The organism is Halomonas sp. A40-4 (genome assembly GCF_015767635.1).
In the GTDB taxonomy this organism is placed as follows: Bacteria; Pseudomonadota; Gammaproteobacteria; order Pseudomonadales; family Halomonadaceae; genus Vreelandella; species Vreelandella janggokensis.
In genome coordinates this window covers 3,966,677-4,078,386 of sequence record NZ_CP065230.1, presented here as the reverse complement: position 1 = coordinate 4,078,386, position 111,710 = coordinate 3,966,677, and the positions used below count along the sequence as shown (strand labels likewise).

General features: G+C 60.2%; 118 protein-coding genes and 1 pseudogene (2 of these 119 running past the window's edge). 69 read left to right on the top strand and 50 right to left on the bottom strand.

Annotated elements, in window-relative coordinates:
• The 5 genes in view from merA to IT895_RS18905 are tightly spaced (at most 54 nt apart) and all read left to right on the top strand, a layout consistent with a single transcriptional unit that may run on beyond the window.
• On the top strand, positions 1-463 hold the end of the coding sequence (gene merA / locus IT895_RS18925) for a mercury(II) reductase (RefSeq protein WP_136255741.1). It extends 944 nt beyond the left edge of the window; 463 of the gene's 1,407 nt are visible here — the last part of the coding sequence; its start codon lies beyond the left edge, outside the window; it ends in the stop codon at positions 461-463.
• A 46-nt stretch (positions 464-509) separates the two neighbouring features.
• Positions 510-848, top strand: coding sequence for an ArsR/SmtB family transcription factor (locus IT895_RS18920; protein ID WP_035414210.1), 339 nt, complete (start codon positions 510-512; stop codon positions 846-848).
• Positions 849-902: 54 nt separating this feature from the next.
• The gene (locus tag IT895_RS18915) at positions 903-1,352 is read left to right on the top strand and encodes a hypothetical protein (protein WP_035414209.1); all 450 of its coding nucleotides are present in this window, start codon (positions 903-905) and stop codon (positions 1,350-1,352) included.
• Positions 1,353-1,367: 15 nt separating this feature from the next.
• Positions 1,368-1,691 carry a rhodanese-like domain-containing protein gene (locus IT895_RS18910; RefSeq protein WP_199284351.1) on the top strand — a complete coding sequence of 108 codons (324 nt, stop codon included), beginning with the start codon at positions 1,368-1,370 and terminating at the stop codon, positions 1,689-1,691.
• A gap of 16 nt (positions 1,692-1,707) precedes the next feature.
• A complete protein-coding gene (locus IT895_RS18905; RefSeq protein ID WP_136255744.1) occupies positions 1,708-2,670 on the top strand; it encodes an arsenic resistance protein in 963 nt (320 codons plus the stop codon).
• A gap of 175 nt (positions 2,671-2,845) precedes the next feature.
• On the opposite strand, the gene IT895_RS18900 is transcribed toward IT895_RS18905, so the two are convergent.
• From IT895_RS18900 to IT895_RS18870, 7 genes are all read right to left on the bottom strand, one after another.
• Positions 2,846-3,388, bottom strand: coding sequence for an SCO family protein (locus IT895_RS18900; RefSeq protein WP_233337312.1), 543 nt, complete (start codon positions 3,386-3,388; stop codon positions 2,846-2,848).
• 25 nt (positions 3,389-3,413) lie between these two features.
• Positions 3,414-3,878 carry a copper chaperone PCu(A)C gene (locus tag IT895_RS18895; RefSeq protein ID WP_199284349.1) on the bottom strand — a complete coding sequence of 155 codons (465 nt, stop codon included), beginning with the start codon at positions 3,876-3,878 and terminating at the stop codon, positions 3,414-3,416.
• Positions 3,856-4,629 (bottom strand): cytochrome c oxidase assembly protein, encoded by a 774-nt coding sequence (locus tag IT895_RS18890; protein WP_023007122.1) that lies wholly within the window; start codon positions 4,627-4,629, stop codon positions 3,856-3,858. Before IT895_RS18890 ends, IT895_RS18895 begins: the two co-directional genes overlap by 23 nt.
• A 313-nt stretch (positions 4,630-4,942) precedes the next feature.
• Complete coding sequence (locus IT895_RS18885) at positions 4,943-6,010, bottom strand: L,D-transpeptidase family protein (RefSeq protein ID WP_052046738.1); 1,068 nt, start codon at positions 6,008-6,010, stop codon at positions 4,943-4,945.
• 29 nt (positions 6,011-6,039) lie between these two features.
• The gene (gene lnt / locus IT895_RS18880) at positions 6,040-7,542 is read right to left on the bottom strand and encodes an apolipoprotein N-acyltransferase (protein ID WP_233337311.1); all 1,503 of its coding nucleotides are present in this window, start codon (positions 7,540-7,542) and stop codon (positions 6,040-6,042) included.
• Positions 7,543-7,546: 4 nt separating this feature from the next.
• Positions 7,547-8,050: a signal peptidase II gene (gene lspA, locus IT895_RS18875; protein WP_035414197.1), complete on the bottom strand. Its 504-nt coding sequence runs from the start codon at positions 8,048-8,050 to the stop codon at positions 7,547-7,549.
• Positions 8,047-10,245, bottom strand: coding sequence for a heavy metal translocating P-type ATPase (locus tag IT895_RS18870; protein WP_199284348.1), 2,199 nt, complete (start codon positions 10,243-10,245; stop codon positions 8,047-8,049). The genes lspA and IT895_RS18870 overlap by 4 nt, the downstream gene beginning before the upstream one ends.
• An 89-nt stretch (positions 10,246-10,334) precedes the next feature.
• Between IT895_RS18870 and IT895_RS18865 the strand changes: the two genes are divergently transcribed.
• The gene (locus tag IT895_RS18865; RefSeq protein ID WP_035414193.1) at positions 10,335-10,793 is read left to right on the top strand and encodes a MerR family transcriptional regulator; all 459 of its coding nucleotides are present in this window, start codon (positions 10,335-10,337) and stop codon (positions 10,791-10,793) included.
• Between the two features lie 310 nt (positions 10,794-11,103).
• Here IT895_RS18865 and IT895_RS18860 read toward each other — a convergent pair whose 3' ends face one another.
• The 3 genes from IT895_RS18860 to IT895_RS18850 form a co-directional block, all read right to left on the bottom strand.
• Positions 11,104-12,339, bottom strand: a complete 1,236-nt coding sequence (locus IT895_RS18860) for a M23 family metallopeptidase (protein WP_136254659.1) — start codon at positions 12,337-12,339, stop codon at positions 11,104-11,106.
• Complete coding sequence (locus IT895_RS18855) at positions 12,336-13,013, bottom strand: DsbA family protein (RefSeq protein ID WP_199284347.1); 678 nt, start codon at positions 13,011-13,013, stop codon at positions 12,336-12,338. Before IT895_RS18855 ends, IT895_RS18860 begins: the two co-directional genes overlap by 4 nt.
• 101 nt (positions 13,014-13,114) lie before the next feature.
• Entirely contained in the window at positions 13,115-14,029 is a 915-nt protein-coding gene (locus IT895_RS18850) for a cation diffusion facilitator family transporter (protein ID WP_133483788.1), read from the bottom strand.
• A 206-nt stretch (positions 14,030-14,235) separates the two neighbouring features.
• Between IT895_RS18850 and IT895_RS18845 the strand changes: the two genes are divergently transcribed.
• Positions 14,236-15,618 carry a DegQ family serine endoprotease gene (locus IT895_RS18845; RefSeq protein ID WP_199285527.1) on the top strand — a complete coding sequence of 461 codons (1,383 nt, stop codon included), beginning with the start codon at positions 14,236-14,238 and terminating at the stop codon, positions 15,616-15,618.
• 137 nt (positions 15,619-15,755) lie between these two features.
• Here the strand turns inward: IT895_RS18845 and cadR (IT895_RS18840) are convergent, their stop codons facing one another.
• Positions 15,756-16,163: a Cd(II)/Pb(II)-responsive transcriptional regulator gene (cadR, locus tag IT895_RS18840; RefSeq protein ID WP_199284346.1), complete on the bottom strand. Its 408-nt coding sequence runs from the start codon at positions 16,161-16,163 to the stop codon at positions 15,756-15,758.
• 97 nt (positions 16,164-16,260) lie between these two features.
• On the opposite strand from cadR (IT895_RS18840), the gene IT895_RS18835 reads away from it, so the two are divergent.
• Positions 16,261-17,157 carry a cation transporter gene (locus tag IT895_RS18835; protein WP_199284345.1) on the top strand — a complete coding sequence of 299 codons (897 nt, stop codon included), beginning with the start codon at positions 16,261-16,263 and terminating at the stop codon, positions 17,155-17,157.
• A gap of 193 nt (positions 17,158-17,350) precedes the next feature.
• Positions 17,351-17,572, top strand: coding sequence for a hypothetical protein (locus tag IT895_RS18830; protein WP_108131996.1), 222 nt, complete (start codon positions 17,351-17,353; stop codon positions 17,570-17,572).
• Here the strand turns inward: IT895_RS18830 and IT895_RS18825 are convergent, their stop codons facing one another.
• Entirely contained in the window at positions 17,573-18,169 is a 597-nt protein-coding gene (locus IT895_RS18825; protein WP_233337310.1) for a class I SAM-dependent methyltransferase, read from the bottom strand.
• A gap of 72 nt (positions 18,170-18,241) precedes the next feature.
• A complete protein-coding gene (locus tag IT895_RS18820; RefSeq protein ID WP_233337309.1) occupies positions 18,242-18,964 on the bottom strand; it encodes a cytochrome c biogenesis CcdA family protein in 723 nt (240 codons plus the stop codon).
• A 250-nt stretch (positions 18,965-19,214) separates the two neighbouring features.
• Here IT895_RS18820 and IT895_RS18815 point away from each other — a divergent pair, with 250 nt between their 5' ends.
• From IT895_RS18815 to IT895_RS18795, 6 genes are all read left to right on the top strand, one after another.
• On the top strand, positions 19,215-19,847 hold the full coding sequence (locus IT895_RS18815) for a peroxiredoxin (protein WP_095622760.1): 633 nt from the start codon (positions 19,215-19,217) through the stop codon (positions 19,845-19,847).
• Between the two features lie 82 nt (positions 19,848-19,929).
• Positions 19,930-20,337, top strand: a complete 408-nt coding sequence (locus IT895_RS18810; RefSeq protein ID WP_087720525.1) for a heavy metal-responsive transcriptional regulator — start codon at positions 19,930-19,932, stop codon at positions 20,335-20,337.
• 88 nt (positions 20,338-20,425) lie between these two features.
• Positions 20,426-22,915: a heavy metal translocating P-type ATPase gene (locus IT895_RS18805; protein WP_195688903.1), complete on the top strand. Its 2,490-nt coding sequence runs from the start codon at positions 20,426-20,428 to the stop codon at positions 22,913-22,915.
• A 26-nt stretch (positions 22,916-22,941) separates the two neighbouring features.
• Complete coding sequence (locus IT895_RS19535; protein ID WP_023005305.1) at positions 22,942-23,076, top strand: hypothetical protein; 135 nt, start codon at positions 22,942-22,944, stop codon at positions 23,074-23,076.
• Between the two features lie 63 nt (positions 23,077-23,139).
• Positions 23,140-23,970, top strand: coding sequence for a thiol:disulfide interchange protein DsbG (dsbG, locus tag IT895_RS18800; RefSeq protein ID WP_199284343.1), 831 nt, complete (start codon positions 23,140-23,142; stop codon positions 23,968-23,970).
• 105 nt (positions 23,971-24,075) lie between these two features.
• Positions 24,076-24,726 carry a TVP38/TMEM64 family protein gene (locus IT895_RS18795; RefSeq protein WP_233337308.1) on the top strand — a complete coding sequence of 217 codons (651 nt, stop codon included), beginning with the start codon at positions 24,076-24,078 and terminating at the stop codon, positions 24,724-24,726.
• A 114-nt stretch (positions 24,727-24,840) separates the two neighbouring features.
• Here IT895_RS18795 and cadR (IT895_RS18790) read toward each other — a convergent pair whose 3' ends face one another.
• The gene (gene cadR / locus IT895_RS18790; RefSeq protein WP_004364961.1) at positions 24,841-25,248 is read right to left on the bottom strand and encodes a Cd(II)/Pb(II)-responsive transcriptional regulator; all 408 of its coding nucleotides are present in this window, start codon (positions 25,246-25,248) and stop codon (positions 24,841-24,843) included.
• Between the two features lie 95 nt (positions 25,249-25,343).
• On the opposite strand from cadR (IT895_RS18790), the gene IT895_RS18785 reads away from it, so the two are divergent.
• From IT895_RS18785 to IT895_RS18745, 9 genes are all read left to right on the top strand, one after another.
• Complete coding sequence (locus IT895_RS18785; protein WP_199284341.1) at positions 25,344-26,240, top strand: cation transporter; 897 nt, start codon at positions 25,344-25,346, stop codon at positions 26,238-26,240.
• 3 nt (positions 26,241-26,243) lie between these two features.
• Positions 26,244-26,486, top strand: coding sequence for a signal peptidase II (locus tag IT895_RS18780; protein ID WP_442786525.1), 243 nt, complete (start codon positions 26,244-26,246; stop codon positions 26,484-26,486).
• A gap of 70 nt (positions 26,487-26,556) precedes the next feature.
• A complete protein-coding gene (locus IT895_RS18775; protein WP_023005051.1) occupies positions 26,557-28,545 on the top strand; it encodes a heme lyase CcmF/NrfE family subunit in 1,989 nt (662 codons plus the stop codon).
• A complete protein-coding gene (locus IT895_RS18770) occupies positions 28,542-29,066 on the top strand; it encodes a DsbE family thiol:disulfide interchange protein (protein WP_031217685.1) in 525 nt (174 codons plus the stop codon). The genes IT895_RS18775 and IT895_RS18770 overlap by 4 nt, the downstream gene beginning before the upstream one ends.
• The gene (locus IT895_RS18765; RefSeq protein WP_023005049.1) at positions 29,057-29,533 is read left to right on the top strand and encodes a cytochrome c-type biogenesis protein; all 477 of its coding nucleotides are present in this window, start codon (positions 29,057-29,059) and stop codon (positions 29,531-29,533) included. Before IT895_RS18770 ends, IT895_RS18765 begins: the two co-directional genes overlap by 10 nt.
• Positions 29,530-30,777, top strand: coding sequence for a c-type cytochrome biogenesis protein CcmI (gene ccmI / locus IT895_RS18760; protein WP_023005048.1), 1,248 nt, complete (start codon positions 29,530-29,532; stop codon positions 30,775-30,777). The genes IT895_RS18765 and ccmI overlap by 4 nt, the downstream gene beginning before the upstream one ends.
• 64 nt (positions 30,778-30,841) lie before the next feature.
• Entirely contained in the window at positions 30,842-31,654 is an 813-nt protein-coding gene (gene lgt, locus IT895_RS18755) for a prolipoprotein diacylglyceryl transferase (protein ID WP_023005047.1), read from the top strand.
• Complete coding sequence (locus IT895_RS18750; protein ID WP_199284340.1) at positions 31,651-32,190, top strand: protein-disulfide reductase DsbD domain-containing protein; 540 nt, start codon at positions 31,651-31,653, stop codon at positions 32,188-32,190. Before lgt ends, IT895_RS18750 begins: the two co-directional genes overlap by 4 nt.
• Positions 32,191-32,922 (top strand): sulfite exporter TauE/SafE family protein, encoded by a 732-nt coding sequence (locus IT895_RS18745; RefSeq protein WP_199284339.1) that lies wholly within the window; start codon positions 32,191-32,193, stop codon positions 32,920-32,922.
• On the opposite strand, the gene IT895_RS18740 is transcribed toward IT895_RS18745, so the two are convergent.
• Positions 32,916-33,347, bottom strand: a complete 432-nt coding sequence (locus IT895_RS18740) for a MerR family transcriptional regulator (protein WP_095622770.1) — start codon at positions 33,345-33,347, stop codon at positions 32,916-32,918. The genes IT895_RS18745 and IT895_RS18740 overlap by 7 nt on opposite strands.
• 257 nt (positions 33,348-33,604) lie before the next feature.
• Here IT895_RS18740 and IT895_RS18735 point away from each other — a divergent pair, with 257 nt between their 5' ends.
• The 10 genes from IT895_RS18735 to IT895_RS18690 all read left to right on the top strand — a co-directional run bounded on the left by IT895_RS18735 (position 33,605) and on the right by IT895_RS18690 (position 39,539).
• Entirely contained in the window at positions 33,605-33,850 is a 246-nt protein-coding gene (locus tag IT895_RS18735; RefSeq protein WP_095622771.1) for a hypothetical protein, read from the top strand.
• 75 nt (positions 33,851-33,925) lie between these two features.
• Positions 33,926-34,621, top strand: a complete 696-nt coding sequence (locus IT895_RS18730; RefSeq protein ID WP_229359163.1) for an SCO family protein — start codon at positions 33,926-33,928, stop codon at positions 34,619-34,621.
• 62 nt (positions 34,622-34,683) lie between these two features.
• Complete coding sequence (locus IT895_RS18725; protein WP_095622773.1) at positions 34,684-35,124, top strand: DUF411 domain-containing protein; 441 nt, start codon at positions 34,684-34,686, stop codon at positions 35,122-35,124.
• A 15-nt stretch (positions 35,125-35,139) separates the two neighbouring features.
• The gene (locus IT895_RS18720) at positions 35,140-35,703 is read left to right on the top strand and encodes a TlpA family protein disulfide reductase (protein WP_199284338.1); all 564 of its coding nucleotides are present in this window, start codon (positions 35,140-35,142) and stop codon (positions 35,701-35,703) included.
• Positions 35,700-36,083, top strand: coding sequence for a hypothetical protein (locus tag IT895_RS18715; RefSeq protein WP_176475859.1), 384 nt, complete (start codon positions 35,700-35,702; stop codon positions 36,081-36,083). Before IT895_RS18720 ends, IT895_RS18715 begins: the two co-directional genes overlap by 4 nt.
• A 17-nt stretch (positions 36,084-36,100) precedes the next feature.
• Entirely contained in the window at positions 36,101-36,844 is a 744-nt protein-coding gene (locus IT895_RS18710) for a cytochrome c biogenesis CcdA family protein (RefSeq protein WP_176475860.1), read from the top strand.
• A gap of 23 nt (positions 36,845-36,867) precedes the next feature.
• Positions 36,868-37,728 carry a WD40/YVTN/BNR-like repeat-containing protein gene (locus IT895_RS18705; protein WP_095622775.1) on the top strand — a complete coding sequence of 287 codons (861 nt, stop codon included), beginning with the start codon at positions 36,868-36,870 and terminating at the stop codon, positions 37,726-37,728.
• Positions 37,721-38,179, top strand: coding sequence for a c-type cytochrome (locus IT895_RS18700; protein WP_176475861.1), 459 nt, complete (start codon positions 37,721-37,723; stop codon positions 38,177-38,179). Before IT895_RS18705 ends, IT895_RS18700 begins: the two co-directional genes overlap by 8 nt.
• Positions 38,180-38,283: 104 nt before the next feature.
• Positions 38,284-38,508: a hypothetical protein gene (locus IT895_RS18695; protein ID WP_035414157.1), complete on the top strand. Its 225-nt coding sequence runs from the start codon at positions 38,284-38,286 to the stop codon at positions 38,506-38,508.
• 173 nt (positions 38,509-38,681) lie between these two features.
• A complete protein-coding gene (locus IT895_RS18690) occupies positions 38,682-39,539 on the top strand; it encodes a DUF3883 domain-containing protein (RefSeq protein ID WP_199284337.1) in 858 nt (285 codons plus the stop codon).
• Positions 39,540-39,574: 35 nt separating this feature from the next.
• Here IT895_RS18690 and IT895_RS19655 read toward each other — a convergent pair.
• From IT895_RS19655 to IT895_RS18675, 4 genes and pseudogenes are all read right to left on the bottom strand, one after another.
• Positions 39,575-40,321: pseudogene (locus tag IT895_RS19655) on the bottom strand (type II toxin-antitoxin system HipA family toxin); the annotation flags it as partial.
• Positions 40,322-40,339: 18 nt separating this feature from the next.
• Entirely contained in the window at positions 40,340-40,864 is a 525-nt protein-coding gene (locus IT895_RS19650; protein ID WP_233337307.1) for a HipA N-terminal domain-containing protein, read from the bottom strand.
• Positions 40,854-41,147 (bottom strand): helix-turn-helix domain-containing protein, encoded by a 294-nt coding sequence (locus tag IT895_RS18680; protein ID WP_199284336.1) that lies wholly within the window; start codon positions 41,145-41,147, stop codon positions 40,854-40,856. Before IT895_RS18680 ends, IT895_RS19650 begins: the two co-directional genes overlap by 11 nt.
• 146 nt (positions 41,148-41,293) lie before the next feature.
• Positions 41,294-41,773 carry an Lrp/AsnC family transcriptional regulator gene (locus IT895_RS18675; RefSeq protein WP_199284335.1) on the bottom strand — a complete coding sequence of 160 codons (480 nt, stop codon included), beginning with the start codon at positions 41,771-41,773 and terminating at the stop codon, positions 41,294-41,296.
• Positions 41,774-41,908: 135 nt separating this feature from the next.
• Here IT895_RS18675 and IT895_RS18670 point away from each other — a divergent pair, with 135 nt between their 5' ends.
• The 3 genes from IT895_RS18670 to IT895_RS18660 all read left to right on the top strand — a co-directional run bounded on the left by IT895_RS18670 (position 41,909) and on the right by IT895_RS18660 (position 44,710).
• Entirely contained in the window at positions 41,909-42,949 is a 1,041-nt protein-coding gene (locus tag IT895_RS18670; RefSeq protein WP_199284334.1) for a zinc-dependent alcohol dehydrogenase family protein, read from the top strand.
• A gap of 209 nt (positions 42,950-43,158) precedes the next feature.
• Complete coding sequence (locus IT895_RS18665; protein WP_199284333.1) at positions 43,159-43,734, top strand: histidine phosphatase family protein; 576 nt, start codon at positions 43,159-43,161, stop codon at positions 43,732-43,734.
• A 100-nt stretch (positions 43,735-43,834) separates the two neighbouring features.
• A complete protein-coding gene (locus tag IT895_RS18660; protein ID WP_199284332.1) occupies positions 43,835-44,710 on the top strand; it encodes a pirin family protein in 876 nt (291 codons plus the stop codon).
• Positions 44,711-44,735: 25 nt separating this feature from the next.
• Here the strand turns inward: IT895_RS18660 and IT895_RS18655 are convergent, their stop codons facing one another.
• Positions 44,736-45,347, bottom strand: coding sequence for a DNA-3-methyladenine glycosylase family protein (locus IT895_RS18655; protein WP_199284331.1), 612 nt, complete (start codon positions 45,345-45,347; stop codon positions 44,736-44,738).
• A gap of 185 nt (positions 45,348-45,532) precedes the next feature.
• Between IT895_RS18655 and IT895_RS18650 the strand changes: the two genes are divergently transcribed.
• Complete coding sequence (locus IT895_RS18650) at positions 45,533-46,747, top strand: MFS transporter (RefSeq protein ID WP_199284330.1); 1,215 nt, start codon at positions 45,533-45,535, stop codon at positions 46,745-46,747.
• On the opposite strand, the gene IT895_RS18645 is transcribed toward IT895_RS18650, so the two are convergent.
• On the bottom strand, positions 46,744-47,439 hold the full coding sequence (locus tag IT895_RS18645) for an extensin-like domain-containing protein (protein WP_199284329.1): 696 nt from the start codon (positions 47,437-47,439) through the stop codon (positions 46,744-46,746). The genes IT895_RS18650 and IT895_RS18645 overlap by 4 nt on opposite strands.
• A 116-nt stretch (positions 47,440-47,555) precedes the next feature.
• On the opposite strand from IT895_RS18645, the gene gmk reads away from it, so the two are divergent.
• The 4 genes from gmk (at position 47,556) to IT895_RS18625 (ending at position 51,186) form a co-directional block, all read left to right on the top strand.
• Positions 47,556-48,188, top strand: coding sequence for a guanylate kinase (gmk, locus tag IT895_RS18640; RefSeq protein ID WP_085920013.1), 633 nt, complete (start codon positions 47,556-47,558; stop codon positions 48,186-48,188).
• Positions 48,189-48,279: 91 nt separating this feature from the next.
• Positions 48,280-48,540 carry a DNA-directed RNA polymerase subunit omega gene (rpoZ, locus tag IT895_RS18635; RefSeq protein WP_085920014.1) on the top strand — a complete coding sequence of 87 codons (261 nt, stop codon included), beginning with the start codon at positions 48,280-48,282 and terminating at the stop codon, positions 48,538-48,540.
• Positions 48,541-48,568: 28 nt separating this feature from the next.
• Complete coding sequence (locus IT895_RS18630; protein WP_199284328.1) at positions 48,569-50,698, top strand: RelA/SpoT family protein; 2,130 nt, start codon at positions 48,569-48,571, stop codon at positions 50,696-50,698.
• 98 nt (positions 50,699-50,796) lie between these two features.
• The gene (locus IT895_RS18625; protein ID WP_085920016.1) at positions 50,797-51,186 is read left to right on the top strand and encodes a RidA family protein; all 390 of its coding nucleotides are present in this window, start codon (positions 50,797-50,799) and stop codon (positions 51,184-51,186) included.
• A gap of 68 nt (positions 51,187-51,254) precedes the next feature.
• On the opposite strand, the gene IT895_RS18620 is transcribed toward IT895_RS18625, so the two are convergent.
• The gene (locus tag IT895_RS18620) at positions 51,255-52,136 is read right to left on the bottom strand and encodes an SDR family oxidoreductase (RefSeq protein ID WP_085920017.1); all 882 of its coding nucleotides are present in this window, start codon (positions 52,134-52,136) and stop codon (positions 51,255-51,257) included.
• 182 nt (positions 52,137-52,318) lie between these two features.
• Between IT895_RS18620 and IT895_RS18615 the strand changes: the two genes are divergently transcribed.
• A complete protein-coding gene (locus tag IT895_RS18615; RefSeq protein ID WP_085920018.1) occupies positions 52,319-53,248 on the top strand; it encodes a hydrogen peroxide-inducible genes activator in 930 nt (309 codons plus the stop codon).
• Positions 53,245-55,323 (top strand): ATP-dependent DNA helicase RecG, encoded by a 2,079-nt coding sequence (recG, locus tag IT895_RS18610; protein ID WP_199284327.1) that lies wholly within the window; start codon positions 53,245-53,247, stop codon positions 55,321-55,323. Before IT895_RS18615 ends, recG begins: the two co-directional genes overlap by 4 nt.
• Here the strand turns inward: recG and yccS are convergent.
• The 4 genes from yccS to IT895_RS18590 form a co-directional block, all read right to left on the bottom strand.
• The gene (gene yccS, locus IT895_RS18605) at positions 55,320-57,518 is read right to left on the bottom strand and encodes a YccS family putative transporter (RefSeq protein WP_085920020.1); all 2,199 of its coding nucleotides are present in this window, start codon (positions 57,516-57,518) and stop codon (positions 55,320-55,322) included. The two genes, recG and yccS, sit on opposite strands and share 4 nt — an antisense overlap.
• Positions 57,519-57,720: 202 nt before the next feature.
• Positions 57,721-58,077: a hypothetical protein gene (locus tag IT895_RS18600; RefSeq protein ID WP_085920021.1), complete on the bottom strand. Its 357-nt coding sequence runs from the start codon at positions 58,075-58,077 to the stop codon at positions 57,721-57,723.
• Entirely contained in the window at positions 58,077-58,388 is a 312-nt protein-coding gene (locus tag IT895_RS18595; protein WP_172822115.1) for an HU family DNA-binding protein, read from the bottom strand. The genes IT895_RS18600 and IT895_RS18595 overlap by 1 nt, the downstream gene beginning before the upstream one ends.
• A 69-nt stretch (positions 58,389-58,457) precedes the next feature.
• Complete coding sequence (locus tag IT895_RS18590) at positions 58,458-59,627, bottom strand: NAD(P)/FAD-dependent oxidoreductase (protein WP_199284326.1); 1,170 nt, start codon at positions 59,625-59,627, stop codon at positions 58,458-58,460.
• Between the two features lie 156 nt (positions 59,628-59,783).
• Between IT895_RS18590 and IT895_RS18585 the strand changes: the two genes are divergently transcribed.
• The 4 genes from IT895_RS18585 to phoR all read left to right on the top strand — a co-directional run bounded on the left by IT895_RS18585 (position 59,784) and on the right by phoR (position 63,318).
• On the top strand, positions 59,784-60,281 hold the full coding sequence (locus IT895_RS18585; protein WP_199285525.1) for a chorismate--pyruvate lyase family protein: 498 nt from the start codon (positions 59,784-59,786) through the stop codon (positions 60,279-60,281).
• Between the two features lie 35 nt (positions 60,282-60,316).
• Positions 60,317-61,225, top strand: a complete 909-nt coding sequence (gene ubiA / locus IT895_RS18580; RefSeq protein ID WP_199284325.1) for a 4-hydroxybenzoate octaprenyltransferase — start codon at positions 60,317-60,319, stop codon at positions 61,223-61,225.
• A gap of 78 nt (positions 61,226-61,303) precedes the next feature.
• A complete protein-coding gene (phoB, locus tag IT895_RS18575; RefSeq protein WP_085920025.1) occupies positions 61,304-61,993 on the top strand; it encodes a phosphate regulon transcriptional regulator PhoB in 690 nt (229 codons plus the stop codon).
• Between the two features lie 2 nt (positions 61,994-61,995).
• Positions 61,996-63,318, top strand: coding sequence for a phosphate regulon sensor histidine kinase PhoR (phoR, locus tag IT895_RS18570; protein ID WP_199284324.1), 1,323 nt, complete (start codon positions 61,996-61,998; stop codon positions 63,316-63,318).
• 520 nt (positions 63,319-63,838) lie between these two features.
• Here the strand turns inward: phoR and cysZ are convergent.
• The 6 genes from cysZ to IT895_RS18540 form a co-directional block, all read right to left on the bottom strand.
• The gene (gene cysZ, locus IT895_RS18565) at positions 63,839-64,573 is read right to left on the bottom strand and encodes a sulfate transporter CysZ (protein WP_199284323.1); all 735 of its coding nucleotides are present in this window, start codon (positions 64,571-64,573) and stop codon (positions 63,839-63,841) included.
• Between the two features lie 82 nt (positions 64,574-64,655).
• Entirely contained in the window at positions 64,656-65,384 is a 729-nt protein-coding gene (gene phoU / locus IT895_RS18560; protein WP_066316478.1) for a phosphate signaling complex protein PhoU, read from the bottom strand.
• A gap of 28 nt (positions 65,385-65,412) precedes the next feature.
• Positions 65,413-66,228 carry a phosphate ABC transporter ATP-binding protein PstB gene (pstB, locus tag IT895_RS18555; protein ID WP_199284322.1) on the bottom strand — a complete coding sequence of 272 codons (816 nt, stop codon included), beginning with the start codon at positions 66,226-66,228 and terminating at the stop codon, positions 65,413-65,415.
• The gene (gene pstA / locus IT895_RS18550) at positions 66,222-67,619 is read right to left on the bottom strand and encodes a phosphate ABC transporter permease PstA (RefSeq protein WP_233337305.1); all 1,398 of its coding nucleotides are present in this window, start codon (positions 67,617-67,619) and stop codon (positions 66,222-66,224) included. Before pstA ends, pstB begins: the two co-directional genes overlap by 7 nt.
• Entirely contained in the window at positions 67,616-68,728 is a 1,113-nt protein-coding gene (locus IT895_RS18545) for an ABC transporter permease subunit (RefSeq protein WP_085920030.1), read from the bottom strand. Before IT895_RS18545 ends, pstA begins: the two co-directional genes overlap by 4 nt.
• Before the next feature lie 101 nt (positions 68,729-68,829).
• Positions 68,830-69,759 carry a PstS family phosphate ABC transporter substrate-binding protein gene (locus IT895_RS18540; protein WP_199284321.1) on the bottom strand — a complete coding sequence of 310 codons (930 nt, stop codon included), beginning with the start codon at positions 69,757-69,759 and terminating at the stop codon, positions 68,830-68,832.
• 133 nt (positions 69,760-69,892) lie between these two features.
• Between IT895_RS18540 and IT895_RS18535 the strand changes: the two genes are divergently transcribed.
• Positions 69,893-70,306 carry an acyl-CoA thioesterase gene (locus tag IT895_RS18535; RefSeq protein ID WP_085920031.1) on the top strand — a complete coding sequence of 138 codons (414 nt, stop codon included), beginning with the start codon at positions 69,893-69,895 and terminating at the stop codon, positions 70,304-70,306.
• Positions 70,307-70,395: 89 nt separating this feature from the next.
• Here IT895_RS18535 and IT895_RS18530 read toward each other — a convergent pair whose 3' ends face one another.
• From IT895_RS18530 to hexR, 4 genes are all read right to left on the bottom strand, one after another.
• On the bottom strand, positions 70,396-71,490 hold the full coding sequence (locus IT895_RS18530; RefSeq protein WP_085920032.1) for a TRAP transporter substrate-binding protein: 1,095 nt from the start codon (positions 71,488-71,490) through the stop codon (positions 70,396-70,398).
• Between the two features lie 107 nt (positions 71,491-71,597).
• Complete coding sequence (locus IT895_RS18525) at positions 71,598-72,077, bottom strand: phosphate-starvation-inducible PsiE family protein (RefSeq protein ID WP_066316467.1); 480 nt, start codon at positions 72,075-72,077, stop codon at positions 71,598-71,600.
• 65 nt (positions 72,078-72,142) lie between these two features.
• Entirely contained in the window at positions 72,143-74,341 is a 2,199-nt protein-coding gene (gene uvrD / locus IT895_RS18520) for a DNA helicase II (protein ID WP_199284320.1), read from the bottom strand.
• 65 nt (positions 74,342-74,406) lie between these two features.
• The gene (gene hexR / locus IT895_RS18515) at positions 74,407-75,261 is read right to left on the bottom strand and encodes a transcriptional regulator HexR (protein WP_066316464.1); all 855 of its coding nucleotides are present in this window, start codon (positions 75,259-75,261) and stop codon (positions 74,407-74,409) included.
• A 213-nt stretch (positions 75,262-75,474) separates the two neighbouring features.
• Here hexR and IT895_RS18510 point away from each other — a divergent pair, with 213 nt between their 5' ends.
• A complete protein-coding gene (locus tag IT895_RS18510) occupies positions 75,475-75,693 on the top strand; it encodes a PA3496 family putative envelope integrity protein (protein ID WP_085920034.1) in 219 nt (72 codons plus the stop codon).
• A gap of 115 nt (positions 75,694-75,808) precedes the next feature.
• Here the strand turns inward: IT895_RS18510 and IT895_RS18505 are convergent, their stop codons facing one another.
• A complete protein-coding gene (locus IT895_RS18505) occupies positions 75,809-77,152 on the bottom strand; it encodes a sodium-dependent transporter (RefSeq protein ID WP_199284319.1) in 1,344 nt (447 codons plus the stop codon).
• A gap of 162 nt (positions 77,153-77,314) precedes the next feature.
• On the bottom strand, positions 77,315-78,169 hold the full coding sequence (locus IT895_RS18500) for a DUF72 domain-containing protein (RefSeq protein WP_199284318.1): 855 nt from the start codon (positions 78,167-78,169) through the stop codon (positions 77,315-77,317).
• A 188-nt stretch (positions 78,170-78,357) separates the two neighbouring features.
• Between IT895_RS18500 and hglS the strand changes: the two genes are divergently transcribed.
• Entirely contained in the window at positions 78,358-79,746 is a 1,389-nt protein-coding gene (gene hglS / locus IT895_RS18495) for a 2-oxoadipate dioxygenase/decarboxylase HglS (RefSeq protein WP_199284317.1), read from the top strand.
• On the opposite strand, the gene IT895_RS18490 is transcribed toward hglS, so the two are convergent.
• Positions 79,702-80,496, bottom strand: a complete 795-nt coding sequence (locus IT895_RS18490; protein ID WP_199284316.1) for an IclR family transcriptional regulator domain-containing protein — start codon at positions 80,494-80,496, stop codon at positions 79,702-79,704. The two genes, hglS and IT895_RS18490, sit on opposite strands and share 45 nt — an antisense overlap.
• A gap of 175 nt (positions 80,497-80,671) precedes the next feature.
• On the opposite strand from IT895_RS18490, the gene aroQ reads away from it, so the two are divergent.
• The gene (gene aroQ / locus IT895_RS18485; protein ID WP_066316454.1) at positions 80,672-81,115 is read left to right on the top strand and encodes a type II 3-dehydroquinate dehydratase; all 444 of its coding nucleotides are present in this window, start codon (positions 80,672-80,674) and stop codon (positions 81,113-81,115) included.
• An 11-nt stretch (positions 81,116-81,126) separates the two neighbouring features.
• Here the strand turns inward: aroQ and IT895_RS18480 are convergent, their stop codons facing one another.
• From IT895_RS18480 to IT895_RS18455, 6 genes are all read right to left on the bottom strand, one after another.
• Positions 81,127-82,077, bottom strand: coding sequence for an AEC family transporter (locus IT895_RS18480; protein ID WP_199284315.1), 951 nt, complete (start codon positions 82,075-82,077; stop codon positions 81,127-81,129).
• Between the two features lie 66 nt (positions 82,078-82,143).
• Complete coding sequence (locus IT895_RS18475; RefSeq protein ID WP_199284314.1) at positions 82,144-83,022, bottom strand: shikimate dehydrogenase family protein; 879 nt, start codon at positions 83,020-83,022, stop codon at positions 82,144-82,146.
• Positions 83,019-84,905, bottom strand: a complete 1,887-nt coding sequence (locus tag IT895_RS18470) for a bifunctional sugar phosphate isomerase/epimerase/4-hydroxyphenylpyruvate dioxygenase family protein (protein ID WP_199284313.1) — start codon at positions 84,903-84,905, stop codon at positions 83,019-83,021. The genes IT895_RS18475 and IT895_RS18470 overlap by 4 nt, the downstream gene beginning before the upstream one ends.
• Positions 84,906-84,933: 28 nt before the next feature.
• Positions 84,934-86,199: a TRAP transporter large permease gene (locus IT895_RS18465; RefSeq protein ID WP_199284312.1), complete on the bottom strand. Its 1,266-nt coding sequence runs from the start codon at positions 86,197-86,199 to the stop codon at positions 84,934-84,936.
• Complete coding sequence (locus IT895_RS18460; RefSeq protein WP_199284311.1) at positions 86,196-86,693, bottom strand: TRAP transporter small permease; 498 nt, start codon at positions 86,691-86,693, stop codon at positions 86,196-86,198. Before IT895_RS18460 ends, IT895_RS18465 begins: the two co-directional genes overlap by 4 nt.
• 88 nt (positions 86,694-86,781) lie before the next feature.
• Complete coding sequence (locus tag IT895_RS18455) at positions 86,782-87,822, bottom strand: DctP family TRAP transporter solute-binding subunit (protein ID WP_199284310.1); 1,041 nt, start codon at positions 87,820-87,822, stop codon at positions 86,782-86,784.
• A 168-nt stretch (positions 87,823-87,990) separates the two neighbouring features.
• Between IT895_RS18455 and IT895_RS18450 the strand changes: the two genes are divergently transcribed.
• The 8 genes from IT895_RS18450 (at position 87,991) to pcaG (ending at position 95,809) form a co-directional block, all read left to right on the top strand.
• Complete coding sequence (locus tag IT895_RS18450; protein ID WP_199284309.1) at positions 87,991-88,668, top strand: TetR/AcrR family transcriptional regulator; 678 nt, start codon at positions 87,991-87,993, stop codon at positions 88,666-88,668.
• Positions 88,669-88,848: 180 nt separating this feature from the next.
• A complete protein-coding gene (locus IT895_RS18445; RefSeq protein WP_199284308.1) occupies positions 88,849-90,186 on the top strand; it encodes a class-II fumarase/aspartase family protein in 1,338 nt (445 codons plus the stop codon).
• Positions 90,187-90,364: 178 nt separating this feature from the next.
• Entirely contained in the window at positions 90,365-91,186 is an 822-nt protein-coding gene (locus tag IT895_RS18440) for a CoA transferase subunit A (RefSeq protein WP_066316433.1), read from the top strand.
• The gene (locus tag IT895_RS18435) at positions 91,183-91,956 is read left to right on the top strand and encodes a CoA-transferase subunit beta (protein WP_199284307.1); all 774 of its coding nucleotides are present in this window, start codon (positions 91,183-91,185) and stop codon (positions 91,954-91,956) included. Before IT895_RS18440 ends, IT895_RS18435 begins: the two co-directional genes overlap by 4 nt.
• Before the next feature lie 25 nt (positions 91,957-91,981).
• The gene (pcaF, locus tag IT895_RS18430) at positions 91,982-93,184 is read left to right on the top strand and encodes a 3-oxoadipyl-CoA thiolase (RefSeq protein WP_199285523.1); all 1,203 of its coding nucleotides are present in this window, start codon (positions 91,982-91,984) and stop codon (positions 93,182-93,184) included.
• An 11-nt stretch (positions 93,185-93,195) separates the two neighbouring features.
• Entirely contained in the window at positions 93,196-94,392 is a 1,197-nt protein-coding gene (locus tag IT895_RS18425; protein WP_199284306.1) for an alpha/beta fold hydrolase, read from the top strand.
• A 33-nt stretch (positions 94,393-94,425) separates the two neighbouring features.
• Complete coding sequence (gene pcaH, locus IT895_RS18420; RefSeq protein ID WP_199284305.1) at positions 94,426-95,148, top strand: protocatechuate 3,4-dioxygenase subunit beta; 723 nt, start codon at positions 94,426-94,428, stop codon at positions 95,146-95,148.
• Between the two features lie 16 nt (positions 95,149-95,164).
• Entirely contained in the window at positions 95,165-95,809 is a 645-nt protein-coding gene (gene pcaG, locus IT895_RS18415) for a protocatechuate 3,4-dioxygenase subunit alpha (protein WP_199284304.1), read from the top strand.
• Between the two features lie 89 nt (positions 95,810-95,898).
• Here the strand turns inward: pcaG and IT895_RS18410 are convergent, their stop codons facing one another.
• From IT895_RS18410 to IT895_RS18400, 3 genes are all read right to left on the bottom strand, one after another.
• Positions 95,899-96,921: a TRAP transporter substrate-binding protein gene (locus IT895_RS18410; RefSeq protein WP_199284303.1), complete on the bottom strand. Its 1,023-nt coding sequence runs from the start codon at positions 96,919-96,921 to the stop codon at positions 95,899-95,901.
• 108 nt (positions 96,922-97,029) lie between these two features.
• Positions 97,030-97,998 (bottom strand): PDR/VanB family oxidoreductase, encoded by a 969-nt coding sequence (locus IT895_RS18405; RefSeq protein WP_199284302.1) that lies wholly within the window; start codon positions 97,996-97,998, stop codon positions 97,030-97,032.
• Positions 97,995-99,038 (bottom strand): aromatic ring-hydroxylating dioxygenase subunit alpha, encoded by a 1,044-nt coding sequence (locus IT895_RS18400; RefSeq protein WP_230445962.1) that lies wholly within the window; start codon positions 99,036-99,038, stop codon positions 97,995-97,997. Before IT895_RS18400 ends, IT895_RS18405 begins: the two co-directional genes overlap by 4 nt.
• Before the next feature lie 174 nt (positions 99,039-99,212).
• On the opposite strand from IT895_RS18400, the gene IT895_RS18395 reads away from it, so the two are divergent.
• Both IT895_RS18395 and IT895_RS18390 read left to right on the top strand, forming a co-directional pair.
• Complete coding sequence (locus IT895_RS18395; RefSeq protein WP_199284300.1) at positions 99,213-99,890, top strand: GntR family transcriptional regulator; 678 nt, start codon at positions 99,213-99,215, stop codon at positions 99,888-99,890.
• A gap of 215 nt (positions 99,891-100,105) precedes the next feature.
• Positions 100,106-101,299 carry a DcaP family trimeric outer membrane transporter gene (locus tag IT895_RS18390; protein WP_199284299.1) on the top strand — a complete coding sequence of 398 codons (1,194 nt, stop codon included), beginning with the start codon at positions 100,106-100,108 and terminating at the stop codon, positions 101,297-101,299.
• 165 nt (positions 101,300-101,464) lie between these two features.
• On the opposite strand, the gene IT895_RS18385 is transcribed toward IT895_RS18390, so the two are convergent.
• A complete protein-coding gene (locus IT895_RS18385) occupies positions 101,465-102,700 on the bottom strand; it encodes a thiolase family protein (protein WP_233337304.1) in 1,236 nt (411 codons plus the stop codon).
• An 84-nt stretch (positions 102,701-102,784) separates the two neighbouring features.
• Positions 102,785-104,593 carry a feruloyl-CoA synthase gene (locus tag IT895_RS18380; protein ID WP_233337303.1) on the bottom strand — a complete coding sequence of 603 codons (1,809 nt, stop codon included), beginning with the start codon at positions 104,591-104,593 and terminating at the stop codon, positions 102,785-102,787.
• Positions 104,594-104,738: 145 nt separating this feature from the next.
• Between IT895_RS18380 and IT895_RS18375 the strand changes: the two genes are divergently transcribed.
• The 7 genes from IT895_RS18375 to IT895_RS18345 form a co-directional block, all read left to right on the top strand.
• On the top strand, positions 104,739-105,242 hold the full coding sequence (locus IT895_RS18375; RefSeq protein ID WP_199284296.1) for a MarR family winged helix-turn-helix transcriptional regulator: 504 nt from the start codon (positions 104,739-104,741) through the stop codon (positions 105,240-105,242).
• A gap of 201 nt (positions 105,243-105,443) precedes the next feature.
• Entirely contained in the window at positions 105,444-106,043 is a 600-nt protein-coding gene (locus tag IT895_RS18370; protein WP_199284295.1) for a TRAP transporter small permease, read from the top strand.
• On the top strand, positions 106,043-107,362 hold the full coding sequence (locus IT895_RS18365) for a TRAP transporter large permease (protein ID WP_199284294.1): 1,320 nt from the start codon (positions 106,043-106,045) through the stop codon (positions 107,360-107,362). The genes IT895_RS18370 and IT895_RS18365 overlap by 1 nt, the downstream gene beginning before the upstream one ends.
• Before the next feature lie 162 nt (positions 107,363-107,524).
• Positions 107,525-108,355, top strand: coding sequence for a p-hydroxycinnamoyl CoA hydratase/lyase (locus IT895_RS18360; RefSeq protein ID WP_199284293.1), 831 nt, complete (start codon positions 107,525-107,527; stop codon positions 108,353-108,355).
• A gap of 40 nt (positions 108,356-108,395) precedes the next feature.
• Complete coding sequence (locus IT895_RS18355; RefSeq protein WP_199284292.1) at positions 108,396-109,844, top strand: aldehyde dehydrogenase; 1,449 nt, start codon at positions 108,396-108,398, stop codon at positions 109,842-109,844.
• Between the two features lie 57 nt (positions 109,845-109,901).
• Positions 109,902-110,948, top strand: a complete 1,047-nt coding sequence (locus tag IT895_RS18350; RefSeq protein ID WP_199284291.1) for a TRAP transporter substrate-binding protein — start codon at positions 109,902-109,904, stop codon at positions 110,946-110,948.
• A 232-nt stretch (positions 110,949-111,180) separates the two neighbouring features.
• Positions 111,181-111,710 carry the 5' portion of a TRAP transporter substrate-binding protein gene (locus IT895_RS18345; protein ID WP_199284290.1) on the top strand. 499 nt of this gene lie beyond the right edge of the window, so only the first 530 of its 1,029 coding nucleotides appear in the window; its start codon is at positions 111,181-111,183; the stop codon falls past the right edge of the window.

The window sequence follows — 111,710 nt, the reverse complement described above, 5'->3', positions numbered from 1 at the left end:
GGAATTCGTCTATGTCGCCGCCGCCGGGGGCAGTCGGGCCGCCGTCAACATGACGGGAGGCGATGCCAGGCTGGACCTTAGTGCCATGCCGGGCGTGATGTTTACCGACCCCCAGGTGGGCACCGTCGGCCTGACGGAGGCCGAGGCACTCGAGCAAGGTTTCAGCGTGGAGTCCCGCGTGCTTGACCTGGAGAACGTGCCGCGTGCGCTGGTCAATTTCGACACCGAAGGATTCATCAAGATAGTGGCCGAACGCGAAACGGGGCGGTTGCTCGGCGTGCAGGCCGTGGCAGGAGAAGCCGGTGAATTGATCCAGACGGCGGTGATAGCGCTACGCGCCCGCATGACGGTGCAGGACATCGGTGACGAACTGTTCCCTTACCTGACCATGGTGGAAGGCCTCAAGCTCTGTGCGCAGACCTTCACCAAGGATGTGACGCAATTGTCCTGCTGTGCGGGGTAATAATTTCAATATTGCATGAAATCATTGTTTCATCTAAAGTTGAATTATGAACCAATATGATGATGATCTCGTGGCAGCCAAGCTAGCAGCTCTTGCTCACCCCGTCCGCCTGGCGGCCATTCGTCAGCTAGCGGCGGCAGGGCCTGCCGGCCTGGCGGCAGGCAAGCTCGCCGAGCGGCTGGGTACGGCGCCGAATGCACTGACCTTCCACTTGCAGAAACTCGCGGTCGCAGGCCTGGTTGCGTCGCGCCGCGAGGGCCAGTTCGTCTATTACCGCGCGGAGTTCGACGCCTTGCTGGCAATGACGGACCACCTGGTCGGCGCTTGCTGTCGTGAGTCAGACGCCAGCTGTGGCCCCCGCTGCCCCACCTCCGGCAGCCGGTAAAGTGCCGCCGGTTTCTCAAAGATCACTCATCAACGTCATCAAGAGGAGCGCAAGATGATCCAAACCACTCGCGCCAAACCTTCTTGGCTCAGGTCTATCGGCATCGGCATCGCGGTGTCGGCGCTGACCGCCATCGTGATGGTGGCATTGCTGAAAGCCGGGGTATCGCCTTTTCCAAAGCCGCCCTCCCTGGCCTTCGCCGAGACTCTGCTGGGGCGGTCTCTGCCGTTGCCAGTCGGCCTGCTTTTCCATACGGCCTACGTGACTTTCTGGTCGGTGGTGTTCGTGCGTTATTTCCCACGCAAGACCTTGCTGACTGCGCTGGGCCTGGCCGCCGTGCTTTGGGCGGTGATCCTGGTGGTGTTCTTTCCCGTGGTGGGCTGGGGTATCGCGGGTCTGGCGATCAGTCCCAAGCTGATCATAGCGTCCGCCGTGCCGCACCTGCTGTTTGGCCTACTGCTTTGGGGATTGGACCGCTACCTTGTCAAGCCGTCTCAAGCCTGAGACCGGAGCTTCACCATGCCAACGATCGATACCGCGACCCTCCGTGACTGGCAGGCCCGTGGCCTAACTTTCCTCTTGGTGGATAACCTGCCGGCCGATAGCTTCGCCAAGGGGCACTTGCCGGGGGCCATCAACATCGTCTCCGACGACATCCTGGACGAAGCGCCCCGCCGGCTACCCGACAGGCAAGCGACCATCGTCGTGTACTGCGCTAGCGAGGATTGCAAGCGGGCCGGCCGTGCCGCCAAACGCCTGGCCCGCCTCGGCTACACCGAGGTCTACCACTATGTGGGTGGAAAAAGGGCCTGGAAGGCTGAAGGCTTGTTACTGGAATACTGAGAAGGATCTTTATCCCATGCGCGATTGGATGGAACGGCAGCAATCCTGGATCTATCTGATATTCATCCTGGCTGGCCTAGCCGTCGGGCTGAGCCAGCCGGACACGACATCCTGGCTGGAAGCCATTCTCTGGCCACTGCTCGGCGGGCTGCTCTACGCCACCTTCACCCAGGTGCCCCTGACGCGGATCGGCCAGGGCCTCAAGGATTGGCGCTTCCTGGCGGCCCTGCTGCTTGGCAACTTCGTTGTGATTCCCCTCGTTTTGGGCGGGATGATGACCTTCATCCCCCTGCCACCCGTCGTGCAGGCCGGCGTGCTGCTGGTGTTGCTCGTTCCCTGTACCGACTGGTGTATCAGCTTTACCCACCTCGGCAAGGGCGATGCCGGCCGGGCCATTGCCGCCACGCCAGTGCTATTGCTCGTGCAGTTGCTGGCCTTGCCCGTCTATCTCTGGCTCTTCCTGGGCGTGGAATGGTTTCAGACCGTACTCAGCAGCCACCTGCTCGGCGCGTTTGCGGGATTGATTATCACCCCCTTGGCCCTGGCCTGGGTGACCGAGCGTTTGGCCGAGCGTCACCTCAATGCCAGACGGTGGGTTCATGGCTTGGGCATGCTGCCCGTGCCACTGCTTGCGCTGGTGGTCTTCGTCATCGCGGCATCGCAGGTGACGACCGTGGCCGGCCTCAGCGGGGTGCTACTGCAGGTGCTGTTGATCTTCGTCGTCTACTTGATCTTCGCCGCTTTCCTGGGCAAGACCCTCGGTAGACTGTTTCAGCTGCCCACGCGCTCGGCCAGAACCTTGACGTTCAGCTTCGGCACCCGCAACTCCTTCGTGGTGCTGCCCATCGCCTTGACGCTGCCCGAGGCCTGGCAGGCCGCCGTGGTGGTTATCGTCTTCCAGTCGCTGGTTGAACTCTTCGGCATGGTGGTGTACCTGAGATGGATGGGTAAATTGATCCCGGAGCTCTCTCACACATAGCCCTTGCAGCTCTCTGACCCAATTTCCAGGAGTGAAAGGTGATCGAACGTGGTGTTCAGCTGCCTCAAGGCGCAACGACGAACCTTGCACCGTACTCCTAGGTAATCCCCATCCCGATCCTCGACGGAAGATAGGGGCGATGGACGGTGACTACTCAGGCACCGCTGGCAAGCCTTCAAAGGTCGGCAACCACGGCCTCCATGGGGTCGCTGTCGCGGATCAGCAGGCGCGCCTCTCCCTGGGCATTGAAGGCGAAGACAGCGCTGGAGTGCGACACATCATAGTTCCCTTCGCTGTCTTCTTCGCCATACCCGTAGGTCACCCGATAGCGGCGTGTCAGCTTATCGAGTGCCGCTTTATCCCCCGTGAGGCCGATGAACTGGGGGCCGAAGGCGTCGGTGTAGCTATCCAGTGTCTCGGCGTCATCGCGGCGAGGATCCACCGAGACGAAGAGCACCTGGATTTCATCACGCGCGGTTTCATCCATGCGTTGGGTGGCCGCGTCGAGACGCGAAAGGGTGGTCGGACAGACATCGGGGCAATGGGTGAAGCCGAAGAACAGCAGCGTCGTCTTGCCGAGGAACTGATCGGCGCTCACCGTATTCCCGTTCTCGTCGATGAGTTCGAACGCCAGGGAAGGCATCAGCCCCGAGATATCCTTGGTCTGCCAGTCTGGATCGCTGCAGCCCGCAAGCCATAGCGTCACGAATAGTGCCATGATGCATCGGCGCATCCTGCTCCCCCTACTGTGCTGTCGGCGCCACGGCGCGGAACGTGTCACGCTGTCGCTGATTGCCGGCGAAATGAAGATTCACCTCGACGTCGTCACCAACGACGAGGGGGCGAACCCGCTTCATGAGCATGAGATGGTAGCCACCCGGGGCGAATTCGACCTGCTCCCCCGCCGCCAGCTCCAGTTGGGCGACGGGCTCCATGCGGGTGACGCCATCCTGATTGACACTGCGGTGCATCATGACATTACCGAAAGCGGGGCTATCCGCTCCTGTCAGGGTGACGCCCTTCTCGCTGGTATTGGTGAGGGTGAAATAGCCTGCCGCGGGCAGGTCCCCGGGTAGGAGCCGCAGACGCGCCTCGCTGACCTCCAGTTCGGCAGCCGCCAGCGTGCCGGACGTCGCGATCAGCAGCAGGAAGGTCGAGCACCAGCCCTTCGCTAGTCGCGGCAGACTAGGGTGTGGCGTGAGAGACATCAGCGGCATCCTCCTTGCGGGCATCACGGAACAGAAAGCTGAGAATGATCAGAACCCCGATGGCACTCATCATCGTGGCCGGTACCCAAGTCAACAGGCCACCGAGGAGCTGGTCAGTCAGAGGGTCCAGCGGCCAGGCGCGCCCGCATACCTCATAGACATCGAAAATGACACTCCGGCTGAAGACGATATAGGCCCCCAGCACGATCTGCGGCGGAATCACCACCAGCAGGATGGCGATGCGCTTGCCGTAACCGAGGCCGCCCTGCTGCGGCGTGCGGCGATCCAGGATCAACCACCAGAACAGCAACCCATCCAGCGCCATGCTCCAGTTCATCACTTGATACAGGTCGGTACTCAGCATCGCATCGAAGTGGACCTCGGGAATCAACCAGAAATAGATCAGCCCGACGAACAGTACGGGAGCGATCAGTGGATGCTGAAGCGTCCGGTATACAGGGCGCAGCAGGCGCGCGACCGGCCTCCATCCTGAAAAGTGTCTGATTCGGGTCGGCAAGCCGTCCGTCAGTACCGGCAGGGGGGCGGCCAGGGCAATCAGGAAGGGACCGGCGTGATGCAATACCAGATGCTGAGCCCGATGGGTAAAGAACATGTACTGGGCGAGGTAGTCGTAATGGGTCTGAGTGACGCCATAGATGGTGGCGACACCCAGCAGGTAGGCAAGGACTCGACCTGCGCCGGTGGCCTCGCCTCGCCGTCGGCGCTGCCGGAGGCCACGCAGGTAGAGCACGATGGCCAGCAGGCAGGCCCCCGACCAGGCCAGCGAGAACTCCCACGGCAGCAGGTAGCCCAGAGCGACGTCGAGCTCGATAGCCCTTCCCTCCCCAGAATCGGCACGCCAATGGTGAGCTTAGGAGCCCGCCGCACCATGCGGCAAGGTGGGCCTATAAACGCAGGCAAAGCCAGAGCCCGCACCTCGGTGCCTGGTAGGCGAGGAAGGCCGAGCCCCAACGCACCGCCAGTGGCCATGCAGAGGGCGATAGACCTTGGATAAGCCACGACCGAGTCAGCTCACGAGACTGACAAGACTCGCCATGTCGTCGTCATGGCCTACGCAGCGCGATTTCTGCGTAGATACCCTTGTAGCCAGTGTCGTGCTTTCTATCCGGTTCCGGCGCCGGCTTGGGGTTCAGGGACACCATGCGACCGCTGGGGTCATCCAATAGGCCGCGAAGCTGTCCATCATCGAAGCTCAAGCCCTCGACACCGCGTTGGTTGAGGCGTGTGACGGTGTCTTCCAACGCGGACATGCTGTGCCCTTCTTCTTCCAGCGGCGGGAATGCCTGAACCAGCGGCTGCTCTTCCTCCCAGCCGATCTTGATGGGCTGGTTGACGATTTGAACCTGGGTGTTCGGTGGCACGCGGTCGAAAATCGACTCGATATCCCCAGGGAACATGCGAATACAGCCACGGCTGGCACGCATGCCGATACCATCCGGCTGGTTGGTGCCATGAATCAAGTAGCCGTCGAACCCCAGGATAATGGCATGATCCCCCAGTGGATTGTCTGGACCCGGAGGCACCACGCTGGGCGCCTTCTCACCGCGTGCCCTGGCTTCACGCTGGACTGACTCGGGTGGGTACCAGGCAGGGTTCTCGATATTCATGGTAGTTTCGGTGACACCGAGGGGGGTACCGAAGCCTTCACGACCGATGCCGATGGGATAGGTCTCAACGCGTGGCGTTTCACCATCGTCAACCTCCGGATAGTAGTAGAGGCGCAGCTCGGCGATGTTGATGACGATCCCGGTGCGCTCAGCATCGGGCAGGATGAAGCGCCCGGGTATGGTCACCTCGGTACCCTCGCCGGGAATCCAGAGACTCACATCCGGATTGGCGCGCACGATCTCCCTGTACCCCAGGTTGTGTCGCCTGGCGATATCGAGCAGGGTATCTCCTCGATCATCCACCGTTATGCGGTAGGTGTCGCCGATCACATTGCCTTCCTCAGGCAGCGGATAGTGGCCGCGGGGCCACTCGTTCTCCTCTTCGGCCTGAGCAACGCTAATGAGTGCCAGCCAACCGACCAGCACCCCCACCACTGAGCGTGCTCGGAGCTGCCACCATGGACCTTTCCTCGCTGTACCAGAGTGAGGTTCCGATAAAGCCATTATTCTCTCCCTTTTCGACTGGACTATTATCATCCAGACCGACGTGTGTTGAGTTTCCATCCAAGCAGCACCAGTAAGGCGGCCAACACCCAGGTCGGCCAGCTACCGGTACGTGTGAACGGTGTGTTCCCCACCATGGGCAGCGCCTCGCCGCGGAGGCTCGTCGCCAGGAACTGTGGTGCGCGGGCCGTGACACGGCCCTGAGTATCGACGATGGCGGTCACCCCGTTGCTGGTGGCGCGGATCAGATAGCGGCCGTTCTCCAGGGCGCGCAGGCGGGCCATCTGCAGATGCTGCAGGGGGCCGATGGAGCGTCCGAACCAGGTGTCGTTGGAGACCGTCAGCAGCAGCTCGGCGTCGCGCGCCTGCTCGGCCACCCGGTCGGCATAGATGATCTCGTAGCAGATGGCGTTACCGATGGTGGTTCCGGCGGCGCGCAGCGGTTCCTGATCGTCGGTGCCAGGCGTCATGGTGGGCATGGGCAGGTCGAAGAAGGCGATGGTGCCGGCGAGCAGGCTCTCCAGCGGCAAGTACTCGCCGAAGGGCACCAGGCGCGCCTTACGGTACTTTCCCTCGGCGTTACCCAGGCCGATCACGCCGTTGTAGTAGTCGCCGCCGTCGCGCTGCAGGATGCCGGTGAGCAGGGCGGTGTCGGGGGCGAGGTTGGACTGCACCCGCTCCAGTATTGGCCGGGCCTCCTCCTCGAGCATCGGCAGGGCCGCCTCGGGCCAGACAACCAGGTCGAGGTCGTTGGACTGTGCAAGGGTCAACGCCGTATAGATACTGGCCGCCTCGCGCTGCCCCTCGGGAGTCCACTTGATCGCCTGATCCAGGTTGCCCTGCAGCAGGGCAACCCGCAGCGGCTCGCCGGCCGGGAAGGTCCACTGGGTCGGCAAGGCCATCGGGGCTAGCCAGAGAACAGCGATGGGCGCCGCGGCCCACCAGCGTCGTCTCAGCAGTTCCACGCCCAGGGTGCCGGTCAGGGCGGTGATCAGCGACAGCAGATAGACCCCGCCCACCGGGGCCCAGGCCGCCAGCGGCGAGTCTACCTGGGACGTGCCCAGCAGCAGCCAGGGAAACCCGGTAAACAGCCAGGTGCGCAGCCACTCGCTGAGTACCCAGATGCCGGCGAAGCTGAGGAAGGCCAGGCGTGGGCCCGTGACGCGGCGATAGAGCCAGAAGGGGACGGCGAAGAACAGCGCCAGGCTGGCCACGAACAGGCCGGTGAGGAAGAGCGCCAGGGGCGCCCCCGTATAGCCGTAGTCGTGGATCGCGACGAAGACCCAAGAGGCACCGGAGCCGAACAGGCCCACACCATAGCACCAGCCACGGAGACCGGCCTGAGCAGGTGTCAGGACATGGATGCCGGAATAGACCAGTGCCACCGCCACCGGGCCCAGCCACCACAGCGCAAAGGGCGCGGCGCTGAGAGTGGTCAGTCCCCCGGCGGTCAGGGCCAGCAAACAACCGAGGGCCGGAGAGATCCGGCCGGCAAGCGTCATGTACCGGACTGGCAGGTTCTCTGCATCCATGCCGTTACTCAGACACTCTGGTGGAGGGACGCTCACGTAAGGCCGCAATCGCAAAGGCGATGACACCCAGGAACAGGGCGATATCCGCCAGGTTGAAGGCGGGCCAGTGCCACTCATGCCAGTAGAAGTCCAGGTAGTCTACGACATACCCTCGTACCAGGCGGTCGATGCCATTGCCCAGCGCGCCACCCAGCATCAAGCTGTACCCCAGCGCCTCCAGACGAGGTCTAGGCCTGCACAGCAGGATCGTCAGGACAATAGTCACCATCCCCGTCAGGCCCAAGAAGAGATAGCGCTGCCAGCCGCCTGCATCGGCGAGGAAGCTGAAGGCCGCTCCCGTGTTCCACCAGTGGCCCCAATTGAAGAACGGGGCTAGCGGGATGGTCTGGCCATACGGCATCAGCGCCTGCACCAGCCCCTTGATGGCCTGGTCGGCCAGGCCGACCATAACGGCCAATGCCAACCAGTACCAGCGGCGTGGCACTGTCGGTATCCGCTCTGTCCTCATGACGTGGCTTCCTGGTAGCGCGGGCTTGCCGAGCCAGTCGTGGCATTATTGCCTGGCGAGAAGCGATAGCCCAGCAGCCGCATGGCGTTCAGGGTCACCAGCACGGTGGCGCCGGTATCCGCCATCACCGCGATCCACATGCCGGTGATGCCCAGCGCCGTGGTCACCAGGAAAATGGCCTTCAGGCCCAGCGCCATGGCGACGTTCGTCTTGACGTTGCGCAGCGTGGCCCGGGACAGGGCGATCAGCTCGGCGATGCCGCCGACGCGGTTCTTGAGCAGCGCCGCATCCGCAGTTTCCAGTGCCACATCCGTGCCGCCGCCCATGGCGATGCCCACCTCTGCCGCGGCCAGCGCCGGCGCATCGTTGATACCGTCGCCCACCTTGCCGACTGGGCCTCGGCCGGCGGCCTGCCAGTCACGAACGCGCTGGGCCTTGTCCTCGGGCATCAGCTCGCCATGTGCCTCGATGCCCAGGCTGTCACCGATGGCCGCGGCGGTACGCGCATTGTCACCGCTGAGCATCACCGCCTGCACGCCTAGGCGCGACAGCGCCGTCAGCCCCTCCCGGGCATCGTCGCGAGGTTCATCGCGCACGGCGATCAGGCCCAGCGGGCGCTCGCCTTCGACCAGCACGGCGAGAGTCTTGCCGGCGTGTTCCAGCTCGGCGATCCGAGCGCTCAGATCGTGATCGAGGGCGGCCTGCTCTGCCAGGTGGCGGGGGGTGATCAGGCTCAACTCACGCCCCTCGACCCGACCGGAGACCCCTCGGCCCGACAGGGCGCGGCTCTCACTCGCCAGTGGAAGGGAAAGGCCCAACTGCTCAGCGTGGGCGAGGATGGCCGTGGCGATGGGGTGGCTGGAGTCACGTTCCATCCCAGCCGCCAGCCTCAGGATCTCTTGCGTGCCCTGGCCAGTGGCCCAGTCCTCCACGTCGGTGACCTTGGGGGTGCCGGCGGTGAGGGTGCCGGTCTTGTCCAGCGCCACCGTCCGCAGCTTACCCAGCTGTTCGAGCACCGCGCCGCCCTTGATCAGCAGGCCCCGCCGGGCGCCCGCCGAGAGGCCGGCAGCGATCGCCGCGGGGGTTGAGATCACCAGAGCACAGGGACAGGCGATCAACAGCAGGGCCAGGGCGCGATAGATCGATTCCGACCAGGCCATGGTCGAGACCAGCGGCGGCACCACCGCCATCAGCAGGGCGAGCCCCACCACCGCCGGCATGTAGTAGCGAGCGAAGCGGTCGATGAAACGTGCCACCGGCGCCTTGGCGGCCTGGGCCTCCTCCAACAGGCGGATGACCCGTGCGATGGTGTTGTCCTCGGCGCCGCGGGTTACCTCCACCTCCAGGGCGGCATCGAGGTTGACCGTGCCGGCAAAGACGTCGTCCCCCGGCGCCCGCGTACGGGGCACCGACTCCCCGTTGATCGGTGACTCATCCAGGTCGGATTCGCCGGTCAGAATACGTCCATCGCAGGGCACGCGGTCGCCCGGTCGCACCAGGACTCGCTGCCCAGGCGTGAGCGAGGCGGCCGAAACCTCACGGGTATCCCCATCCTCCATCAGCCTCGCCGTGGACGGCGTCAGGTCCGCCAGGGCCGAGATGCTGCGTCGCGCCCTCGACGCGGCCACCCCCTCCAGCAACTCGCCTACGGCGAACAGGAAGACCACCACCGCCGCTTCGGCGGCGGCATTGATGGCCAGGGCCCCCAAGGCGGCGATGCTCATCAGCATCTCGATGGTGAAGGGGTTGCGCATCTTCAGCGCACCCCAGGCGCCTTGTGCAATGGGCACCAACCCCACCAGGGTGGCCGCGACGAAGGGCCAGTTGCCTAGGCTAGGCCAGACCAGGCGGAGAACGAAGGCCAGAGCCAGCAGCCCCCCCGTGACGAGCACCAAGCGTCCCTTGGCGGTCTGCCACCAAGAGGCCGGAGCGGCATCCGCCTCATCTCCCTCATCATCGGTGGCAAGCTGGTAGCCGAGCTCGTTAAGGATCCGCTCGATCGCCTCATGAGAAGGCGTCGTATCCTGTTGAGGGTGAATCCTCACCGATCCGGTGACCGAACTGGCCGACACCTCCCCGATGCCCTCCAGGCGGCCCAGAGCGGCCTCTACCTTGCGCTCGCAGCCGCCGCAGTCCATGCCTTCCACCTGCAGTGTCAGCGTCGACGGGATGGTGCCTTGCGTTGGTTCGGTCATGGCGCTGCCTCTCCGAATGTCTTAATCTTGTCCGGAAGCATAATCCCTGTAGCAACTACAGGTTCAAGTCATGCGAGAGGAGCATCAGGATGCCGGAGATTAGCCCTACCATCGGTATCGGCGAGCTGGCACGGCGCGCCGGCTGCAAGCCTGAAACGGTGCGCTATTATGAGCGCATCGGGCTGGTGGGCGATGCATCGCGTACCGAGGGTGGGCAGAGGCGCTACGGCGAAGAAGCCGTCAGGCGGCTGACCTTCATTCGCCATGCCCGAGACTTCGGCTTCTCGGTGGATGCGGTGCGTGAGCTACTGGCGATGTCAGACCAGCCCGACATGCCCTGTCAGGAGGTCGATGCCGTTGCCAAGCATCACCTGGAGGAAGTGGAGTCGCGGCTGCAGCGGCTCTCGGCACTGCGTGACGAACTCAGGCGGATGGTGAGCCAGTGTGCCGGCGGCAAGGTCGAGAGCTGTCGCATCATCGAGGTGCTGAGTGATCACCAGTTGTGTATCAGTGAGGCAGCCCACAAAGGCGCTCACGATTTGGGATAACCTCCTGTGCGTCCCAGCGTGCCCTAGTTGAGACATTCAGGAACAGCATGATCACCAACTTCATAGAGAAGCCCAGGGTCGCCTTGTTCTGGTGACCGCTGCGTTGGGCCTGGGGAATGATCTCGTGGCTAATGACATACATCATCGCGCCGGCGGCGAGGCTGCCTAAAACCCCCAGCGTGACTGGCGAGACACCTTCCATAACCCCTGCCCGTGTGAAGTGAGTGCCGCTGAGGCTGTAGCGTCACGCGACGCTAGGTACATTGTGCCCACCGAGGCGTGTTTCACAGCAAGTCCACCTAAAGGCTTGTCAGTTCTCCAATGCGGCCAGATCGGAAGCAGCGGACGTTCCGATGGCTTTTTGCAGACGTGTCCGAGCCTCGAACAGTGCGCTGCGATACTCCTGGCGTGTGGGTGACTCACTCAGAATGAGGCGCTGCCCTTCCTCGAGGGGATCCACGGGGCGGTCATCCACCCTCACTTCGTAGTGCAGGTTGGGCCCCGTGGCGAGTCCGGAGGCCCCTACCTCACCCAGTTTGTCGCCGGCCTTGATAGAGTCCCCGACCGCCAGGCTGGCGGCGAATCGGTTGAGATGCGTATAGCGACTGATGGTGTCCGTATCATGTTCTACCTCGACAACACGTCCATAACCTCCCCGGCGACCGATGAAGGAGACGCGCCCCGGCGCCGTCGCCATGACCGGGGTGCCGCGAGGCGCGGCAAGATCGATACCGTCATGACGTCGGACCCCGCCGTACACGGGATGGCGCCGGTTGCCGAAGGGGGATGTCAGGCGTGCGCCGAAAATCGGGAACTGCAAGGTGTCTTGGAGGCTACCGTCCTTAAAGAGCATCACGCTGGCTCTCTGGTCCGCCGGCCATACCATCTCCAGCCGCTCCGCCTGGTCAGCCAACCCCATATAGGTCAGACGGGGAGGCCCGACTCGAGTGCCATCCTCACGGCGATCTTCTTCCCACAGTAACTGCAGACGCTCGCCACCCGAGATATCCCGGCGTGTGTCCATGAGTCCGCCCAGCAGCATGTCAAGCTCTGCTGCGAAACGCCTGGGTATCTCCTCAGCCTCCAAGGCGGCATAGAGTGACGTCTTGACATCTACTTCACGACCCAGGGTCAGGGTGTCGAGGCGAGGCTGGACAATGCGCGTCGACGGACGCTCACCCAGCGTGACCACGTACTGAATACCCGAGTCACGCTCGATGGCCACCGACACCGGCTGTCCCGTCGCCAGAGAGGTGAAAGTGATACGATCTCCGGGCCGCAATCGTCTTGGGTCGAACCTGTTCGCCAGCGAGGTCGCCGCTTGGGCGCGCAGCTCGGCATCCACACCAAGCTGCTGCAGCAGTGCGTCCAGGGTATCCCCTGGTGCCACGGTGAGCTCTTGGGCGACGCGACCCACCTTCGCGATAGCTTGTGCCCTGGCCGGTGCCGGCTTGGCCAGTGATAATCCGGCACGCTCTTGCCAACGGGCTTCGGCCAACACGGGGCTAAGGACCATCAGTCCCACTAGCAACCAGCGTCGTGTCATGATGCATCCTCTTCGCCGGAGACCTCGGCTACCTCACGGTTAACGGCGTCGACCAGCTCCTGCATGCCGAAGGGGTCCAACAGCTCGCCATTGACGAAGAAGGTCGGCGTCTTGCTGATCTGGTTGGCCTCGACGTCAGCCTTGTCCTGGTCGAAGACCGCCTGTACCTCTGGTGAATTGAGCTGCTCTTCGGCTACGGTTCTGTCCAGTCCGGCCTCGCTGGCGATCTCCATGATCGCTTCCTCATCGACACTGCCATGAGCCGCCCACTGGCTCTGCCGAGCCAGCAACGCCTCCAGCACCGGCTGGAAGACGTCCTGGCGCCTGGCGACTTCCAGCACGCGAATGGCGGTATCGGACAGGTCTCCGTGGAAGGGCGTGTAGCGCACCACCAACCGCACCTGGTCGGGATACTCTTCCTGGATGCGCTTGGTCAGCGGATAGAAGGCACGGCAGGCCTCACAGGCCGGGTCGAAGAACTCCACGATGGTCACCGGCGCTTCTTCCGGCCCCAGAACAGGCGAGTGTGAGCGCACCAGAGAGTTTTCGGCCTGAGCGCCATCCTGGCTGGCCGCCTCGGCGCCCATGCCCAACAACGAGGGTCTCGCTACGATCACGATGAGGGCGGTCAGCATCAACGCGCCAACCAGGATAAACGTCGCTTTTTTGTACATTGACTTCTCCAATTCAAGTGGTTAAACGGAAAGCAAGACCAGAGGACTGCTGAGTGGATCTCAACCGCTGTTGGGTGCCTAAGTCGGCGAATAGTGGCGTGTTATCCATGCCCATAAAGATTGGCTCCCTGATGCGCATGATCAATATGCTCGAATTCCAAGCTGGAGTGGCCAATGTCAAAGCGCGCTTTCAGTTGCGCCTTGATATCCGCCTTGATCGCCTCGAGCTGCTGCCAGCCTGCTTCCGTCGTCACCACGTGGCAATCAAGTGCGGCGGTATTCTCCTGCATTTGCCATAGGTGAACATGATGCACATCCTCAACCCCTTCGACGCTGCGCAGGAGATCAATGACTGATTGACCATCGACATCGGGAGGCGAGCCCAGCATCAGTGTCCGGATAGGGGTACCTATTTCCGTAAAGGCAAGATAGAGAATATAGAGTGCAATACCGATCGTGATCGCGGGGTCTACCCAGCGCATATCGTATAGCAGAATCAGCGAGCCCCCAATGATCACAGCGATGGACGCAAAGGCATCAGACAGGTTGTGCAGGAAGAGAGCCCGAATGTTGACACTATGTTTTTGCATCGACCAGGTGAGCAAGGCCGTTAGCGCATCGACAAGAAGAGCGACAATCCCGATGATGACGACTATCCAGCCTTGAATCTCTGGCGGGTCGATCATGCGCATCACGCCTTCATAAATTAGATAAAACCCAACAAGAATGAGAGTAGTGTAGTTGATCAGCGCTGCGACAATCTCGATTCGTCCATAGCCAAACGTCATCTGAGAGTCAGGTGGTCGCCTCGCGATCTTGCGGGCAGCAAAGGCAATGACAAGGGCAGCCATGTCGGAAAAATTATGCAGCGCATCCGCGATCAGCGCGAGGCTTCCCGCCAGGATACCCCCCACTATCTGAGCAACGGTCAATATCCCGTTGGCCCAGATGGCGATGCTCACCCGACGGTCACCAGAGGTGGGGTCAAGGTGGGGATGATCGTGATGATGTCCCATGCGTCATCCTTGTGGTGTCACCTGGAGACCCGGCAGTATAAAACCTATAGCAACTCAAGCTTCAAGCCCGAATTCTAATGAAGACCGAGCCAAGGCTAAGCGTATGGAACTTTGCATAGTGGGCGCTGTACCAGACATGGTTACCATCTCCCATGCCCCGGAAGGAGCCCATTGTGATACCTAAGCCTCACCCGCACACCTGGCTGATGAGCCTAGCTTTACTCTTGATGCTGGCGACGCCAGCCCTCGCCGAACCACGGCTGCCAGACTTCACAGAGTTGGTCGACAAGGCCGCGCCAGCCGTCGTCAACATCTCCACCTCACGGGAGATCGAGAGGTCCATGACATCCTCTCGGCAGTTTGGGGGGCAGGAGGTGCCGGAGATCTTTCGAGAGTTCTTCGGCGACCGCATCCCGATGCCACCCGGCGGTGCGCCCAATCGCAATGAGGAGCCACGTCAGTCACTGGGATCGGGCTTCATCTTCGATGAAGACGGCTACATCATGACCAACGCCCACGTGGTCAAGGACGCCGATAAGATCCTGGTGCGCCTGAATGGCCGGCGTGAGCTCGAGGCTGAGCTGGTCGGTGCTGATGAAAAAACCGACGTGGCGGTCCTCAAAGTCGAGGCGGACAATCTGCCGACCCTGGAGCTCGGTGAGTCCACCGATCTCAAGGTCGGCCAGTGGGTCGCCGCCATCGGCTCCCCCTTCGGCTTCGATCACTCGGTGACGTCCGGGATCATCAGCGCCATCAACCGCACCCTGCCTCAGGACGTCTATGTCCCCTTCATCCAGACCGACGTGGCGATTAATCCGGGTAACTCCGGAGGACCGCTCTTCAACCTGGATGGTGAAGTCGTGGGCATCAACTCCCAGATCTTGACCCGCAGCGGTGGCTACATGGGCCTCTCCTTCGCCATCCCCATCGATGTAGCACTGGATGTCGCCAACCAGCTGCGCGAAGAGGGTTACGTGAGCCGCGGCTGGCTGGGGGTCAGCATCCAGCCGGTGTCCAAGGACCTGGCGGAGTCCTTCGGCATGGAACAGGCCGAGGGTGCCTTGATCGCCGAGCTTGAGCCCGGCAGCCCTGGGGCGGAAGGCGGCCTCAAGGCCGGTGATGTCATCCTTGAGGTGAACGGCCAGGAAGTGGACCACTCCACCACGCTGCCGCGCCTGGTCGGTCAGACGAGTCCGGGGGAAGAGGTCGAGCTCAGGGTGCTGCGCGATGGTCAGCAGGAGACCATCACGGTGGAAGTTGGCGAGTGGCCGGATGCCGGTGCCGGTCAATCCGATGGCGACCCGGTTCGACTGGGCATCGCGGTTCAGCCGTTGAACGACATGGAGAAGCGTCGGCTTGGCATCGATCACGGGGTGCGCATCGTCAAGGTGGCCCCCGCCGGACATGCCGCTGCCGCCGGCATTCGCCCCGGCGATGTGCTGGTCAGACTGGGCCAGCAGCCGGTAGAGAGTCCGGAACAGCTGAAGGAGATGCTGACCCGCCTGCCAGATGATCAAGCGGTGCCTGTTCTGCTCAACCGCGAAGGCCGCACCTACTTCGTGGCCCTGCGAGTGGGCAATGGTGACTAACCGCGACTGAGTAGCGTTCAATACATCAGCACAGCGGCGCCCTGGCGAACAGGATCGCTGGGGCGTTTCTTCAGACTCTCGTACATTCTAATGCACGGCTGGGGAGGGTATCCGGATTTAATGGTTGATGCGTCAACCTACTGTTGGTGCATGCTTCCCTCGCTAATTCCAGCAAGAACCCCACACGCCTCAACTTCCCGGCCATCGTTGCAACTCGCTCTCAGTGAAACGAGTTGTTTCTCAAGCGCCTGTAGAGCGGTTATCTGCGAGCGCACGTGAGAGATGTGATCATCGAGCAAAGCGTTCACGGCGGCACAAGGTTGGTGAGGGTCGTCCTGATACCTCTGTAGCTCGTGAATCTCTGCTAGCGACAGGTCCAGGATTCTGCAGCGACAAATGAAAGCCAGCCGCTCACTATGTTCCTCGGTATAGACACGGTAACCGTTCTCCTGCCGATCAGGCGACGGTAACAGGCCCTGTCGTTCATAGAAGCGGATCGTCTGTGTATCGACCCCTACCAACTCTGCCAACTGACCAATACGCACCAAGCTCCTCCTCAACGGATTCTCTCCGCTCTGTTGACCTTATAGTGACTATATGGTTTTAAATGATAGCCCGATAATATTCAAGTGGAGTCGTATCATGAGCAAAACCTGTGGAGCCCCCTGTGGCGGCGATGCGACGCCCATAGCGGATACCGATATGCGTCGCTCCTCCGAAGCATCGGGGAAATGGGTCAGCGTTTATGCCGTGCCGAAGATGGACTGTCCATCGGAAGAGCGAATGATTCGCCTGGCCCTGAACGGCTTTGAGGAGATTCGGGTGCTGTCCTTCGACTTGTCGAACCGCCGATTAGAGGTCGTGCATGACGGCGAGGTCGAGCCCATCACCGCAAAACTGACAACCTTGGGGCTAGGAGCCTCGCTTCAGGAAACGGCCGCTGCCGATCCTGAGTCGATCAAGGCGGTCGGTGACACGTCGGCCTCTGCCGCGCAGGAGTCCGGCACCCTGCGTTGGTTGCTCGGTATCAATGCGGTCCTGTTCGTGGTGGAAATGACGGCCGGCCTGATCGCGCACTCCACCGGCCTGATTGGAGAATCCCTGGACAATTTTGCCGATGCGGCCGTGTACGGGCTCGCCCTGTATGCGGTTGGGCATAGCGTAAAAATGCAGGTGCGTGCCGCGCATCTTGCAGGTGTGCTCCAACTGATTCTGGCGGTTGGCGTACTCGCAGAGGTGGTCAGGCGCTTTGTATTCGGTAGCGAGCCTGAATCGCTGATGATGATAGCGATTGCATTCGTCGCATTGATTGCCAATACCAGTTGTCTGCTGCTGATATCCAAACATCGAGAGGGCGGGGCGCACATGAAGGCAAGCTGGATATTCTCGGCCAATGACGTGGTGATCAACCTGGGGGTCATCACCGCCGGCGCCTTGGTCGCGTGGACCGGAACCAATTATCCGGATCTGATTATCGGCACCATCGCGGGGGTCATTGTGCTCAACGGTGCCAGGCGCATTCTGGCGCTCAAGGGTTAAATAATGTCTATTAATAGCTATTCAGTGGCCTGCTGAGCCAGTTCACCTAGCAAAGTCACCTCAAGCACGACGCCAGTGTTGCGAAGACACTCTGGAGCCTGGTGGCCTCCCTCGCCACGGGCAATGGCGCGCGTCCGATCTGGACGCCTTTCGTCAGGATCCGGTCACGGCGAAGCTGCTGGGCATCGAGACCGTGCCGGCGAGAGGCCGCCTCGGCAAATACCTGGTACGCATGGGGACGGTCCACCTCGACGCGCTCCAGAGCATCGCTCGCTACTGGGCAAGGCACTTGGCGCCGCCGATCCTGGACTATCAGGTCAAGACCCTGAGCTATGTGCCAGTGTTCGTGGATGGCACCGCCATCGAAGTGGATGGCCAGTTGTTCGGGGAATCGCCTCATTACACGCGAGCTTGATCAGCGGGGAACAGCAGCCCCCCAGAAATTGAAACCGGCAAACCTCGGGACCTTCGAAAGATAGCCCGTCTCCATCCGCTGGATACCGAAGCCTGCGTGCCCGATAAGCTCGGGTATGTCGCGGTTGAGATGGCAGCCCCCCGCCACTCTGCGCCACAGGGGATTGATACGGCGCTGCCACTGGCGTACGGCTTCGTCGGGCGCCGTGCCGTGTTCGCAGAACAGCAGTTGGCCACCCGGCTTGAGCACGCGACGCATCTGCTCCAACGCCCGGTGCCAGTCCGGAATCGTGCACAGGGTGTAGGTGAGCACCACGGTATCGACACTGTTGTCGTCGAGAGGGACCTCCTCGCCCGGCAGGTCCAGCCAGCGCACCTCGAACTGTGCGCTGGCGACGTTGTGGCGGGCCTTGCGTCGCATGCCTTCGGAAGGCTCGAGCCCCCAGACCAGCTCGACCCGGTCCGGATCGTAGTGGGAAATATTGAGCCCGGACCCCATACCCACCTCCAGAACACGGCCCCGTGCCTGCGGCACCACGGCCGCCCGCTGTCGCTCGACCACCGTGTTGCCGCATGCCAAGTGGAGGAGGTGTGGCAAAACGTGATTCTCGTAGAAGGACATCAGGAACCGCCTTCAGTGTGGTTGTCGCATGACCGATATACGGCCGGGCTACCCCAGTGTCGCCAGCGAGGGAAACAAGTCGACCATGATGCTGGAAAGCCGCGTCATGGTGCCCGAGACGATGGCGATGCCCATCAGGATCACGATCGTGCCGGCAACTGGGCGAGCATAGGCGCTCCACCTACCCAGACGTTGCCGATGCAGGGCGAATCGATTGATCAGCAGGGTGCTGGCGAGAAAAGGCAGCGCCAGGCCCGCCGAGTAGGCGCTGAGATAGAGCATGCCGGCCTGGGCACTGGCGGCGCTGGAGGTGGCCATCAGGATGGCGCCCAGGATGGGGCCGATACAGGGCGTCCAGCCGATGGCGAAGGAGACCCCGAACACCGTCGCCGACAGCGGGGAGCCACCCTGGACCTTCGGTGTGAACTGAAGGGTGCGCTGGAACAGCGGCAACCGGAACACACCGGTCATGAACAGGCCCAGCACGATCACCGCCGAGCCGGCGACCCAGTTGAATTCCTGGCGATACCCCCGCATCAGCTGGCCGATACCACTGGCGCCGAGTCCCAACAGGATGAACACGATGCTGAAGCCGAAGACGAAGAAGGCACTGAGGATCAATGCCTCCAGGCGTCTATCGGCCTTGCCGGCACTCCCGCCCGTGACCACCGACAGGTAGGCCGGCAACAGCGGCAAGGTGCAGGGCGAGAAGAAGGAGACCAACCCGCCGGCGAAGGCACCGATCAGACCGATAGAAGAGAGAGATTCCAAGGCGTTACGCTTCCTGGGGGGCAAGGTGCTGGGCGCGAAGCAGCCTGGGGCCAGCCGCCTGCTTCGCATTTGGTTCGGCGGATGATTCTAAAGGTTGTGTCTACCTCAAGGTCAATCACGAATAAATGACTATCGATATAATCTAAAGAGATAACCCACCTTCCTTCGAAAGCCCTTGACCTTAAAGTTGACTTCAAGGTTATCGTGCGTAGTGCATCATCTGACACTTAGCAGAGATAAGGAAAGCGAGATGACCCTACAGCTAGGGGAGATAGCTCCCGATTTCACGGTCGAATCCACCGAAGGCACGCTTGGCTTTCATCAGTGGCTGGGCAAGGACTGGGCCGTGCTGTTCTCGCACCCCGCCGATTATACGCCAGTCTGCACCACGGAACTGGGCGCATTTGCCAGGCGTAAGGACGAGTTCGCCGCGCGTGGTGTCAAGCTGGTGGGGGTGTCGGTCGACCCCCTCGCTTCTCACCACGACTGGGCGGAGGATATTAAGCAGACCCAGGGCGCGGCCCTGAACTACCCCCTGCTGGCAGACGCGGACCAGGTGGTGGCTCAGTTGTATGGAATGATCCATCCGAAAGCCGACCCCAAGGTGACGGTGCGTACCGTCTTCATTATCGATTCCGACAAGAAAATCCGCCTGACCTTGACCTACCCGCCCAGCACCGGGCGTAACGTCGACGAGATCCTGCGGGTCATCGACTCGCTCCAGCTAACCGACAAGCACAAGGTGGCCACCCCCGTCGACTGGCAAAACGGTGACGATGTCATCATCTTGCCGTCGCTCTCGGATGACGACGCTAAAGAACGTTTCCCCGAGGGTTGGAACGCCAAGACGTCCTACCTGCGAGTCGTGCGTCAACCGGACTAACGGAGCCACGGCTCGCGAATCAGGCCGCCTGTCCCAGACGGCCTGTCGGAAGCTCCGATTCACAGTGTCGTGAGGTGAAGCCATGCAAACACTCAGTATCGGCGAGCTTGCCGAACGCAGCGGGGTCGCCAGCCAGGCGATTCGTTTCTACGAGAAAGAGAAACTCATGCCCGCCCCCCAGCGGACGGACGCCAATTATCGGCGTTATCCCCTGGATGCCGTGGCCAGGCTGCAATTCATCGTCCATGCCAAGCAGTGGGGCTTCACGCTCGAGGAAATCCGTGAGCTGTTGATCCTCCAGGATGCCAACGGCGACCGGGCGCAGGCCAAGCGCATCGCCGGAGAGAAACTGCACAAGATCCGCGAGCAAATTCGACATCTCTCGCGGATCGAGGCCGTGTTGTCGAAAACACTCGACGAATGTGCGGGCGAAGGGCCGATGCAGGAAGGCTGCCCGATAGTCGAGGCCATCGCCGAGAAGGCCGAATGAGCGACATCGTCGCCTCCGGCAGTGTAACGCCGGAGTCCCGAAGCGCGCACGCCGGGCCGGCAGGTAACTAAGCCAGGAGACCACAGTAATGACGGAAAACGTCGATATCGAGATTCGGGGTATGTCCTGTGCGTCCTGCGTCGGACGGGTGGAGCGGGCCCTCGGCCAGCAGCCGGGCGTGATTAACGCTCAGGTGAACCTGGCCACCCAGAAGGCGACGATCCAGATGGAGGGAGGCTCCACGACGGCCAGCCTGCTCGACGCTATCGAAACGGCGGGCTATCAGCCGGTGGTGGAGAGCCTCGAGATTCCCGTCACCGGCATGAGCTGCGGATCCTGCGTCTCGCGGATAGAACGAGCGCTCGGCAAGCTGCCCGGCATGGTGGAGGTGAGTGTCAATCTCGCCACCCAGAAGGCCTTCGTCCGTTTCCTGCCGGGGACCGTATCGCTGGCACGCATTCAGCATGCCATCCGCGAGGCGGGCTATGAACCGCAGGAAACCGAGTCGCAGCAGCAGGCGGACGACGAGGATCGCGAGGGACGACAGCTTCTCCACCGGGTCATGCTCGCGGCAGTGCTCACCATCCCGGTGGTCATCATCGCCATGGGAAAAGTGATTCCCGCCTTTGATGCGCTCTTGGCGAGCATGATGCCGCATCGCGGCTGGATGGGCGTCGAGTGGCTGCTGACCACGCCCGTGCAGTTCTATGCCGGGGCACGCTTCTATCGCGGTGGCTATGCCGAACTCCGGCATCTCAACCCGGGCATGAACAGTCTGGTCATGATCGGCTCGAGCGCCGCCTACTTCTATTCGGTCGCCGCCCTGCTGGTGCCCGGCTTTTTCCCGGCTGGTACCGCCGTGAGCTACTTCGAGGCGGCAGCGGTGATCGTGACGCTGATCCTGTTGGGACGCTACTTCGAGCACATCGCCAAAGGCCGCACCTCCGAGGCGATCAAGAAGCTCCTGCAGTTGCAGGCAAAAACCGCCCGCGTCATTCGCGATGGTGAAGCGGTCGAGGTGCCGATCGAGGCCGTCGTGCCCGGTGATCGCATCCTGGCCCGCCCGGGCGAGCGCATCCCGGTGGATGGCATCGTTGAGGAAGGCCATTCCTTCGTCGACGAGTCGATGATCAGTGGCGAACCGGTACCGGTTGCCAAGCAGCAGGATGCCGAAGTCGTCGGCGGCACCATCAACAAGAACGGCGCGCTTACCTTCCGCGCCACGCGGGTCGGTGCCGACACCGTGCTGTCGCAGATCGTCAAGATGGTGGAAGCGGCCCAGGCCGAGAAGCCCCCGATCCAGCAACTGGCCGACAAGATCGCCGGGGTGTTCGTGCCCGCAGTGATCGTCATCGCCCTGATCACTTTCGGGGTGTGGTTCGCCTTCGGGCCGGCCCCGGCGCTGTCCTTCGCCTTCGTTACCACGGTGAGCGTGCTGCTGATCGCCTGCCCCTGCGCGATGGGCCTGGCCACCCCGACCGCGATCATGGTCAGTACCGGCAAGGGGGCCGAGATAGGAGTGCTGTTTCGCAAGGGCGCGGCGCTTGAGACGTTGGCCAAGATGGATACCGTCGTGCTCGACAAGACCGGCACCCTGACTCAGGGGCGACCCGAGCTGACCGACTTCGAAGTGATCGAGGGGCACGAGAACGAGGTGCTTCGCCTTGTCGCGGCGGTGGAAGCCCAGAGCGAACACCCCATCGCCGAGGCCATCGTGCGTGGTGCCCGAGCACGTGGACTCGAGCTGCCGGCCGTCAGCCATTTCAGCGCCGAGCCGGGCTACGGCATCGAAGCCGACGTCGCCGGTCACCGGCTTCACATAGGGGCCGATCGCTACATGAACCGGCTCGGGATTGGGCTCGGCAAGGCGGAAGAGCGCGCCAAGGCGCTTGCCGAGGATGCCAAGAGCCCCCTCTATGCCGCGGTGGACGGCCGACTCGCCGCGGTCATCGCGGTGGCCGATCCGCTCAAGGAGGGCTCGGTCGAAGCCATTTCAGCACTCAAGGCGCAGGGGCTGGAGGTGGCCATGCTCACCGGCGACAACCGTGGTACGGCCGACGCCATCGCTCGTCAAGTTGGCATTCAGCGCGTACTCGCCGAGGTGTTGCCTGACCAGAAGGCGGACGAGATCAAGCGACTACAGGCCGAGGGCGGCAAGGTCGCCTTCGTGGGCGACGGGATCAACGATGCCCCGGCGTTGGCGCAGGCCGACGTGGGCATCGCCATCGGTACCGGGACGGATATCGCCATCGAGGCCGGCGACGTAGTGCTGATGCGTGGCGACCTGAGGGGAATCGTCAATGCCGTGGCGCTCTCCAAGCGTACCCACCGGACCATCATCGGGAATTTCGTCTGGGCCTATGGCTACAACGTGGCGCTGATCCCCGTGGCGGCGGGCGTGCTCTATCCGTTCATCGGCGTATTGCTCAGCCCCATGCTGGCGGCAGCCGCCATGAGCGTCTCCAGCGTCTTCGTGTTGACCAACTCGTTGCGGCTACGCCGCTTCACGCCGGATATCGATGACGCTTCGCCGGTGACGAGCGGTGAACCCCAGACAGGTCAAGTCCACCAGGCCTAAGCAGCGAAAGTCAACAGGAGACCAGGATGATGGGAAGCGAAGCATGCACGTGGGGGATGGCGGGGATGGGGCTCATTTCCATCCTGCTGATTATTGCGTTGGTGCTTGGCGTCGCCGCGCTCGCCAAGTATCTGTTCTTCGGAAAGAAGCGTGATAGCTGACAACCAATCGCTACGACAGGTTCGATTCCCCGGGTTGATCAGAGAGCGATGAAGAGGCCGTTCATGAAGAAAATCATCTACTCCACTTATTGCCTTGCTGTTGTAGGGCTGTTCGGTCTCATTACGCTCCCCGCTCTGGCGGAGGAAACGGGGGGCGATTCTCTTGAAGGCCACCAGGCCATTAGTACAGCCGATACTGGAACACCCCTGCCCGCATCGATTACGGCATTATTGGATCAAGGACTCAAATTACACGGAACCTTTAATGCCCCGGGAGATATACAAGGTTATGCCTTGTCCTATGATAATGAGCCCGTGGCGGCTTATATTCCCTCCACTTCCGACCACGCCATCATCGGTACCTTAATTGATCCTCAGGGCAACGCTGTAATGGAAAATCAACTTCAAGCTCTGGTGCTGGAACCGATGCTGGAAGCTACCTGGAGCGCGTTCGAGGACACTCGCTTTATTCCGGAAGGACCTGATAGTGCGTCACATATCGTGTATACGCTGACCGACCCCAATTGTCCCTACTGCAATGCGCTGTGGAAGAGCTCACGGTCTCTAATCGATCAAGGTGAGCTTCAGCTTCGTCATGTGCTGGTCGGCGTTCTGTCAGAGGACAGTCTCCGCAAGGCGGCCGCGATCCTTGAGTCGAATGACCCAACCAAAGCCCTCGAAACCCATGAATTGAACTTCCGCAATGGCGGCATCAGTCCGGTGGTGCCGTCGGAGGAGAGTCGAGCGCTTCTTAGGCGGCATGCCCAGCTCATGCGCGAGGCCGGCGCCACGGGAACGCCGACCAGCTATTACCGCGATGAAGAAGGTAATGTGCAGCGCATCAATGGTGCGGTGTCGACCGACCGGCTTCGCAACATATTGGGTGTCGAATGACACGCCATAACGGCACAGGGGTGACATGAGATGTCATCTCACACAACTGAGATGAGTATGGCAAGCACGCTCGGTGTAAAGCACAGGCTCATATTGGGAGCTTCTGTGCTGATTGGCTTGGTGACCCTCTATTGGATCCTGATGGAGACCGGTGCCTTATCGACGCTCACCAATAAGCAGGCTCTGCGTGAGTGGGTTGGCCAGTTGGGGGGCTGGGGGCCATTGACCATTATCGCCATGATGATAGCGGCCATTGTCATGAGCCCGATACCCAGTGGGCCGATCGCCATGGTGGCCGGTGCGATCTACGGCCCTCTATGGGGGACGGCGTATGTGGTCATCGGTGCCGAGGCCGGCGCGTTGCTCGCCTTCGGCATCGCCCGCCTGCTCGGCTACGAGGTGATCCATCGCTGGTCGCGTATACGTCCCATGTTGGACTGGCTGGGAAAGGAGCGCTCTCAAACCGGGTTGATGCTCGTCGTATTCGCATCGCGATTGGTGCCATTCATTTCGTTCGATGCCGTCAGCTACGCGGCGGGCCTGACACCGCTGGCCTTCTGGCGTTTCTTGATTGCCACGCTGGCCGGGGTGGTTCCGACGGCTTACTTGATCGTCATATTCGGCGAAGTCCTGATTACCGCCGACTCCCGTGGCCTCACGGTCGCGCTGATCCTCGCGAGTGGGGTCACGCTCCTGCCGCTCCTGGCGAGAGTTGTGTGGACTCGGCATCGAAAGCGACGGACTAGCTCCAATTGACGGCTGCCGATGCCGATTGCCTCGCCCGGGTAAGCGGATTAAATGGTTGATCTTACCTTTGCATGAGAGTGAGACAGACCGGCATCTCATCGGATTATCTGGTTGATGCTTCACCTACTGCTGGTGCATGTTTCCTTCGCTAATTCCAGCAAGAACCCCACACGCCTCAACTTCCCGGTCATCGTTGCAACTCGCTCTCAGTGAAACGAGTTGTTTCTCAAGCGCTTGCAGAGCGGTTATCTGCGACCGCACATGAGAGATGTGATCATCGAGCAAGGCGTTGACGGCGGTACAAGGCTGATGAGGGTCGTCCTGATAGCTCTGTAGTTCGTGAATCTCAGCCAGTGACAGGCCCAGGATTCTGCAGCGACGGATGAAGGCCAGCCCCTCACCATGCTTCTCGGTATAGACACGGTAACCGTTGTCCTGCCGATCAGGCGGCGGCAACAAGCCCTGCTGTTCATAGAAGCGGATCGTCTGTGTTTCGACCCCTACCAACTGCGCCAACTGACCAATGCGCATCAGCCTCCTCCCCAACGGATTCTTTACTCTATTGACCTTATAGTAGCTTTATAGTTTTAAATGGTACCACAACATTGTTCAAGTGGAGTCGTATCATGAGCAAATCCTGTGGTGGCGCCTGTGGCGGTGATGCAACGTCCGCAGCGGATACCGATATACAGGCCTCCTCCGAAGCGCCGGGGAGATGGGTCAGCGTTTATGCCGTGCCGAAGATGGACTGTCCATCAGAAGAGCGAATGATTCGCCTAGCCCTGAACGGCTTTGAGGAGGTTCGAGCGCTGTCCTTCGACTTGTCGAACCGCCGGCTGAAGGTCGTACATGACGGCGAGGTCGAGCCCGTCACCTCGAAACTGAAGACCTTGGGGCTAGGCGCCTCGCTTCAGGAAACCGTCGCTGCAAATCCGGAGACCATCAAGGCCGCCGAGTTCTCGGCAGCTTCTGCTAAGCAAGAATCCGGGGCCCTGCGCTGGTTGCTCGGCATCAATGCACTTCTGTTCGTGGTGGAAATGACTGCCGGTCTGATCGCCCAGTCCACCGGCCTGATTGGAGAATCCCTGGACAATTTTGCCGATGCGGCGGTGTACGGGCTTGCCCTTTATGCGGTTGGACATAGCGTGAAAATGCAGGTACGTGCCGCGCATCTTGCTGGTGTACTGCAACTGATCTTGGCTGTGGGCGTGCTCGTAGAGGTGGTGAGACGCTTTGTATTCGGTAGTGAGCCTGAATCGCTGGTGATGATGGCTATCGCATTCGTCGCATTGATTGCCAATACCAGTTGTCTGCTGCTCATATCCAAACATCGGGAAGGCGGGGCGCACATGAAGGCAAGCTGGATATTCTCGGCCAACGACGTGGTGATCAACCTGGGGGTCATCACCGCCGGCGCCCTGGTCGCGTGGACCGGTTCCAATTATCCGGATCTGATTATCGGCACCATCGCGGGGGGCATTGTACTTAACGGTGCCAGACGCATTTTGGCGTTGAAGGGTTAAATAATGCTCATTGTTGGCAAAAAGCTCTCGCCGTATGCCCTATTGTCCATATCGGGCCTGCTGGCAGCGTCTGATCAGGCTGTAAAGTGGCTGGTGCAGCAATCAATGGCCTATGGCGAGTATGTTTCGGTGACCCCGTTCTTTAACTGGGTGCACCTATGGAACACCGGTGCCGCATTCAGTCTTTTTGCGAATGGTGGAGGCTGGCAGCGCTACTTTTTTAGGGTATACGGATTTAATGGTTGATGGGGCACCTTCACCCCATCAATCATTAAATCCGTATACCCGAAATCACGCGACTCAAGACGGAATCACCATGCTCGTCAAAATCATTCCTGAACTCGGTCTCTTCGCGCTGATCATGGCGCTGGGCCTGGCGTTTATACAGGCGCTGGCTCCGTTAGCGGGTGTCACGCTCCGCCGCCCACTCTGGATGGCCTTCGCCGAGCCCATGGCATGGGGGCAGTTCGCCTTCTTGCTGGTGGCCTATGCCAGCCTGACCGCGAGCTTCCTGCTCGATGATTTCAGTGTGTCCTATGTGGCCAACAACTCCAACTCGATGCTGCCGTGGTATTACAAGCTCACGGCGGTGTGGGGGGGACACGAAGGCTCGGTGCTGCTATGGAGCCTGATCCTCAGCGGCTGGGGCTTCGCCGTCAGCCTGTTCTCGCGCAACCTGCCGCGTGACATGCTGGCCCGTGTCTTGGGGGTCATGGGCATGGTCAGCACCGGATTCTTGCTGTTCATCCTGATCACGTCGAGCCCTTTTGAACGTCTGCTGCCGGGAGTGCCTCAGGACGGCGCCGATCTCAACCCGCTGCTACAGGACGTCGGGCTGATCCTCCATCCCCCCATGCTCTATATGGGCTATGTGGGCTTCTCGGTAGCTTTCGCCTTTGCCATCGCTGCCTTGCTGGGAGGGCGGCTCGATGCCGCCTGGACACGCTGGGTGCGGCCCTGGACCAATATTGCTTGGGCCTTCCTCACCATGGGCATCGCGCTGGGTAGTTGGTGGGCCTACTACGAGCTGGGGTGGGGCGGCTGGTGGTTTTGGGACCCGGTGGAGAACGCCTCGTTCCTGCCCTGGCTGACCGGGACGGCGCTCATCCATTCGCTGGCGGTCACGGAAAAGCGTGGCACCTTCAAGAGCTGGACCGCCCTGCTGGCGATCTTTACCTTTTCGCTGTCGCTGCTGGGCACCTTCCTGGTGCGCTCCGGGGTGCTGACGTCGGTGCATGCCTTCGCCAATGACCCGTCACGGGGCATCTTCATTCTGGCACTGCTGGGGTTCACGGTGGGCGCTTCCTTGCTGATCTTTGCCCTGCGTGCGCCGCGGATGAGCGGCAATGTGGGCTTCGGTTGGTTGTCTCGAGATGCGCTGTTGCTGATCAACAATATCCTCTTGGTCGTCATGACCGTGACCGTTTTGCTGGGCACGGTCTACCCGCTGATTCTCGATGCCCTGGGGCTGGGCAAGATCAGCGTCGGCCCACCGTACTTTAATACGCTATTCGTGCCGCTGACCGTGCTGCTGTGCGCCTTCATGGGGCTAGGCCCCGTGGCGCGCTGGAAGCAGATGGCGGGGCGCGAGTTGATGCGCCGACTACTTTGGTCCGGCATCGCCGCGCTGATCACGGCGGCGGCGGTGCCGTTCCTCTACGGCGGAGAATGGAACGCCGCCGTGGCGCTGGGGCTGGTCATGGCCCTGTGGGTCGTGCTGGCGTTGATCCGTGACCTGTTCGACAAGACCCGCCATGCCTCCTCACCCCTGGCCGGCTTGCGCAAGCTGTCGCTGGCGCATTGGGGCATGGTAGTCGGCCATCTGGGCATGGCCATCACCATCGTGGGCGTGGCCATGGTGTCGAACTATGCCATCGAGCGTAACGTACGTCTTGCCGTGGGGGAGCGTGTCGAGATAGGCGGTTACAGCTTCACCATGACCGACCTGAGCGAGCGCCGCGGTCCCAATTTCCTGGCCGATACGGCAACCCTTGAGGTGACACGTGATGGCCAGCATGTCACCACCCTACGGCCCGAGAAGCGATTGTATATTGCCCGCGGTCAGCCCATGACCGACGTCGCCCTGCGCCCTGGGCTGCTGCAGGACATTTACGTGGCGCTGGGCGAAGACTTGGGTGACGGTGCCTGGGCCATGCGAATCCAGATCAAGCCGTTCGTACGCTGGCTCTGGCTGGGGGCGTTGTTGATGGCCACTGGCGGTCTGCTGGCGGTGGCGGACCGTCGCTATCGGCGTCAGCGCTCAGTGCCAGCTGACTCCACTCTCCTCCGTGAGGTCCATACATGAAACGGCGACTGTTACTGCTTTTCCCCTTGCTGGTTTTCCTGGGACTGGGTTTCTTTCTCTACCGAGGCTTGGCCATGGATCCCAGTGCCCGCAATTCGGCACTGCTAGCCCAGCAGTTTCCTGCCTTTTCCCTCTCGACACTGAAGGATCCTGGTGCCCGGGTCGATGAGTCGCTGTTGCACGGGCAGGTCACGCTGGTCAATGTCTGGGCCGAGTGGTGCCCGACCTGCAAGGAGGAAATGCCCCAGCTGCTGACACTCGCTGAGCGCGGCGTGCGCTTGGTCGGCATCAACTACAAGGACACCCGCGTCAAGGGGCGGGAGTTTCTCGACGAGTTCGGCGACCCGTTCGAAGTCAATATCTTCGATCCGGATGGCGATCTGGGGTTCGAGCTCGGCGTCTACGGTGTGCCGGAGACCTTCCTCGTCGATGCCGAGGGCATCATTCGCTATAAGCACACGGGCTATATCACTCCCGAGGATGTCGAACGTGTCGTGCAGGAGGTGGGCAAATGGCGTTGATGACCCGGGCCGGCCTGCTGTTGCTCTTGTTGATAACGTCGGTCCCTGTGCTGGCGGATTCGGCTATCGAGGTGCGTGACTTCGAGAGGCCAGTAATGGCCGAGCGCTATCGTGATCTTACTGCCTCATTGCGCTGCCCCAAATGCGATGCCCAGGCCATCGACAGCTCGGATTCCCCGGTGGCTGCCGACATGCGCGAACGCGTTGCAGATTTGTTACGCGAAGGGCGATCCGATAAAGAAATCCTCGATTACATGGTCGCACGCTTCGGCGAATTCGTGCTTTATAACCCGCGACTCGACGAGCGTACCTGGTTGCTATGGGGATTGCCGTTCGTGCTGGTGATGATCGGGGGGTTTATCGTGGCGGTCTTCGTCCGCAAACGAAAGCATGCCCAGGTTCGAGCGCTCAGCGCCGAGGAGCGCGAGTACCTCAATGCCCTGTTTAACCGCGAGGGGAGCGAATGAATCTGCTCTGGTTGGGCATCGCCCTGTTACTGTTGCCTGCCCTGTGGCTCGTGATCCTGCCGCTGAGACGGACCCGCCCGCTGCACGATGCTCAGCAGGCCTTCGAAACCAAGCAGCGCACCGATGCCCAGAACGTGGCGGTCTATCGTCAGCGCCTGGCCTCGCTGGAAACGGCCCATGCACGCGGCGAGCTCGACACCGCGCGAGTCGAGGAGGGTCGGCTGGAGCTCGAACGCAGCCTGCTCGAGGATACCCAGGTACGCCGACGCACACCGCTCAAATCCCCCCAGGCCGGACGGTTGTTGGTGCCGCTGGTGATGGTGGCGTTGGTGGTGGCCAGTCTGCTCTGGTATCAACGGGAAGGCGCCGAGGGCGATCTGGCACTGTATGCCGTGCATCAGGAGGTGCGCAACTCGCCTGACGGCTCGCTGGCGATGCTGATCGAGCGGCTCGAGGAGCAGGCCAAGCGACAGCCGGACAATCCCAAGGTGTGGATGTCGCTGTTTCCGCTGTACCGGGACAGCAATCGGGGACGTGATGCCATCGCCGCGCTTGAGCGCCTGATTGAGCTGGAGGGTCGACAGCCTTCCCTGCTGGCGCAATTGGCACAGATCCAATTCTTCGTCGCCAATCGCTCGATGACCGAGGAGGTCCAGGCACTGGTCGACGAGACCCTAGACAAGGATCCGCGTCAGCCGACGGTGCTCGGCATGCTGGGCATCCATGCCTTCGATCGCGCCCGCTATGAAGAGGCTATCGATTACTGGCGACGCGCGATCGCCGGCTTCGACGACCCCGGCTCGGCGGAAGCGCTGCGGGAGGGCATTGCCGTGGCACAACAGCGCCTGGACGCCTCGTCCGACCAGGTCGATGCCCATCAGGCCGCGCAGGACGGCGCGTCGCTCGCGGTCAGGGTCGGCCTCGCCGAAGCGCTCCGCGAGTGGGCCGCGCCGGGCGACACGGTGTTCGTCGTCGCCCGCGACGTGGCCGGCGAACTGCCGCCGCTGGCCATCGAGCGGGCCACGGTCGCCGACCTACCGCTCGAGGTGACACTCGACGACGACGATGCCATGGCGCCCCAAGCACGGCTCTCCCAGATTGCCGAGCTGCGCCTGACGGTGCGCGTCTCCGCATCGGACGAGGCCACCCCGCAGCCAGGCGACCTGATCGGCGAGGCGGGGCCGGTGACACTCGGCGAGGCCGACTCGCCGATCGACGTCACCATCGATCGCATCGTTGACTAGCCAGGCTGATCGTAAACGCAGTCTCGGCAACGCGACTTGGCTGTCAGAGCATTAAGGAAGAACCATGCTGCAATATCCGCAGATCGATCCCGTGGCCATCTCCCTGGGGCCCGTGCAGATTCACTGGTATGGCCTGATGTATGTGGTCGGGCTGGCCGCCGCCTGGTGGCTAGGGCGTCGTCGAGCCCATCGCCTGGGTTTGAGTCACGATGATATCGGCGATCTGATTTTTTACGCTGCCGTGGGGATCATCTTGGGTGGCCGCCTGGGCTATGCGCTGTTCTACGGGCTCGAGCAACTTCTTGCCAACCCCTTGTGGCTCTTCAGGGTCTGGGACGGGGGCATGAGCTTCCATGGCGGCCTTGCCGGTGTGCTCATCGCCGCCCTGCTGTTTGCCCGCAAGCATCGCCTGGCCTTCTTTCAGTTGACCGATTTCATCGCCCCGCTGGTGCCGATCGGCCTGGGCGCCGGGCGCCTCGGCAACTTCATCAATCACGAGTTACCGGGACGTATCAGTGACGTTCCCTGGGCCATGGTCTTCCCCCCCATGATGGGGCTGGGGCCGGAGCCGCGGCACCCTTCAGCGCTTTATGAGTTCGCCCTGGAAGGCGTGGTGCTGTTTGTCATGCTGTGGTGGCTGTCGCGCCGACCGCGCCAGCGGGGCCTCATCTCCGGGCTGTTCCTGGTGCTGTATGGCGCCTTCCGCTTCACCGTGGAGTTCGTGCGCCTGCCCGATCCTCACCTAGGGTTCGTCGCCTTCGGCTGGCTGACCATGGGGCAGCTGTTGACCCTGCCGATGCTCATCGCGGGGCTGGCCCTGGTTGTCTGGTCAATGCGTCAGCCAGTGGATAGGGGGAAAACGGCGGCGGCCTCATGAACACGGCCTTCACCTTTCTGCTGGTGCTGCTGTTCGTCGCCACACCGGTAGCGGCCCGTGGAGAGTTTCCCGCGGGCAGTGGCAAGAGCTCCCCCTTCGGTACCTCGGCTCAACGGGAATTCCTGGCGGCTAAAGAAGCCTTCCGGGCCAGCGCCTGGCGAGACGATAGGCGGCTCTACGTCGGTTTCGTCATTGCCGAGGACTATTACCTCCACCGCCATCGGTTTGCACTGGAAAGTCGCTCTCCGGGCGTCAGTTTCGGTGAGCTGGCAATTCCCCCCGGCGAACCCATGGTGCACGCGTCTCTGGGGGAAATCGAGGTGTTCTATGACCAGGTGGTATTCAGTGCGCCCATCGAGGCGAGCGACACCGCTGCCGAGCCGCTGGCCATCGCGGTGACCTTTCAGGGGTGTTCCGACCGGGGACTCTGCTATCCGCCCGAGCAGGTCGAGCTCGACGCGCTGTACGGTTCCCCTCCGGCAGCCTTTGATTCTCCCCCTGGTGATACTGGGGATAGCGAAGAAGGAGCGCCTTGAATGGATCCCACCGACCTGAGCCTGCCGCCGCTGGCGGCGGCCTTCGTCTTCGGCCTGCTCGGAGGGGCGCACTGCATCGGCATGTGTGGCGGCATCATGAGTGCCCTGACCTTTGCCGTGCCCCCCAGCATGCGGCAGCCGGGACGCCTGGCCGGCTTGTTGCTCGGCTACAATCTGGGTCGCATCATCAGTTACATGATCGCCGGCGCCCTGGTGGCGCTACTCGGCTCAGTGCTCAATCATGCCCTGGACGGCATCGCCCTGGTGCTGCGTATCCTGGCGGCGGTCATGCTGATTCTGATGGCGCTGTATATCGCCAACTGGTGGAAGGGGTTGCTGCGTGTCGAGGTCCTGGGTCGCTCGCTGTGGCGGCGTATCGAACCGCTTGGTCGAGGCTTGATGCCCGTCGTGAAGGTGCCCCAGGCCTTCGCGCTGGGCTCGATCTGGGGCTGGATGCCCTGCGGGCTGATCTATTCAATGCTGGCCTGGAGTCTGGCCGTGGCCGAGCCGCTACGCGCCGCGGCGATGATGGGGGCCTTCGGTCTCGGCACCCTCCCCGTCGTCCTGGCGACCGGTATGGCAGCCCGCCGCGTCTCGCTATGGATTCGCCATCCAGCGACCCGCACGCTGGCGGCGCTGCTGATCATAGCGTTTGCCGTCTGGCAACTCTGGCATCTGCAGTCCATGACCGGCATGGACGATATGGCCAGCATGGCGCCGTCGCATCACTGATGGCATCCGCACGGGCCATCCGTGACGATAGCCGGTTGCGCCGATCCCAGCGATTCGATCAGTTGCTTCAGGCTGGGAGCTTCGGAAGCATTATCGTGGTCGATGCTTTCCAGCCATCGCGCTATCGCCTGGAGTTCATGGATCCGCGAGCGAATGTATGGCCGTTGTTCAACCAGGGGAGCGTACGTATCGCTAAGCGGAGGGCTGCCTTGGTCCGCCCAGGTCAATATCTTCTTGATGTCTGGGAGACCGACTCCCAACGAGCGAAGGCAATCAATGAGACGCAGGCGACCCAGTGCCTCCTCGTCATAGAGTTGATAGCCGTTGCGCGGGTCCCGTTGCGGTCGTAACAACCCCTCACGGGTGTAGTGGCGTACCGTTTCCGCAGTGACCCCACCAGCCCGAGCCAGTTCAGTGACTCGCATTGCCTTTTCCTCACCTACTCATTTGCAGTCAGCCTACAACCGTGCGGCCGCCCAAAGGTCAAGGCCTGGTTATAGCGCTCAATGGGTGGCCGCCCGCATGACGCGGGGACGCCAAAAAATAAGGGCTTGACCTTGAAGTGGGCTTCAAGGATATCTTTCCAGCAAGCAGCGCCGCTGCCGGGTGAAAATCGAAGCCAAGCCGTCCATCAGCCTTGCTGGTGGAACGGTGATTCCCAGGAAGATAGAGGAGAAGAGTCATGCGGAAACGTCACACGGCGATCTTGACTGCCGCCATCATCGTCGCCAGCGGCTTCGGTGCCGGCTCGCTTCTTGCGCAGGAAGAGAATCAGCAGGCGCCAATGGAGGGCAAGGGCATGCAGGGCGATATGATGCAAGGGGGTGGCATGATGGGGATGATGAGTGAAATGAATACCATGATGAAAAACTGCAATGCCATGATGGAAAGCATGCAGCAGGGTCATGAGGGCGATAGCAACGCCTGAAGTGGCATTGGCCGGGGCTGCTTCGCATAGGAGCGGCCTCCGCTAGGATTGGGTGGCGCGAGGGGAGGACGGTACGTGAAAAAAGAGCTCTATACACCACTACTTGTCTTAGCATTGATGACCAGTTCTCCTTCCTTTTCCCATTCCCTCGAAGATGCCGAGGCAGAGCTGCAAGAGCGGGAACGCTACGCCCAATTCGTCGACCAGCCAGCGCCGGCATTTTCGTTGACCGATACAGACGGTAATACCGTGTCGTCTTCCGACCTGGAAGAAAGCGTCGTGGTGCTCAATTTCATCTACTCGCGCTGTCAGGAAGCTTGCCCGGTGCATATGAACCTGATTGCCGAGGTGCAGGAGCGAGTCAACGATACCGGCCTACGAGATGATGTTGAATTTATCACCATCGCTACCGACAGCGAGGATTTTTCCGGCACGCACAACAACATGCGGGCCTACGGTGAAAATTTCGATCTGGACCCCGCCAACTGGCGTTTTCTCTATCGGGCCGAAAATGAGCCTGCCGAAACCACCCGCCAGGTCGCGGAGGCCTATGGCCTTCGATTCGATGATGTGGCCGAGGGCGTCCAGGCGCATGGCGTCGTGACTCATGTCATCGACCAAACAGGACGGATGCGGGCCCGCTTTCATGGGCTCAAATTCGATCCGGAGCACCTAGTTTCCTATGTAAAGGTGTTGGCAGAAGGACCAGAGGAATTATCCACCGGTGCGTGGGATCGTATTCGCCATACTGTCGTCAACACCTTCAATTAATACTGTGAGATATAGCGATCTTGCTATCAACTGTTCTCGCGAGCTCAATGGAGGTTCAGCGTATGAAACACCTGAAAACATTCACCCTGGCTGCGCTGCTGTCCTTTCCCTTATCGGGACTGGCAGCCGAGACGTCGGCAATCCTCTACAAGAACCCCAACTGTGGCTGCTGCGCCGAATACGCCAAGTATCTCGAACGAAGCGGGTTCGAGGTGGAGACAATCGATACTCACGATCTCGCGAAGATGAAAGCCGAGCACGATGTCTCCGAGGAACTGCAGGGTTGCCATACCACGCTCATCGACAATTACGTCTTCGAGGGCCACGTTCCCGTGGAAAGCGTCACCCAGGTACTCGAAGAGAAACCTTTCATCAAAGGCCTGAGCGTACCCGGCATGCCGCTTGGCTCACCGGGAATGTCGGGCGAGAAACAGGGTCCACTAGAGGTCTATACCTTGGCCTTCCAGCCAACCGATAGCCCCGAAATATACGCCACCCACTGAAGGTGAGCCTTGGTGATGAGACAACTGATCGGGACCAGTTGGGTAGCGGTGGCATTGTGGGGAATGATCACTTCTTCGGCCGTCGCCGAACCACCCAAACGTGTGGGGCCGAATGGGTTTCTTCTCTGGGAAAGCCCACGCGAGGTGTCGGAAATCAGCTTCGAGGCTGGCGACGGTACCCCGCTGACGCTGACCACCTTCGGAGGAAAGCTGATCCTGCTCAATATCTGGGCGACCTGGTGTGGTCCTTGCCGCGAGGAAATGCCCACCCTGGATGCCCTCCAGACCGAACTGGGTGGAACGGATTTCGAGGTCGTTGCGCTCTCGATCGACCGCAAGGGCATCGAAGTCGTCAACGAATTCTATCAGGAGGTGGGTATCGAGCATCTCGCCCCCTACGTCGATCCAACCGGCATGGCCAGCGCTAACCTGGGTGCCGTGGGTATACCCACGACACTTCTGCTCGACCGCCAGGGCAGGGAGATCGGGCGCCTGGTCGGAGAGGCCGAATGGGATACCTCCGAGATGATCGACTTTCTTGCCGAAATCATAGAAGCCACCCAAGAGGAAGCGCCATGAGTTGCTGTGACGACAAGCCCCAAAAAGGCCAAGAGAAAGCCGGACTGAAAGGCCTGGTAACAGGCCCGCGCCGATGGATGCTGCTGGGCGCCGTGGCGGTGGCCGGTGGCCTTGCCATGGGCTGGGATCAGTTGGTCCTGCTCGGCCTCGCGCCTCTCCTGGTGAGCCTCTTGCCTTGTCTCGTCATGTGTGGACTGGGGCTTTGCATGATGAAATGCAAGGACAAGACAGGCAAATCAACTGACCCGAGTGAAGCCACCGACGCGCAAGCCGGGGTGGAAGCCTCCACAGCGGTACCCACGGAGACGGCATCCGCCAATCGTCTATCAGCGGATCACCAGGTGCCGTCCGAGCGGCCCATATCCAAGCTCCAAGCCTAGCCGCGGGATAAGCGAGGATGCTGGAGCTTGCCAATATCGGCCTGGCGACGGCCTTTCTGGCGGGCCTGATCTCGTTCGCTTCGCCCTGTGTCTTGCCGCTCGTACCGGGCTATCTTTCCTTCGTCGCCGGGCGCTCGCTGGGGCAGATACGAGAAGCGGATCGACGGGAACGACTCCGGGTGTTGACCCAGTCGATCTGGTTCGTGCTCGGGTTCACCACGATATTCCTGATGCTGGGCGCCAGTGCCACGGCCATTGGGCGCCTGCTACTGATCTATCGCCAGGAGGCGAACCTGGTCGGCGGCCTCATCGTCATCCTGTTCGGTGCCTTCATGACCGGGCTCATTCCGCTGCACTGGTTACAGCGAGAATGGCGGTTTATCGGCCGGCTCAAGGAAGAGGGTGGCGTGCCCGGTGCGGCTTATCTGCTGGGTGTGGCGTTCGCCTTCGGCTGGACCCCCTGCATCGGCCCGATTCTGGGCGCCATTCTGACGGTCAGCGCCTCGACGGCCAATGCCTCGAGCGGTATGGCGTTGCTCGGCATCTATTCGCTGGGCCTGGGGGTGCCCTTTCTGTTGACGGCGGTGTCGCTCGATCGCTTCCTGCACCACCAGCCATTCCTGCGCCGCTGGGGCCGAGCCATGCATCTGACGGCCGGGCTGATCATGATCCTGATGGGTATCCTGATGGTTACTGGCAAACTGTCCGAACTGTCCTATTGGTTATTGCGCACCTTCCCTGCGCTGGGCAGCATCGGCTAGCCGTTATTCGAGGAAATATTGCAATGAACAAGATCACGAGTCGCTTCTGGCGTGCCCTGTCACTGACGAGCTGGGTCATGGCCAGTCTGAGCTTCGTCAGTATGGCCGGGGCCACCGAGGAGGCATTGCCGTCGCTGAGTTATGACCAAACAGGCGAACGGCTGCTCAAAGTACAGGCCAACCAGCTTTTCGAAAGCACGGATGGCCGGGCGGCCTGGACGATGATTCCATTGCCCGACGAAGTAGCGGAGGGACGGTTGGTAACGGTATCGGCAACCGCCGAACAGGCCCTCTATATCGCCGGCCCCTCGATCGGGGTGCAGCGCAGCATCGATCAGGGAGAAAGCTGGCACGAGATCGATGAGGGACTGCCTAGCCAAGACGTTATCGCATTCACCGTGCATCGTAACCAGCCAGAAACGCTTTATGCTGTGGTTGTCGATGACGGCCTCTACCAGAGCGAAGATACCGGCACGACCTGGAAGAAGATGGATAGCGGTCCTGCCCAGGCCGTTCGTCGGCTCATCCACTCCGATATGGAGGGTAGCATGCAGACCGGCTGGCTCTATGCGGTGTCCGACGATGTGGTTCGCCTGTCGATGGACTGCTTCTGCGGCTGGCGACCGACCGGGGATCTCAATGCCGGCAGGGTCTATGATCTGGCCTACAAGCTCGACGATCCCGAGCACGTCTATGTAGCCACGGAGCAAGGACTGTGGCGCAGCGACAATGGCGGTCAGGAGTGGCAGCAAGTTAGGGGTAATGCCCCGACGCTCGTTGCGCTAACGCTCGCGCCGCAGGGAACGCTCTATGCCCTGGATCGTGAGGGGGAACTCATGCGCAGCGAAGATCAGGGCCAAACCTGGACACCCCCCGATGCGTAAGCGCTGGATCCTCGTCACAACATGGCTGCTGATGAGTGCCGCGGGGCAGGCCATGGCGGGGGGTGGCCCCTCTTCGCGCGATACCTCTCGGCTGGAAGAGGGAGAAAGGATCTACCAGCAGTACTGTGCCAGCTGCCACGGCAGCGAGGGCGAGGGCCAGCCGAACTGGGAGCGCCAGAATACCCAGGGCGAATTACCCGCCCCCCCACACGGGCCGGAGGGGCATACCTGGAAACACTCCGATGCGATGCTCTACCGGATCATCGCCGAGGGGTGGCGCGATCCCTGGAACAAGACCGAAAGACTCACCATGCCGGCCTTCGAGGATGTCCTGACCCCCGCCGAGATTCGCTCTGTGATTAATTTCCTCAAGTCGTTATGGACATCGGAGCAACGACACCACCAGGCGGAAGAAAGCGTAGGAGCTTCATTTCCGACGCAAAGTGAGTAGCTGTGGGGCTGGGGAAGCGCTGCGTAAACACCTCCGCAGCTGACGGAGAGTCAACCGCAGGGTAAAACCTGGCTTTCTTGCCACTGTCTGACCAAAGCCAACCGATGAAGCAGATTTCTGTCGCTCAGGCTCAGCAACAGAACAAGAAGAAGGTTCCCCGCAGCGAACGGTGTCTGGGAAGCCTTGAACAGGACATCATGCACGCCCCCAAGGTCAGTAGCGGCATTTTCACCACTACGCTGCTGACATTACTCTCAATACCAGCCCAGAGATGGTGGACATTTCATCGCACGCACGAAGCCCCCTGCGAGAGCGTCACCTTGAGCTGATTGTGGTAGGTTTGCATTTGCTCTCAGCTAGGACTGTCTCTCTCCTACCAAATGGAGAGTAAGATGGGTAGGAACAAATAAAAAACTATGCACAAAATAAAACTAACCAACTGTTTTATAATTAAAAAATACATCAAATTACATCTTCAGATTCAAAATATTGAGTGAGGGATATGAGTCGAGCTACACCCTGGAGTTCAAGTGAGGTAGAGGCGACCGTCGCCACCTACCGGCAGATGCTGGTGGCGGAACTAAGCGGGCAAAACTATAACAAGCGCGAGCTCAATCGAGCGCTGATGGCACAGCTCCACGGTCGCTCGGCCAGCGCTATCGAGTTCAAGCACTGCAACATCAGCGCGGTGCTGCGCGATGCCAACTGCCCCTATGTCGATGGCTACAAGCCGCGCAGCAACTATCAGCAAAGTCTGGTTGAGGTTGTCGAGGAGTTGTTGCTGCGAAGCGAACTCGTTGATCGCGCGGCGCGTTTGGCCGCCGACCTGCCGGTGGTTGATACTACCGGCCTCTTAGACGAGCGTATCATCGTAGAACCTCCTAGAACGACACTACCGCAAAAAGGCGTTCGGGAGTTCCATGCCGACTATTCAGTTCGCCCGCCGCAAAAACGTGACTACCTGGCCCGGGAAACCCGCAACCGGGAACTTGGCCTTGCGGGTGAGCACCTTGTGATGCGCTTCGAGCAACAGCGCTTGATAAAGGCAGGAAAAGAAAAGCTCGCCGAGCGTCTAGAGCATGTCGCCATCACGCAAGGTGATGGACTAGGGTTTGATATTCGCTCGTTCGAGCCCGATGGCCGAGACCGGCTGATCGAGGTCAAAACTACGGCGTTTGCCAAAGAAAGTGCGTTTTTTATCACGCCTAACGAACTTGCCTGCTCGCGTGCTTACTCTGAGCATTATCACTTGTTCCGGCTTTTCAACTTCCGCAAAGGGCCGAAGCTTTTTTGCCTGAAAGGCGACCTTCAGGGGCAACTCTGGCTCGAACCCGACAGTTATCGGGCGGGCGTGCGTTGATTCAGTAGAGATTGATCACATCAAATGCCCGATCTTCAACTGATTAAAATCCCCATATTCTCCTGCCAAGCCTCGTTCAATCGCTGGGTGATCAGCTTGACCGTGATGGCTTTCACACCAAGGTCTTTTGCCACAGCCGGTAAGGTGCCAATAACGTCCGCGATCTCCTGAACGTGCGGCTGTGCCTGTTTCCAGTTGGCAAAGCCTGCATGGGTGGCGAGCTGTTGGATGGCTTTTAGCGAGGGCTGCTTGCCAAAGCCCATATAGGCAGTGGCGTGTACTGCAAAAGGGTGGGGGCTAAAGGTCACATCATAAAACGGTGCTGGTTTCCATTGGCCGTGATCATCCTGCAGAAACGCCCAGTTTTTACTGTGGTCGTCCTGGTTGCAGGCAAATAAGTTGAACAGTGCGCGTCGGAATTGCAGTTGGCCTACGGCGGGGGATTGACACAGCTGGCGGCTTGCCTTGATCAGGTCGGTGTAATCAAGGCTAGGGGTTCGGAAATCGGCATCCAGCAGCCCGCAGGCGCTGTGCATATGGAGGCGCCCCGCAGGGTTTGTCTGATGGATCCAATCAAACCGTCTGATGGCAAGCCAGGCGCGCTCACCCTGTGGCGTAGGTATGCGTAGTAACTGCCATTCGGGCGGCTCAAGGCCTGCTGTTTTAGCCATTTCCAGGTATGCCGCTTCGCATAGCCCCTCTTCATGACCCAGTGGCAGGTGTTGAGAGGTAAACTTGACCAGCCAGGCGTCATCCTCTGGCTGGGCATAGGTTCGGCACTTTTTCGATTGGCCGTGCGGCTAGAAAAGCTGTGCCTTCGGCCTTGCCCCGCCGGCGCTACCCGCTGCGACCAAGGCGCTGAGCACATCTTCCGTTTGCCCATCGAAAACGGCCTGTGCCTGGAGGCCGAGTGTCGCCAGGTCTTCGTTATCGCTCTGTGTCGGCGCTGCCTCTGATGCTGGCTCAAAGGCCAGTGCGCCCATACCACGTTGGCCAACAAATGCCAGCCGGTCCATCGCCGTAAGCTGCGTAGGTCCTATGCCATGCTGACGAAAGGCGCGGTCCTGTAGCAGCAGACCCCAGCCATCGGCTAAACAGTCGCCAAATACGCCATGAAGCCCTTGATGCGGCGTTCTAGGGGCGGGTTGAAGTGTCAGGTCGTCTTCTAACGTAAAAGGCGATAGATTGCCATGCTGTTCTAGATAGCCTTCCGCGTACTGAAAGAATACCCCTTGGCGGTTTTGTGCCAATACGCCAGCCGCGACCTGTTCACCGGTTGATAGCGTGCGCGTCACGTTCAGCCGTTGCGTAGGCTTAAAGGCCATCTTTGAGTACCTCATCGATAGAGGAAGGTATCTTTTCGTTGAATGCGTCGTGCTGGGTCAGCGCGTATAGCCGCGCCAAGTCGTCCAGGCTTTGCCATAGCAACAGCAGCTGGCGAAACGAGATTTGCCCGGTGAGCTCAAATTTTTTGATGGTGGGGGCGGGCACACTGCTGCGCTGCGCCAGTGACGCCCGGGATAGCTTGGCATGTTCGCGTAACCGACGCAGGTGAGCAGCAAAGGCTTGCTGAACATCGGTATCGTCCAACAGCAGAAAACGGTGCATAAGTTAACATTCTTAAAAAGGATACCTCTGTACCTATTATAGATGTTTTAGGCTTTTTATGGATATTATTGTGTCTATTTTTATTGCTTTTCGTGCTGTAGCCTGCTGCTGACGTTGTTCGACTGGCCCCTCCCCAACTGCCTCGCTCACAGCCCCAGCAACTCCCCAGCCGGCAAGTGGCTTGTCGCCTTCATTTCCCGCAGAGAGATATTGGAGCGGATGCTCGATACCCCCGGCAGCTGGCGTAGTACCTTTTCCACGAAGCGGCTGTAGTCATCAAGGTCGCGGGCGATGACCTGCAAGAGGAAGTCCGCCTCGCCGGTGGTGTTATGGCAACTGAGCACCCGGGAGCTGGCCTGGATAATGCGTTCGAACTCCGCGGTGGCCGCCTCGCTGTGTTGCGTACAGGTGATCTGCACAAAGGCCAGCACGTTGCCGCCAAGCTTTCGGCGGTTCAGCGTGGCTTGATAGCCTTCGATCACGCCCAATTCTTCCAGGCGTTTATGACGCCGCCAGCAGGTGGCTTCGCTCATTCCCAGCCGCTCGGCCAGCTTGGCGATGGATAGCCGACCATCGGCTTGAAGGCTATCGATTAGTTGGGCGTCTATGTTGTCCAGTTGGCTCATTTGAAAATCTCTTTCAGGTTTATGCGTATAAAAGAAAGAATGATTCAAAATTAGCCTGTGTGTCCATCCATCAGAAAAGTAATTTCAGGGGCGGTTGGTTATAGTAAAACAATGGATACCGCGCAGGAGTCGTTTATGAAAGCCGTTGTTTTTGAGCAGTTTTCCGCCCCTCTCCATATACAGCAGTTGCCAGATCCGGCGCCAGAATCGCATGGCGTGGTGGTTAAGGTAATGGCGAACGGGGTATGCCGCAGCGACTGGCATGGCTGGGTGGGGCACGATACCGATATCCAGCTCCCTCATGTGCCGGGGCATGAGCTGGCAGGCGTTGTCGAAGCGATTGGCAAGGACGTCAAACAGTGGCGCATTGGCGATCGCGTCACGGTGCCGTTCGTCGGTGGTTGTGGCACTTGCCCTGAGTGCCATGCCGGGAACCATCAGGTGTGCGATAGTCAGTTCCAACCCGGCTTCACGCACTGGGGGTCTTTTGCCGAGTATGTGAGTATTCACTACGCCGACGTCAACTTGGTCGCGCTGCCCGAAACGCTCGACTTTGCCACGGCAGCCAGCCTGGGCTGTCGGTTCGTCACCTCCTTTCGGGCGGTGGTCGATCAGGGTCAAACCTCGGCCGGTCAGTGGGTGGCGGTTCATGGCTGCGGGGGTGTGGGTCTATCCGCCGTGATGATTGCCAACGCCATCGGCGCTAACGTTGTCGCTATCGATATTTCGGAAAAAGCGCTTGCTCTGGCCCGCCAATTGGGCGCGACTGCCACCGTGAATGCCGCCAAGGTGGCCAATGTGGTAGAGGCGGTGGCGGACATAACTCGGGGAGGCGCTCACGTGTCACTGGATGCGCTAGGGCACCCGACGACCTGCTTTAACTCCATCAGCAACCTGCGTAAACGGGGCAAGCATATTCAGGTCGGGCTGATGTTGGCGGAGAACAGCACACCGGCTATTCCCATGAGCAAGGTGATTGCCAACGAGCTTGAAATACTCGGCAGTCATGGCATGCAGGCGCATCGTTACGGCGCCATGCTGGCGATGATTCAGTCTGGCAAGCTGGCGCCTGAGCGGCTTATCGGTAGGCGCATCACCCTCGAGCAGTCCATTGAGGCGCTGATGAACATGGATAAGTTCGAAGGGGTGGGCGTGACGGTAGTGACGGCGTTTTGAGAAAGCGTGCTCAGGCGTTGCGCCTGATGAGGAAGCTATCCTTGCGTTGAATGGGGCTGGCTGGGTCAGCGCGTATCGCCGCGCCAAGTCGTTTAGGCTTTGCCATGGCAAATGCCTGTCGCGTATTGAATCGGGAAGGTTGGTGAATATCACATGCCTATTGCCGTTAGCTTGGCCAATGCTTCATCAATGATTGAAGGACAATCCCCATGCCCACCCTTCGCCACATAATACTAACCCTACTCCTTGCCATAATGGGCGCGCTGCCGCTCGGTGTTCAGGCAAACGAGGCCATCTGGCAGTCGCTTGAAGAAGGCGGTCTGGTGATGCTGATGCGCCATGCGCTGGCGCCGGGCATCGGCGACCCGCCCGGGTTCGAACGTGGCCGCTGCGAGACCCAGCGCAACCTGTCTGGGGAGGGGCGTGCCCAGGCGCGGGCGATTGGCGAGGCATTTCGCGAGCGGGATATTCCCATCGGTGCGGTGTACGCGTCGCGCTGGTGTCGGGCGCTGGATACCGCCGAGCTCATGGAGCTTGGCGACGTCGAGCCTGCGCCGTGGCTGGACTCGTTCTTTCGCGGACGCGGTGATCGGGACGTCATCACCCAAGCTGCTCTTGAGCAGATAGCCGCCTGGGAAACGTCAGGCAACATGCTGCTGGTAACCCATCAGGTGAATATCTCGGCGCTGACCGGCCGCGGCGTGGGGTCGGGCGAGATGGTGGTGGTGCGCCCGACCGCGGATGGGCTGGAGGTGGTGGGCCGACTGGACGTTCGCGCGCCGTAGCCGGTTTCTACCAATTTCCTTCAATGAAACGAGGCAAATTATTCGCTCCTCATGGGGGCGTTGAGGTTTTACGCTGGGGGATATTAATAAGGAGATGGTTATGTCCTCGAATAGCACCCAGCAAGCGCGTCATGTCATCGCCCAGCACCCGGCCAGGCGCGACGATATCGGCGATCTGGTCACCCGGCGGCCCTTGCCGGGACCGCAGCTCGAGCAGCTCGATCCGTTTCTGTTTCTTAACCACCACGGCCCCCAGACGTATCCGGCCCATAATCAGGGCCTGCCGTTCGGCCCACACCCGCACCGGGGCTTCGAGACGGTCACCTTTATTCTCGAAGGCTCGCTTGCCCATGCCGACAGCACCCAGCATCAAAGCGTGATTCACGCCGGTGGCGTGCAGTGGATGACGGCAGGCAGTGGTATCGTGCATGCGGAAATTTCGCCTGAGGAGTTTCTACGCGACGGTGGCCCGCTGGAAATTCTGCAGTTGTGGGTCAATCTTCCGGCGCGCTTGAAGATGAGCAAGCCGCACTACGTGGGGCTCCAGCATGACGACATCCCTTCGCTGGCGCTGCCGGGGGGCGGTGAGCTAAACCTGATCGCCGGTGAATGGCAGGGCAGCGTTGGCCCTATCGAGACGCTGACCGGTGTGTTTATGTCGACGCTGGGGTTGCCTGCTGGATCGCGAGAACAGCTACCGGTAGCGTCTGGGCGGCAGGTATTTCTCTATGTAGTGGAAGGAAACGTTGAGGTGGGCGGCGAACCCGTTGAGCCTCACCATCTGATCGAAGTAGACCGCGCAGGCGATAGCCTGGTGATTGAAGCCAGCAGCGATGCTCGACTGTTGTTTGGTCACGGTGATGTCATCGACGAACCCATCTATTCTCACGGCCCCTTTGTGATGAACACCCGCGAAGAGACTGTTCAGGCGGTTGAGGACTATCAGAACGGTAAATTTGGCGGGTTAGACGCCTAATGGTAATGGTGTTGCAGGCGCGTATCTACACCGGTTCACCACGATAGTAGTGCCACAAGAACAGCGACCCCACCGTGCGCCAGGGTGCCCAGGGCTCGACCAACTGACGCGCCTGCTTGGGCGTGGGTTTGTCATCCATACCTTTCAAGCGGCCGAGTGCCACACGCAACGCCAGATCGTCGGCGGGGAAAATATCCCGGCGCTTAAGCGAGAACATCAGGTAAATCTCGGCGCTCCAGCGACCAAAGCCGCGCAGTTGGGTAATCGCGGCGATGGCGTCGTCGTCACTGAGGTGTTCAAGCCCATCGGCACTAAAGGTGCCCGCCAGCTCCGCTTCTGCGAGCCCCTTGGCGTATTCGATCTTGCGCCAGGAGAGCCCGGCATCACGCAGTGCTTGGCTGTCGATATCGATCACCGCCTGGGCATGGAGCTCGGGGAGCAGCGTATTGATACGGCCCATGATGGCGCGGGCGGCCTCGGTGGAAAGCTGTTGACTGACAATGGTACTGAAAAATGTCGCAAAGCCCTGATCGCGCTGGCGTGGTTCAGGCGCACCCACGAGGGGGTAAGCACGGGCGATATCCGGGTCGGCCTTGGCGAGGGCTGCCATAGCCTGTTCGATGGTATCTGGGTTCATCAGCGTCTCGAGTATTGAGAAATAAAAAACACACTAACAAAGCTAGGACACTAATGGGATTAACCCCATGCGGAGTTTCCCTTTCGCCCGCTAACTTTTAAGCGCAGTATGTTTCTACTTTCGTCTAATCCTGCGATCATTTGCGCCATCGCGATACCATCGGTCGGTATCCCAAGGAGATAAGCATGCAGGAATCGACGGCATCATCGTCTCAAGGGCTGGCGCGTAACCCGCGGCTGGCTGAATTTGTATTGGCGCTAGGCGGTTTTGGCATCGGCACCAGCGAGTTCGTCATCATGGGGTTGATGAATCGCATCGCGGAGGATCTGGCCATCACTGTGCCCCAGGTGGGCTATGCGATCAGCAGCTACGCCCTGGGCGTTGTGGTCGGTGCGCCGCTGATTTCTGCCCTGGCGGCAAGGGTCCCCAAGCGAGCGCTGCTGATCGCGCTGATGCTGGTGTTTGCCGTGGGCAATATTGCCAGTGCCATGGCGCCGGGCTTCTGGTCGTTTGTGGGCCTGCGCTTTATCGCCGGGCTGCCTCACGGCGCCTACTTTGGCATTGCCGCTCTGGTGGCCGCCGGGGCGGTGCCCGTCGATCAGCGGGCACGGGCGATTGCTCGGGTGATGATGGGCCTGACTGTCGCGATTCTGGTGGGCGCCCCCCTGGGCACCTGGGCCGGGAGCTTTTTCGGCTGGCAGATTGCCTTTGCCGCAGTGGGCGGCATTGCGCTGCTTACCGCGCTGTTGACCCGGTTCTACGTACCGGTTCAGCCCGTTGATGCCCTGGCGAGCCCGCTGCGTGAGCTGTCGGCGCTGGTCAAGCAGCGCGTGCTGGTTACCTTGGCCATCGCCTGTATCGGCTGCGGCGGCATGTTCGCCATTTTCAGTTACGTGATGCCGACGCTGACCCAGCAGGCGGGCATGAGCGAAGCGCTGGGGCCCTTGGTGCTGGTAATCTTCGGCCTGGGCTCCATCGCCGGGAATTTGATCGGCGGGCGTCTGGCGGATAAAAACCTGATGCGCGCAATTCCGTCTATTCTGCTGTGGTGTGCGGTGATCCAGGGGCTATTTTACTTCGCGGCGAATAATGTCTGGTCGGGGCTGCTGTTTGTGGGGCTGGTGGGCACCAGCATGGCGCTGGCGCCTTCGCTGCAAACCCGTTTGATGGATGTCGCCGAGGATGCCCAAACCATGGCGGCATCGCTCAATCACGCGGCCTTCAACGGTGCCAATGCGCTGGGGGCCTGGCTTGCCGGGCTTGTCATCAGCGCGGGCTTCAACTGGTCGAGCACCGGCCTGGTGGGAACCGGGTTGGCGCTGTGCGGGCTCGTGCTGTTTGCCGCCGGGCGCTGGCTGGAGAAACGTTATCCCCCGGCCCGCATGGCGGACGCCACCTAACGGCAGAGGCGAAAGCCGCGCATCCCGAAATGAAAGTGGTCGGCGTGGGCGGCGTTGTAGTCGGGGCCCAGGGTGTTGCCGAAAAAGTCGCAGGCATCGTCGCGTATGTCGCGCAGAAACGCTCCCGCTGGCCCATCGTTGCCCCAGTCCTCAAGCAGGGTAATGCGCTCACCGTTGGCGAGGTGAAAGCCGGTCACGTCAAGCGCCTCGGCGGTGGCGTGTTCGCTGCGCCGTCCGCTTTCGCGACCGTACACATTGCGGCAGGCAAAACTTCCCACATGGTCGACTTGGCGTACCCGGGTGCCGAGAAGGGTCTCGGCGCTGGGTTGCAGCGCGTGGCGCTCGAACATTACCCAGGCAAGCGCCAAGGGGCAGCTGGCTACAAACGATTGGTTGAAGGCGACGCTGCTGGCTTCAAGGCGCACCACGTTCTCAAGCGGGCAGCTATCGACGGGGGTGTAGTCGGCCAGAGGGGAATAGTGCAGCGCATCATCCGGCACGCTGTCCAGTGCGGCCAGGCAGCCGTCACGGTCATGTTCCAGGCGGCTCAGTTTTAGCGACGTGACCGGTGTTATCGGGTCGTCGACGTATAGCGGTGCCCAGGGTGACCAGTGGCGGGGAATGTCGATGACGCCCTTTTGCAGGGCAACGGCTAACGCGATCAGTGCCAGTATCAGCCAGCTACTTCGCATCGTGACCTCCCTGTTCTGCGAAACGCTACAGTCGTCGCGACGGGTGTGCGATACTGCGACCCTTTTCTACACTGCTCTAATTGCATGAGTTTACCTCGCCAACAAGGGAAGCGCGTATGTCCCAAGGTACACTGTTTATCGTTTCTGCCCCATCGGGGGCGGGTAAAACCAGCCTGGTGCGCGAGCTGATCGAAAGCCTCGATGGCATTCAGGTGTCGGTATCGCACACCACCCGGGCCAAGCGCGAGGGGGAGGTCGATGGTGTGAATTACCACTTCACCGATGCGGCAACCTTTGAGGCGATGATTGCGCGTGGCGAGTTTTTTGAGTACGCCAAGGTTTTCGATAATTATTACGGTACCTCGCGCCTGGCCGTCCAAACGGTACTTGATGCCGGCCAGGACGTGATTCTCGAAATCGACTGGCAGGGCGCGCGCCAGGTGCGCGAACAAATGCCCGAGGCCGTGTCGATTTTTGTCCTGCCACCGTCGCGCAGCGAGCTGGAGCGTCGCCTGGCCAGCCGTGGAACCGATGAGCACGCCATCATTGCGCGACGCATGCGTGATGCGATCAGCGAAATGTCGCACTACGACGAATACGACTACCTGGTAGTCAACGATGACTTCACCACTGCCCTGCAGGAATTGCAGTCGCTGGTCATTAGCCGCCGCCTGGCGCGCCCGTTAATGAGCGAACGCCACGCGCCCTTGCTGGCAACGCTCTTGTCACAGGCGCCCGGCGTCGAGTAATCTACACGGTTCTACTACCCTCTTTAGCTGGATCGGCCCGTTTGATCTCTCTCGGACGCGATTCAGCATCGTTATTACAGGAAGGCACCCCATGGCTCGCGTCACCGTTGAAGATTGTCTTGATCATGTAGAAAACCGTTTCAAGCTCGTGATGATTTCCACCCAGCGTGCCCGTCAGCTGGCGCGGGGCACCCGTGACTCACAGTTACCCTGGGAAAACGACAAGCCCACGGTCATGGCGCTGCGTGAAATCGCAGCGGGTCTGGTCGATCACACGGTACTGGACGAACCGGTTGAAGCACCTGTTCGCGCTCGTCCAGCAATGGCTCCCAGCGCACAAATCGACGAATAGGATTCACGACCGATTAGAGGCGCGGTGAATGTTTACCATTGATGACCTGGCCGACCGACTCGGCGGCTACTTACCCCCCGACGAGATCCAACAGGTCAAACGCGCCTTTTATTACGCTGAACAGGCCCACGATGGCCAGCGGCGTCGCTCCGGTGAACCTTACGTTACCCATCCGCTGGCGGTGGCCAACATCCTGGCGAACATGCACATGGACCATCAAAGCCTGATGGCCGCCATGCTGCACGATGTCATTGAAGATACCGGGGTGTCGAAACAAGCCCTAGGCGCCCAGTTCGGTGAGCCGGTGGCAGAACTGGTCGACGGGGTTTCCAAGCTGACCCAGATCACCTTCGAGGATAAAGCCGTCGCCCAGGCGGAAAACTTCCAGAAGATGGTCCTGGCGATGTCCCGGGATATCCGCGTGATTATCGTCAAGCTCGCCGACCGGCTGCATAACATGCGCACCCTGGGCGCGCTGCGTCCCGATAAAAAGCGCCGCATCGCCCGCGAAACCCTGGAAATCTATGCCCGCATCGCCGGGCGGTTAGGCATCAACACCATCCGCGTCGAGCTCGAGGACCTGTCCTTTCAGGCGATTCATCCGATGCGTTCGGAGCGTATCAAGCGCGCTGTTTCCAAAGCGCGTGGGCATCGGCGCAGTGCCATGCGGGAAGTCCAGGCGACGCTGCAACAAAGCGTCGACGACGAAGGCTTGAGCGGTACGGTCGTCGGCCGCCAAAAGCATCTGTTGTCGATTTATCGCAAGATGCGCGACCAGCGCAAACCCTTTGTCGAAATCATGGATGTGTTCGGTTTTCGCATCATTACCGACGATGTGGCCAGCTGCTACCGCATTCTGGGTGTGGTGCATAACCTATATAAGCCGGTGCCGGGCAGGTTCAAGGACTACATCGCGATTCCCAAGGCCAACGGCTACCAGAGTCTGCATACCACCCTGTTTGGCGCGCGGGGGATGCCGATAGAGGTGCAGATTCGCACCCGCGAAATGGAGGCCATGGCCAATAACGGCATTGCCGCCCACTGGTTGTATAAAGCCGGGCAAACCTCGCACCCGATCGCCGAAGGCAGCCACGCCCGCGCCCGCGCCTGGGTGAAAGGGCTTCTGGAGATGCAGCGCCACGCCGGGGATTCCCTGGAGTTTATCGAGCACGTCAAAAACGATCTGTTTCCCGACGATATCTACGTGTTTACCCCCAAGGGCGATATCATGGAGCTGCCCCAGGGCGCTACGGTGATCGACTTCGCCTATACGGTGCATACCGATATCGGCAACCACTGTATCGCCTGCCGTATTGATCGCCATCTGGCGCCGCTTTCCACGCGTCTGGAGAGCGGCCAGACGCTGGAAATTATCACGGCGCCGGGGGCGCGCCCCAATCTGGCGTGGCTGAACTTCGTCACCACGGCCAAGGCGCGCTCGGCCATTCGTCATGCCCTCAAGCATCAGCGGCATACCGAAGCGGTGATGCTCGGGCGGCGGTTGCTGAACAAGGCACTGGCCCCCTTCAATACCAGCCTGGAAGAGCTGGAATCGACGGTATTAAACCGCGCCTTCGAGCAACTCGACGTGGCGTCAGAAGAAGCGCTACTGGAGTCGTTGGGCCTTGGCAACCGCGTTGCCCACGTCGTGGCACGACGGCTGGTGGATGTGGCGGACGGCCATCCCAACGAGCTGATCAATGAGGGCACCAGCCAAAAGGCGGTGGTGATAAGCGGCAGCGAGGGCATGGTGATTAACTTTGCCCGCTGCTGTCACCCGCTGCCCGGTGATAGCATTATTGGCCATCTTTCGATGGGTAAAGGGCTTGTGGTTCACCGGTCTGAATGTAAAAACCTGCTGGACAGAGACGACCCTGACAAAGTCTTTGCGCTGGAATGGTCAGAGAACATCGACGAAGACTTCCCGGTTGTCCTGCGCATTGAAATCGAAAGTCGCCGAGGGATCGTGGCGCAACTCGCCGGGCTGGTCACCGATGCGGATGCCAACATCGAGCGCATCGGGATTGAAGAGCGCGATGCGCGCCTTGCCACTGTGAACCTCACGCTTTCGGTAAAGGGTCGCGTTCACCTTGCCCGCATCATGAAACGTATTCGCAACCTGCCTAACGTCAGCAAAATAACCCGCATGGCCAATTAAGTGCCCGCTGTGGCAACCTGCTGGCCCAAGGCTGGCAGCGTTAGCGATGGCGAGACCACCATGATCAACGTTGAGTGCACCAAGGAGCATGACATCCAATGAGCAACAAAGCTGTTATCAACACCGAGAAAGCCCCCGCCGCTATCGGCCCTTACTCTCAGGCGGTTAAAGCAGGCAATACCGTGTACCTGTCGGGCCAGATTCCGCTGGATCCGGCCACCATGGAAATCGTGTCAGACGATTTTGAAATGCAGGCTCGTCAAGTATTTACCAACCTTCAGGCGGTCTGCGAAGAAGCTGCCGGGACGCTTGGCGATATCGTCAAACTGAACCTGTACCTGGTCGAGCTGGATAACTTTGCGATCGTGAACAAGGTGATGGAAGAGTTTTTCGACATGCCGTTCCCGGCCCGCGCCGCGGTAGGGGTAAAAGCGCTGCCGAAGGGGAGCCAGGTGGAAGCCGAAGCCGTCATGGTCATTGGCGATTAAGGCAGAAAAAACACCTGCCATGAGCAAGCTGGAGACTCATGGCAGTGTTGTGAGCATGTGGCGGACGGTTAAGCCTTTTGCACGCGCCAGAAGCCACCTTTTTTCAATACCTGAGCGTAGCCCTCGCGGAACGTTGGGTAGCGGAATTGATACCCGGTTTCCAGGATACGCCGGTTATCGCAACGCTTGCTGGTGCGACGACGCAGCGGCGATTGCATCGTGTCCGTGGACGTGACTTTGAGTTGCTGGGCAATCCAGTCCATCACGTTGTGCATCGTGACCGGTTCGCAATCGCTGCCCAGATAGAGGTCCGCCAATGGCTGGCTGTTTTCCTGGCAGTGAATCAGATGGGCCAGAATGCCGGTACAGTCGTCGCGGTGAATGCGGTTGGAATAGATCACCGGGGTGACCGCGGCGATCCGGCCTTCGGCGACCTGGTGGATAAGCCGGTCGCGGCCAGGACCGTAGATGCCTGAAAAACGCACCACGGTGCCGGGTAGCGGGTGGTTGATAAGCGCCTGCTCGGCTTCGCACATCAGGGTGCCGGAGAAGCTTGTCGGTTCGGTTGGGCTTTCCTCGTTGACCACCTCGCCTTCCTGCTGGCCGTAGACGCTGGTCGACGACACGAAAAACACGCGGCGGGGCGGTGTGGCGTGTTGTTCCATGACGCTCAATACCCGCTTCAAGCCCTCGGGGTAAGCACTCTGGTAGGCACTTTCTTCAAAGTGGTCGGCGCTTACCGTGTAAATGACGTAATCCGCCTCGGGGAGTGCCTTGGCGTCGGCGTCTTCGAGCTCATTGAGATCCAGTGCCAAGGGCTCGATACCGGTATCTTGTAGAGCATCGACATGGCGACGAACCCCAATCACGCGATGTCCTTCGCTAAGCAGTTCGCGACCGAGCGTTATGCCGATATCGCCACAGCCAATAATCAGTACGGTTAGCGTCACTTGCTCGCTCCTGTTGATAAATAATCCCTATTAGATACAAGGTCCCTGATCTACAATTCCTTATATATAGAAGCAATCGTAGAGACGACATCGTCAGCAGGGCTTGTTTGTCCGTTGCCTACCCGCTAACTGTCGCGATCGCTAGTCACAAGCTGCTACGAGAGGATGCCACTGGCACCACTATGACTTTAACAGAACTTCGCTACATCGTAACCCTTGCCCAGGAGCGCCACTTTGGCCGTGCCGCCGAGCGCTGCCATGTTTCCCAACCCACCTTGTCGGTGGCTGTCAAAAAGCTCGAGGATGAACTGGAAACGCCGTTGTTCGAGCGTTCCAAGGCGACGGTCCAGGTAACGCCGTTAGGTGAAAAGATCATTGCCCAGGCACAGCGTGTGCTTGAGCAGAGTAGCCTTATCTTTGATATGGCCAGTGCGGGTAAAGACCAGCTTGCCAATCCACTGCGGATCGGGGCCATTTACACCATCGGCCCCTATCTGTTCCCGCACCTGGTACCTGAGCTTGCCAAGGCTGCGCCGCAAATGCCCCTGTATATTGAAGAAGGGTTGACTGGCGGGCTACGCACCAAGCTGCGCAGCGGTGAGCTGGATGTCATCATCGTGGCGTTGCCGTTCACCGAGACCGACGTGGTGACCAAGCCGATTTACGATGAAACCTTTGAAGTCCTGCTGCCTGCCAAGCATCGCTGGGAAGCGCGGAAGGCGATCCATAAAGAAGAGCTATTGGAAGAGCGCCTATTGCTGCTGGGCGAGGGCCACTGCTTCCGCGACCAGTTGTTGGAAGCCTGTCCCGCGATCACGCAAAAGCTCAATAACCCCGATAACACGCTTATCGCCGAAGGTGGCTCGCTGGAGACAATCCGGCATATGGTGGCTTCCAAGCTGGGCATCACCGTACTGCCTCAGTCGGCGCTGGGTACCGACCAGTATGAAAACGCCATGCTGGTCAGTCGCCCCTTTGTCAGCCCCGCGCCTTCGCGAACGGTCGCGATTGCCTGGCGGGCCAGCTTTCCGCGCCCCAAAGCCATTGATGCGTTGATCAACGCCATCAATCATTGTCGTCAGCCAACCCAGGCGTCGACGGTTGCCTCATGACGGCGCTTTCGGCACCGGTCACCGCCCTTAAAGGCGTTGGTGAAGCACTGGCGCTGAAGCTCGGCCGCCTGGGGATCGAGCAGGTCAGCGACTTGCTGTTTCATTTGCCATTGCGCTATCAGGACCGCACCCGGCTGACACCTATCGGCGAGCTACGCGCGGGCAGCGAGGCGGTCATCGAGGGCGAGGTCACCGCCTGCGATGTGGTCAAAGGGCGCCGACGCAGCCTGCTGGTGAGGCTGCGCGATAATAGCGGCATTTTAAGCCTGCGTTTTTTTCATTTCTCCCCCGCCCAGCAGCAACAACTTAGGCCCGGGGCCACCGTACGAGCTTTTGGCGAAGCGCGCGCTGGGGCGACGGGGCTGGAAATCTATCACCCCGAATATAGGCTGAGCGGTGGCAGCGAAACGCCGGTCGACGAGTACTTTACGCCGATTTATCCCACCACCGAAGGGTTGCATCAAACGCGCCTGCGCGCGTTGACCCAGCAGGCGCTGGGACTGCTGGAAAATCAGCCCGAGGCGCTGCCCGACGTTATTCCCGACGCCCTGCGCCAGCGCTTTCAGCTACCCGGACTGCACGCCAGCCTGAAGCTTCTCCACCAGCCGCCGCCGGATGCCGACCTGGAGCAACTCACCCACGGCCAGCACCCGGCGACGCGGCGTCTGGCGTTGGAAGAGCTGTTGGCTCACCAGCTAAGCCTGCGTGAGGTACGTTTGCGCATTCAGTCAGATGGCGCCCCTGAGTTACCTTCCGGGCGAAGCCTTCAGGCGCGTTTTCTTGCCCAACTGCCTTTCGCTCTGACGGGTGCCCAGGGGCGGGTGCTGGAAGAAATTGCTCTGGACCTTGCCCGTCCTGCCCCCATGTTGCGATTGGTACAAGGCGATGTGGGCTCGGGCAAGACCGTGGTCGCCGCCATGGCGGCGTTGTCGGCGTTGGCAGGGAACTGCCAGGCGGCGATCATGGCACCCACCGAAATCCTCGCCGAGCAGCACTACCGCTCGTTTAAAGCCTGGTTTGAGCCACTGGGCATCGAAGTGGCCTGGCTGGCGGGCAAGCTCAAAGGCAAAGCGCGGCTGGATACCAAGGCGGCGATTGCCGATGGCCGTGCGCGCATGGTGGTGGGCACCCATGCGCTGTTTCAGGACGATGTGCATTTCCAATGCCTGGGGCTGGCGATTATCGACGAGCAGCACCGTTTTGGCGTGCACCAGCGCCTGGCGCTGCGTGAAAAAGGCGAAGCGGGGGGGCTGACGCCGCATCAGTTGATCATGACCGCCACGCCCATTCCCCGCACGCTGGCCATGAGTGCCTACGCGGACCTGGATGTCTCGGTGATCGACGAACTGCCTCCCGGCCGCACGCCGGTAAAGACCGTGGTGGTCTCCGACGAGCGCCGCCCGGAAGTGGTCGAGCGTATCCGGCGCGCCTGCAGCGAAGGCCGCCAGGCCTACTGGGTGTGCACACTGATCGAAGAGTCCGAAGCGCTGCAGTGCCAGGCGGCGGAAGTCACCCGCGACGAGCTTACCGAGGCGCTGCCGGAGCTTGCCATTGGCCTGGTGCACGGGCGCATGAAGTCCAGCGAAAAAGCCGAGGTGATGGCGGCGTTTAAAGAAGGCGAGCTGGACCTTCTGGTCGCCACGACCGTGATCGAGGTGGGCGTGGACGTCCCCAACGCCAGCCTGATGATTATCGAAAACCCCGAACGCCTGGGGCTTTCCCAGTTGCACCAGCTGCGCGGCCGCGTGGGGCGCGGCAGTACCGAGAGTTTCTGCGTGCTGCTTTACCACCCGCCGCTGTCCAAAACCTCCCGTCAGCGTTTGGCGGTGATGCGCGAAACCACCGATGGTTTCCGCATCGCCGAGAAAGACCTGGAAATTCGTGGCCCCGGCGAAGTCCTCGGCACCCGCCAGACCGGCCTGGCGCAGATGAAAATTGCCGATCTGGAACGCGATGCTGACCTGCTGGACCAGGTCACGGCGCTGGCCCAGGCGCTGCAAGGCAACAAGGACATCACCACCGTGCTGGTGCGCCGCTGGCTGGGCGAAGCCGCCGGGCGCTATGGGCAGGTTTAACTCAAGCCAGGGTCGTCAGTTCCGTTAGTGCTGATAAGACGACTCGCCGCGTCGCTCAGCGGTGCCAACTGGTTCGCAATCAGGCGCAGTTGGCTCTGGATCGGCCGGTAACGTGTGACGGCGTTTTCCTCTTTGGGCGGGCCTTGCTCATCGAGCTGCGCGATCAGCGCCTCGGCCTGGGCCGACAGCGGGGTTATTGGCTGGCGGTTTTGTAGCTGCTCGGCGAGTTGGTCGAGCAGTTCGCACATGCGCTTGGCGGCGGGCACGGACGCACTGTCGTCCTCGTCGTCGGCTAGCTGGTGGCGATGGGCGCCGAGGGCCGAAAGGTGGCTCAGCAGGGTGTTGGAAAGCACCAGAAAGCGCAGCCCGTTGTCGGCATCCTGCTTACGGTAATGCCCCGGCTCGTGAAGCATATTGGTCAGCAGCGTGGACAACGCCGCATCGGCATTATGCGCATTGCGTCGTGCCAGGCGATACGCTAAATCGTCCTGCTTGCCTTCTTCGTACTGGTGAATGATTTCTTCCAGGTAGCGGCGATGGTTGGTCAGCGCATGTGCAGCCTCACGGTTAAGCCGGCGCCCTTGCCAATCGGGCAGAATAAAGAACACCGCCAGGCCGGCTATCAGGGCGCCAATCAGCGTATCGAACAGGCGCGGCCAGATAAGATCGAAGCCGTCACCTACCTGATTGAAACTACACAGCACCAGCAGGGTGATCGAGGCGGTGGCGATCACGTAGTGCTTTTCACGATTGGCAAAAAACGACACCCCCGCCGCCACCGCGATCATGCTTTGCACCAGCGGGTGGGGAAACAGGCTGATGGATGCCCAGCCGACGACTAACCCCAACACCGTGCCGATGATCCGCTGAGAAAGAAACCGTCGTGTGGTGGCAAAGTTGGGTCGGCAGACAAACAGCGTGGTCAAGAGGATCCAGAAGCCCTGCTCCGGATCAAGCCAGTGCAGTAGCCCATAGCCTGCCACGAGCGCGGTACTCAGCCTGACGGCGTGGCGAAAGGTGGGCGAGCCCAGGGTAAAGTTGAGCCGCACTCGTCTCCAGGCTTCCAGCAGGCTAGAGGGTGAGCGGTCGTAAAGCGCACTGTCACGGCGTTCGCTGCCGGTATCCGGATTGTGGGCGCTGGCAATCTGCGCTTCCAGGGTGGTCAGGTTATCCGCCAGGGCGTTGAGCGGGCGCATAAGCGGTTGCCACTCGGGTTTCCCTTGGTCGCCCAGGTTATCGATCGAGGCGCGCAAGTCGGCCAGTGCCTGTTCGCTCTGTTCGTGGCCGAACGGGCGGTTGAGCAGCAGCGACTTGGCTAACTGACGGCAGGCACGACCCTGTTGATCGAGCAGCCGCTGGCAGCGAAATAGCACGTCATGGTGAAAGAACGCATCGGTCAGGGCGCTATACGGGTAGTGGGTTGAGCTTGCCCGTTCGTGGATATCCTGGGCGATAAAGTAGATGCGTAGATACCGGTTGAGCTTCTGGTCACCCCGCTGGCCTTCCAGGCGGCGAAAGATCATCTCCTTGGCCTGATTAAGCGCGGTAACGACCTTACCGTTCTGGCGTGCCAGCGCCACGCGGCGGGCTTCGACATCCACACCCCGGACCGGCTCGAACAAGGCCGACTTCAAGATCAGAAATTCGCCCAGTGCCTTGTATACCCTCGCCATGCTCTGCTTGACCGGCTGGCGCGAAAAAAGCGCGCACCAGATGACCGAAATGACGCCGTACCAGGCAGCACCCGCCAGGAGCAGAAGCTGGCGGTAGGCGACGTCTTCATCCACCCCGCCATGCTGTTCAATGTTGATCATCGAATAGATCGACAGAATCAGCGTACCCGAGGCGATGGTGGCGTAGCGTTGGCCAATGGCCCCGAGCATGATCAGAGTAAACGTCGAAATCGCCAGCCCCAGGGCAAACAGCCACGGCCACGGGAACAGCCACTGCACGATGAACGACGCCGAGGCAAAGCAGGCAAGTGTGACCAGCAGGGCCTGGAAGCGGCCCTCCCAGCTGTCGTCGGTTTCCGACAGTGCGCAGGCGATAATGCCCAGAAACAGCGGGATGACCAAGGCGACATCGCCCAGCAGCGCGCTGAGCAGTAGCGCACCGCTGAAGGCGATAAACACGCGCACGCTGTAGGCGAACTTATCCAGCGTCCAGAGGCGGCGCAGCGGTAATGCAATGGGCATAGGGTCTCTTGGTGGTCGCTTTTATTAGACTTTAGTCGAGACCATAGTATAGAGGGTTTGGGTAGCGCCTGTCTGCAACGCTGATCTATCAGTGACCGGCGAGGGGGTAACCTAGCAGCGGGGTGGGCGAGTCACCGGCGGTATCCGGACAGGGTGACGTGACTGGCCCCTCGAGCGCTAGCAGTGCTGTCGGGGCCGCAAACTACAAATGCTTGAGCAGTTTCTGTAGCTTGTTCATATCGGCAGAGTCGCCTACCAGGCGGACCTCGCCGTTGATCATGCCGTCGAGGAAGGCTTGCTGCGTGGGCTTCTTGAGGATGCGTAAAGCGGCCTCGTCGTCGCGAAAGCGCAGTTCAAGGTCCAGGTCGACCGGCAACCCTTTACCACTGGTAACGCTGGTTGGCGTCATCCGGTAGTAACGGGCAGTACTCAAATCTTCTGTGGCAATGCCCCAGTCCAGGCCGCGCATGCGTTCCAGCTGTTCGCGAAAGCGCGGCTTGCGGCGCAGGGCACGTTTGAGCAAGAAGCCCAATAGCCACAGCGTCAGTTTGAGCTTCATCAGGAAACAGCGTCCTTGAGCGCTTTACCCGGCTTGAAGGCGACATTTTTGCTGGCCGGAATCTGCAGCGGCGCACCGGTCTGTGGGTTTTTGCCGGTACGCGCAGCGCGTTCGCGGACGGTAAAGGTGCCAAAACCGATCAGGGCAACGTCTTCGCCTTTGGACACGCTGTTGGTAATTTCATCAAGGATGACGTTGAGGACTTGGCCCGCTTTATCTTTGGACAGATCAGCATTTTCCGCAATGGCGGCTGCAAGTTCAGGTTTACGCATAAGGAAACTCCCTTTGTTTAATGATCGTGCAAGATACACTGTCGTGTTGTTGGTAAGGACACTGTAGGCGCGGCCGTCGTTTCAGCCAAGCCGCGAGCGCCGCGGAATTCAGCCTAGCAGCGTAGGGGCTGCTCTGGAAAGCTCCACTTTCCTTCTCACGCAGTTGCCTGTCAATGCAAAACCAATCAAACGTCTGTCTTTATCTTCAGCGATTGCCGTCATATCACCGCCTTCGCCTTCGATCCGCCAACGTTCAGGGGCCTCGACCGGTGGGTAGGCAACCACCGGTAGCAGGGGCGTTTTGACGATCACCGGCCAGGCCCCGAAGCTGACCTGTGTGGGTGTGCCGACCAGGGTGGCGGCGAGCGCCTGGGCGCTGGCTTGCAGGGGCTGAACGTACATGGCGTTGATGCCGTCGACGCAGGCAACGTCGCCCAGCGCATCGATATCCGGGTGAGAGGTGCGCAGTTGCCGGTTCACCAGAATACCGCTGGCGGAAACCGTGAGCCCTGCTGTCTCAGCCAGAGCGGTACGCGGGGTCAACCCCGTCGCCATCAAGATGACATCGACGTTGAACGTGTCGTCGTTATCCAGCGTCAGCGTCACGCCGGGGTCATCATTAAGGGCCATGGTCTTGATGGTTCTGCCCAGGGCAAGGTGGATGCCTGCGTCAACAAACGCCTTGCCGAGTGCTCGGCCCAGGGGGCCAGGCAGCAAGCGGGAAAGCGGTGTGGCATCGGGGGCAATAACGGTGACGTCATGACCGCCCGCGTGCAGATCATTGGCAAACTCGCAGCCGACGAGGCCTGCGCCGATCACCGCCACGCGAGCAGGCGCTGTCCCCAGCGCATGATGAAAACGGCGATAGTCGTCAAGATCGTTGACGGTAAAGCAATGCGCTTTGACGGAATCGGGTATCGCCATGGGCACCCTTGGCTCGGCGCCGGTGGCTAACACCAGGCGGTCGTAGCCAAGCGCTTGGTCATCTTCCAGCCGCAGCGAGCGGTTAGCCACGTCAATCTGGCGGACAGGGGTGTGGGTGATCACTCGAGCGTCAAGTGATTCGGCAAGCGCCGCGGCGTTGCGCTGTGCGAGCTTTTCGGGCGGGAGGCGTTTGGCGAAGCCGGTAGACAGCAGTGGTTTGGTATAATCGTCGCCGCTATCGGCGCTGATCAAGTGCAGGGTGCGCGTATCGCCTTTGCGGCGCAGCGCACGGGCAAGACCAACGCCCGCCATGCCAGTGCCAACGATAACGAGCTCAGCGTGTGATGAGGGCATCCGGGTATCCAGTGGTCAGTGGGACAAAAGCCTGTAAAGCCCACATGTTACACTAGGTGATCGTTTAATTGCCTGGAGGCTCTGGTGTCGCGTCACTGTGTTGAAACTGCCCCTGACTTGCCATGTTGGCGTCCCATTAGAGCGCTGCGTCCGGCGATGAGCGCGCCGTGGTGGCAATGGGTTGCCTCCACGGACTCACTCACGGCGCGTATTGTGTCCGCAGGGGGCGAGCGGCCTTTCCGCGTGCGTCTGTTACGCCAGGGGGTTGGCTTTCCACACCCGCATGAGGCCCTGGCGCTGGGTATGGCCGCCCGGCGCTATGCGTGGCGCCGGGAGGTCGCCCTGTGTGTGGATGAAACACCATGGGTAGTGGCGCGTTCGGTGGCTCCCCTCAAGGCGCTCAGAGGCCAGTGTCTGGAAAACCTGGGTGAGCGTTCATTGGGCAGCTGGCTGTTTCGCCAGCCGGACCTGGTGCGTGGCCCGCTGTACGCCACGCGTCATGCGCCTGGTTTTACCTTCCCTGGCGATGCCAGCAGCCTGTGGGGGCGCCGCTCGGTATTTCAGCACGGCTGTCAGCACGGCGGGTTATCGCTGCTGGTACAGGAATACTTTTTATCGACCATGGCGGATGATCTTGCGCTGCCTTCGCGCTAGGCTAACGCTGCGTCTCTTGGATGGGTGAGGTAAGCATGGATCGTTCTTTATTACGGCCAACCGGGTTGAGTCGGCTGGCGGATTTTATACAGCTGATGCGTCTGGATCGGCCGATCGGTACCTGGCTGCTGATGTGGCCAACGCTGTGGGCCTTATGGGTCGCCGGCGAAGGGGTACCCGGGCGCAACGTACTGCTCATCTTTATCGCCGGGGTATACGTCATGCGCGCAGCGGGCTGCGTGGTCAATGATTATGCCGATCGTCACGTCGATGGCCACGTCAAACGTACCCGACAGCGCCCGCTGGCTACCGGGCGGATCAGTGAAACCGAGGCCCAACTGCTGTTTATCGGGCTGGTGACGGCGGCCTTCATGCTGGTGCTGTTGACCAATTGGTTTACCGTGTTGCTGTCGGTGGGCGGCGTGGTATTGGCGTTTATCTACCCGTTCATGAAGCGCTACACGCATTTTCCCCAGGTAGTGCTAGGGGCGGCGTTTTCCTGGGCGATTCCGATGGCGTTCGGTGCGGTCCTTGGCCATGTGCCGGTAGAGGCATGGCTGCTGTTCTTTGCCAATGTGCTGTGGACGGTTGGCTATGATACCCAGTACGCCATGGTTGATCGTGACGACGATATCAAGATTGGCATTAAATCGACGGCCGTGTTGCTGGGTAATGCCGACCGGCTGGTGATCGGGCTGCTTCAGCTGGCCACGCTGGCATTGCTGGCCTGGGTGGGCGCGCGCCTCGGGCTGGGCGGTTTTTTCTGGCTCGGCCTGGCGGGGATGGCGGCGACGTTTATTCACCAGCAGCGCTTGATCCGTCACCGTGAGCGGGATGCCTGTTTTCAGGCGTTTCTGAATAATCACTGGTCGGGCCTGCTGGTGTTTGCCGGTATTGCGCTGAGTTGGTGGCCAACGGCTGGCGAATCTCTGTCAATGTCATAGAATTGTCATCAAGTCATGGTGTGATCGTCATGTACCTGTCACTGGATTACTTTCTATCGGACACCGTGAGGCTCTGGAATGACCGCCAAGACCGTCTTGATCGTCGATGATGAAGCATCCATTCGCGAGATGATCGCGGTGGCGCTGGAAATGGCCGACTACCGTGTTCTTGAAGCGGACAACGCTCAGGATGCCCACGCCATGGTCGTTGATCATCAGCCTGACCTGCTATTGCTCGACTGGATGATGCCCGGTACCAGCGGCATCGAGTTGGCTCGGCGCCTCAAGCGCGAGGAAACCACCGCCGAACTGCCGATCATCATGCTCACCGCCAAGGGTGAAGAAGACAATAAGATACAGGGGCTTGAAGCGGGGGCCGACGATTATATCACCAAGCCGTTTTCGCCCCGTGAACTCGTGGCACGCCTCAAGGCCGTGCTGCGTCGTGCGACCCCACGTGGCGTGGAAGATCCCATCGAAATTAATGGGTTGCTGCTTGATCCGGTGGGCCACCGGGTAAGTGCCTACGGTAAAGCGCTGGATATGGGGCCGACCGAATACCGGCTGTTGCAATTCTTCATGACCCATCAGGAAAGGGCCTACACACGTAGCCAGTTACTCGACCAGGTGTGGGGCGGTAATGTGTACGTGGAAGAGCGCACTGTGGATGTTCATATTCGTCGGCTACGCAAAGCCCTGGGCGACGGACATCAGAACTTGATCCAAACGGTACGCGGTACGGGCTACCGCTTCTCCGCTCGAGCTTAACCGTGCGTTTGTGGAGCCGTGAGCTTTGGCGTTTGCTAGGTTGGGCGGCACTCGGCATCTGCCTGGGATGGCTACTTGGCCTGCCGGGCCTGGGGTTGGCCGGTGGCTTCGCGATGTGTCTGGTCTACCACTTGCGGCAATTGCGCGCCGCTTACCGCTGGCTGACGCAACGCCCGCAGGATGAACCGCCGGCCGCAGGAGGACTGTGGGGCGAATTGTTTGATCGTTTGTACCGATATCAGAAAAGCCAACGGATTACCCAGGGCCGTCTCCGCTCGACGCTTGCCCGCATTCAAGAATCCTCGGAAGCCATGCGCGATAGCGTGGTGATGCTCGACCGTCACGGCGACCTGGAGTGGTGGAACAGCGCTGCCAGCAATATGCTGGGGCTACAAACCGCTCACGACCGTGGACAACATATTACCAATCTGCTTCGCGACCCGCGGTTCATCAGCTATTTCAACGCCCGCGACTACAGTGAGCCGCTGACGCTCACGTCGCCGATCGATGAGCGTCGCATTTTGCAGTACCAGATTACCCTTTATGGTGACGACGAGCGCCTGGTCATGGCGCGCGATATTACGCGCTTGCATCAGCTAGAGCAGATGCGCCGCGACTTCGTTGCCAACGTCTCCCATGAGCTGCGCACACCGTTAACCGTGTTATCGGGCTATCTCGAAACCTATGGCGAAATGGCGGACCAGCTTCCACCCCGATTGGGGCGCAGCATTGGGCAGATGCAGGCTCAGACACAGCGCATGCAAAATCTGGTCAACGACCTGTTGCTGCTGTCGCGATTGGAAATTGATCAGGGCGGACAGGATCATCAGCCAATGGACGTGACGTCCCTGCTAAACAGTGTCGGGGCCGATGCGCTGGCGCTTTCCGAGCATCAGCACACGCTCACCATTGAAGGCGACTACCCCGCGCAGTTGGTGGGCAGCGAGCAGGAAATCCGCAGTGCCATTTCTAATCTGGCTTTCAATGCGGTGCGCTATACGTCTGCTGGCAGCGAGATTACGCTGTGCTGGAAAGCGTTTGGCCAAGGTGCCTGTATCGAAGTGTGTGACGATGGTGAAGGGATAGACCCTGTGCACATTCCCCGCCTCACCGAACGGTTTTATCGCGTCGATAAAGGCCGCAGTACCGCTACCGGGGGCACCGGGCTGGGCCTTGCGATTGTTAAGCATGTGCTGTTGCGCCACGATGCTCAGTTGCAAATCGACTCGCATCCGGGTGAAGGTGCCCGTTTCCGCTGTGTTTTCCCGGCGGCCCGCCTTAGCACGCCTTCCACGCCCCCGCGTAGTGTCTCCTCGGTTACATAGCTGGCTGTGTCGCTGAGTAACGGCGTCACATGTGCCATTGCGACACATATCCAGCGTATCCAAATGACACCTCCTGGCGATCAATTGGCATAGTGAATGTAATTTAACTCATTGTTATTAATGGCTAATAAGTGAAATAGCGAAAAGCTGGCATAGAGGATGCTCTTCTATAGGCAAGACAGTATCTGTCACTGTAAGATGCAGAAAACTGTTGATACTTTTCTTTACGAAACAAAGAAAAGTAACTACGCTTAGACAGTAGCCCAATGCCGAGCAAGGATGTTCTGCATTAGCAGGGATGATTCAAGATTCATTGGATGAGTCTAGAAGGCGGTCACACTGCCAGTCAGGGTAACGTCCACGGTTGGAGTCCCGCAAAAGGATTGGAAGCTGGTAAGCACCACCGCCTAAAATGATCACTGTCGAAGACCCCGCCTTGGCGGGGTCTTGTTTTTGTCAGCCTTTTAACAACGTCAGCTTTCCCTTCTTTCAGCCTCTGTATACTGGCCTTGCGCATACGTCAAGAACGCTTGGTCACCGACCGGGCATGGCGATAATGGTAATCCCACATCAGCACCGCCCCGGCCACGGCACCGGGAATCAAAAACAGGTTGGCCAGGGGGATCCACGTCAATAGCGTGACCAGACCGCCGTAGCTTAAGCTTTGCCACCAGCGAGCCGATAGGCGACCGCGCATATCGCGAAACGCTACCTTGTTGTTATCCATCGGGTAATCCAGATAGGTGATGGCCATCACCCAGGCGGAAAACAGCGCCCATAGCAGGGGTGCCAACAGGTTAAGACCTGGAATCCAGCCAATCACGAACAGCAGTACGGCACGGGGCAGGATATAACCCAGCTTGACCATTTCGCGGCCCAGCGCATCAATGGTCGTTTTGACCAGCCCCCGATCATCCAGAGGCTCATGCCCGGTGACCTGAACTTCAACTTTAGCGGCCAAGAAGCCGTAAAACGGTGCCGCAATCAAGCTGGTCACCAGCGTGAAGGTAAAAAACACCACGACCAACAGGCTAAGCACGAAAAGGGGCCAGATAAGCCACGACAGCCAGTCCAGCCAACTGGGCACCATACTCATCCAATGCGCCAACCAGCCCTCAAAGCGGTTTATCACAAAGCTGAACATGCTGACGTAGACCAGCAGATTGACCAGGATGGGTAAAAAGACATAACGCCTTAGCCCAGGCTTATAGACACAACGTGTGCCTCGGCTGATGGCAGTGAATGCATCCAGCATGAAAACGTGTGACTCCTCGATAATGACAACGCCCTGGCTGCCGTGCAGCCAGGGCGTATTGCATGAGGAATCAGGGGGCAGGTCAAGACTTTTTCGGTGCTGCCTGCTGGTCCAGTGTCTCAGGGTCGGTATGGCGGATATCCAGCCCCTTGACGAGGTAGACGACGTGCTCGGCCAGGTTGTTGGCGTGGTCACCTACCCGCTCCAGTGCGCGCAGCACCCACATGATGCTGAGTACCGAGGTGATCGAGCGCGAATCTTCCATCATGAAGGTCATCAAGGAACGCATGGCGCTGCCGTATTCACTATCGACAAACTCATCCTCACGCACGACCTGCATGGCCAGTTCGGTGTCGAAGCGGGCAAAGGCAGTCAGCGAATCGCGCAACATTTTACGCACGTGCTCGCTGATATGGCGCACTTCCACCAGCCCGCGAAGGGGATTGCTGCTCTCGCTCAGGCTGAGCGCATTGCGGGCGATCTTGCTGGCTTCATCGCCGATCCGTTCCAGGTCAGAGGTAGCACGGATGACGGCGAGCACCAGGCGCAAATCCGAAGCGGCCGGCTGACGACGCGCGAGAATACGCGTGCACTCGTCATCAATCTGCAGTTGCAGGTCATTGACCTGACGGTCGTTGTCGCGGACTTTCTCGGCCAGCCGCGAGTCACTTTCCAGGAGCGCGAAGACGGCGTCCTGGACCTGTTTTTCCACCATGCCGCCCATGGCCATCAGGTGGGTCTTGAGTTCTTCCAACTCATGATTGAATTGGCGCGAGATATGCTGGCTGTGAGTATCGCTGGTAATGTCCATGGAGCCCTCCTAACGGGGTTGCGTCAACCTAAGCCATACGGCCGGTTATATAGTTTTCGGTTCGTTGTAGACGAGGATTAGTGAAAACGTGGTCGGTGGGTCCGTACTCTACAAGCTCACCCTGTTGCAGGAAGGCAGTGTAATCAGACACACGGGCCGCCTGCTGCATATTGTGAGTCACCAACACTAACGTTAGCTGAGATTTCAGATTTCGAATCAACTCTTCTATCTTGAGGGTCGAAATCGGGTCAAGCGCCGATGCGGGCTCGTCAAGCAGCAGCACGTCGGGCTGCACCGCCAGCGTCCGCGCGATGACCAGGCGCTGCTGTTGCCCGCCTGACAGCTGCCAGGCAGAGCGATGCAAGCGGTCCTTGACTTCATCCCACAGGGCTGCCGAGGTGAGCGCCCACTCGATGATGTCATCCCGTTGGCGCTTGGCGAGCCGTTTCTGCAAGCGCAGACCAAAGGCGACATTTTCGTAGATCGACATCGGAAAGGGGTTAGGGGTCTGGAACACCATACCCACCCGACGGCGCAGCTCTGTGACGTTCATTTCCGGCGCATGAATATTATGTCCTTCAAGGCTGATCTCACCGCTGTGGCTGACCGACTCATTAAGGTCATGCAAGCGATTGATTGCTCTCAAAAAAGTCGATTTGCCACACCCGGAAGGGCCGATAAAGGCCGTGACCCGGTGGCGCGGGACCTGCAGCGTTAGCCGTTGCAAAGCCGGTTTCCCTGCGTAGGCCAGGCTGAACTGGTCAATCTCCAGACAGCACTGATCCGCTGGGAAATGCGTCACGGGGGCCTGCGTGGCCTGATCGACGTGTCGGGATGTTAGCATTCGCTTCCTCGCTGACGACGTAGATGATGACGCAATAATATGGCAGTTAGGTTAAGCACCAGCACAATCAGCACTAATAACAGGGCCGTGGCATAGACCAACGGGATCGCTGCCTGGACATCCTCGCCGTGAAAGGCGGTGTCAAACAGATGATAGCCAAGATGCATAAACTTGCGTTCCAGGTGTAAGTAGGGAAATTCACCGTCGAGGGGCATTTGTGGCGCGAGCCTGGCGACACCCACCAGCATCAGAGGCGCAACTTCACCGGCCGCTCGCGCCACGGCCAAAATGACGCCGGTCAACATAGCGGGAGTGGCCATGGGCAGTACGATACGCTTCAACATTTCAAATCGCGTGGCGCCCAGAGCCACCGCCCCTTCACGCTGGGCGTCGGGAATGCGCGCCAGTCCCTCTTCGGTGGCGACAATCACCACCGGCAGCGTCAGCAGGGCGAGGGTCAGCGATGCCCATAACAGGCCACCGGTACCAAAGGTGGGGGACGGCAGCGCGTCGTCAAAGAACCACGTATCCAGCGAACCGCCGATGCCATAAACAAAGACCCCCAGGCCGAAGACACCGTAGACAATGGACGGTACCCCCGCGAGATTGCGGACGCCTATGCGTACCAGGCGGGTGAGGGGTCCCTGATGGGCAATCTCATTGAGATAGATGGCGGCCAGCACGCCAAAAGGCGTGACGATCACCGACATTAGAATCACCATCAGCATGGTACCGAAAATAGCCGGCCACACCCCCCCATCGGTATTGGCGGCACGCGGTCCCTGGCTTAAAAACTGCCAGACGTCCGTTGCCCAGCGCTGCACTTTTTGGCCAACGTGCATGGCATTGGGCGCTTCAATGCTCAGCACGGTGGCAAGCGGCTGGCGCAGGGTTTGCCCCTGGGGCGTACGCAAGGTGAGCTGATAGCGAGCGCGCTCGGGCGCGGACAGCTGGAGCGCCTGCTTTGCTTGCTGCAGGGCAGTATGGCCGCTAAAGCGCTCGCCGTTTACCTCAATGGCTTCCAGATAGCCGATAAAGTCGCCCCAGGTGCGCCGTTTCAGACGCAGCAGTGCCGCGGGCTGGGTCTGTTGTGCAATGGTGTCAATCGCCACCCAGCGCCAGCGGGCGTCGTCGATGTCACGATTGCCCGTAAAGTAGAGGCGTTCGCTACCTGCCCGGTTGGGAAGCGGCATATCGCGGACTGCCTCGCCTGCCACCACATCGCCATTGTGCAGGGTGATTTCATCCAGTGTTGCCGGCCAGAAATGGCCCAGGCCACGTGTCAGCAGTAACGCCAGCAAGGCGCCCAGCATGAGCAAGGAGAGGGCTACACAGCCCGCGCACAGCCACGGCCAGATGCCCTGCTGTACGGCACTTTTCAGCCACTTCACGAAGCCCCCCCCAGTCGCTGGTAGCGACGGCGCAGCCGTTGGCGAACCAGCTCGGCCAGGGTGTTGACTAAAAAGGTGAACAGGAACAGCAACAGGGCTGCGAGCACCAGCATGCGATATGGAGTACTCCCCGCAGTGGCTTCGGGCAGCTCAATGGCGATAGCGGCGGCCATGGTACGCATGCCTTCGAAGGGACTGGCGCTAAGCAGCGCCGTATTGCTGCTGGCCATCAGTACGATCATGGTTTCCCCCACCGCTCGGCCTGCGCCGATCATGATGGCTGAAAACAGCCCCGGCCCAGCTGCGGAAAGCGCGACTTTAACGACCGCTTGCCAGCGGCTGGCGCCGAGCGCCTGAGCGCCTTCCATCAGCGGGCGAGGCACCTCGGTGAGCGCATCTTCGGCCAGCGAATAGACGCTGGGAATCACGGCGAAGCCCATTGCCAGGCCGACAATCAGGGCATTACGGGTGACGTAATCGAGTCCAAACACGGCATAAAGATGCTGGCGAAGGTCGCCATCCCAAAAGGTCTGCTCCACCAGTGGCGTTAACCACAGGGCGAGGATGAACATGACAATGAGCCACGGAATCAGCCACAGAGCTGCCCACGAAAGCGGCAGACGACGCTGCCAGCGGCGGCTTGCCAGGTGCCAGACCAGACCGGCGAGCCCGGCACTAAGCGGCAGCCAGACGATGACCACCAGGGTGCTGGCCAAGTGGCGCTCGACCCAGGGGGCGAGCAGCATACCGGCGATAAAGCCGATGACCACCCCAGGGATGGCTTCCATCATTTCCAGGGTTGGTTTGATGCGGCTGCGTAGTCGGGTCGACATGAAAAACGCTGAATAGGCGGCCGCCCCCAGTGCGAGCGGCAACGCAAACAGTAATGCCATCAGGGCGGCTTTCAGCGTTCCCCACGCCAGCGGCGAGAGCATGGCAAGCGAGGCGTTGTCGCCATCCAGCAACAAGGGGGCTGCTTCCCAGACCAAAAATACCCCAATACCCAATATCGCCAGCAACACACCGATACCACCGGCGGTGATGAGTCCGGTGGCGATGCGGTCCTGCAAGTGGCGAAGCGGCTGATGAAAGAGCCGAGCGCGAGTCATTTGACTATCATGGGCAAGTCAGCGGTAGGGTCAGCGTTTGGGGGTACATGCATGCTCCTTACGTTACGTGACCAATGTGACAATTAAATGACAGATTCCGGCTACCATGCCCGCTGAGCCTCCAGATCGTCCAGGGGCAGGGGAACGAAACCCGACGCCCGGGTAATTTTCTGACCTTCAGTCGACATGATGAGATCCAGAAACGCCCGCTCGGCGGCAGGTAGCGATTCGTCAGGCGGCAGGTTGACGTAGATATACAGGTAGCGGGAAAGCGGATAGTCGCCGCTTTGAATGGCGGTTTCGCTGGGCGGCACGGCGTTACCCTGCGTAGTGGTCAGTGAGAGTGCCTTTACCGATGGCGTCAAGTGGTTATGACCAGAATAGCCCATTGCTCTGTAGGACTCGCCTACGGCCGCGACGACCGCCGATGCGCCCATGTACTCGCTGATATCGGGGCGGAACTCACCGTCGCACAGCGCGCGTTGACGAAACAGGCCGTAGGTGCCCGAGGCCATATTCCGTCCGTGCAAGGCGATGCGACCGCTTGGCGCCGTCGCGTCCTGGGTCAATGTTTCCCAGCGAGCGATCGATTGTTCGCCACCACAGGCCTGGGTGGTCGAAAAAACCGCATCCACGTCCTGACGTGAGATCGCCGACAGTGGGTTGTGACGATGTACAATCACGATAAGCGCATCGCGTGCCACGCGCAGTTCCAGCGGTGGGTAGCCATAACGCTCGATAAAAGCGTTGCGTTCCTCGTGGGTCATGCGCCGGGACATGGGGCCGATGCGGGTAGTGCCCGCCAACAAAGCCGGCGGTGCGCTGGCAGAGCCGCTGGCTTGAAATTGCACGTTGATTTCCGGATATTGAGTGGTAAGCGCTTCGCCCCAGCGCAGCATCAATCCGGCCATGGTGTCCGAGCCAACGGCGCCCAGGGTGCCGCTCACGGAAGGCTGCTGGGGCTGTGCCCAGCCGACAAGCGGCAAACTCAAGAGCAGCCAGGCCAGGCCCAGTGCCGCGCGATATTTCATGCGAAAAGCGAAACCGTTACTATTCAATCGGAAGCTCTCTTGTGATTAACTCGTTATTTATTGCAATGCAGCAAGGCGCGCCTCAGATGGCGACCTGATTTTCACAATAATAAACCGACAAAGCGACCGACACATGACACTGCTGGATACCGATTTGGACGATGTGCCTGCCCCCCAAGGGCAATTGACCCTCAAATTACTGGCTTCGCGCCAGGATACCAATGTTTACGGTGACATTTCCGGCGGATGGCTGGTGAACCAGATGGATCAGGCGGCCGAGCTGGCGGCTGGCCGTGAAGCCGGCGGGCGAACCGCCACCGTGGCCATTGAGGCAATGGATTTTTTAAGCCCGGTGCGGGTCGGGTCGATGGTGAGCGTGTACACCCAGCTTCAAGAGGTGGGGCATAGCTCGATGAAGATCGATGTGGAGGTGTGGGTACGTGCCCTACACGAACAGCATCTGGACGAGCGCCAAAAGGTGACCGAGGCACGCTTTGTGATGGTGGCGCTGGACGACAATGGCCGCATCCGCGCGGTGCATGACTAAACAGGCCCTATAGCGACTCTAGAAACATGACTCTAAACATAAAGGGCGCTTGAGTCAGCGCCCTTTATGCCTGTCTGCGATCTAAACGCCTATGAACCTACGTTATCACGGCTTTTCAAATAGGCGTATTCGCCAACATCGCTGAAGGGACGGACGATTTTCTGGAACGCCGAATAGGACTCATACACCCGGCGCGATGCTTCGTCGTCTTCGACCTGACGCTGGATGGCTTTCTGAGAGCTTTCATAGAGCGCCGCCATGACCTCCTCGGGGAAGGTGCGTAACTGTACATCGTGTTCGTCCACCAGGGCTTCCAGGGCCTGGGCGTTACGAAAGGCAAACTCGCTGTACATCGCCAGATTTGAGGCGCGTGCGGCTTCGGTGACGACGGCTTTCAGGTCGTCGGGCAGCGCGTTCCAGGCGTCGAGATTGATGGTGCCCTCAAGCGCGGCTGTTGGCTCATTCCACACCGAGGTGTAGTAGTAGTCCGCCACCTGATGCAAGCCGAAGGCCAGGTCGTTATAGGGGCCGACCCAGTCGGCGGCATCCAGTACGCCGGTTTGCAGCGAGGTGAAGATCTCCGACCCCGGCATGTTGACGGTGCTCACGCCGATGCCGTTCATGGCTTCACCAGCTAGTCCCGGCAAGCGCAGCTTGAGGCCCTGCATATCGTCCAGCGAGTTGATCTCTTTCTTGAACCAGCCCGCCATTTGCGGCCCGGTATTGCCGACAGCAAAGGGCTTCAGGTTGTGCTGAGCGTAAATCTCATCCCACAGCGCCTGGCCATCACCGTGGTAAAGCCAGGCGTTCATTTCGGTGGTGGTCATGCCGAAGGGCACGGCCGTGAAAAACTGCGAAGCGGCGACTTTTCCACGCCAGTAATATGACGCCGAGTGGCCCATTTCCGCAGTGCCCGCCGCCACAGCATCGAAGACTTCAAGCGCAGGTACCAACTCGCCCGCGCCGTGGACGGTAATTGTCATGCGGCCGTTGGAAAGCTGCTCCACCCGACGGGCGAAGTCATTGGCACCGGTGCCTAGCGCAGGAAAGTTTTTCGGCCAGGAGGTGACCATGTCCCAGTTGTAGGTTTCGTTGGCGTGGGCCTGGGAGGTGGACACGAAAGGGGCGGCGGCGGCCCCTGCGACGCCAAGGCTGGCGGTTTTGAGAAAGTGACGGCGTTGCATGATGAGCAAGACTCCAAACGTAATGTTGCTATTTTTTATGGGGCGCACGGGCACCGATTCCGCCCGTCAGTATGCGTGAGGGCGAATTTTGCCCGCAAGTTTTCCGATCAATCGTCGCTGGCATCTTTCATGCGGTTGGCATGGCGAACCAGCCAGTAGCAGCCCCCAAGCGCCAGCACTGCCGCGGCCAGCGAGGCAATCTGCCAGGGATCGATGGTTTCCATGTCCAGCACCATGAACTTGCGCACCAGTGCCATGATGGCAATCAGCACGACAATCTCGACATGGATAAAGCCTTTGCCACTGGTCATCGTCCGTACAATGGAGTTGTTGAACTCCATGGCAATCAGCACGGTAAGAATCATGTCGAATAGCGCTTGAAACACGCGGTAGTCAAAGGGGTCACGGCTTTGAATGAATAACAGCTGGACTACGTGAATGACCAGGTAGTACATGGCAACCAGCACGGCCCCGGCGATGGCCAGGGTCAGTATCAACGAGATGATGCGTTCAAAACGGTGGTAGCCGCTCAAGGCTGACCAGCCGTTGCACACTTCGGGAAAGAGGCGTTTCAAGCGTTGTTTCATAAGGTTCTCTGTGGGGCAGTCGGTGCGCGCACGCAAAGATGCGTCAGTAATGCGTCGCGAGTCGTTTAAAGCGGTGTCAGCTTGGCGAAACCTAACACCAGCCATTTAACACCCTCGCCTTCAAAGCTGACCTGGACCCGGGCGCGGGCGCCTTCACCTTCCGCGTTAAGGATTATCCCTTCACCGAAGACCGGGTGTTCTACCCCCTGGCCAACATGCAGGCTGGGCAGGTCGTCGCTGGCCTCGACACTTTGTTGTGCGAAGGACGTGCGCGAGGCGGTGACCGGGCGGGAAATATGTCCGCGGAGGCGCACTTCTTCGAGCAGGTGCGGCGGCAGTTCGCGCAGAAAGCGCGACGGGCGTGGAAACACCTCTTTGCCATGCAGGCGGCGGGTTTCGGCGTGGGTGAGGTAAAGTTTCTGCATCGCGCGGGTCACGCCGACGTAACACAGGCGACGTTCTTCCTCGAGCCTTCCCGGCTCCTCCAGTGACATCTTGTGGGGGAACAGGCCTTCTTCGACGCCCGCAATAAATACCACGGGGAATTCCAGGCCCTTCGCCGAGTGCAGCGTCATCAGCTGCACGCTGTCCTCGAACTCTTCGGCCTCGTGATCCCCGGCATTGAGGGCGGCTTCTGACAGGAACGCCTCCAGTGCCGCCATGCCTTCGCCGGCTTCCGGGGTTTCAAAGGCATCGCCGTGGGTGAAGGCCCGCGCGGCGTTGACCAGCTCCTCGAGGTTTTCCACCCGCGCCTGGCCTTTCTCGCCACGTTCGCTCTTGTGGTGTTCGATCAGGCCCGTGTGGGCGGTTACGTGGTCGATGATCTCGTGCAGTGGGAGCCCGGAGGCGTCGTTATCCAACTGCTCGATCAGGTTGGCAAAGGCCTGCACCGCGTTGCCCGCGCGGCCTTTCAGCGTGCCGTCGTGAATCGCGTCGTGCAGTGCCTGCCACAGCGGGATGTTTTGCTCGCGGGCGCGCAGGCGAACGATTTCCACCGTACGGGTGCCAATGCCCCGCGTCGGCACGTTGATCACCCTTTCCAGAGAAGCGTCGTCGTCGCGGTTGAGCAATAGTCGCAGGTAGGCCAGGGCGTTCTTGATTTCCAGCCGTTCGTAGAAGCGGTGGCCGCCGTAGATACGGTAGGGCATTCCCTGGCGGATCAACGTCTCTTCCAGCAGACGCGATTGCGCGTTGGAACGGTAGAGAATCGCCATATCGCGGCGGTTGAGGCCTTCATCGACTTTTTCCTTGATGGTGTCGACGATAAAGCGCGCTTCTTCGAGGTCGTTAAAACCTGCGTAGACGGATATAGGGTCACCCTCGACGCCGTCGGTCCACAGCTGTTTGCCCATGCGTTCGCTGTTGTGGCTGATCAAGGCGTTGGCCGCATCGAGAATCGCGCTGGTGGAGCGGTAGTTCTGCTCAAGGCGGACTGTGTGCGTCTGGGGGAACTCCTGCTCGAAACGGCGGATGTTTTCGACCTTGGCCCCGCGCCAGCCGTAGATCGACTGGTCGTCGTCGCCGACCACGGTCATTGGCGTCTGCATGCCGGTGAGCAGCTTCAGCCAGGCGTACTGGAGCGTGTTGGTGTCCTGAAATTCGTCGACCAGCAGGTGGCCGAAGCGCTCGCGGTAATGGGCCAGCAGTGCGGGGTTGTCGCGCAGCAGTTCAAGGCTTCTGAGCAGGAGCTCGCCGAAATCGACCAGCCCGCCGCGTTCACAGGTCAACTGGTAGCGTTCGTAGAGCTCGACCATCTGCCCCATATAGGCATCGCCGTCCACGTTGACCTGATGCGGGCGTAGGCCTTCTTCCTTACAGCCGGAAATGAAATGCTGTACCTGGCGGGGCGGGTAGCGTTCGTCGTCGATGGAGTAGTCTTTCAGCAGGCGTTTTACAAGCCGTAGCTGGTCGTCGGCGTCAATGATCTGAAAGTGCTGTGGCAGCCGCGCATCCTGCCAGTGGGTGCGCAGCAGGCGATGGGAGATCGAGTGGAAGGTGCCCACCCAGACATGGCGCAACGACAGCCCCAGCAGCGCTTCCAGACGGGTGCGCATTTCTCGCGCGGCCTTGTTGGTAAAGGTCACGGCCAGCAGCGCATAGGGGGACAGGCCCTCGGCCTGCATCAGCCAGGCAATGCGGTGCACCAGCACGCGGGTTTTGCCCGAGCCGGCACCCGCCAGTACCAACAGATTGCCTTGAGGGGCGCTGACCGCTTCGCGCTGGTCGGAGTTAAGCTGATCGAGTATCGCCGTGACGTCGTCCATATAAGCCGCTGCCGGGTCGAAAAATGGGCCGTCAGTTTAGCACAGCCACAACGATAACTTGGCGTTCACGAGTCTTCCGGGAAACGCAGTGAGTTAAGGCTCTTCTTCACCGACTTGAGCTGCTCGGCGAGTTTCGGGCCACGGGTCTTGGCGACGCCCACTGCCAGCACGTCGACCAGTACCAGATGGGCGATGCGCGAACTCATTGGCGTGTAGATTTCGGTGTCTTCGTGCACATCGATATACAGCGGCAGTGTCACCTCTTCTGCCAGCGGTGAGTCGCTGGGGCACAGGCCAATCACCGTTGCACCCGCCTCCCGGGCCAGGCGGACGCTGGCGACCAGCGCCTTGGTGCGCCCGGTTTGCGAAATCGCTACCACCACATCGCCTTCCTTTAGCGTCACCGCGGACATGTTCTGCATGTGGGGGTCGGCATAGGCGGAGGTGGAAATCTGCAAACGGAAAAATTTGTGCTGGGCGTCGAAAGCCACGGCCCCTGACGCGCCGAAACCGTAAAACTCGACCCGATTGGCCATCGCCAGAGCATTGACCGCGCGGCCCAGGGCATCGTTATCCAGGCGATCCCGTACCGATAGCAAGGTGCCCACCGTCGAATCGAAAATGCTGTGCGAGAACTCGGCGACGGAATCGCTATCGTTCATCGAGAACTGGGCAAACTGGCTGCCGGTGGCCAGCATCTGGGCGAGCTGGAGTTTAAAGTCCTGGAAGCCATTGCAGCCCAGAGCGCGGCAGAAGCGCACCACGGTGGGCTCGCTGACCTTTGCCTCGGTGGCAAGGTCGACGATCCGCATATGGATGACTTCCTCGGGATTACGCAGTACAAACCGCGCCACTTTCTGCTCGGAGCGGCGAAAGTGCTCCATGCGGCGTCTCATTTCATCGAACAGGGCGCGACTCACGTTTAGCTCCTTAAAATAAAGCCGAGTAGCTCACTATATGGGCAAGCAAAGCATGCGGCCACCGTTGGGGTGACGTTAGGCGGTTCTTTTTTCTAAGTGGTCATCATTTTGTCAAGTAGGTTATAGTAAAAACTGAAGTGCCGCACTGCATCATCTATCAGTCGTCACGGATGCAGGTGGACGTAGGCATATTCACCTGGAGGAACGTCGATCATGCGTAATGTCGAACGCATCACCTCGGTCAAGAGCGAATTGCTCGATATCTTCATGAGCATGGAAGTGGATGAACATGTCCAGCGTCGGCGTAGTGCCGCGCAACGCAACCTACGAGCACGGCGGGGAATCGAACTGCATCGGGAATTTCAAGCGTTATCGCGGGATATTGCTCCCTTACCGGACGAAGACGAACGGCAAGAGAGCGAACTGCACTGAGAAGCTAATTTCACCAGGAGAGGTGCTCAACGGCGATGCTTGACGTGAGTCTCGCCGTATAAAGCACGGTCATGGGCGTTTGGCTCTGCTAAGCGCAGAGCCAACTTGACCCGACTTAAAGGATACCCGCGAGGAACACCACAATAACGCCAATCGGCGCGATAAAGCGCGCGATGATGTTCCACACGCTGAGCCCTGTGCCGGACAGCGCCAGCTCCTGCTCGACGCTCTTGCGATCCAGGCGCCACGCGACAAACACGACGGCACCGAGGCCGGTGAGCGGCAGCAGAATCTTCGCGGTGAAGGTGTCAAGCAAGTCGAAGATATTCAGCCCGAAGAACAAGACATCCGACCACAGGTTGAACGACAGCAGCGCTGCGACACCCAATAGCCAAACCACAATACCGCTGACCAGCGTCGCGGGGACCCGTGACAGCGAGGTGCGTTCTTCAAGCATCTCCACAGTGGGTTCGAGCAACGAAATTGCCGAGGTCAGCGCGGCAAAGGTCAGCAACAGGAAGAACATCAGCCCCAGAATGACACCGCCGGTCATGTTGCCGAACGCAATAGGCAGGGTAACGAAGATCAGCCCCGGCCCTTCGCCAGCGCTCAAGCCATTGGCAAACACGATGGGGAAAATGGCCAAACCGGCCAGCAACGCAATGGCGGTATCAATAATGATGACCGTGCGCGCTGTGCTCAGCAGGTTGACGTCTTCGCCCAGGTAGGAGCCGTAGGCCATCATGATGCCCATGCCCAACGACAGCGTGAAGAACGCCTGGCCCATGGCGGCCAGCACCACACCGCCATTCAGCGCACTCCAGTCCGGACTGAACATGAACGCCAGGGTTTCGCCGAAGTGGCCGGTGGTCATCCCATAACCCACCAGAATCAGCATTAAAATGACCAGCGCGGGCATCAGCGAGCGCACGGCGCTCTCAAGCCCTTTGGTCACGCCGCGGGCCACGATGCCGATGACCAGCAGCATAAAGGCGCTGTGCCAGAGCAGTAGCGTGCCGGGGCTGGCCAGCATGCCATTAAAGATCGCGCCAATGCTGTCGGCATTCTGACCGCTGAAGGTGCCAATCACTGAACTCAGCGTATAGTTGAGCGACCAGCCGCCAATCACGCTATAGAACGACAGGATCAGGAAGCCTGCCAGGACACCGCTGATACCCACCAGCGCCCATCCCTTGGACTTGCCGCTTTGGCTGGCCAATTCTTTCATGCTGTCGATGGGATTTTTCTGCCCGCGTCGGCCGATCATCCACTCGGAAAGTAGAATGGGCACGCCGACCAATGCCACGCAGGCAAGGTAGACCAGCACGAAGGCCGCACCACCGCTTTCGCCGACCAGATATGAGAAGCGCCAAATATTACCCAGGCCTACTGCCGAGCCGGCGGCTGCCAGCACAAAGGCCATTTTCGATGACCACTGTGCATGTGCAAGTTTTGCCATACATCACCTGTTGATTAATTGATTGTAATAAGTCGTTGTCGGCGCGTTGCACCGTTATTCGAAAAAGGACTGACAGAAGATTGCCAGCGTCGTTTTTCGAAAGTATGCGCAATTTATCCGATCAGTGACCTGCATGCCAGTCAGCACCGCTAAAAAACCAGGTTAAAACAGTTGGCTCTGCTTTTCATTGGCAAACGGACCAAGCGGCGGTAGTGCCGTCATATTTTGAAGGTCGTTATAGAACATGCGGGCGAGCATCGGGGACTCCCGATTATCCGCGGTATGCACAAATAAGAAAGGGGTTTTCCCCTGATTTATCCACAGGGCTAGGCGTGACTTCCAGGCACTGAAATAGTCAATATTAATGGCTTTGTCAACATGGCCAATAAAGCGAATGACAGGATGATTCGCTGTTGAAAGCACGTGTAATGGGAGTTTCGGCTTTTCTTGCTGGGCGTGGGCCAGGCCTGGGTGGTCATTTGCCGGGGTCGAGAACAGCGGGCGCACATCGAGCATCACACGGTTTGCCCGATAAGTTATCAACAACCGGTTAAGGGCCTTCTCGGCCGCGCCCTTGTGGAAAAAGTCATGGTGACGCACTTCAACCGCGCAGGGTAAATGCGTGGGCCAGCCTGCCAGCAAGGTTTCCAACCGGGGTAGTTCATCAGGGCCAAAATCGCGAGGCAACTGGACCATGGTGGGCCCCAATCGGTCGTGAAGTGGGGCGAGGGCATCTAAAAAGGCCCAGGCCTCGTCCAGGCGTGTCAGGCGCTGATCGTGGGTAACACTTGCAGGGAGTTTGAAGCAAAAACGAAAATGGGCAGGCGCCTGGCGTGCCCAGCCCGCGACTGTTTCCGGTTTGGGCGCACCGCTGTAAAACGTGGTATTGCCCTCGACGCTGGAAAACACCGCCGCATAATCGCTGAGCAGGTCGGTTTTGGCGTAACGCGGATAGAGCGTGCCCGACCAATCCTGATTGGACCACATGGGCAAGCCGATATAGAGCGGGCACGTCATGGTGTGGCGTTAACCTCAAGAAATATGGCCATTAATGTAACAGCCGGACAAGTGACGCTGCCAATGCTAGTTGGAGCGCCTGGCAGGTGCGGGTGGTATTTTGATGAAGCTAAGGGAAGAAAATATGCAATTGTCGGCGTAACAGGCGCGTTACTATCTATCCAGGCTTTATGATCAAGGAGCGCACGATGAGCGCAGCGCACGTCAGCAGCGATGATATTCGCGACCAATTTTCCAAGGCCATGTCGGCCATGTACCAGCAGGAAGTGCCTCAATACAGTGCCCTGCTGTCGTTGGTCGCGGCGGTTAATGAAGAGGTGCTGGCGGCGTCGCCGGCGCTGCGTGAGACGCTCGCCGCCAATAATGCTCTGGAGCGCCTTGACGTGGAGCGTCACGGGGCGATTCGCGTCGGCACGCCCGAGGAGCTCGCGCTGCTGCGGCGCATGTTCGCGGTGATGGGCATGCTGCCCGTCGGCTACTACGATCTGGCACCTGCCGGCGTGCCGGTTCACTCCACGGCGTTCCGCCCGGTCGACGATGCAGCGCTGTCGCGCAATCCCTTTCGGATTTTCACGTCGCTGCTGCGCCTGGAACTGATCGAGGATACCGAGCTGCGTCAGCAGGCTCGCGAGATTCTGGATGCACGGCGTATCGTGACCCCGCAGGCCGAGGCGTTGATTGAAACCTTCGAGCGCCAGGGCGGGCTGACTGCCGATCAGGCGGCGCAGTTTGTCGATCAGGCGCTGGAAACATTTCGCTGGCACGACCAGGCCACGGTCGACCTGGTCACCTATCAGCGCCTACAGCAGGAGCACCGCCTGATTGCCGATGTAGTGTGCTTCAAGGGGCCGCATATCAACCACCTGACCCCGCGCACCCTGGAAATCGATGAAGTGCAGCGGCGCATGCCACAGGTAGGCATCGACCCCAAGGCGATTATCGAAGGGCCACCGCGCCGTCGGTGCCCTATTCTGCTGCGCCAGACCAGCTTCAAGGCCCTGGAAGAGCCGATTGCGTTTGCCGATGCCGCCCAGGGACACCACACGGCGCGCTTTGGCGAAATCGAGCAGCGCGGCATCGCGCTCACCCACACAGGCCGTGCGCTGTACGACCGCTTGCTTGGCGAGGCGAAACAGGCTGCGGAGGCGGAAAACGCCGCCCACCAGGCCCGCTTGGCGGCGGTGTTTGAGGCCTTTCCGGATGACGAAGCAACGCTGCGGCGCGAAGGATTGGCGTTTTTCCACTACCACGCGATACCCGGTGCGCAAGTGGCGGCGCCGGTCGATGAAGGTGACGTGGAACGGTTATTGGCGCAAGGCGCGCTGACCGCCACGCCGATGACCTATGAGGACTTTCTGCCGGTTAGCGCGGCGGGCATTTTCCAGTCGAACCTGGGTGACAACGGCCAAAGCGGCTACGCTCAGGATGCCAACCAGCAGCAATTCGAGCAGGCGCTCGGCGTGCCGGTCACCGATGAAGTCGCCCTCTACGCCAAGCGCCAGCAGGCATCGCTCGATCAGGCGCTGGCGCAGTTAACTGGAAATGGTGGTGCGAATGAGCCGGGCTTTTTCCAGTAGCAGCGGTAAGTGTCGTTCCATCAGCGTTTCAAGGTCGACCCGAGCGGCATTGGTGCTGATGTTGATGGCGCCCAGGAGTTTGTCGTTGGCATCGAAGGCGGGCACGGCCAATGACCGCAGGCCCGGATCGAGCTCCTGATCGGCAATGGCGTAGCCTTGCTCACGCACCTTGCCAATGCACTGCTTGAGGTCGTCTTTTTGGGTAATGGTCTTGTCGGTGTAGCGGGTTAACGTCAGCCGTTCGAGGTAGGCGTCGAGTTCGGCGTCGGGAAGCTGAGCAAGCAAAACCCGACCCATCGACGTATGCGCGGCGGGTAGCCGTGTGCCCACCGACAGGGTAATGCCCATCAGGCGATGCGGGGCGGCAGAGCGGGCGACGTAGGTGATATCGTCGCCATCCAGGACGGCAAGCGAAGAGGACTCACCGCTTTCCTGAGTAATATCTTCCAGATACTGCTGAATGACGCTGCGGTAGTCATTGGCCGACAAAAAGGCATAGCCAAGCTGCAGCACGCGCGGCGCCAGCTCGAAATAGCGCTGCTGCTTGCGTACGTAGCCCAACGCGTGCAGCGTCAGTAGAAAGCGTCGTGCCTTGGCGCGATTCATGCCGGTGCGCGAGGCCACTTCGCTCAATGTCATCCGCGGGTGCGCATCGTCAAACGCCAGGATGACATCCAGGCCGCTGGCAAGCGCGGTGACAAAATCGCGGTCATCGGGATCTAGTTTGTCTTCCTGAGCCGTTGCGTCCATGGGGTCGATAGGCCATTTAGAGGGATTTAACTGAGCAATATAACACGCTGTTCGAATAACGAACAAATGCGCATTTTTGTGTACTTTCAGCTCATTACGATGCATTGATAACACGTTATAATGATGCACCTAGCTTACACATGATGACGACCCAGCGCTGAGAGGATATCAATCAATGAGTCAGCCAAAAGTAACGGTACTTCATGGCCCCAACCTGAACCTTCTAGGGGTTCGTCAGCCCGATGTGTACGGGTATGAAACGCTTGAAGATGTGAACAACGCTTTGCGCAAGACCGCGATAATGGCGGGCTGGGAAATCAACTGTTTCCAGAGCAATCATGAAGGCGAACTGATCGACGCGATTCATGCGGCACGTCTCGATGGAACCCTGGCCATCATCATCAACCCGGCTGCCTATACCCATACGTCCGTTGCTATCCTGGATGCGCTCAATGCCTTTGAAGGCAAGGTGATCGAGGTGCACATCTCCAATGTCCATCAGCGTGAAAGCTTTCGGCATCATTCCTATGTCTCGCTGCGTGCCGATGGGGTCATTGCGGGCCTTGGCACCCAGGGCTATCAAGCAGCGCTCGACGCTATTCTGGCAGCAAACGATTAAGCGTTGTCGCCCTACACGGCGAGCAATCCCGCAAGTGTCATCCCCCCGATGATCAAGCTAAGCGTAAAGAAGGACGCCACCGTCGCCACCAGCATGGCGGTGGCGCTGATGCCACCGAGACCGTAGCGCTGACCGAAGAGTGGATAAATGCTGATCATCGGCGCGGCGGCGAACAGCAGCGCACCGGCAACGTAAATTGGCTCGATATCGGGGATCAGAAGAAACGCCATCAATACTGCCAGGGGATGAAGGATAAGTTTGCCGATCACAATTTGGCCCACGTCGCGCACCATGCCCTTAACGTGAAGCCCAAACAGCGACCCACCAATCACAAACAGCGCTGCAGGCCCTGCCGCTTCAGCGAGCATATTGATCGCTTTATCAATGGGAGTGGGAATGACCAGTCCGGTTAGCGCGATCAATATGCCTACCGAGAGGCCGATCAATACCGGGTTTTTGGCCAGGTTCAGCGCCGTCTGCCGAGCGGTTTGCCACGGGCTGGCGCCGTGTTGGTTGCCCATTTCAGCAAGGATCAGTGCTGCCGGAATAATCAGAAGATTTTCAATCAGCATATTCAGTGCCAAGAGCACCGCGGCGGGTGAGCCGATGACCATGGCGGCCACCGGGTAGCCAACGAAACCGCTATTGGCCGCGGCCATACCCAGTGCCTGCATGGCGCTGACGTTGAGCGGTTGGCGCTGGAGCCGGTAGCAAAGCCACAACCCTGCGCTGAAAACGACGATGGAGCTCAAGCCGTAAGCGATCAGGTAGTCGAGCCTAAGTATCTCTTCCAGAGGCTGCTGGGTTAACGCACGAATCACGAGCGCCGGTAGCGAGCAGTAGAGCACGAATACGCCCACTCCCTGCAGCTGCTCGCGCTGGATAATGCCGCTCCATCTCGCTGCGTAGCCTACGCCAATCAGCAGGAATATGGGGGTGGTGATTCCCAGTATCGCGAGCATGGCAGCCCCTTGACGCATGAAGGCAGGTTCAAATAGCGAATAATTGTACGCTATTTCGCTGGCGCTTCATGGTATGGAGTGAGCAGAGGAAGCGACAAGCTGCTCTATATAGTGTGTACGCAGCGGTATCACATGCGGGTCGATCTGGTTGGCGGGGATACGCCCGGCAGTGAAGAAACGAAAGGCATCCACGCCCTGAAACACGAACAGATCAACGCCGGAAAGCGTTTTGGCGCCAGCCTGATAGGCGGCATTCAACAGCTCGGTATGGGCGGGGATGTACACCGCATCAAAAACCCAGTGCTGCACGCCCAGCCCGGCGGTATCGATGGGGCAGCCGGGGTGGTTGATATGGCCAATCGGCGAGCAGTTGACCACGCCCTGCCAATGGGGCAGTGCCTGCGGTACCTGCGCTGACGTGATGCACGTCGCGTGAATACCCATGGCGTTGAGGTCACGGCTGAGGTTTTCTGCCCGGGCGCTGTCATGCTCAAGAATGTGGATACAGCTGACCGCGAGTTCACCCAGCGCGCAGGCCACCGCACGGCCGACCCCCCCGGCACCGATCAATAGCACATCGCCTGCGGGCTGATCGCCGAACGAGTGGCGGTAGGCGCTGATGAAGCCGGTGTAGTCGGTGTTTTCAGCGCGCAGGCCGCCTTCATCGAAAAGTAGCGTATTGGCGGTGCCGACCCGGCGCACGCCCTCGCCGCGAATATCGGCAAGCTTCGCGGCTTTTTCCTTGAACGGGAAGGTCACGTTGGTGCCCCGGTAGCCCTCAGCGCGCAAGGTGTGTATGGCATCGGGAAAGTCAAAATCCTCGACGCCCCGGCTATCGACCAGGTCGTAGCGTACCGGCTCGCCCAGTGACGCACCCAGGCGCTCATGCAAATCCGGGGATTGCGATTTGGCAATGCCCTCGCCTACCAGTCCGAGTTTGATCATGCTTGGGGGTCTCCCGACGTGTGGTCTGCTGTGTCTTGGGCAATGCCGTCAATTTCCGCTTCCAGGCGCTGCTGCGCGGTGACGCGCACAAAGGCATTCGGCGCGCCGAGCCCCTGATATCCCTCACGCTGCACCAGTTCGAAGAAGAACGCCTGACGGCCGGGCTGGGTATACAGCTGATGAAAGTCGCCGTCGTTGTCCTGGTCAAAGAGGATATGATGATCCTTCATCCACTCAAGAGTTTGCGCCGGCAGGTCGAACCGCGCGGCCAGGTCACGGTAGTAGTTACCCGGAATCGGCAGTACCGGCGTGCCTGCCTGCTGGAGCGCTGCGCTGGTTTCACGCATGGAGCTTGTGCGCAGGGCGACGTGATGGATCCCCGAGCCGCCGTACTGGCGGACGAAGCGGTTGCTGGCAGTATCCGGCGAGGCGCTGGCGTTAAGCGCCAGGCGAAAGCGGCCGTTATGGTTCTGCAGCACCTGGCTCTGGATCAGGCCGCGGGGGTCGGTGACATCGAAGGAGGGCGTTGGTGCCAGCTGGAAAATAGCGCGGTACTGCAGCATCAGCGAGAGGTAGTCGTGGTAGGAGAGCGCCACGCTGATATGGTCGATATCCACCAGCGACCCCTGAGGAACCGGCTGTACATCGACAGGGAACTCGCGGTCCCAGGTGCGGCTAAGCTGCGAGTCGTCGATGATATAGGAGAGGCTGCCATCCACATTGCGCAGCGCGCTCATGCGGTGGCTGGCGCCCACTTCTTCAGGCTCGACAATGTCGTAGCCAAGCTTGTCTGCCCGCTTGAACGCTTCGTAGGCGTTGCCCACGCGCAAGCCGATGGCGGTGACAGCGGAGGCATCACGACCTGGTACACGGCCGGTGAAGCTCGCTTCGGTGTTGAGCACCAGATTAACGTCACCCGCCGCCCAGCGTTCGGCGTTAAGCGAGTGGTGACGGCCCACGCAGGCCATGCCCAGCGCGGTAAGCAGCTCGCGTAGCGAGGCTAGATCGTCAGGCTCGACGGCGATCTCCAGAAAGGCGACCGACTCGATCGGCTGTGGTGCGGGAATCCCGCTGTCGGCCTGCATGCTGCGCAGCAGGTTGTAGGAACGCAGCCCGTCCCGGGCCGTCTGGTCGCTGTGGCCCATGCGGAACACATCGTTGAAGATCTCGTGGGAGAGCGGGCCGTCGTAGCGGGTCTCTTCCAGCATGGCCATGAACTTATCCATCTGTAGCTCACCCTGGCCGGGGAAGCAGCGATAGTGGCGGCTCCACGACAGGTGATCCATGGAGAGACGCGGCGCATCGGCGGTCTGTACCAGGAAGATGCGATCCCCCGGAATACGGCCGACGGTGCCAAGCTCGGTCTGGCGCGAGAAGATATGGAAGGTATCCAGCACCAGGCCGACATTGGGGTGCGCGGCGCGGCGCACCACTTCCCAGCTGTCGCGGTAGTCGTGAATGTGCCGGCCCCAGGCCAGTGCTTCATAAGCCACGCGCAGATTACGTCGCGCAGCACGCTCGCCCAGCGCATGGAAGTCGTCGGCGGCGCGGCTCAAGCCCGGTAGCGAATCGGGATGAACGGTACTGCATACCATCAACAGGTCCGTGCCGAGTTCTTCCATCAGGTCAAACTTGTGCTCGGCGCGGTCAAACGCCCGCTCCCGCGCGCGCCCCTGGAGACCTTCAAAGTCGCGAAACGGCTGCAGGGTGACCAGCTTGAGCCCGCGGGCACGAATCAGCTCGCCCGCTTCTCGCGGCGTGCCGGGAAACGCTGTGAGGTCGTTTTCAAACAGCTCAAGCCCCTCGAAGCCGGCCTGGGCAATGGCGTCGACCTTCTCTTCCAGCGAGCCGCTCAGGCAAACCGTGGCGATGGATGAGTACATGGCATCACGCTCCTTTGATTGATGAACATCAGTAGCCCGCCAGGCGCGGCAGGAAGGTGACCAGCTCGGGCACGAAGGTAATCAGCAGCAGGATCAGGAACTGCACGGCCAGCATGGGCAGAATGCGCCGGATAATGGGGCCCATCCCTACCCCCGAAACTGAGTCGGCCACAAACAGGCAGAGCCCCATGGGGGGTGTGATCAGGCCCATCATCAGGTTGAAGATCACCACGATGCCGAAGTGCAGCGGGTCGATACCCAGTGCCATGGCAATGGGGTGCAGAATCGGCACCAGCACCAGAATGGCGGCGATGCCTTCCAGAAACAGTCCCACCACCAGCAGTAGCAGTATGACGGCGATCAGGAAGGTCCATTGGGTGTCGATGCTCATCAGCGCCCACTCGGTGAGCATGTTGGGCACGCGTTCGAAGGTGAGCACCCAGTTGGCCGCCGCGACGGCGCCCATGATGACCATGATCACCGCGCTGTCACGCATGGCACGGGCGAAGATGCCGGGCAGATCCACCAGCTTGATATTGCGGTAGAGCATCACACCCAGAATCAGCGCGTACACCACGGCAAAGGCCGCCGCCTCGGTGGGCGTGACGATACCAGCGAGAATCGACCCGACCACAAACACCGGCATGAGCGCGGGCAGCAGTCCGTGGAGGAACGCATGGCGGCGTGACGGCTGTTCTGAACGAGTGGCGCCCAGGTCGCCGGCGAAAAAGTAGACGTAGATGGAAAGGCCCAGCGCCAGCAATAGCCCGGGTACGATACCCGCCAAAAACAGCCCCGGTACCGAGACACCCGACACCGTAAGCGCATAGATGATGACCGGAATGCTCGGCGGAATAATCGGGCCGATCACCGACGAGGCCGCTGTGAGTGCAGCGGAGAAATCGCGGGGGTAGCCTTCTTTCTCCATCGCGGGGACGAAGACCCGCCCCAGCGCCGAGGTGTCGGCAATTGCTGACCCCGAGAGGCCGGCAAAAATCACCGACGCCCAGATGTTGACGTGCGCCAGTCCCGCTTTCAGACGGCCGACAATGGCAGTGGCCAGGTTGATAATGCGGTGTGTAATGCCCGCTTCGTTCATCAGCTCGCCGGCCAGAATGAACAGCGGTATCGCCAGTAGCGGGAAAGACTCCATACCGCCGAAGAACTGCTGCGCGACGATACGGATGTGGTAAGGCAAGTCACCGGTACCCATCAGCACCGTCAGCGTGCCGAGGATGGCAAAGGCAAACGGCACCCCAAGCAGGATGAGAGCCAAGAGCAATATAAATATCACGATGCTGCCTCCTCATCGGCGTGCCTGGTCAAACGGCGTGCGCCCATTACCAGGGCAGAGACACTGAGCAGCCCGCCGCCAACCAACATGGAGGCTTGAAAGAGCCACATCGGCATCCCGGTGCTCGACGATGTACGCCCACCTCGGGAAGCGATGAACTCAACCGCCGACATCGTCAGGCCGATGCCGATCACCAGTACCGCCAGGTCGACGGCGACGGCCTGCCAGCGCACCCAGCGCGGCGGCAGCAGGCGGCGAATCAGGTCAAAGCCGATGTGCCTGTCCTGCAGGTAGGCCCAGGACATGCCGAACATCAGGCCATAGATCATCAGGTAGATGGCGGTGTCTTCTCCCCAGGTAATGGAAGCACCGACGGTATAGCGCGCAAAGGCATTGCCTGCGACCAGTAGAAAAATCAGGATCATGGCAAGCCCGGCCAGGCTGCCATTGAACAGGATCAGGCCACGATGTAGCCGGGCAAGAAGATGAGACATGAAAGCACCTTCGATCGTTAGTCAGGTACGCAGGGCCGCGGGTGGACCCTTCAGGGCCCACCCGCAAAGCGCTTTGGTCAAGCGGGGGTTAGAAGCGTGCGGCTGCATCTTCCACGGCGGAAGAAAGACGCTCGATCCACTCGGCATCATCACCCAGCTCATCGCGCAGATATGCCTGAACCGGTGGCTGAGCCGCTTCGCGGAAGGCCTCCATCTGCTCGGCAGTGGGCTGGGTGATTTCCATGCCCTCGGCTTCCAGCTTGGCGATACCCTCTGCCGAGTTGAACTGCTGAATGGCACGGCCGGTAGTGCCGGCGACCACAGCGGCGCGCTTCACGGCGGCCTGTTCTTCTTCGCTAAGCGACTGGAAAATCTCATCGTTGATCAGGATGTGATCCACGCCGTAGACGTGGCGGTCCAGCGTGAGGTAATCCTGAAACTCGTAGAAATTGTTGCCGTAAATCACCGAGATAGGATTCTCCTGGCCGTCGACCACGCCGGTGGCAAGCGCCGTCGGCACCTCACCCCAGGCGATACCCTGCGGTTCAGCGCCCAGTCCCTCTACCATTTCCTGATAGAGCGGAATGGTTTGCACGCGGAATTTCAGGCCTTCCATATCTTCCGGTGAGTGGATCGGACGCACGGAGTTGGTGAAGTGGCGAAAGCCCGTCTCGCCGTAGGCCAGCGTACGCAGGCCGGTCTCTTCCAGGCAGTGCTCGGCCAGGGCGGTGCCGAATTCGCCATCCATCACTTCCCAGGCCACCGGCGCAGACGGGAAGGTATAAGGAATATCGGTAACGGCGACGGCTTCGCAGAAATTGGCGTAGGCGCCGGAAACCATTGAGATGGTGATGGTGCCATCCTGAGTACCTTCAATCAGCTCGGTCTCACCGCCCAGCGAGCCCGCGGGGTAAAGCTCCACGGTAAGGTCGGTTTCGGCTTCCACCAGGTTTTTGAACACCTGCCCGGCGGCGCCTTTTTTCGAGGTCGTCCAGTCGTCCGGGTCCACGTGGGCAAAGCGCAGCGTCTGTGCGGAGGCATGCGCCGCGCCGATGAGCGTGGCAGTGGCGATGGCAGCGGTCAGCGTGCGTTTCATGGACACGTTGGTGGTAGCGAGTGGTAAAGACATTGTTGTTGTCCTCTTGTCGGGCCGTTGTCATGGGGAGTGAAAAAGCCTTGAGCAAAGGCGTGCCAGGCCAATTCATTCTGTCCTTTTGAACAATGTACGAAATGGTACGTTCAGTCAAGCTGTGGCATACTAGACGAAAGACGACCACGACAATAAAAGGCATGCTCCATGACAGCGACTTCGGCTACGGCCAGCCCTAGAGACACACGGCGTCGGCGCAAGAATGACCCCGAATCCGTGCGCGCCGATATCCTCGCGGTAGCCACCCGTGAATTTTCCGAAAAGGGCCTTTCGGGGGCGCGGATCGATGAAATCGCCGAGAAGACCCGCGCCTCCAAGCGCATGATTTATTATTATTTCAGCGATAAAGAGACGCTCTACCTGCACACGCTGGAGGCCGCCTACCAGAAGGTGCGCCTGCAGGAAGCCGAGCTTGATCTGGATCACCTGGCCCCGCTCGAGGCGCTCTGTCGACTGGTGAGGTTCACGTTCTGCCATCACGCCAAGAATCCTGACTTTATTCGCCTGGTGATGATCGAAAATATTCACCACGGCCGGTTTCTGGCGCAGTCCGAACTGATTCAGTCGCTCAACGCAGGTGTGATTGATGTGCTTGGTGATGTCTATTCGCGGGGTGTTGCAACGGGCTGTTTTCGCGAGGGTCTGGACCCGAGGGAGCTGCACTGGCTGATCAGCGCGCTGTCATTCTTCAATGTCTCAAACCAGCACACCTTCTCGCGTATTTTTGACTGGCAGCAGACGGCGCCGGAGAACCAGCAGAAACTGGAAGACCACGTTACCGATATGGTGCTGCGCTACGTACGGGTCGACCGGGAAGCGCCCTGATCGATGACGTAGGTCACCGATCATGACGATGGCGGGCACGTCAGTGATTGCAAGTTAGCGTCTGCCTATTTAGCGTATAGTTCGAATCGCGAACATCTGTGCAAATTCGTTCCTGCCGAGTCGTGACTTTGTGAACGGTGCCGCGGGTTCTGAACAACGCTAACAGGAGGCTTGACGCCCATGCCGGCCGGATTTTTAAAGCACCCCTTCATGAGCCAGCGCGCCGTCGCTGAATGTGACGACGACGCCATGGTTCGCGCCATGCTGACCGTTGAGTTGGCCCTGGCCGAGGTTCAGGAAGCCAGTGGCGCCATCCCGCATGGCGTGAGCCAGCAAATGCGAGAACAGCTTGCGCGTGCCGACCTTGATGCCTCAGAGATTGCCCAAGGCATTGCCAGCGGCGGCAACGCGGCGATTCCCTTCGTCAAGCAGGGCCGTGCGCTGCTCACCGATGATCTCAAGCGCTACTGGCATCAGGGGGCGACCAGCCAGGACGTAGTCGACTCCGCGCTGATGCTGCTGCTCAAGCCACGCCTGGCAGCACTCGATGAGTTGCTCTTGCGCTGTCGTTCGGCCGCGCTGGCGCTGATGGAGGCACACATCGACACGCCCATGGTGGGGCGCACCCTGATGCAGCAGGCGCTGCCGATGACCTTCGGGGTGAAGGTGGCTCACTGGGCTATCGGTCTGGAGCAGGCGCGCCGCCGTTTATTCGCCGTCGAGCTTCCCGTGCAGTTGGGTGGGGCGGTCGGCGTTCACTCGGGGTGGGATACCCTCGGGCTTGAGTGGATGGACGCCTTGGCCGGGCGGCTAGGCCTGGCGGTGCCGGTGTTGCCCTGGCATACCGATCGCTACCCGATCCATGCCCTTGGCACGGCGCTGGATGCAGTCGCCGGGGCAGCCGAGAAAATCGCCCTGGATGTGTCGCTGCTCACCCAGACCGAGGTCGGCGAAGTCGCGGAACCTACTGCGCCGGGGATGGGGGAGTCATCCTCGATGCCCCACAAGCGGAATCCGGTACGCAGCGCGCTGATTCGCGGCGCGGCGCGGCAAGTGCATGGTCATACCAGTGTGTTGGTCAACGCCACTGCCCAACCGCTTGAGCGGGGACTAGGCGAATGGCATGCGGAGTGGGCGCCGCTTACCGAGAGCGCGCTGCTGGTCGAAGGCGCACTGGAGCAAGTGGCGGTGTTGCTTGAAGGGTTGGAGGTGAACCCTGCCAACATGCACCGCAACCTCGCGGCAACCGGCGGCGGCATCATGGCCGAGCCGGTGGCGCGGCTGCTGGCTCCCACGCTGGGCGTGGAGCAAGCCAAAGCGATCAGCGCGGAAGCAGCTGAAACTTCACGCCGGGAAGCACGCCCCTATTCAGAGGTACTGGCCGAGCATCCTGATGTGAAAGGGGCCGTTAATCCCGATGCGCTGCGTGAAGCCTGCGACCCCGCTTTATACCTTGGTAGCAGCGCCGCCCAGGTCATGCGCACCAGGAAATGGCTCGCGTCCTCGTCAGCGCATTGAAAAACAAAGCGTTAAGTTCGGCTGTGGACGGGACGATGGATCCGGGCGCGCGGTTGGTGGGTGCCGCCGGGTTTGACCCAATGAGCATTCGGCAGTAACTTGTTCGTATGAAGAATCTATGTTCGCCTAACGAACAATTACCGATGAGTCAGTAATGTCCAGCTAAGAGGCACCCATCATGGCCGAGTTTCTCAGCCTGCATGACGCGGTAGCGCGCTTCGTCGAAGACGGCGCCACCGTGGCCATGGAAGGCTTTACCCATCTGATTCCTTTTGCGGCGGGCCACGAAGTCATCCGCCAGGAAAAGCGTGACCTGACGCTGATCCGCATGACCCCCGATATCATCTACGATCAGTTGATTGGCGCAGGCTGCGCCAAAAAGGTGATCTTCTCCTGGGGCGGCAACCCCGGCGTGGGCTCGCTGCACCGCCTGCGCGATGCGGTCGAGAAAGGCTGGCCGCATAAGGTCGAGATTCTGGAGCATAGCCACGCCGCCATGGCCTGCGCCTTTGAGGCAGGCGCGGCGGGATTGCCGCTGGCGGTTTTTCGCGGCTACATCGGCAGCGAGCTGCCCAGCGTCAACGACCAGATCAAGTTCATCGAGTGCCCGTTTACCGGGGAGCGCCTGGCCGCCGTGCCGTCGGTGCGCCCGGATGTGTCGATCATCCACGCCCAGCGGGCGGATCGGCAGGGCAATGTGCTGGTGGAAGGCATTGTCGGCGTCCAGAAGGAGGCGGTACTGGCGGCCACGCACAGCATCGTCACGGTGGAAGAGATCGTCGATGACCTTGATGCACACCCCAATGCCTGCGTGATTCCTGGCTGGGCCATCAGCGCTATTGCTGTCGCCGAGAAAGGCGCGCTGCCCTCCTACACCCACGGCTATTACGGCCGCAGCAACCGCTTCTATAAAGAGTGGGATGCCATCGCTCGCGATCGTGACACCTTCACCCGTTGGCTCGACGACAACGTTTACAGTGTAGGGGAGAACAGCAAATGAGTCTCGAATATACCTCTTCTGAAATGATGTCGGTGACCGCCGCACGGGCGCTGGAAAACGGCATGACCTGCTTTGTGGGCATCGGTCTGCCCTCGGAAGCCGCCAACCTGGCACGGCTGACCCATGCCCCCGATGTGGTGCTGATCTACGAATCCGGCACGCTGCAGACCAAGCCCGATATTCTGCCGTTATCTATTGGCGATGGCGAGCTGTGCGAATCGGCGCTGACCACCGTGGCGGTACCGGAGATGTTCCGCTACTGGCTACAGGGCGGCAAAGTCGACGTGGGCTTTTTGGGCACCGCGCAGATCGACCGCTTTGCAAACCTCAACACGACGTTGATCGGCGATTACAAAGCGCCCAAGGTACGCCTGCCGGGCGGTGGCGGCGCGCCGGAAATCGCCACCAACGCCGGTGAAGTCTTTATCACCCTGAAGCACTCCAAGCGCGCCTTTGTGAAAGATGTCGACTTTGTCACCACCCTAGGCTTTGGCCGCGACGGCAAGGGGCGCGACAACGTGCCCAATATCGGTAAAGGCCCCACCCGCGTCATCACCGACCTGTGCGTGATGAAACCCGACCCGGCCACCAACGAGCTGGTCGTGGTGTCACTGCACCCAGGCGTCAGCCGTGAAGACGTGATTGACGCCACCGGCTGGGAAGTGCGCTTTGCCGAACAGCTCGCAAGCACGCCAGAACCCAGCGACAACGAGCTTGAGATCTTGCGTGAGCTCAAAGCACGCACCGAGCGGGCCCACGGGGGCGAATAAGGAGCTTGTCATGAGCAATGTCGAAATGAACGACGTCTATCTCTGTCACCCGCGTCGTACGGCTGTCGGTCGCTTTGGCGGTACGCTTGCCAGCGTGCGCCCGGATGATTTTGCCGCGACGATTTTCAAGGCCGTACTGGCGGAAGCGCCGACTCTCGATCCCGCAGCGATCGAAGAAGTCTTCATGGGCTGCGCCAACCAGGCCGGTGAAGATAACCGCAACGTGGCGCGGATGTCGTCGCTGCTGGCGGGCATTCCTGCCTCGGTGCCCGGTACCACCATGAACCGCCTGTGCGGCTCGGGGATGGACGCGGTCGGTACCGCGTTTCGCGCCATTAAAGCCGGTGAGATGGGGCTGGCGCTGGCAGGCGGCGTGGAGTCCATGTCCCGCGCGCCCTACGTCATGGGCAAGGCCGATAGCGCCTTTGCCCGAGGACAGAAGATTGAAGACACCACCATCGGCTGGCGCTTCATCAACCCGCTGATGAAGAACGCCTTCGGCGTCGAGTCCATGCCGGAGACCGCCGAGAACGTCGCCGAGCAGTTCGACATTTCCCGGGAAGACCAGGACGCCTTTGCGCTGCGCTCCCAGCAGAAAGCCGCCGCGGCACAACAGGGCGGACGTTTCGCGCAGGAAATTACCGCCATCGAGATCCCCCGCCGCAAGCAGGAACCGCTGATCTTCGATCAGGACGAGCACCTGCGGGAAACCACCCTCGAGAAACTCGCTGGCCTGCCCACGCCCTTCCGCGAGGGAGGCAGTGTCACGGCGGGTAACGCCTCGGGCGTCAACGACGGCGCCGCCGCCATGCTGGTGGCCAGCGGCGCGGCGGTCAAACAGCACGGCCTTGCCCCGATGGCTAGAATCATCGGCATGGCCACGGCAGGCGTCGAGCCGCGCATCATGGGCTACGGGCCGGTCCCAGCCGTCAACCGGCTGCTGGAACGCACCGGTGTACGCCTCGATGACATCGATATTATCGAACTCAACGAAGCCTTTGCCGCCCAGGCACTGGCGTGTATGCGCGACCTGGGGCTGGCAGACGATGATCCTCGCGTCAACCCGAACGGCGGCGCGATTGCCCTGGGGCACCCGCTGGGCATGTCCGGAGCCCGCCTATTGCTGACCGCCGCCCATGAGCTGCAAAACAGCGGCAAGCGCTATGCGCTGTGCACCATGTGCGTGGGCGTGGGTCAGGGTATCGCGACGTTGATTGAACGCGTTTAACGGAGACCGTCATGGCATTTCATAGCATCAATGGCCGCAGCGTCGCGTACCGGCTGCTCGGCGCAGACGTAAACCCGCTGGTTGTGCTGGCGCACCCGCTGGGCATGAGCCAGTCGGTTTGGGACGACGTGATTCACGCGCTGCTGCCCCGCTACCGGGTGCTGACCTGGGATCTCCCCGGCCACGGTGCCAGCCAGGCGGTCAGCGGCGAGCAGATCACGCCCGCTGATTTAGCCGCTGAGGCGCTGGCATTGGCAGAGCTGGCGGGCGCTGAGCGCTTTCACTTTGCCGGTACCTCCATTGGCGGTGTCGTCGGCCAGCAGTTGATTGCTGCGCATGGCGACCGCCTGCTCTCCGCGACGCTGACTAACACCGGGGCGGTGATCGGCAACCCGGAACTGTGGAACACCCGTGCAGGCCGCGTGCGCCAGGAGGGCCTGGCGTCGATGTCTGAGGAAATCGTGCCGCGCTGGTTTGCGCCAAAGGCGTTTGAGGCAAGCCCGGCGCTGAAAGCGGGCTGGTGCACCCAGATGGGCCGTGGCGACGATGAGTCCTACGCTCAGCTGTGTGAGATGCTTGGCCGCGATACGTTCACTGGAAAGCTCTCGGGTAAGAGCGCCCTTCATAAGGTCGTTCCTAATAAGGTCAAAGTACAGCTGTTTGGCGGAAGCGAAGATCTGGCCACGCCGCCCGCGACGCTGGAAGCCCTGGCGGCAGAGCTCGATGACGCACCGCTGGAGATTTTTGACAGTGTCGGCCATGTACCCTCGGTAGAAGCCCCGACGCTGTTCGCGCAAAAGCTCCTCGGGGTGCTGGCAACGGATCTGGGCGACGTGGCCAACCACGGCGTGGCGTACGCGACCGGCCTGGAAACCCGCAAGCAGGTGTTGGGCGACGCACACGTTGAGCGCTCCACCGCCAATGCGAACAGCCTGGATGCCCCCTTCCAGCAGATGATTACCCGCCTGGCCTGGGGCGAGCTGTGGAGCAACGATGATTTAACCCGCCGTGAGCGCAGCATGATCACCACCGGGATTCTTGCCGCGCTAGGGCGCGAAGAGCTCACACTGCACTTGAAAACCGCCCAGCGTATTGGCCTAACGGAGGCGGAGCTGCGCCAGGTGCTGATGCACGTGGCGATTTACGGCGGCGTGCCAGCCGCCAATCACGCCTTTGCCCTCGCTAAAGAGTTGGGTTGGGGTGAATAGGCGAGACATGTTAACGAACGAGAGGTAAGGGTGATGAGCCACGACAACAAACGCTTTGTAGCACGTGACCGAGATTGGCATCCGCCTGCCTACGCCCCGGGCTATAAAACCTCGGTGCCACGCTCGCCGCAGCAGGCGCTGGTGAGCATGCAGCAACCCACCGTGTCTGAATTGACTGGCCCCGATTTCAGCCATCTGCGCATGGGGCCCCACGATAACGACCTGCTGATGAACTTTTCCCAGGGGGAGGGGCTGCCCCAGGGGGAGCGGATCATCATGCATGGTCGCGTCGTCGATCAGTTCGGCAAGCCCGTACCGCATACCCTGGTCGAGATGTGGCAGGCCAATGCCGGCGGCCGCTATCGGCATAAAAAGGACGCCTATCTGGCGCCTTTGGATCCCCATTTCGGCGGTGTCGGGCGCTGCTTGACCGACGATCAGGGGGGGTACCGTTTCCGCACCATCAAGCCCGGCCCCTATCCCTGGCCCAACGATGTGAATAGCTGGCGCCCGGCCCATATCCATGTCTCGGTGACCGGGCCTTCAATCTCTACTCGTTTGATTACGCAGATGTATTTTGAAGGTGATCCGCTGATTCCGCTTTGCCCCATTGTGCATACGCTCAGCGATCCTGAGGCAGTGGACACCATGATCGGCCGACTCGATATGGCGCACAGTAAACCGATGGACTGCCTGGCCTACCGCTTTGACATCGTGGTGCGCGGCGAGCTGCAAACCTACTTCGAAAACCAGTAAGGCCAGGGGGATCATCATGCAACAACCCGCTATTCAACCCAACACCCAGCCAGCCAGCGAGCTGATGCTGCGCGAAACGGCGTCGCAAACCGCCGGCCCCTATGTGCATATTGGTCTGGCGCTCGCCGCAGCCGGCAACCCCGTTCGGGATGAAGAGGTCTGGAACGAGATGGCCAAGCCCGACGCCGAGGGTGAGCCTATCGAGATCGTGGGCAACGTGATCGACGGCAATGGCGACTTGGTGCGCGATGCGTTTCTAGAAGCCTGGCAGGCCGATGCCAACGGCAACTACCAGACCGATTACGACCTCGGCAAGCCGTTCAACAGCTTCGGCCGGACCGCTACCACCTTTGATCACGGCAGCGAGTGGTCGCTGACCACCATCAAGCCCGGCGCGGTGAAACACCCCAGCGGGCAACTGATGGCGCCGCACATTAACCTGGCGGTCTTTGCCCGGGGGGTCAATATTCACCTGCAAACACGGCTTTACTTCGATGATGAGGTTGAAGCGAACGCCCAGTGCCCGGTGCTTACGCGTATCGAATCGCCGACGCGCCGCCAGACCCTGATCGCCAGGCGCGAAGAGGTGGACGGCAAGGTGCGTTATCGCTTTGATATCCGCCTGCAGGGCGAAGGCGAGACGGTATTTTTTGATTTTTGATACATGCCTGAGGTGCATGCAACGATGAGGGCAGCCAAATGGCTGCCCTTTTCAGTCTGGAAATAAGGAAGACGCCCTCTATTGTTACGTTACGCAGAGCAGCTTTGCTTTAACTCCATTGCGGCGTTGTAGATGTCGTTGGCAGCGCCGCCAATGTCTTCCAGGTAGTTATCAATGGTTTGCTGCAGCACCGGGCCCCATTCAGGGTCTTCCAGCGCGTCGTCGATGACGACGAACTCATGCCCTGCCTCGACGGCTTCTTCGCGCCCTTGGCGTATCATCTCGTCGTAAACTTCCGCCGCGCGAAGCGACCACTCCAACCCGCTGTGGTCATCGATCACCTGCTGCAAATCAGCTGGCAGGCGGTCGTAGCTGCGCTGGCTCATGGTGGCGAACAGCGAAAGGTCATACAGGGGAACTTCGGTATGGTACTGCGCCAGTTCGTTCAGCCGGAAGGTCTTCATGCCTTCCCAGTTGAAGCTGAGGCCGTCGACGACGCCACGCTGCATGGCGGTAAACACATCTGGCGCTGGCATACCCACCGCCTGGGCGCCCAGGCGTTCGAACATATCACCCACCACCGGCGTAGGGCGGCGTAAGCGAAGCCCCTCAAGGTCTGCCGGTGTTTCAATCCGTTGATCCTTGGTATGCAGATAACCTGGGCCGGTCGTGAACAGGAACAGAGGGCGCGTGTCGGCGTACTCCTCCTCAAAGTGGCCTTGGTCGTAAAGTGATTGAAGAATACAGGCACCCTGGCGGGCACTTGATGATACCCCCGGCAGCTCAACCACCTGGGTCAGAGGAAAGCGGCCTGCCGTGTACCCTTGGGCGGAAGCGCCAATATCAGCGATGCCCATCACGGCGCTTTCATAGGTCTTGTCAGACTTGGCGAGGGTCTGGCTGGGGAAAATTTCCACGCTCAACTGACCGTCGGAAGCCTCTTCGACGCTTTCCGCCCAGGCCTGAAACAGCTCGCGGTCGATCATGGAGCCGCCCGGCCAGACGTGTGCCACTCTGAGGGTGGTACTGGCCTCCACGGTGGAGGCGGCAAGTGACGCGGCGAGTACGCCAAACAGAGTTGCCTTGGCCAGGTGGCGGGACTGTTTTTTCATTGTCGTTATCCTCATATCTAGTCAACGGGAGTACGTTTTTGTGATTGTTCTTGAGATGGTTTTTGAGACGGTTCTTGAGACGGTTCTTGAGACGGCTTTTATGGTGGCTTAGAGATCCAGCACAAGCGTTTTGCTCTTGGCTCTGGAGCAACAGGGTGTGAACTGATCGTTGGCCGCGTGTTCATCGTCCTCCAGGTATAGATCCCGGTGGTCGGGTTCGCCTTCAAGCACACCGGTCAGGCAGGTGCCGCAGACCCCCTGCTCGCAGGACACCATGATCTCGATGCCATTTTCAGCCAGCACCTGGTGGACGGTTTTATCGGCGGGGACGGTAAAGGCCGCGCCGCTGCTGGCAATGCGTACCTCGAAGCTGCCGTCGTCTTCTGAGGCGGTCTCCGCACCGGCAAAGTACTCGGTGTGCAGCTGCTCGTCTGGCCAGCCACACCGTTTACCCGTCGAGATGACGGCGTCGATAAAGCCGCCCGGGCCGCAGACATAGACCTGGGCATCAGCGTCTGGCTCACCGAGCAGTTTTTCCAGGTCGAGGGCTGGGGACGCAGTGTCATCGTCCAGGTAGAAGTGCGCTTTATCGGCAAAACTTGATGCCTCGATACGCTCGCGAAAGGCCATGCGCTCGGCGGAGCGTGCACAGTAGTGCAGCGCGAAGTCTGTCTCGGTGCGCGCCAGCCGTTCTGCCATGCACAGCAACGGGGTGATGCCAATCCCGCCCGCCAGCAGATACGTTCGCTTAGCTGGCTTGAGCGGGAAGTGGTTTTTAGGGGCGCTGATGAGCAGGAAGTCACCCTCTTTTATCTCATCGTGCATGGCGACGGAGCCTCCACGGGAGGCTTCGTCTCGCAATACGCCGATCAAGTAGCGATCCCGCTCCTCCGAGTGATTGCACAGCGAGTACTGTCGTATCACGCCCTCCTTGACCTGCACGTCGATATGGGCGCCTGCGCTGAAGGGCGGAAGCGGACGGCCATGCGGGTCGGCAAGCTCGAAGGTGGCGATGCCCAGCGCCTCCTCATGGCGAGCTTTTACCTCGACAATAAGCGATAGAGAGGGGTGGCTCATGCCGTTGCCTCCTGGGGTTGCTCGGCCTGCTCCTCTTTTAAGATGCGATCAATAATGCGGCGCGCCTGTACGCCCCCACCGTCAATATTGAGTTTCAGCAGTTGGCGGTCGGGGTAGAGCAGCAGGTTGCGCTGCTGTGCCTCGAGCATCTCAAGATCCTCTTCGAAGATCTTGCCCTGACCCTCGCGAATCTTATCGGTAAGCGCTTGGTCTTCCGGCTTGAAGTTGCGGGCCATGCCCCAGAAGTACCAGATAGAGGTATCGGTCTCCGGGGTGATAAAGTCGACCACGATACTTGAGGCTTTGACATTGGCCGGTGCGTTGGCCCCGCCATTGCCTGCGTGGGCTACGCCGACGTCGATTAACACATGGCTGGGTGGGGTAAAGCGGCAGATCTGCCAGCGGTCTACGGGCACATCGTCAGCCAGCCCGTTCCCCTTGAGGGCGGCCTGCCAGAAAGGCGGCGCGGGTATGTTTTCCATTTCACGGCTGGTGACCACTTCATCGCCGTTTACCGTTGTGTCCGGCGCCGCCTCTTCTATCTCGGGTTGGCCAATGCTGGAGGCATGCACATAGGTCTCATGGGTAAGGTCCATGAGGTTGTCGATCATCAGGCGATATTCACACTGAATATGGTAAAGGCCGCCGCCATAAGCCCAGTCGGGATTATTGGCCCAGTGCAGCTCGGGAATCAGGTCGGCGTCAGCCTTTTCGGGGTCGCCCGGCCAGATCCAGATAAAGCCATGACGTTCTTCAACGGGATAGGCGCGGTTGCTTGGAAAGCCGCGAACCCGCTGACCGGGCATGCTGTCGCATTTGCCGCTGCAGTTCATCTCGAGGCCGTGGTAACCGCACACCAGCTTGCCATCACGGACAAAGCCCAGTGAGAGTGGAGCGCCGCGATGAGGACAGAAGTCCTCCACGGCAGCAACGCGACCTTCATCGCCGCGGAAGAAAACTAGTTGCTTATTGCAAATAGTTCGCCCGAGCGGCTTGTCGGTAAGCTCATCAGGGGTGCAGGCGACGTACCATGTGTTCATTGGATAGGGGGCTTGTTGTGTCACGGTCAACTCCTTCTTGGTATTGTTGATGGGTATTTGAATCATTGTTATTGGATCCAGAGTAAAGGCTAGAAGGGTTTTTACCGTCAACCTATACTTTCGTAGCGTGCGCTGGTTCACCGCTAAATCTTGTTGATATGAGAGAAAAACCACATGAGTGACAACGATAAAAGCCTGGTCAGTCGGCTCCGCAAGCTGATAGGTGCGGGCCACTACCACCCAGGAGAGCGTCTTGGGGAAGAGGCGGTAGCCGAGCAGTTCGGTGTTTCAAGAACGCCGGTGCGCCTGGCGTTTCGCACGCTGGAGCAGGAGGGATTGCTCCAGCGTGCGGGCAAGCGGGGATTCATGGTGCGTGAGTTTACCCAGGCCGATGTTCACTGCGCCGTTGAGGTCCGCGGGGTGTTGGAGGGGCTGGCCGCCCGACGCCTGGCGGAGCGGGGCATGCCGCAAGATGTGGCCGAGTCACTGGGTTTTTGGATCCAAAAAGGCAGGCAGCTACTGGATAAAGGGTACCTTTTGGAAACCGATATCAATCAATGGAGCGATATCAATTCACACTTCCATGGCAGCATTGTGGGGGCTGCCGATAGCCGTGTGGTGGCCGATGCCATTTCGCGAAATAACCATCTTCCTTTTGCTGCCGCCGACTCCATCATTATCGATAGCGAGGATTTGGCGCGAGAGTTCAAGAAACTGCAGCTGGCCCAGTTTCATCATGAGCTTATATTTCAGTCGCTTAAGTCAGGGGAAGGTGCCCGTGCGGAAATGTTGATGCGTGAGCACGCGCTGATTGGGCTGCGTTATCCCGAGCTGCTGGCTGATAACCCCTGAAGCGAAGAGTTATTTAGTTTTAATGTGTAATTAAACCAAAGTATAAAATATTTAAAATTCTATTTAATCAATAGTTTGGGTTATCTCAATCAGATAAGACCTCCGCCTTAATTGACAGGTGGAGGTTTTTTTTGCAGCTTTAGTACGTAATGCGGATCAGCGTTCGCATTGAGAACAAATACAATTAGACTCGACACTAAAAGCAGAGATCAACAATGAAAATGAACCGTTTTGTTGCATGCGCCCTTCTGACACCCTGTGCTTTTGCTGCTCAGGCCCATGCCTTTGACGTAGTGGAAGCAGGGGAACCCGTGGTAACCGGTGAGCCAAGCCGCGTAGGCCCGCCCTGGAACCATCGGTCGACGATCAATATTCCCGGCACGCAAACAGATATCGCCTTCGGCGGGTACGTCAAGCTTGATGCTTTTTACGACTTCGATTACGACCTGGGCACATCGACCAACCCTTACGCGGTCATGAATCCGGGCAACAAGACCGATGGTCGCACCAGCTTTACGGCCTATGAGTCACGCCTGAATTTTCGTACGCAGACCCAAACCGACTATGGGCGTCTATCGACTTACTTCGAGGGGCACTTTGTCCCCGACGGCAAATTTGGCCTGCGCCATGCCTACGGGGAGCTCAATGGCTTTCTAGCCGGGCAGACATGGTCAAACTTCATGAGCTTTGTGGGCGGTACGCGTACGCTGGCGTTAGGCGACCCCAAGGGCTACGCCTTCGAGCGGCAGGCGCAGTTACGCTATACGCAGCCGGTGGGCGACGGTACGTTTTCGGCTGCCCTGGAAAATCCCACCACCGTCATTGCTCGCAATGACGCCGACGTTGCCGATGGCGAGAGCCAACTGCCCGACTTGACGCTGCGCTATGAATACAAGCGCCTGTTTGCCCTGTCGGGGATCGCGCGTCAACTGTCGACCAATAACATCACCAACACCATCGATGACGACGCCACTGGCTATGGGATTCAGGCGCAGTTCAATATGCCCTTCAGCTCGACGACCAGCTTGCGGGGCAGCGCTACCTTCGGCGAGGGCATCGGTAACTATATGGGGAATCCCGGTAATGTGGGTCACCGTAATGCCCCGGACGTTTATGTGGAGGGTACTGACATCGAAACGATCGAGACCCAGGCATTTGGTCTGTCGCTCAATCATTACTGGACGGACAGCTGGTTCAGTTCCGCCGGCGTTTCGCGCCTGGAGCAGGATTTGCCGTCTGGCTATGGCGATCATTTCGAAACCCTTGACTACGCGTTTGCCAACGTCATCTGGGACGTCACCGAACGCATGGCGGTCGGTCTCGAATACCAGCATGCCGATATCGAGCAGGTGAACGGTGATGCCAATGATGCAAGCCGACTGCAGGCAAGTGCCACCTTCCAGTTCTAGCGATTTACGCTTTGCAGTGATGTGAAGGTGTCAGTGATGTACCGCTGTTTTGATCACGTTTTGGGCTGGCGCTTTGCCAGCTTTTTTGTGCATGTGTGCAGGGCCAGCGGGAAGGCTTTGCTACGCAGCCGCTCAGTCGCTTGATGGTCGCCGTGAGCCCAAGGCTTATTCGGGCGTGTGCTCGAGCAGTATGGCTATCCCTTGTCCTCCCCCGATGCAGGCGGCGGCGATGCCATAGCGCATCCCATCGCGTTTGAGCTGGCGAGCGAGCGTCATCGCGAGACGCAGGCCGGTCGCGGCCAACGGATGGCCAATGGCGATGGCACCGCCATGGACGTTGAGCTTGGTGAGGTCGAGATCCAGCTCGCGGGCGACGGCAAGCACCTGTGCACCCTGAGCCTCATTGATCTCAAGGCGGTCAATATCGTCGAGCGTGAGGCCACTGCGTTCCAGCAGCAGCCGAATGGCGGGGGCGGGCCCGATACCCATGAGCTCGGGGGCTACGCCGACCACGGCGGTGGCGCACAGGCGTGCCAGAGGTGGCGTGCCCATGTGCGAGCCCGCCATCACCAGCGCCGCTGCGGCACCATCGACAACGGCGGCGCTGTTGCCTGCGGTTTGTACGCCGTCGTCGTATACCGGCGGTAACGGGTTCAATACGCTCCAAGGCGAAGGCCGGATATGCGTATCCTGGTCCACGCGGTTGATCTTGCGGGGTAGGCGTATGCCCCTGTCATAATAGCCAGGCAGGGAGAAGGTTTCGTTGCCAACCGCTACGATCTCCGCAGAGAAAATCCCTTGCGCCTGGGCGTCGACCGCGCGGGCGAAGCTGCGCTCGGCATAGACGTCTACCTGCTCACGGGTGATGGCATAGCGCTGCGCCAGCGTATCGGCGGTCTGAATCATGGATACACCAGGCGCCGGATCCATGAGCGCTTCCCACAGGAAGTCCTTGAAGGCCACCTGTTCACCCAGTTTGAAGCCTCCTCGGTGCGTATAGGCGACAATCGGGTTGCGGGTCATGGATTCCGTGCCGACACACAGCACGCGTGTGGCCTGGCCAAGGGCAATCTGTTCCGCGGCCTGTTTCAGCAGTTCAAACCCGGTGCCGCAGACGCGTTGCGTATGCAGGGCAGGTACCTCCTGAGGCACCCCCGCATACAGCCCAATATGGCGGGGGAGTAAGTAGGCGTCGACACTGGCTTGTGCCACTGAGCCTGCGATGACGGAATCCACGTCTGTGGGTGACGTGCCGCTTGCGGCCAGAACCTCCCGGGCCACCTTGATGCCAAGGTCGGTGGGTGAGATGTCGCCTAACGCACCGTTCAGGTCGGTAAACGGCGTGCGCAAGGCGGCAACCAGGTGGATGTCTTCAAAGGCCGCGTAGTGGCCGCGTGTCATGAGCATGCTCCCAACGTGGTATCGGGAGCAGCCTCGAGCGGGTCATGTGCTCCCCTGAGTGACGGGGTATCGGTGTCTAGGTGCTCAACTGGCGGGCAGCACAATGCGTGGATCCCGAGGCGGCTCGGCGTAAAGGCAGGCCACAAGATTCGGGTAGCGCTCGCGAACCAGCCGCTGATTCACCGACCCTTTGTCGGTGACTTCGCCCTGATCGGCGGAGAGTGGCTGATCCAGCAGGAGCAGGCGATCCAGCCGCATGGAGCTTGACTGGCCGTGACCATGCGCGGCCAGGCGTTCGGCGAACCATTGGTGCAGCTCGGGGTTCGTGGCGATCGCCTCGAGGGAAGCGCTTGCCAGGCCAAGGTGCTGTTGGCAGGCTGGCAGATTCAAGACGACGAATCCGGTGAGGTAGTCGCGCCCTTCGCCAACCACCACGATGTCCTGTACCAGGGGAGCAAAGTGCTCGACAAGGTGCAGGCGTAGCGTGCCCACATTGACCCAGGTGCCGGTGACCAGCTTGAAGTTCTCGCTGAGTCGACCGTCGAACAGCAGCCCCCGCTCCGGGTGGTCGGGGTCAAGCAGGCGCATGGCGTCGCCGGTGCAGTAGAACCCTTCGTCGTCAAACGCCTCGTGCGTCCGCTGGGCATCCCGCCAGTAGCCCGGCGTGACGTTGAGGCCCTTGAGACGCGCTTCCCATTTATCGTCCGTGGCCACCAGCTTGAGCGTCATGCCGGGAACGGGCTCGCCTATCAGCCCCGGTATGTCGCCAGGGTCGTCGGTGCAGAAGGCCAGGCACGCTTCCGTGGAGCCCAGGCCGCTTAACATGGGCACAGGGGCGCCACGGCTCTGTCGTCCCAGGGTTTCCAGGGCGGTTCGCACATGCCCGGGCAGCACGGCGCCGCCGAAGTGCATCATTTCCAGGTGGCGGAAGAAGGCGGCGCACAGCGTGTCGTCGTCGCGTAAGTGTTCGACCAGCGCCTCGAACCCCTTGGGGACGTTGCAATAAAACGTGGGTGAAACCTCGCGCAGGTTCTCGGCGGTACGACGAACTCCCTGGGCCGTGGGGTTGCCGTCATCAATGTATAAAGTGCCGCCGTTGTGAATCGCCATTCCCAGAATGGTATTGCCGCCGAAGGTATGGTGCCAGGGCAGCCAGTCGACCAGCACGGGTTTGCGCTGCTCCAGAAAGCCCAGTCGCTTCGTCAGCATGGCTTGATTGCTGCACAGCATGCGGTGGGTGTTAATCACCGCCTTGGGCATGCCCGTCGATCCTGAGGTAAACAGTAACTTGGCGACACTGTCAGGCGTTACGCAGACGTGGGCGGCGTCAACTGCGGCGCTTGCCGGTGTCGCGGCGAGTGACGCGAGCGCCAGGGACCGTTGAGCTGGCGCGCTGGCCACGCAGGTAATGTTGTCGTCGCAAACGACCGCCAGCGCCTGGCTAAAGCGCGACTCGTCATCGACAAAAACCATGCCCGGTGTCACCAGCGCCATCACATGCTGCAGCTTGACGAAGTCTTCGGACAGCAGCGCGTAAGAAGGCGAGACCGGCACGTAGGGAATGCCGACATGCATGGCGGCACAGGCGAGCAGGGCATGGTCAATGCTATTGCCAGATAGCACCATCAGCGGACGTTCCGCTGACAAGCCGTGATCGAGCAATGCCTGTGCCAGGCAGGTCACCCGGGCCATCGCATCGCCAAACGTCAGCGTTCGCCACTTCTGCGGTCCATCCACTCGCTCCGCCAGAAACGTTTGCTGCGGTGTTTCACTGGCCCAGTGTGCGAGGCGTTGGGTCATGGCGCGGGGGTAGTCAGGTACGTCGCCACCGTGCAGTCGATGTTCTTGAGCGTGTTGCGAGTGGCTGGGCGACGGGGGGGAGGGGGGTGACATTCGTGGCTCCATAGCGAAAACTCTTGGTTTTATTGTGTGCTGTCATGCTGGCGCATATAGTTATAGTTGTTAACTAGATAGTTGGCTAGGATGCCAGTATAAGACCTTGGTTGTATCTAACTCACTCGAGACGGGAATTATTTTCATGACCATATCCAAGAAGAGCGCATCTGTTCACCAGGTCGAGCCCGATGATAAAGAGCCGACGTCTGTTGCTGGACTGGAGCTTGAAAACCGCCTGGGTTATGCCTTGAGAAGAGCCCAGCTGACGGTTTTCAAGCATTTCAACGAAGCCATGCAGGCGTATGAAATACGTCCGGCCCAGTTCTCTTCGCTGGTAGTGATTGAAGGGTATCCGGGGATAACTCAAACGAACCTCGCCAAGATACTGGACATTGATCCGCCCAGAATCGTTAGTCTTATCAATCACCTGGAGGAAAGAGGGCTGGCGTTGCGGGTACGCTGCAAGCGTGATAAGCGCTCCCACGGGATTTTCCTCAGCAAAAAGGGCGAGGCGTTGACCGAGCAGCTGAAAGCGTTGGCTGAACAAAGCGATATTCAGGCAACTCAATCACTTAGTGAGATTGAGCGGCGTCAATTGCTGTCTCTGCTGGTAAAAATCTATGCGCCGGACACCGCCGACGAATAATTCTTTAGTCGTATTTTTAATAACGCTGCTTGCATGCTGTCTAAAAGAAAATTACTTATAGTTGGTAACTAGTTTGGTGTCGGCGATCCCGGTTGTGCATGTCATGGGAGTTTCCGCATCCAGGGTGGCGTCCTGACCAAACAAGAAACGATGCCATGCGCCACGCCAGACGGCGAATTCATATAACAAAGAGACAAGACAATGAGCAGCTTAGCGACGGTACCGAAAACCGGCACTGGACTGATGCGCCGCAGCCTCGAGACGCTCTGTCGGGTTGCCGCGATAAGCGGTGGCCTGCTGGTGGCGGCGCTCGCGCTCATCACCGTCGTCAGCATCCTGGGTCGGTGGCTGGCAAGCGCGCCTGTCCTTAGCGATCTGTCTTTACTGGACTGGATGGGCCCTATAACGGGGAATTACGAGTTGGTGGAGATGGGGACGGCCATCGCGGTGTTCCTGTTCCTGCCCTACTGCCATCTGCGCGGCGGTCACGTCACGGTGGATCTGGTGGTGATGCATGCGCCGACCATTATTCAGCGCGGGCTCGCCGTTGTCGCCGAGACCCTCTTTCTGGTGGTCTCGGGCGTGATGACCTGGCGCCTCTATCACGGCTTGCTGGATAAGCGTCGCTACCTGGAAACCAGCATGCTGCTGGATATACCGCTCTGGTGGGGGTACATCGGTGGCATCGTGGGCCTGGCATTGTTGACGGCGGTTTGCCTGTGTCGCGCCACCGATGCGTTAGCGTACGAGCCCAGGTTACAGGCCCCGATGCAAGACAGTGCCGACCAAGGAGACCTGTGATGACACCGCTTACCCTGGGCGCAGGTGGTTTTATTGTCCTGCTGTTCATGATGGCTTCACGTATTCCGATTGGCTTGGCCATGCTGGTCGTTGGTGCGCTAGGCATGATGCTCATCACCGGGCCGATGGGCATCTTGAATGGCTTGAAGACGCTCCCTTACGAACACTTTTCCAGTCATACGCTATCCATCATTCCGCTTTTCCTGCTCATGGGGCAGTTTGCGGCGAGAGCCGGGCTTTCCCGGGCCATGTTTCAGGCCGCCAACGATTGGCTGGGGCACCGTCGCGGTGGGCTGGCGATGTCCACGATTGGCGCCTGCGGCGCTTTTGGCGCCATTTGCGGCTCTTCGCTGGCCACAGCGGCGACCATGACACAGGTGGCACTGCCTGAAATGGAGCGCCAGGGATATCGCGGTAGCCTGGCGACCGGTGCGCTAGCGGCGGGTGGCACGCTCGGGATCCTGATTCCCCCCTCTGTGGTGCTGGTCATCTATGCGATTCTGGCTGAACAGAATATTAACGAAATGTTTGCTGCCGCCTTGGTGCCGGGGCTGCTGGCGGTATTCAGCTATATGCTGGCCATCTCGCTATACGTGCGGCTCTTCCCGAGTAGTGCGCCGAATAAGGCGAAAGCATCCCGGGGAGAGCGTTGGCGCTCGCTGCTGGAAGTATGGCCTGGTGCCGCCATTTTTATCGTGGTCATCGGGGGCATCTATACCGGTGTCTTTACCCCCACCGAAGCGGCAGCCGTAGGCGCGGTTGCCACGGGGATTCTGGCGATGACCCGCGGCGGGCTGCGCTGGAGCGGGCTGCGCGACTGCGTGCTCGACACTGCCGTTACCTCGGCAATGATCTTCTTCATCGTGCTCGGTGCCAGCGTTTTCAACAGCTTCCTTGCCCTGACTCAACTGCCGCAAATCACGGCTGGCTGGATCGTAGGCCTCGAGATCAGTCCCTGGGTGGTGCTGGCCGGCATCTTGTTATGTTATCTGGTGCTCGGCTGCTTCATGGACAGCCTGTCGATGATATTGCTCACCGTGCCCATCTTTCTGCCCATCATCATGGGTATGGACTTCGGCTTGCCCGCCACGGATGTGGCGATCTGGTTCGGTATCCTGGCGCTGGTGGTCGTCGAGGTTGGCATGATCACGCCGCCGGTGGGGCTGAACATCTTCATCATCCACTCCATGGCGCCGCGCATTCCCTTGACGGAAACCTTTAAAGGCATCCTGCCTTTCCTGGTCGCTGACCTGATCCGCATCATTCTGCTGGTGCTCTTCCCCGCCATCACGCTTGGCTTCGTCTACTTGATCAACTGAGCCAGAGGTAAGACATGAACCACGTCGCGATCCAGCCAAGATTAACGCCCACTTGATGGCGAGGAGATAGCTAATCGAGAAGTTCAGCGCTGAACAAATTGTTAAACGATCGTTTTTGATAAGTAACGTTGTAAGTCGTTCGATAAATCCGAGGAGCAAGAGATGAGTAACTACCAAGATCGCTGGCAAACCGTGAAGGTTAACGTCGAAGAGGGGATTGCCTGGGTGACGTTGAATCGCCCTGAAAAGCGCAACGCCATGAGCCCGACGCTCAACCGTGAAATGATCGATGTGCTGGAGACCATCGAGCTGGATCAAGAGGCCCACGTACTGGTACTGAGTGGCGAGGGCGAATCCTTTTCCGCCGGTATGGATCTCAAGGAGTACTTTCGCGAGATCGACGCCAGCCCCGAGATCGTGCAGGTCAAGGTGCGCCGCGACGCCTCTACCTGGCAGTGGAAGCTGCTGCGCCACTACGCCAAGCCCACCATCGCCATGGTCAATGGCTGGTGCTTTGGCGGGGCCTTCTCGCCGCTGGTGGCCTGCGACCTGGCGATTGCCGCCGATGAGTCGGTGTTCGGCCTCTCGGAAATCAATTGGGGCATTCCTCCGGGCAATCTGGTCAGCAAGGCCATGGCCGATACCGTGGGTCACCGTGAAGCGCTCTACTACATCATGACCGGGGAAACGTTTACCGGGCCCGAGGCGGCCAAGATGGGGCTGGTGAATAAAAGTGTGCCGCTGGCCGAACTGCGTGACGCCACCCGGGAGCTGGCGACCACGCTGCGTGACAAGAATCCGGTGGTGATGCGTGCGGCCAAGATCGGCTTCAAGATGTGCCGCGAACTGACCTGGGAGCAGAATGAAGAGTACCTCTACGCCAAGCTTGACCAGGCGCAGCAGCTCGATCCGGAACAGGGGCGTGAGCAAGGGCTGAAGCAGTTCCTCGACGAAAAGAGCATCAAGCCGGGACTTGAGAGTTATCACCGTTAACCCCGACAACAACCGACAATGAAGTAAACGAGAGGTTGCCATGGATCTTGAACTGTTAATTGGCGGTGAGCGGTGTGCCGCTGAACAAAGCGCGAACTTTACGCGGGCCAATCCGCTGACCGGTGATGTCGTCACCCAGGCGGCGGCGGCCTCTGCCGCCGATGCGGCGCGGGCCGCAGACGCCGCCGCGAACGCCTTCCCTGCCTGGTCAAGAACGGGGCCCGGCGAAAGGCGCGCCAAGCTGCTCAAGGCGGCCGACGCCATGGAGGCACGCCAAGCCGATTTCATCGAACGGATGGTGGAGGAAACCGGCGCCACGCCAGGCTGGGCAGGCTTTAACGTCATGGTGGCCGCCAGCATCCTGCGCGAGGCCGCGTCGCTGACCACGCAAGTGAATGGCGAGGTCATCCCGTCCAACGTGCCCGACAACCTGGCGATGGGCGTGCGCGTGCCCTGCGGCGTGGTGGTGGGCATTGCGCCCTGGAACGCGCCCATCATTCTGGGTACCCGTGCCATCGCCACACCGCTGGCGTGCGGCAATACGGTCGTCCTCAAGGCCTCCGAACAGTGCCCTGCGACCCACCATCTGATCGGGGAAGTGCTGGTCGAGGCGGGCCTGGGCGATGGCATCGTTAATGTGGTGACCAATGCGCCCCCGCAGGCCGCCGAGGTCGTCGATGCGCTGATCGAGCATCAAGCCGTGCGGCGTATCAATTTCACCGGCTCGACCGAGGTGGGGCGGATCATTGCCGAAAAGGCGGCGCGCCATCTCAAGCCGGTCCTGCTGGAACTGGGCGGCAAGGCGCCGTTCGTGGTACTGGAAGATGCCGACCTGGATGCCGCCGTGGAGGCCGCTGCCTTTGGCGCCTTCTTCAATCAGGGGCAGATCTGCATGTCCACCGAGCGGCTGATCGTGGTGGATGCGGTCGCCGATGCCTTCGTCGAAAAACTGGCTCGCAAGGCAGAAACACTGCTCGCGGGTGACCCGAAAGAAGAAGGCAATGCGCTGGGGACGCTGATCAATCGCGAATCGGGCGAGAAACTTAATGCCCTGATCGACGACGCCCGGCAGCACGGCGCGCGCCTCGCCTGCGGCGGCAAGGCCGAAGGCGTCATCATGCAGCCGACCGTGGTCGATGGGGTCACCCAGGCGATGCGTCTGTATGGCGAAGAGTCGTTTGGCCCGGTAGTGGCGCTGATGCGCGTCAAGGATGAGGAAGACGCTCTGCGCGTGGCGAACGATAGCGAATACGGCCTTTCCGCCGCCGTTTTCAGCCGCGACACCGCCCGGGCGATGCAGTTTGCCCAACGAATTGAATCGGGTATTTGCCATATCAATGCACCCACCGTGCACGATGAGCCGCAGATGCCCTTTGGCGGCGTCAAATCGAGCGGCTATGGACGCTTCGGCGGCAAGGCCGGGATCGAGGAATTCACCGACTTGCGCTGGATGACCATGCAGCTTGGTCCGCGTCATTACCCTATTTAGCTAAGTGCAGGACACCATGTCCTGCAAGCAAGCGACGTCAATAAGGAGTCCATTACAATGACAATAAAACCCACACTCGCCAGCCTCGCGTTGATCAGCGGCATGCTCATCAGCGCGGGTGGCCACGCCCAAGACACCGTGACCCTGCGCCTGCACCACTTTGCCGCCCCTTCCACCCCCGTGCAGACCGAGTATCTGGAACCCTGGGCACAGCGAATCGAAGCGCAGTCCGACGGGGCCATCAACGTCGAAATATTCCCTGCCATGCAGCTGGGCGGGTCGGCCCCCTCCCTTTACGATCAGGCCAAGGACGGGGTCGTCGACATTGCCTGGACCTTGTTGAGCTATACGCCGAATCGCTTTCCCGAGTCGGAGGCATTCGACCAGCCCTTCCTGCCCACCACCGGGGAAGCCACCAGCATGGCGGCCCATGAGTTTGCGACAACGCATATGCAGGATGACTTCGAGGGTGTCTACCCGATCGCCGTCTTTGCCCATACGCCGGGCAAGCTGCATACCAGGGACGTATCTATCGAAAGTGTTGATGATCTCGATGGTCTGGCCCTTCGTGCGCCTTCGAAGACCATGAATCGCTATCTGGGGCTGCTTGGCGCGCAAGCGGTGGGCATGCCAATGCCGCAAATTCCGGAAGCCATCTCCCGGGGGGTGATCGACGGCCTGGCGCTGCCGTTTGAAAGTGCGGCGGCGCTGGGCGTGCTGGACGTTGCCCAGAACCACACCTTTTTCGAGGGTGGCCATGGGCTATATACGGCCATGATGGTGCTGGCCATGAACCAGGCTAGCTATGACGCGCTTTCGCCGGCGCAGCAGCAGGTGATTGACGATAATGCCGGGCTTGCGGAAGCACAGCGCATCGGTCAGGTCATGGATCAAGCAGAAGAGAAGGCGATTGATGCCATTGAAGCAAGCGGTGAGGGGAACATGGTCTACATCACCGAGGATTCGTTGCAACCCTGGCAGGCGGCTGCTGAAACGGCCACAGCCCAGTGGATTGACGACATGGAGAGCCGTGGCTTCGATGGCCAACGGCTTTATGATGAGGCGACGCGACTGGTAGAGACGTATACCGAGCAGACACAGTAGCCTTTATTGTCATCTGGCATCGTCAACCGCCTTCGCTCCTGCGAAGGCGGTTTTTTGCTATGGGAGGAGCCTGGGCCGATCCGGTGCGCAGGCGTTGTTAAGGCGCCCGACGGACTATAGACCAATGTCGATTAGCCCCGCGCTCCATAGTGGACTAACGTAGTGTTATATGGCGAACTAATATTCGCTATGCGAACTAATATGAATCCAATAATAAATGCCTGGAGCCCCTATGAAAACGATGCTCACCCGCTGCTTGCTTGCAGCTGCCGTCGCCGGTGTGACAGCCGCCTCGGCGCAAGCAGAAACGACCCTGCGTATGGCGCATTTCTGGCCTGGAGCCTCGGGTATCAATGAAGCTATTTTTGAAGCCTGGGCCGAGACCATCGAAGAAGCGTCTGGCGGCGATCTAACCGTTGAAATGTTTCCTTCCGGCACCCTGGCCAAGCCAGACGCCATTTATGAGGCTGTCGCCAACGGCATCGCGGACATCGGCGCAACCGCGCAGGGGTACACCGCTGGACGCTTCCCGCTGTCGCAGATCGTCGAACTGCCAGGCGTCGCGACGACCGCGACCCAGGGAGCCTGCGTGCTGCAAACGCTTTACGACGACGGCCACCTGGATAGTGAGTATGAGGACACGCGCCCGCTGTTCATGTTCACCACCGGGCCAGGCGGTATCCATACCATCGATACGGATGTGCAGCGCCCAGAAGACCTTGAAGGCCTGCGCATCCGTCGACCAACGGCTGTGGCGGGCCA

Bases quoted from the DNA above. Each gene is read 5' to 3' on its own strand.
- IT895_RS18920 (WP_035414210.1), top strand. From the start codon at position 510: ATGAACCAATATGATGATGATCTCGTGGCAGCCAAGCTAGCAGCTCTT.
- IT895_RS18915 (WP_035414209.1), top strand. From the start codon at position 903: ATGATCCAAACCACTCGCGCCAAACCTTCTTGGCTCAGGTCTATCGGC.
- IT895_RS18910 (WP_199284351.1), top strand. From the start codon at position 1,368: ATGCCAACGATCGATACCGCGACCCTCCGTGACTGGCAGGCCCGTGGC.
- IT895_RS18905 (WP_136255744.1), top strand. From the start codon at position 1,708: ATGCGCGATTGGATGGAACGGCAGCAATCCTGGATCTATCTGATATTC.
- IT895_RS18900 (WP_233337312.1), bottom strand. From the start codon at position 3,388: ATGGCACTATTCGTGACGCTATGGCTTGCGGGCTGCAGCGATCCAGAC.
- IT895_RS18895 (WP_199284349.1), bottom strand. From the start codon at position 3,878: ATGTCTCTCACGCCACACCCTAGTCTGCCGCGACTAGCGAAGGGCTGG.
- IT895_RS18885 (WP_052046738.1), bottom strand. From the start codon at position 6,010: ATGGCTTTATCGGAACCTCACTCTGGTACAGCGAGGAAAGGTCCATGG.
- lnt (WP_233337311.1), bottom strand. From the start codon at position 7,542: ATGGATGCAGAGAACCTGCCAGTCCGGTACATGACGCTTGCCGGCCGG.
- lspA (WP_035414197.1), bottom strand. From the start codon at position 8,050: ATGAGGACAGAGCGGATACCGACAGTGCCACGCCGCTGGTACTGGTTG.
- IT895_RS18870 (WP_199284348.1), bottom strand. From the start codon at position 10,245: ATGACCGAACCAACGCAAGGCACCATCCCGTCGACGCTGACACTGCAG.
- IT895_RS18865 (WP_035414193.1), top strand. From the start codon at position 10,335: ATGCCGGAGATTAGCCCTACCATCGGTATCGGCGAGCTGGCACGGCGC.
- IT895_RS18860 (WP_136254659.1), bottom strand. From the start codon at position 12,339: ATGACACGACGCTGGTTGCTAGTGGGACTGATGGTCCTTAGCCCCGTG.
- IT895_RS18855 (WP_199284347.1), bottom strand. From the start codon at position 13,013: ATGTACAAAAAAGCGACGTTTATCCTGGTTGGCGCGTTGATGCTGACC.
- IT895_RS18850 (WP_133483788.1), bottom strand. From the start codon at position 14,029: ATGGGACATCATCACGATCATCCCCACCTTGACCCCACCTCTGGTGAC.
- IT895_RS18845 (WP_199285527.1), top strand. From the start codon at position 14,236: ATGAGCCTAGCTTTACTCTTGATGCTGGCGACGCCAGCCCTCGCCGAA.
- IT895_RS18835 (WP_199284345.1), top strand. From the start codon at position 16,261: ATGAGCAAAACCTGTGGAGCCCCCTGTGGCGGCGATGCGACGCCCATA.
- IT895_RS18815 (WP_095622760.1), top strand. From the start codon at position 19,215: ATGACCCTACAGCTAGGGGAGATAGCTCCCGATTTCACGGTCGAATCC.
- IT895_RS18810 (WP_087720525.1), top strand. From the start codon at position 19,930: ATGCAAACACTCAGTATCGGCGAGCTTGCCGAACGCAGCGGGGTCGCC.
- IT895_RS18805 (WP_195688903.1), top strand. From the start codon at position 20,426: ATGACGGAAAACGTCGATATCGAGATTCGGGGTATGTCCTGTGCGTCC.
- IT895_RS19535 (WP_023005305.1), top strand. From the start codon at position 22,942: ATGATGGGAAGCGAAGCATGCACGTGGGGGATGGCGGGGATGGGGCTC.
- dsbG (WP_199284343.1), top strand. From the start codon at position 23,140: ATGAAGAAAATCATCTACTCCACTTATTGCCTTGCTGTTGTAGGGCTG.
- cadR (WP_004364961.1), bottom strand. From the start codon at position 25,248: ATGCGCATTGGTCAGTTGGCGCAGTTGGTAGGGGTCGAAACACAGACG.
- IT895_RS18785 (WP_199284341.1), top strand. From the start codon at position 25,344: ATGAGCAAATCCTGTGGTGGCGCCTGTGGCGGTGATGCAACGTCCGCA.
- IT895_RS18780 (WP_442786525.1), top strand. From the start codon at position 26,244: ATGCTCATTGTTGGCAAAAAGCTCTCGCCGTATGCCCTATTGTCCATA.
- IT895_RS18775 (WP_023005051.1), top strand. From the start codon at position 26,557: ATGCTCGTCAAAATCATTCCTGAACTCGGTCTCTTCGCGCTGATCATG.
- IT895_RS18770 (WP_031217685.1), top strand. From the start codon at position 28,542: ATGAAACGGCGACTGTTACTGCTTTTCCCCTTGCTGGTTTTCCTGGGA.
- IT895_RS18765 (WP_023005049.1), top strand. From the start codon at position 29,057: ATGGCGTTGATGACCCGGGCCGGCCTGCTGTTGCTCTTGTTGATAACG.
- ccmI (WP_023005048.1), top strand. From the start codon at position 29,530: ATGAATCTGCTCTGGTTGGGCATCGCCCTGTTACTGTTGCCTGCCCTG.
- lgt (WP_023005047.1), top strand. From the start codon at position 30,842: ATGCTGCAATATCCGCAGATCGATCCCGTGGCCATCTCCCTGGGGCCC.
- IT895_RS18750 (WP_199284340.1), top strand. From the start codon at position 31,651: ATGAACACGGCCTTCACCTTTCTGCTGGTGCTGCTGTTCGTCGCCACA.
- IT895_RS18745 (WP_199284339.1), top strand. From the start codon at position 32,191: ATGGATCCCACCGACCTGAGCCTGCCGCCGCTGGCGGCGGCCTTCGTC.
- IT895_RS18740 (WP_095622770.1), bottom strand. From the start codon at position 33,347: ATGCGAGTCACTGAACTGGCTCGGGCTGGTGGGGTCACTGCGGAAACG.
- IT895_RS18735 (WP_095622771.1), top strand. From the start codon at position 33,605: ATGCGGAAACGTCACACGGCGATCTTGACTGCCGCCATCATCGTCGCC.
- IT895_RS18725 (WP_095622773.1), top strand. From the start codon at position 34,684: ATGAAACACCTGAAAACATTCACCCTGGCTGCGCTGCTGTCCTTTCCC.
- IT895_RS18720 (WP_199284338.1), top strand. From the start codon at position 35,140: ATGAGACAACTGATCGGGACCAGTTGGGTAGCGGTGGCATTGTGGGGA.
- IT895_RS18715 (WP_176475859.1), top strand. From the start codon at position 35,700: ATGAGTTGCTGTGACGACAAGCCCCAAAAAGGCCAAGAGAAAGCCGGA.
- IT895_RS18710 (WP_176475860.1), top strand. From the start codon at position 36,101: ATGCTGGAGCTTGCCAATATCGGCCTGGCGACGGCCTTTCTGGCGGGC.
- IT895_RS18705 (WP_095622775.1), top strand. From the start codon at position 36,868: ATGAACAAGATCACGAGTCGCTTCTGGCGTGCCCTGTCACTGACGAGC.
- IT895_RS18700 (WP_176475861.1), top strand. From the start codon at position 37,721: ATGCGTAAGCGCTGGATCCTCGTCACAACATGGCTGCTGATGAGTGCC.
- IT895_RS18695 (WP_035414157.1), top strand. From the start codon at position 38,284: ATGAAGCAGATTTCTGTCGCTCAGGCTCAGCAACAGAACAAGAAGAAG.
- IT895_RS18690 (WP_199284337.1), top strand. From the start codon at position 38,682: ATGAGTCGAGCTACACCCTGGAGTTCAAGTGAGGTAGAGGCGACCGTC.
- IT895_RS19650 (WP_233337307.1), bottom strand. From the start codon at position 40,864: ATGGCCTTTAAGCCTACGCAACGGCTGAACGTGACGCGCACGCTATCA.
- IT895_RS18680 (WP_199284336.1), bottom strand. From the start codon at position 41,147: ATGCACCGTTTTCTGCTGTTGGACGATACCGATGTTCAGCAAGCCTTT.
- IT895_RS18675 (WP_199284335.1), bottom strand. From the start codon at position 41,773: ATGAGCCAACTGGACAACATAGACGCCCAACTAATCGATAGCCTTCAA.
- IT895_RS18670 (WP_199284334.1), top strand. From the start codon at position 41,909: ATGAAAGCCGTTGTTTTTGAGCAGTTTTCCGCCCCTCTCCATATACAG.
- IT895_RS18665 (WP_199284333.1), top strand. From the start codon at position 43,159: ATGCCCACCCTTCGCCACATAATACTAACCCTACTCCTTGCCATAATG.
- IT895_RS18660 (WP_199284332.1), top strand. From the start codon at position 43,835: ATGTCCTCGAATAGCACCCAGCAAGCGCGTCATGTCATCGCCCAGCAC.
- IT895_RS18655 (WP_199284331.1), bottom strand. From the start codon at position 45,347: ATGAACCCAGATACCATCGAACAGGCTATGGCAGCCCTCGCCAAGGCC.
- IT895_RS18650 (WP_199284330.1), top strand. From the start codon at position 45,533: ATGCAGGAATCGACGGCATCATCGTCTCAAGGGCTGGCGCGTAACCCG.
- IT895_RS18645 (WP_199284329.1), bottom strand. From the start codon at position 47,439: ATGCGAAGTAGCTGGCTGATACTGGCACTGATCGCGTTAGCCGTTGCC.
- gmk (WP_085920013.1), top strand. From the start codon at position 47,556: ATGTCCCAAGGTACACTGTTTATCGTTTCTGCCCCATCGGGGGCGGGT.
- rpoZ (WP_085920014.1), top strand. From the start codon at position 48,280: ATGGCTCGCGTCACCGTTGAAGATTGTCTTGATCATGTAGAAAACCGT.
- IT895_RS18630 (WP_199284328.1), top strand. From the start codon at position 48,569: ATGTTTACCATTGATGACCTGGCCGACCGACTCGGCGGCTACTTACCC.
- IT895_RS18625 (WP_085920016.1), top strand. From the start codon at position 50,797: ATGAGCAACAAAGCTGTTATCAACACCGAGAAAGCCCCCGCCGCTATC.
- IT895_RS18615 (WP_085920018.1), top strand. From the start codon at position 52,319: ATGACTTTAACAGAACTTCGCTACATCGTAACCCTTGCCCAGGAGCGC.
- recG (WP_199284327.1), top strand. From the start codon at position 53,245: ATGACGGCGCTTTCGGCACCGGTCACCGCCCTTAAAGGCGTTGGTGAA.
- yccS (WP_085920020.1), bottom strand. From the start codon at position 57,518: ATGCCCATTGCATTACCGCTGCGCCGCCTCTGGACGCTGGATAAGTTC.
- IT895_RS18600 (WP_085920021.1), bottom strand. From the start codon at position 58,077: ATGAAGCTCAAACTGACGCTGTGGCTATTGGGCTTCTTGCTCAAACGT.
- IT895_RS18590 (WP_199284326.1), bottom strand. From the start codon at position 59,627: ATGCCCTCATCACACGCTGAGCTCGTTATCGTTGGCACTGGCATGGCG.
- IT895_RS18585 (WP_199285525.1), top strand. From the start codon at position 59,784: ATGAGCGCGCCGTGGTGGCAATGGGTTGCCTCCACGGACTCACTCACG.
- ubiA (WP_199284325.1), top strand. From the start codon at position 60,317: ATGGATCGTTCTTTATTACGGCCAACCGGGTTGAGTCGGCTGGCGGAT.
- phoB (WP_085920025.1), top strand. From the start codon at position 61,304: ATGACCGCCAAGACCGTCTTGATCGTCGATGATGAAGCATCCATTCGC.
- cysZ (WP_199284323.1), bottom strand. From the start codon at position 64,573: ATGCTGGATGCATTCACTGCCATCAGCCGAGGCACACGTTGTGTCTAT.
- phoU (WP_066316478.1), bottom strand. From the start codon at position 65,384: ATGGACATTACCAGCGATACTCACAGCCAGCATATCTCGCGCCAATTC.
- pstB (WP_199284322.1), bottom strand. From the start codon at position 66,228: ATGCTAACATCCCGACACGTCGATCAGGCCACGCAGGCCCCCGTGACG.
- IT895_RS18545 (WP_085920030.1), bottom strand. From the start codon at position 68,728: ATGACTCGCGCTCGGCTCTTTCATCAGCCGCTTCGCCACTTGCAGGAC.
- IT895_RS18540 (WP_199284321.1), bottom strand. From the start codon at position 69,759: ATGAAATATCGCGCGGCACTGGGCCTGGCCTGGCTGCTCTTGAGTTTG.
- IT895_RS18535 (WP_085920031.1), top strand. From the start codon at position 69,893: ATGACACTGCTGGATACCGATTTGGACGATGTGCCTGCCCCCCAAGGG.
- IT895_RS18530 (WP_085920032.1), bottom strand. From the start codon at position 71,490: ATGCAACGCCGTCACTTTCTCAAAACCGCCAGCCTTGGCGTCGCAGGG.
- IT895_RS18525 (WP_066316467.1), bottom strand. From the start codon at position 72,077: ATGAAACAACGCTTGAAACGCCTCTTTCCCGAAGTGTGCAACGGCTGG.
- uvrD (WP_199284320.1), bottom strand. From the start codon at position 74,341: ATGGACGACGTCACGGCGATACTCGATCAGCTTAACTCCGACCAGCGC.
- IT895_RS18510 (WP_085920034.1), top strand. From the start codon at position 75,475: ATGCGTAATGTCGAACGCATCACCTCGGTCAAGAGCGAATTGCTCGAT.
- IT895_RS18505 (WP_199284319.1), bottom strand. From the start codon at position 77,152: ATGGCAAAACTTGCACATGCACAGTGGTCATCGAAAATGGCCTTTGTG.
- IT895_RS18500 (WP_199284318.1), bottom strand. From the start codon at position 78,169: ATGACGTGCCCGCTCTATATCGGCTTGCCCATGTGGTCCAATCAGGAT.
- hglS (WP_199284317.1), top strand. From the start codon at position 78,358: ATGAGCGCAGCGCACGTCAGCAGCGATGATATTCGCGACCAATTTTCC.
- IT895_RS18490 (WP_199284316.1), bottom strand. From the start codon at position 80,496: ATGGACGCAACGGCTCAGGAAGACAAACTAGATCCCGATGACCGCGAT.
- aroQ (WP_066316454.1), top strand. From the start codon at position 80,672: ATGAGTCAGCCAAAAGTAACGGTACTTCATGGCCCCAACCTGAACCTT.
- IT895_RS18480 (WP_199284315.1), bottom strand. From the start codon at position 82,077: ATGCTCGCGATACTGGGAATCACCACCCCCATATTCCTGCTGATTGGC.
- IT895_RS18475 (WP_199284314.1), bottom strand. From the start codon at position 83,022: ATGATCAAACTCGGACTGGTAGGCGAGGGCATTGCCAAATCGCAATCC.
- IT895_RS18470 (WP_199284313.1), bottom strand. From the start codon at position 84,905: ATGTACTCATCCATCGCCACGGTTTGCCTGAGCGGCTCGCTGGAAGAG.
- IT895_RS18460 (WP_199284311.1), bottom strand. From the start codon at position 86,693: ATGTCTCATCTTCTTGCCCGGCTACATCGTGGCCTGATCCTGTTCAAT.
- IT895_RS18455 (WP_199284310.1), bottom strand. From the start codon at position 87,822: ATGTCTTTACCACTCGCTACCACCAACGTGTCCATGAAACGCACGCTG.
- IT895_RS18450 (WP_199284309.1), top strand. From the start codon at position 87,991: ATGACAGCGACTTCGGCTACGGCCAGCCCTAGAGACACACGGCGTCGG.
- IT895_RS18445 (WP_199284308.1), top strand. From the start codon at position 88,849: ATGCCGGCCGGATTTTTAAAGCACCCCTTCATGAGCCAGCGCGCCGTC.
- IT895_RS18440 (WP_066316433.1), top strand. From the start codon at position 90,365: ATGGCCGAGTTTCTCAGCCTGCATGACGCGGTAGCGCGCTTCGTCGAA.
- IT895_RS18435 (WP_199284307.1), top strand. From the start codon at position 91,183: ATGAGTCTCGAATATACCTCTTCTGAAATGATGTCGGTGACCGCCGCA.
- pcaF (WP_199285523.1), top strand. From the start codon at position 91,982: ATGAACGACGTCTATCTCTGTCACCCGCGTCGTACGGCTGTCGGTCGC.
- IT895_RS18425 (WP_199284306.1), top strand. From the start codon at position 93,196: ATGGCATTTCATAGCATCAATGGCCGCAGCGTCGCGTACCGGCTGCTC.
- pcaH (WP_199284305.1), top strand. From the start codon at position 94,426: ATGAGCCACGACAACAAACGCTTTGTAGCACGTGACCGAGATTGGCAT.
- pcaG (WP_199284304.1), top strand. From the start codon at position 95,165: ATGCAACAACCCGCTATTCAACCCAACACCCAGCCAGCCAGCGAGCTG.
- IT895_RS18410 (WP_199284303.1), bottom strand. From the start codon at position 96,921: ATGAAAAAACAGTCCCGCCACCTGGCCAAGGCAACTCTGTTTGGCGTA.
- IT895_RS18405 (WP_199284302.1), bottom strand. From the start codon at position 97,998: ATGAGCCACCCCTCTCTATCGCTTATTGTCGAGGTAAAAGCTCGCCAT.
- IT895_RS18400 (WP_230445962.1), bottom strand. From the start codon at position 99,038: ATGAACACATGGTACGTCGCCTGCACCCCTGATGAGCTTACCGACAAG.
- IT895_RS18395 (WP_199284300.1), top strand. From the start codon at position 99,213: ATGAGTGACAACGATAAAAGCCTGGTCAGTCGGCTCCGCAAGCTGATA.
- IT895_RS18390 (WP_199284299.1), top strand. From the start codon at position 100,106: ATGAAAATGAACCGTTTTGTTGCATGCGCCCTTCTGACACCCTGTGCT.
- IT895_RS18385 (WP_233337304.1), bottom strand. From the start codon at position 102,700: ATGACACGCGGCCACTACGCGGCCTTTGAAGACATCCACCTGGTTGCC.
- IT895_RS18380 (WP_233337303.1), bottom strand. From the start codon at position 104,593: ATGTCACCCCCCTCCCCCCCGTCGCCCAGCCACTCGCAACACGCTCAA.
- IT895_RS18375 (WP_199284296.1), top strand. From the start codon at position 104,739: ATGACCATATCCAAGAAGAGCGCATCTGTTCACCAGGTCGAGCCCGAT.
- IT895_RS18370 (WP_199284295.1), top strand. From the start codon at position 105,444: ATGAGCAGCTTAGCGACGGTACCGAAAACCGGCACTGGACTGATGCGC.
- IT895_RS18365 (WP_199284294.1), top strand. From the start codon at position 106,043: ATGACACCGCTTACCCTGGGCGCAGGTGGTTTTATTGTCCTGCTGTTC.
- IT895_RS18360 (WP_199284293.1), top strand. From the start codon at position 107,525: ATGAGTAACTACCAAGATCGCTGGCAAACCGTGAAGGTTAACGTCGAA.
- IT895_RS18355 (WP_199284292.1), top strand. From the start codon at position 108,396: ATGGATCTTGAACTGTTAATTGGCGGTGAGCGGTGTGCCGCTGAACAA.
- IT895_RS18350 (WP_199284291.1), top strand. From the start codon at position 109,902: ATGACAATAAAACCCACACTCGCCAGCCTCGCGTTGATCAGCGGCATG.